Annotated in this window: 107 protein-coding genes and 1 pseudogene (2 of these 108 running past the window's edge); 66 read left to right on the top strand and 42 right to left on the bottom strand. The window is 72.1% G+C overall.

From position 1 onward, the window contains the following. From QSK15_RS28125 to QSK15_RS28095, 7 genes are all read right to left on the bottom strand, one after another. Positions 1–19 carry the 5' end (the start) of an acyl-CoA carboxylase subunit beta gene (locus tag QSK15_RS28125; protein ID WP_285797067.1) on the bottom strand. 1,583 nt of this gene lie to the left of the window's left edge, so 19 of the gene's 1,602 nt are visible here — the first part of the coding sequence; the start codon lies at positions 17–19; its stop codon lies off the left edge, out of view. Positions 20–133: 114 nt separating this feature from the next. Further along, entirely contained in the window at positions 134–1,330 is a 1,197-nt protein-coding gene (locus QSK15_RS28120) for an acyl-CoA dehydrogenase family protein (protein WP_285797066.1), read from the bottom strand. After that, positions 1,327–3,000 (bottom strand): acyclic terpene utilization AtuA family protein, encoded by a 1,674-nt coding sequence (locus QSK15_RS28115; RefSeq protein ID WP_285797065.1) that lies wholly within the window; start codon positions 2,998–3,000, stop codon positions 1,327–1,329. The genes QSK15_RS28120 and QSK15_RS28115 overlap by 4 nt, the downstream gene beginning before the upstream one ends. Then, positions 2,997–3,794: a TIGR03084 family metal-binding protein gene (locus tag QSK15_RS28110; RefSeq protein ID WP_285797064.1), complete on the bottom strand. Its 798-nt coding sequence runs from the start codon at positions 3,792–3,794 to the stop codon at positions 2,997–2,999. Before QSK15_RS28110 ends, QSK15_RS28115 begins: the two co-directional genes overlap by 4 nt. 37 nt (positions 3,795–3,831) lie before the next feature. Further along, the gene (locus tag QSK15_RS28105; protein WP_285797063.1) at positions 3,832–4,437 is read right to left on the bottom strand and encodes a TetR/AcrR family transcriptional regulator; all 606 of its coding nucleotides are present in this window, start codon (positions 4,435–4,437) and stop codon (positions 3,832–3,834) included. A 445-nt stretch (positions 4,438–4,882) separates the two neighbouring features. After that, positions 4,883–5,626: a metallophosphoesterase family protein gene (locus tag QSK15_RS28100; RefSeq protein ID WP_285797062.1), complete on the bottom strand. Its 744-nt coding sequence runs from the start codon at positions 5,624–5,626 to the stop codon at positions 4,883–4,885. 114 nt (positions 5,627–5,740) lie between these two features. Then, positions 5,741–6,418 carry a Crp/Fnr family transcriptional regulator gene (locus QSK15_RS28095; protein WP_007466162.1) on the bottom strand — a complete coding sequence of 226 codons (678 nt, stop codon included), beginning with the start codon at positions 6,416–6,418 and terminating at the stop codon, positions 5,741–5,743. Positions 6,419–6,561: 143 nt separating this feature from the next. On the opposite strand from QSK15_RS28095, the gene QSK15_RS28090 reads away from it, so the two are divergent. The 6 genes from QSK15_RS28090 to QSK15_RS28065 all read left to right on the top strand — a co-directional run bounded on the left by QSK15_RS28090 (position 6,562) and on the right by QSK15_RS28065 (position 11,924). After that, the gene (locus tag QSK15_RS28090) at positions 6,562–7,269 is read left to right on the top strand and encodes an adenosylcobinamide amidohydrolase (RefSeq protein ID WP_285797061.1); all 708 of its coding nucleotides are present in this window, start codon (positions 6,562–6,564) and stop codon (positions 7,267–7,269) included. 11 nt (positions 7,270–7,280) lie between these two features. Further along, positions 7,281–8,459, top strand: a complete 1,179-nt coding sequence (locus QSK15_RS28085) for a CapA family protein (protein WP_285797060.1) — start codon at positions 7,281–7,283, stop codon at positions 8,457–8,459. Between the two features lie 41 nt (positions 8,460–8,500). Continuing rightward, positions 8,501–9,289 carry an endonuclease III gene (gene nth, locus QSK15_RS28080; RefSeq protein WP_352232233.1) on the top strand — a complete coding sequence of 263 codons (789 nt, stop codon included), beginning with the start codon at positions 8,501–8,503 and terminating at the stop codon, positions 9,287–9,289. Next, a complete protein-coding gene (locus tag QSK15_RS28075; protein ID WP_285797058.1) occupies positions 9,286–9,993 on the top strand; it encodes a TlpA family protein disulfide reductase in 708 nt (235 codons plus the stop codon). Before nth ends, QSK15_RS28075 begins: the two co-directional genes overlap by 4 nt. After that, entirely contained in the window at positions 9,990–10,682 is a 693-nt protein-coding gene (locus QSK15_RS28070) for an NUDIX hydrolase (protein WP_285797057.1), read from the top strand. Before QSK15_RS28075 ends, QSK15_RS28070 begins: the two co-directional genes overlap by 4 nt. A 63-nt stretch (positions 10,683–10,745) precedes the next feature. Beyond that, entirely contained in the window at positions 10,746–11,924 is a 1,179-nt protein-coding gene (locus tag QSK15_RS28065) for a MarP family serine protease (RefSeq protein WP_285797056.1), read from the top strand. A 16-nt stretch (positions 11,925–11,940) separates the two neighbouring features. Here QSK15_RS28065 and QSK15_RS28060 read toward each other — a convergent pair whose 3' ends face one another. The 4 genes from QSK15_RS28060 to eccCa form a co-directional block, all read right to left on the bottom strand. Continuing rightward, positions 11,941–12,648 carry a phosphatase PAP2 family protein gene (locus QSK15_RS28060; RefSeq protein WP_285797055.1) on the bottom strand — a complete coding sequence of 236 codons (708 nt, stop codon included), beginning with the start codon at positions 12,646–12,648 and terminating at the stop codon, positions 11,941–11,943. Positions 12,649–12,685: 37 nt separating this feature from the next. Continuing rightward, on the bottom strand, positions 12,686–13,477 hold the full coding sequence (locus QSK15_RS28055; protein WP_285797054.1) for a phosphatase PAP2 family protein: 792 nt from the start codon (positions 13,475–13,477) through the stop codon (positions 12,686–12,688). A gap of 52 nt (positions 13,478–13,529) precedes the next feature. Continuing rightward, positions 13,530–14,870: a type VII secretion-associated serine protease mycosin gene (gene mycP, locus QSK15_RS28050; RefSeq protein WP_285797053.1), complete on the bottom strand. Its 1,341-nt coding sequence runs from the start codon at positions 14,868–14,870 to the stop codon at positions 13,530–13,532. A 74-nt stretch (positions 14,871–14,944) separates the two neighbouring features. Then, complete coding sequence (gene eccCa / locus QSK15_RS28045; RefSeq protein WP_285797052.1) at positions 14,945–18,913, bottom strand: type VII secretion protein EccCa; 3,969 nt, start codon at positions 18,911–18,913, stop codon at positions 14,945–14,947. 101 nt (positions 18,914–19,014) lie between these two features. Here eccCa and eccD point away from each other — a divergent pair, with 101 nt between their 5' ends. Next, positions 19,015–20,418 carry a type VII secretion integral membrane protein EccD gene (gene eccD / locus QSK15_RS28040; RefSeq protein ID WP_285797051.1) on the top strand — a complete coding sequence of 468 codons (1,404 nt, stop codon included), beginning with the start codon at positions 19,015–19,017 and terminating at the stop codon, positions 20,416–20,418. 31 nt (positions 20,419–20,449) lie between these two features. Here eccD and QSK15_RS28035 read toward each other — a convergent pair whose 3' ends face one another. Next, positions 20,450–20,956 carry an inorganic diphosphatase gene (locus QSK15_RS28035; RefSeq protein WP_030328015.1) on the bottom strand — a complete coding sequence of 169 codons (507 nt, stop codon included), beginning with the start codon at positions 20,954–20,956 and terminating at the stop codon, positions 20,450–20,452. Positions 20,957–21,453: 497 nt separating this feature from the next. Here QSK15_RS28035 and dacB point away from each other — a divergent pair, with 497 nt between their 5' ends. The 3 genes from dacB to tilS all read left to right on the top strand — a co-directional run bounded on the left by dacB (position 21,454) and on the right by tilS (position 25,098). Further along, a complete protein-coding gene (gene dacB, locus QSK15_RS28030; RefSeq protein WP_352232232.1) occupies positions 21,454–22,944 on the top strand; it encodes a D-alanyl-D-alanine carboxypeptidase/D-alanyl-D-alanine endopeptidase in 1,491 nt (496 codons plus the stop codon). 92 nt (positions 22,945–23,036) lie between these two features. Next, positions 23,037–24,107, top strand: coding sequence for an Rv3626c family coenzyme F420 biosynthesis-associated protein (locus QSK15_RS28025; RefSeq protein ID WP_030328010.1), 1,071 nt, complete (start codon positions 23,037–23,039; stop codon positions 24,105–24,107). A gap of 10 nt (positions 24,108–24,117) precedes the next feature. After that, positions 24,118–25,098, top strand: a complete 981-nt coding sequence (tilS, locus tag QSK15_RS28020; RefSeq protein ID WP_285797049.1) for a tRNA lysidine(34) synthetase TilS — start codon at positions 24,118–24,120, stop codon at positions 25,096–25,098. A 9-nt stretch (positions 25,099–25,107) separates the two neighbouring features. Here the strand turns inward: tilS and QSK15_RS28015 are convergent, their stop codons facing one another. After that, positions 25,108–26,070, bottom strand: a complete 963-nt coding sequence (locus tag QSK15_RS28015) for a GlxA family transcriptional regulator (protein WP_030328007.1) — start codon at positions 26,068–26,070, stop codon at positions 25,108–25,110. 150 nt (positions 26,071–26,220) lie between these two features. Here QSK15_RS28015 and QSK15_RS28010 point away from each other — a divergent pair, with 150 nt between their 5' ends. From QSK15_RS28010 to folE, 4 genes are all read left to right on the top strand, one after another. Beyond that, complete coding sequence (locus tag QSK15_RS28010; RefSeq protein WP_238659545.1) at positions 26,221–26,358, top strand: hypothetical protein; 138 nt, start codon at positions 26,221–26,223, stop codon at positions 26,356–26,358. Between the two features lie 100 nt (positions 26,359–26,458). After that, on the top strand, positions 26,459–27,034 hold the full coding sequence (hpt, locus tag QSK15_RS28005) for a hypoxanthine phosphoribosyltransferase (protein WP_030328005.1): 576 nt from the start codon (positions 26,459–26,461) through the stop codon (positions 27,032–27,034). 578 nt (positions 27,035–27,612) lie between these two features. Further along, on the top strand, positions 27,613–29,634 hold the full coding sequence (gene ftsH, locus QSK15_RS28000) for an ATP-dependent zinc metalloprotease FtsH (RefSeq protein WP_285797048.1): 2,022 nt from the start codon (positions 27,613–27,615) through the stop codon (positions 29,632–29,634). A gap of 35 nt (positions 29,635–29,669) precedes the next feature. After that, entirely contained in the window at positions 29,670–30,335 is a 666-nt protein-coding gene (gene folE, locus QSK15_RS27995; RefSeq protein WP_030328001.1) for a GTP cyclohydrolase I FolE, read from the top strand. A gap of 77 nt (positions 30,336–30,412) precedes the next feature. Here folE and QSK15_RS27990 read toward each other — a convergent pair whose 3' ends face one another. Beyond that, positions 30,413–31,063 carry a hypothetical protein gene (locus tag QSK15_RS27990; protein WP_285797157.1) on the bottom strand — a complete coding sequence of 217 codons (651 nt, stop codon included), beginning with the start codon at positions 31,061–31,063 and terminating at the stop codon, positions 30,413–30,415. Positions 31,064–31,159: 96 nt separating this feature from the next. Next, the gene (locus QSK15_RS27985) at positions 31,160–33,721 is read right to left on the bottom strand and encodes an FtsK/SpoIIIE domain-containing protein (RefSeq protein ID WP_285797047.1); all 2,562 of its coding nucleotides are present in this window, start codon (positions 33,719–33,721) and stop codon (positions 31,160–31,162) included. Positions 33,722–33,916: 195 nt separating this feature from the next. Between QSK15_RS27985 and QSK15_RS27980 the strand changes: the two genes are divergently transcribed. Further along, on the top strand, positions 33,917–34,480 hold the full coding sequence (locus tag QSK15_RS27980) for a hypothetical protein (RefSeq protein WP_285797156.1): 564 nt from the start codon (positions 33,917–33,919) through the stop codon (positions 34,478–34,480). A 2-nt stretch (positions 34,481–34,482) separates the two neighbouring features. On the opposite strand, the gene QSK15_RS27975 is transcribed toward QSK15_RS27980, so the two are convergent. The 7 genes from QSK15_RS27975 to QSK15_RS27945 form a co-directional block, all read right to left on the bottom strand. Further along, positions 34,483–35,082 (bottom strand): hypothetical protein, encoded by a 600-nt coding sequence (locus tag QSK15_RS27975; protein ID WP_285797046.1) that lies wholly within the window; start codon positions 35,080–35,082, stop codon positions 34,483–34,485. 12 nt (positions 35,083–35,094) lie between these two features. Continuing rightward, positions 35,095–36,267, bottom strand: a complete 1,173-nt coding sequence (locus tag QSK15_RS27970) for a M23 family metallopeptidase (protein ID WP_377617715.1) — start codon at positions 36,265–36,267, stop codon at positions 35,095–35,097. Beyond that, on the bottom strand, positions 36,264–36,821 hold the full coding sequence (locus QSK15_RS27965) for a hypothetical protein (RefSeq protein ID WP_285797045.1): 558 nt from the start codon (positions 36,819–36,821) through the stop codon (positions 36,264–36,266). The genes QSK15_RS27970 and QSK15_RS27965 overlap by 4 nt, the downstream gene beginning before the upstream one ends. Beyond that, positions 36,818–38,830: an MFS transporter gene (locus tag QSK15_RS27960; RefSeq protein WP_285797044.1), complete on the bottom strand. Its 2,013-nt coding sequence runs from the start codon at positions 38,828–38,830 to the stop codon at positions 36,818–36,820. Before QSK15_RS27960 ends, QSK15_RS27965 begins: the two co-directional genes overlap by 4 nt. Position 38,831: 1 nt before the next feature. Beyond that, positions 38,832–42,239 carry an ATP-binding protein gene (locus QSK15_RS27955; RefSeq protein ID WP_285797043.1) on the bottom strand — a complete coding sequence of 1,136 codons (3,408 nt, stop codon included), beginning with the start codon at positions 42,237–42,239 and terminating at the stop codon, positions 38,832–38,834. Positions 42,240–42,309: 70 nt separating this feature from the next. After that, complete coding sequence (locus QSK15_RS27950; protein WP_030327985.1) at positions 42,310–42,672, bottom strand: hypothetical protein; 363 nt, start codon at positions 42,670–42,672, stop codon at positions 42,310–42,312. Between the two features lie 13 nt (positions 42,673–42,685). Beyond that, on the bottom strand, positions 42,686–43,000 hold the full coding sequence (locus tag QSK15_RS27945) for a hypothetical protein (RefSeq protein ID WP_053654780.1): 315 nt from the start codon (positions 42,998–43,000) through the stop codon (positions 42,686–42,688). Between the two features lie 356 nt (positions 43,001–43,356). On the opposite strand from QSK15_RS27945, the gene folP reads away from it, so the two are divergent. From folP to QSK15_RS27910, 7 genes are all read left to right on the top strand, one after another. Next, a complete protein-coding gene (folP, locus tag QSK15_RS27940) occupies positions 43,357–44,253 on the top strand; it encodes a dihydropteroate synthase (protein ID WP_285797042.1) in 897 nt (298 codons plus the stop codon). Continuing rightward, positions 44,250–44,618 carry a dihydroneopterin aldolase gene (gene folB / locus QSK15_RS27935; protein ID WP_285797041.1) on the top strand — a complete coding sequence of 123 codons (369 nt, stop codon included), beginning with the start codon at positions 44,250–44,252 and terminating at the stop codon, positions 44,616–44,618. The genes folP and folB overlap by 4 nt, the downstream gene beginning before the upstream one ends. After that, entirely contained in the window at positions 44,615–45,142 is a 528-nt protein-coding gene (gene folK, locus QSK15_RS27930) for a 2-amino-4-hydroxy-6-hydroxymethyldihydropteridine diphosphokinase (RefSeq protein WP_285797040.1), read from the top strand. The genes folB and folK overlap by 4 nt, the downstream gene beginning before the upstream one ends. A gap of 19 nt (positions 45,143–45,161) precedes the next feature. After that, positions 45,162–45,698, top strand: coding sequence for a DUF3180 domain-containing protein (locus QSK15_RS27925; RefSeq protein WP_124775478.1), 537 nt, complete (start codon positions 45,162–45,164; stop codon positions 45,696–45,698). Between the two features lie 118 nt (positions 45,699–45,816). Then, complete coding sequence (locus tag QSK15_RS27920) at positions 45,817–47,031, top strand: ABC transporter permease (RefSeq protein WP_285797039.1); 1,215 nt, start codon at positions 45,817–45,819, stop codon at positions 47,029–47,031. A 53-nt stretch (positions 47,032–47,084) separates the two neighbouring features. Beyond that, positions 47,085–47,393, top strand: a complete 309-nt coding sequence (locus QSK15_RS27915; protein ID WP_030327972.1) for a hypothetical protein — start codon at positions 47,085–47,087, stop codon at positions 47,391–47,393. Positions 47,394–47,446: 53 nt separating this feature from the next. Next, positions 47,447–47,950 (top strand): hypothetical protein, encoded by a 504-nt coding sequence (locus QSK15_RS27910; protein WP_285797038.1) that lies wholly within the window; start codon positions 47,447–47,449, stop codon positions 47,948–47,950. 28 nt (positions 47,951–47,978) lie between these two features. Here QSK15_RS27910 and QSK15_RS27905 read toward each other — a convergent pair whose 3' ends face one another. Further along, a complete protein-coding gene (locus tag QSK15_RS27905) occupies positions 47,979–48,983 on the bottom strand; it encodes an ABC transporter ATP-binding protein (protein WP_285797037.1) in 1,005 nt (334 codons plus the stop codon). A gap of 2 nt (positions 48,984–48,985) precedes the next feature. Between QSK15_RS27905 and QSK15_RS27900 the strand changes: the two genes are divergently transcribed. The 4 genes from QSK15_RS27900 to QSK15_RS27885 all read left to right on the top strand — a co-directional run bounded on the left by QSK15_RS27900 (position 48,986) and on the right by QSK15_RS27885 (position 53,367). Next, positions 48,986–49,672 (top strand): ABC transporter permease, encoded by a 687-nt coding sequence (locus QSK15_RS27900; protein ID WP_285797036.1) that lies wholly within the window; start codon positions 48,986–48,988, stop codon positions 49,670–49,672. Next, positions 49,669–50,409 (top strand): ABC transporter permease, encoded by a 741-nt coding sequence (locus QSK15_RS27895; RefSeq protein ID WP_279515406.1) that lies wholly within the window; start codon positions 49,669–49,671, stop codon positions 50,407–50,409. Before QSK15_RS27900 ends, QSK15_RS27895 begins: the two co-directional genes overlap by 4 nt. A 200-nt stretch (positions 50,410–50,609) precedes the next feature. Beyond that, a complete protein-coding gene (locus QSK15_RS27890) occupies positions 50,610–51,614 on the top strand; it encodes a glycine betaine ABC transporter substrate-binding protein (protein WP_285797035.1) in 1,005 nt (334 codons plus the stop codon). Between the two features lie 109 nt (positions 51,615–51,723). Further along, the gene (locus tag QSK15_RS27885) at positions 51,724–53,367 is read left to right on the top strand and encodes a hypothetical protein (protein WP_285797034.1); all 1,644 of its coding nucleotides are present in this window, start codon (positions 51,724–51,726) and stop codon (positions 53,365–53,367) included. A 17-nt stretch (positions 53,368–53,384) separates the two neighbouring features. On the opposite strand, the gene QSK15_RS27880 is transcribed toward QSK15_RS27885, so the two are convergent. The 3 genes from QSK15_RS27880 to QSK15_RS27870 form a co-directional block, all read right to left on the bottom strand. Continuing rightward, positions 53,385–54,572, bottom strand: a complete 1,188-nt coding sequence (locus QSK15_RS27880; RefSeq protein WP_285797033.1) for an NADH-quinone oxidoreductase subunit D — start codon at positions 54,570–54,572, stop codon at positions 53,385–53,387. Next, positions 54,569–55,849: an SAM-dependent methyltransferase gene (locus tag QSK15_RS27875; RefSeq protein ID WP_285797032.1), complete on the bottom strand. Its 1,281-nt coding sequence runs from the start codon at positions 55,847–55,849 to the stop codon at positions 54,569–54,571. Before QSK15_RS27875 ends, QSK15_RS27880 begins: the two co-directional genes overlap by 4 nt. A 66-nt stretch (positions 55,850–55,915) precedes the next feature. Next, complete coding sequence (locus QSK15_RS27870; protein ID WP_285797031.1) at positions 55,916–56,827, bottom strand: SDR family oxidoreductase; 912 nt, start codon at positions 56,825–56,827, stop codon at positions 55,916–55,918. A 118-nt stretch (positions 56,828–56,945) separates the two neighbouring features. Here QSK15_RS27870 and QSK15_RS27865 point away from each other — a divergent pair, with 118 nt between their 5' ends. The 8 genes from QSK15_RS27865 (at position 56,946) to QSK15_RS27830 (ending at position 64,470) form a co-directional block, all read left to right on the top strand. Beyond that, on the top strand, positions 56,946–57,521 hold the full coding sequence (locus QSK15_RS27865; RefSeq protein ID WP_285797030.1) for a TetR family transcriptional regulator: 576 nt from the start codon (positions 56,946–56,948) through the stop codon (positions 57,519–57,521). 111 nt (positions 57,522–57,632) lie between these two features. Then, positions 57,633–58,607 (top strand): Rossmann-like and DUF2520 domain-containing protein, encoded by a 975-nt coding sequence (locus QSK15_RS27860; RefSeq protein ID WP_285797029.1) that lies wholly within the window; start codon positions 57,633–57,635, stop codon positions 58,605–58,607. 55 nt (positions 58,608–58,662) lie between these two features. Then, positions 58,663–59,511, top strand: a complete 849-nt coding sequence (gene panC / locus QSK15_RS27855; RefSeq protein WP_285797028.1) for a pantoate--beta-alanine ligase — start codon at positions 58,663–58,665, stop codon at positions 59,509–59,511. Positions 59,512–59,555: 44 nt separating this feature from the next. Continuing rightward, positions 59,556–59,984, top strand: a complete 429-nt coding sequence (panD, locus tag QSK15_RS27850; protein WP_030327945.1) for an aspartate 1-decarboxylase — start codon at positions 59,556–59,558, stop codon at positions 59,982–59,984. A gap of 96 nt (positions 59,985–60,080) precedes the next feature. Then, entirely contained in the window at positions 60,081–60,977 is an 897-nt protein-coding gene (locus tag QSK15_RS27845; RefSeq protein ID WP_285797027.1) for a septum formation family protein, read from the top strand. 108 nt (positions 60,978–61,085) lie between these two features. Then, complete coding sequence (locus QSK15_RS27840; protein ID WP_285797026.1) at positions 61,086–62,783, top strand: L-aspartate oxidase; 1,698 nt, start codon at positions 61,086–61,088, stop codon at positions 62,781–62,783. 11 nt (positions 62,784–62,794) lie between these two features. Continuing rightward, on the top strand, positions 62,795–63,694 hold the full coding sequence (gene nadC, locus QSK15_RS27835) for a carboxylating nicotinate-nucleotide diphosphorylase (protein ID WP_285797154.1): 900 nt from the start codon (positions 62,795–62,797) through the stop codon (positions 63,692–63,694). 17 nt (positions 63,695–63,711) lie between these two features. Continuing rightward, positions 63,712–64,470, top strand: a complete 759-nt coding sequence (locus QSK15_RS27830; protein ID WP_285797025.1) for a type III pantothenate kinase — start codon at positions 63,712–63,714, stop codon at positions 64,468–64,470. 16 nt (positions 64,471–64,486) lie between these two features. Here the strand turns inward: QSK15_RS27830 and QSK15_RS27825 are convergent, their stop codons facing one another. Then, complete coding sequence (locus tag QSK15_RS27825; RefSeq protein WP_285797024.1) at positions 64,487–65,227, bottom strand: class I SAM-dependent methyltransferase; 741 nt, start codon at positions 65,225–65,227, stop codon at positions 64,487–64,489. An 89-nt stretch (positions 65,228–65,316) separates the two neighbouring features. On the opposite strand from QSK15_RS27825, the gene lysS reads away from it, so the two are divergent. From lysS to QSK15_RS27810, 3 genes are all read left to right on the top strand, one after another. Further along, positions 65,317–66,825 (top strand): lysine--tRNA ligase, encoded by a 1,509-nt coding sequence (lysS, locus tag QSK15_RS27820; protein ID WP_285797023.1) that lies wholly within the window; start codon positions 65,317–65,319, stop codon positions 66,823–66,825. A 112-nt stretch (positions 66,826–66,937) separates the two neighbouring features. Then, positions 66,938–67,282: a histone-like nucleoid-structuring protein Lsr2 gene (locus tag QSK15_RS27815; RefSeq protein WP_081883668.1), complete on the top strand. Its 345-nt coding sequence runs from the start codon at positions 66,938–66,940 to the stop codon at positions 67,280–67,282. Between the two features lie 582 nt (positions 67,283–67,864). Continuing rightward, the gene (locus tag QSK15_RS27810) at positions 67,865–70,414 is read left to right on the top strand and encodes an ATP-dependent Clp protease ATP-binding subunit (RefSeq protein ID WP_285797022.1); all 2,550 of its coding nucleotides are present in this window, start codon (positions 67,865–67,867) and stop codon (positions 70,412–70,414) included. Positions 70,415–70,760: 346 nt separating this feature from the next. On the opposite strand, the gene QSK15_RS27805 is transcribed toward QSK15_RS27810, so the two are convergent. Then, positions 70,761–71,672 (bottom strand): iron-sulfur binding domain-containing protein, encoded by a 912-nt coding sequence (locus tag QSK15_RS27805; RefSeq protein WP_285797021.1) that lies wholly within the window; start codon positions 71,670–71,672, stop codon positions 70,761–70,763. Positions 71,673–71,768: 96 nt separating this feature from the next. Between QSK15_RS27805 and QSK15_RS27800 the strand changes: the two genes are divergently transcribed. The 3 genes from QSK15_RS27800 (at position 71,769) to QSK15_RS27790 (ending at position 73,685) form a co-directional block, all read left to right on the top strand. After that, on the top strand, positions 71,769–72,281 hold the full coding sequence (locus QSK15_RS27800; RefSeq protein ID WP_285797020.1) for a glycine cleavage system transcriptional repressor: 513 nt from the start codon (positions 71,769–71,771) through the stop codon (positions 72,279–72,281). Continuing rightward, a complete protein-coding gene (locus QSK15_RS27795) occupies positions 72,278–72,862 on the top strand; it encodes a peptide deformylase (protein WP_285797019.1) in 585 nt (194 codons plus the stop codon). Before QSK15_RS27800 ends, QSK15_RS27795 begins: the two co-directional genes overlap by 4 nt. Before the next feature lie 106 nt (positions 72,863–72,968). After that, entirely contained in the window at positions 72,969–73,685 is a 717-nt protein-coding gene (locus tag QSK15_RS27790; protein ID WP_285797018.1) for a hypothetical protein, read from the top strand. 6 nt (positions 73,686–73,691) lie between these two features. Here QSK15_RS27790 and disA read toward each other — a convergent pair whose 3' ends face one another. The 4 genes from disA to QSK15_RS27770 all read right to left on the bottom strand — a co-directional run bounded on the left by disA (position 73,692) and on the right by QSK15_RS27770 (position 78,310). Continuing rightward, positions 73,692–74,876 carry a DNA integrity scanning diadenylate cyclase DisA gene (gene disA, locus QSK15_RS27785; RefSeq protein ID WP_030327921.1) on the bottom strand — a complete coding sequence of 395 codons (1,185 nt, stop codon included), beginning with the start codon at positions 74,874–74,876 and terminating at the stop codon, positions 73,692–73,694. 131 nt (positions 74,877–75,007) lie between these two features. Further along, positions 75,008–76,465: a DNA repair protein RadA gene (gene radA, locus QSK15_RS27780; RefSeq protein WP_285797017.1), complete on the bottom strand. Its 1,458-nt coding sequence runs from the start codon at positions 76,463–76,465 to the stop codon at positions 75,008–75,010. An 85-nt stretch (positions 76,466–76,550) separates the two neighbouring features. Beyond that, on the bottom strand, positions 76,551–77,330 hold the full coding sequence (locus tag QSK15_RS27775; protein WP_285797016.1) for a hypothetical protein: 780 nt from the start codon (positions 77,328–77,330) through the stop codon (positions 76,551–76,553). A 140-nt stretch (positions 77,331–77,470) separates the two neighbouring features. Then, positions 77,471–78,310 (bottom strand): UbiA family prenyltransferase, encoded by an 840-nt coding sequence (locus tag QSK15_RS27770; RefSeq protein WP_502889655.1) that lies wholly within the window; start codon positions 78,308–78,310, stop codon positions 77,471–77,473. A gap of 46 nt (positions 78,311–78,356) precedes the next feature. Here QSK15_RS27770 and QSK15_RS27765 point away from each other — a divergent pair, with 46 nt between their 5' ends. From QSK15_RS27765 to QSK15_RS27750, 4 genes are all read left to right on the top strand, one after another. After that, a complete protein-coding gene (locus QSK15_RS27765; protein WP_285797014.1) occupies positions 78,357–79,130 on the top strand; it encodes a methyltransferase domain-containing protein in 774 nt (257 codons plus the stop codon). A 41-nt stretch (positions 79,131–79,171) separates the two neighbouring features. Then, the gene (locus QSK15_RS27760) at positions 79,172–80,338 is read left to right on the top strand and encodes an acyl-CoA dehydrogenase family protein (protein WP_210864859.1); all 1,167 of its coding nucleotides are present in this window, start codon (positions 79,172–79,174) and stop codon (positions 80,336–80,338) included. Between the two features lie 94 nt (positions 80,339–80,432). After that, entirely contained in the window at positions 80,433–81,482 is a 1,050-nt protein-coding gene (locus tag QSK15_RS27755) for a type III polyketide synthase (protein ID WP_285797013.1), read from the top strand. 57 nt (positions 81,483–81,539) lie between these two features. Next, a complete protein-coding gene (locus tag QSK15_RS27750) occupies positions 81,540–82,154 on the top strand; it encodes a hypothetical protein (RefSeq protein WP_285797012.1) in 615 nt (204 codons plus the stop codon). Positions 82,155–82,163: 9 nt separating this feature from the next. Here QSK15_RS27750 and QSK15_RS27745 read toward each other — a convergent pair whose 3' ends face one another. Beyond that, entirely contained in the window at positions 82,164–82,856 is a 693-nt protein-coding gene (locus QSK15_RS27745; RefSeq protein ID WP_285797011.1) for a hypothetical protein, read from the bottom strand. A 328-nt stretch (positions 82,857–83,184) separates the two neighbouring features. Here QSK15_RS27745 and QSK15_RS27740 point away from each other — a divergent pair, with 328 nt between their 5' ends. From QSK15_RS27740 to QSK15_RS27725, 4 genes are read left to right on the top strand one after another with little or no spacing between them, the layout of a single operon-like run. After that, positions 83,185–83,670 carry a CarD family transcriptional regulator gene (locus QSK15_RS27740; protein ID WP_007073334.1) on the top strand — a complete coding sequence of 162 codons (486 nt, stop codon included), beginning with the start codon at positions 83,185–83,187 and terminating at the stop codon, positions 83,668–83,670. Positions 83,671–83,726: 56 nt separating this feature from the next. Beyond that, positions 83,727–84,422 carry a 2-C-methyl-D-erythritol 4-phosphate cytidylyltransferase gene (ispD, locus tag QSK15_RS27735; protein WP_285797010.1) on the top strand — a complete coding sequence of 232 codons (696 nt, stop codon included), beginning with the start codon at positions 83,727–83,729 and terminating at the stop codon, positions 84,420–84,422. Positions 84,423–84,438: 16 nt separating this feature from the next. Further along, on the top strand, positions 84,439–84,921 hold the full coding sequence (gene ispF / locus QSK15_RS27730) for a 2-C-methyl-D-erythritol 2,4-cyclodiphosphate synthase (protein ID WP_285797009.1): 483 nt from the start codon (positions 84,439–84,441) through the stop codon (positions 84,919–84,921). A gap of 10 nt (positions 84,922–84,931) precedes the next feature. Beyond that, entirely contained in the window at positions 84,932–85,960 is a 1,029-nt protein-coding gene (locus QSK15_RS27725; protein WP_285797008.1) for a tetratricopeptide repeat protein, read from the top strand. A 145-nt stretch (positions 85,961–86,105) separates the two neighbouring features. On the opposite strand, the gene QSK15_RS27720 is transcribed toward QSK15_RS27725, so the two are convergent. Continuing rightward, positions 86,106–87,272 carry a homogentisate 1,2-dioxygenase gene (locus tag QSK15_RS27720; RefSeq protein WP_285797007.1) on the bottom strand — a complete coding sequence of 389 codons (1,167 nt, stop codon included), beginning with the start codon at positions 87,270–87,272 and terminating at the stop codon, positions 86,106–86,108. 94 nt (positions 87,273–87,366) lie between these two features. Between QSK15_RS27720 and QSK15_RS27715 the strand changes: the two genes are divergently transcribed. The 6 genes from QSK15_RS27715 to QSK15_RS27690 all read left to right on the top strand — a co-directional run bounded on the left by QSK15_RS27715 (position 87,367) and on the right by QSK15_RS27690 (position 92,258). Continuing rightward, positions 87,367–88,236, top strand: a complete 870-nt coding sequence (locus QSK15_RS27715; protein WP_285797006.1) for a hypothetical protein — start codon at positions 87,367–87,369, stop codon at positions 88,234–88,236. After that, positions 88,233–89,429, top strand: a complete 1,197-nt coding sequence (gene fahA / locus QSK15_RS27710; RefSeq protein ID WP_285797005.1) for a fumarylacetoacetase — start codon at positions 88,233–88,235, stop codon at positions 89,427–89,429. The genes QSK15_RS27715 and fahA overlap by 4 nt, the downstream gene beginning before the upstream one ends. Positions 89,430–89,603: 174 nt before the next feature. Then, positions 89,604–89,813, top strand: a complete 210-nt coding sequence (locus tag QSK15_RS27705; RefSeq protein ID WP_030327888.1) for a DUF397 domain-containing protein — start codon at positions 89,604–89,606, stop codon at positions 89,811–89,813. Positions 89,814–89,957: 144 nt separating this feature from the next. Next, a complete protein-coding gene (locus QSK15_RS27700) occupies positions 89,958–90,440 on the top strand; it encodes an SRPBCC family protein (RefSeq protein ID WP_285797004.1) in 483 nt (160 codons plus the stop codon). 80 nt (positions 90,441–90,520) lie between these two features. After that, positions 90,521–91,777, top strand: coding sequence for an outer membrane protein assembly factor BamB family protein (locus tag QSK15_RS27695; RefSeq protein WP_285797003.1), 1,257 nt, complete (start codon positions 90,521–90,523; stop codon positions 91,775–91,777). 100 nt (positions 91,778–91,877) lie between these two features. Beyond that, complete coding sequence (locus tag QSK15_RS27690) at positions 91,878–92,258, top strand: LPXTG cell wall anchor domain-containing protein (RefSeq protein WP_285797002.1); 381 nt, start codon at positions 91,878–91,880, stop codon at positions 92,256–92,258. A gap of 89 nt (positions 92,259–92,347) precedes the next feature. Here the strand turns inward: QSK15_RS27690 and QSK15_RS27685 are convergent, their stop codons facing one another. The 5 genes from QSK15_RS27685 to hppD all read right to left on the bottom strand — a co-directional run bounded on the left by QSK15_RS27685 (position 92,348) and on the right by hppD (position 97,664). Continuing rightward, positions 92,348–93,271, bottom strand: a complete 924-nt coding sequence (locus QSK15_RS27685; protein ID WP_285797001.1) for a hypothetical protein — start codon at positions 93,269–93,271, stop codon at positions 92,348–92,350. 127 nt (positions 93,272–93,398) lie between these two features. Continuing rightward, positions 93,399–93,953: a hypothetical protein gene (locus QSK15_RS27680; RefSeq protein ID WP_285797000.1), complete on the bottom strand. Its 555-nt coding sequence runs from the start codon at positions 93,951–93,953 to the stop codon at positions 93,399–93,401. 136 nt (positions 93,954–94,089) lie between these two features. Next, complete coding sequence (gene hisC, locus QSK15_RS27675) at positions 94,090–95,193, bottom strand: histidinol-phosphate transaminase (RefSeq protein ID WP_285796999.1); 1,104 nt, start codon at positions 95,191–95,193, stop codon at positions 94,090–94,092. Continuing rightward, positions 95,190–96,266: an RDD family protein gene (locus tag QSK15_RS27670; RefSeq protein ID WP_285796998.1), complete on the bottom strand. Its 1,077-nt coding sequence runs from the start codon at positions 96,264–96,266 to the stop codon at positions 95,190–95,192. Before QSK15_RS27670 ends, hisC begins: the two co-directional genes overlap by 4 nt. Before the next feature lie 192 nt (positions 96,267–96,458). Then, positions 96,459–97,664 (bottom strand): 4-hydroxyphenylpyruvate dioxygenase, encoded by a 1,206-nt coding sequence (gene hppD, locus QSK15_RS27665; protein WP_210864849.1) that lies wholly within the window; start codon positions 97,662–97,664, stop codon positions 96,459–96,461. 139 nt (positions 97,665–97,803) lie between these two features. Here hppD and QSK15_RS27660 point away from each other — a divergent pair, with 139 nt between their 5' ends. From QSK15_RS27660 to QSK15_RS27640, 5 genes are all read left to right on the top strand, one after another. Then, positions 97,804–98,307, top strand: coding sequence for an Lrp/AsnC family transcriptional regulator (locus QSK15_RS27660; protein WP_285796997.1), 504 nt, complete (start codon positions 97,804–97,806; stop codon positions 98,305–98,307). Between the two features lie 70 nt (positions 98,308–98,377). Continuing rightward, the gene (locus tag QSK15_RS27655; RefSeq protein ID WP_435823112.1) at positions 98,378–99,826 is read left to right on the top strand and encodes an outer membrane protein assembly factor BamB family protein; all 1,449 of its coding nucleotides are present in this window, start codon (positions 98,378–98,380) and stop codon (positions 99,824–99,826) included. 115 nt (positions 99,827–99,941) lie between these two features. Then, positions 99,942–101,609: a fumarate hydratase gene (locus QSK15_RS27650; protein WP_285796995.1), complete on the top strand. Its 1,668-nt coding sequence runs from the start codon at positions 99,942–99,944 to the stop codon at positions 101,607–101,609. A 259-nt stretch (positions 101,610–101,868) separates the two neighbouring features. Further along, complete coding sequence (locus QSK15_RS27645; RefSeq protein WP_285796994.1) at positions 101,869–104,850, top strand: AfsR/SARP family transcriptional regulator; 2,982 nt, start codon at positions 101,869–101,871, stop codon at positions 104,848–104,850. 35 nt (positions 104,851–104,885) lie between these two features. Then, positions 104,886–106,295: a class II fumarate hydratase gene (locus QSK15_RS27640; RefSeq protein ID WP_285796993.1), complete on the top strand. Its 1,410-nt coding sequence runs from the start codon at positions 104,886–104,888 to the stop codon at positions 106,293–106,295. A 15-nt stretch (positions 106,296–106,310) separates the two neighbouring features. Here the strand turns inward: QSK15_RS27640 and QSK15_RS27635 are convergent, their stop codons facing one another. After that, positions 106,311–106,601 carry a hypothetical protein gene (locus QSK15_RS27635; RefSeq protein ID WP_285796992.1) on the bottom strand — a complete coding sequence of 97 codons (291 nt, stop codon included), beginning with the start codon at positions 106,599–106,601 and terminating at the stop codon, positions 106,311–106,313. Positions 106,602–106,972: 371 nt separating this feature from the next. On the opposite strand from QSK15_RS27635, the pseudogene QSK15_RS27630 reads away from it, so the two are divergent. From QSK15_RS27630 to QSK15_RS27620, 3 genes and pseudogenes are all read left to right on the top strand, one after another. Further along, positions 106,973–107,783 (top strand): annotated as a pseudogene (locus QSK15_RS27630) (helix-turn-helix domain-containing protein). Next, positions 107,774–107,956 carry a DUF397 domain-containing protein gene (locus tag QSK15_RS27625; protein ID WP_030327866.1) on the top strand — a complete coding sequence of 61 codons (183 nt, stop codon included), beginning with the start codon at positions 107,774–107,776 and terminating at the stop codon, positions 107,954–107,956. The pseudogene QSK15_RS27630 and the gene QSK15_RS27625 overlap by 10 nt, the downstream one beginning before the upstream one ends. 172 nt (positions 107,957–108,128) lie before the next feature. Further along, complete coding sequence (locus tag QSK15_RS27620) at positions 108,129–108,728, top strand: GNAT family N-acetyltransferase (RefSeq protein ID WP_285796991.1); 600 nt, start codon at positions 108,129–108,131, stop codon at positions 108,726–108,728. Here the strand turns inward: QSK15_RS27620 and QSK15_RS27615 are convergent. Further along, complete coding sequence (locus QSK15_RS27615) at positions 108,695–109,240, bottom strand: CGNR zinc finger domain-containing protein (RefSeq protein ID WP_279515450.1); 546 nt, start codon at positions 109,238–109,240, stop codon at positions 108,695–108,697. The two genes, QSK15_RS27620 and QSK15_RS27615, sit on opposite strands and share 34 nt — an antisense overlap. Positions 109,241–109,326: 86 nt before the next feature. Here QSK15_RS27615 and QSK15_RS27610 point away from each other — a divergent pair, with 86 nt between their 5' ends. The 3 genes from QSK15_RS27610 to QSK15_RS27600 all read left to right on the top strand — a co-directional run bounded on the left by QSK15_RS27610 (position 109,327) and on the right by QSK15_RS27600 (position 112,869). Beyond that, complete coding sequence (locus QSK15_RS27610) at positions 109,327–110,298, top strand: EamA family transporter (RefSeq protein WP_285796990.1); 972 nt, start codon at positions 109,327–109,329, stop codon at positions 110,296–110,298. 28 nt (positions 110,299–110,326) lie between these two features. Further along, a complete protein-coding gene (locus QSK15_RS27605) occupies positions 110,327–111,082 on the top strand; it encodes an HAD family hydrolase (protein WP_285796989.1) in 756 nt (251 codons plus the stop codon). Positions 111,083–111,180: 98 nt separating this feature from the next. Next, complete coding sequence (locus tag QSK15_RS27600; protein WP_285796988.1) at positions 111,181–112,869, top strand: S8 family serine peptidase; 1,689 nt, start codon at positions 111,181–111,183, stop codon at positions 112,867–112,869. A gap of 349 nt (positions 112,870–113,218) precedes the next feature. Here the strand turns inward: QSK15_RS27600 and QSK15_RS27595 are convergent, their stop codons facing one another. Further along, a complete protein-coding gene (locus QSK15_RS27595; protein WP_285796987.1) occupies positions 113,219–113,824 on the bottom strand; it encodes an endonuclease domain-containing protein in 606 nt (201 codons plus the stop codon). 333 nt (positions 113,825–114,157) lie between these two features. On the opposite strand from QSK15_RS27595, the gene QSK15_RS27590 reads away from it, so the two are divergent. Further along, positions 114,158–114,161, top strand: the 5' portion of a protein-coding gene (locus QSK15_RS27590; protein ID WP_285796986.1) for a hypothetical protein. Its footprint extends 137 nt past the window's final position; only the first 4 of its 141 coding nucleotides appear in the window; its start codon is at positions 114,158–114,160; its stop codon lies off the right edge, out of view.

Raw genomic sequence — 114,161 nt, 5'->3', positions numbered from 1 at the left:
AGCTGTCCAGGATCGTCACGGTGCCTCCTTCGTTCGCGACTGCGGGGCTCGCAAGATCGGCTGACTCCTCGCGCTCACGGTGCCTCCTTCGTTCGCGACTGCGGGGCTCGCAAGATCGGCTCACTCCTCGCGCTCACAGACCCATGCCCTTCGCGATGATCTCGTTCATGATCTCGGTGGTGCCGCCGCCGATGCCGAGGATCCGCGCGTCGCGGTAGTGCCGCTCCACCTCGGCGTCGCGCAGGTAGCCGAAGCCGCCGTGCAGCTGCAACGCGTGGTCGACGACGTGGTCGCAGGCGGCCACCGCCATGTTCTTGGCCATCGCCACCTCGGTCACCACCGGCTCGCCGGCAGCGACCCGAGCGGCGACGTCGTGCACGTACGACCGGGCCGCCTCGGCGCGGGTGTGCATCTCGGCCAACCGGTGCCTGATCAGCTGCCGGCTGGCCAGCGGACGCCCGAAGGTCTCCCGATCCCGGCACCAGCGCACCGCCAGCTCGACGCAGCGCTGCGCGGTCGCGTACGCCTGGGTCGCCAGCGACAGCCGTTCCGCAGCGAAGTGCTCCATGATCGCCAGGAAGCCGGTGTTCTCCGCGCCGATCCGGTTGGCGACCGGCACCCGCACGTCGACGAAGGACAGCTCGGCGGTGTCCGAACAGTGCCAGCCCAGCTTCTCCAACCGGCGTCCCACGGTGAAACCGGGTGACCCCTTGTCGATGACCAGCAGGGTGAGTTCACCGCTGCCGGGGAAGTCGGTACACACCGCGGTGGTCACGAAGTCAGCCCGCTGGCCGCTGGTGATGTAGGTCTTCGACCCGTTCACCACGTAGTGGTCGCCGTCGCGGCGGGCGGTCGTGCGGATACCGGCCACGTCCGAACCGCCGTCCGGCTCGGTGATGGCCAACGCGCCGATCATCGTGCCGGACAGGGTGGGTCGGACGTACCGCTCGATCAGGCTGTCATCGGCCGGGGACGAGACGCCGCCGAGCCGACCGCCCAGCGAACCACCGGTGCGGGCACCGGCCGCCGCGACCATGTGCGGCAACGCGATCCCGTGCGTGAACAGGGCCGCCACCAGCCCCGACGAACCGCCTGAGCGGATCAGCTCCTCGGTCACGATGATCGAGTCGAGCAGGTCACCGCCGCTGCCACCGACCGACTCCGGGAAGCCGATACCGAGCAGGCCGAGCTTCGCGGCGGTCGCGTGCAACGCCCGGGGCACCTCGCCGGCCCGCTCCCAGTCGTCCAGGTGCGGCAACACCTCCCGGGTCACGAACGCCCGGGTCAGTTCGCGCAGCTGCCGGCGCTCCGGGGTGTCCACGATGCTCACGGTGCCTCCGTCGGTAGGTCGGCCGGGAGGTCGACGATCCGGGCGCGCAGCAGCTCGCCGAGCGCCTTGGCCTGTGGGTCGAACCGGGTGGACGCGGCCACCCCCGCGCCGAGCAGGCCCTCGATCACGAAGTTGACGGCGCGCAGGTTCGGCAGCTCGTAGCGCCGCACCGACAGCGGGGCCGTCTCCGGCAGCAGCTCGGCCAACCGCTCGACGGACAACCAGGTCCGCAGCCACGCGTACCCGGCGTCGGAACGCGCCCAGACACCGAGGTTGGCATCTCCGCCCTTGTCCCCGGAGCGCGCACCGACCACCTCGCCGAGCGCCCCGCGCCGGGTCGGGCCGTCGACCGCCACGTCGCCACCCGAGGCGGGTTCGTCCTGCACTGTGGGGGCGGTGCGGATCGGCGGGGCGATCGGTACCCGCTCACCGCCGGGCAGCACCGCGACGTGTCCCACCGCGTCCTGCGGCACCGTGTCGGCGGTGAAGACGCCGTACGGTGTCGCGTCGCCGGGCACCGTGGTCAGGGTGCAGCCCGGGTACGAGGCCAGGGCCAGCTCCACCGCGGCGGCCGAGAACGCCCGCCCGGCCCGCGTCTTGTCGCCGTCACGCAGGTGTACGTGCAGCAGGGCGCTGGCCGCTTCGGTGTCGGCGGCGTCCGCGTGGTCGGTGCGGGCCAGCGTGAACTCCAGCCCGTCAGTGCCCACCGCCTCCTCGATCTGCCCCCGGACCAGCGCAGCCTTCGCCTCGATGTGCAGACCGCAGAGGACGAACGTCATCGAGTTACGGAAGCCGCCGAGGTTGTTGACGCCCACCTTGAGGGTCGGCGGTGGCGGCGTACCCCGGACGCCGGAGACCCGGACCCGGTCCGGCCCGTCGGGATGCAGAGTCACAGTGTCCAGTCGGGTGACCACGTCCGGCCCGAGATAGGACGGCCCGCCGATCTCGTAGAGCAGTTGGGCGGTGACCGTCTCCACGGTGACCGCGCCACCGGTCCCCGGATGCTTGGTGACCACCGACGAGCCGTCGGAATGCACCTCGACGATCGGGAACCCGGGCCGGTGTCCGCCGTCGGGCAGTTCGGTGAAGAAGCTGAAGTTGCCGCCGGTGACCTGTGCGCCGCACTCGACGAGGTGCCCCGCGACGGTGGCCCCGGCCAGCTCGTCGAGGTCGTCGCGGCCCCACCCGTACCGGGCGATGGCCGGGCCGACCACCAGCGACGCGTCGGTGACCCGGCCGGTGACCACCACGTCGGCACCGGCGTCCAGGCCGGCGGCGATCCCGAACGCGCCGAGGTAGGCGTTGGCGCTCAACGCGTCCGGCCGCTGGATCGTGTCGCCCTCGACGTACCCGATCCGGGCCGGCAGGCCGAGCCGCTTGGCGAGCTTCTCGAGGGCCGCGGCCAGGCCGGCCGGGTTCAACCCGCCGGCGTTGGTCACGATCCGCACCCCTCGGTCGAGGGCGGTGCCGAGGCAGGTCTCCATCTGCCGCAGGAACGTCTTCGCGTAGCCCAGGTCGCTGTCGCGGAGGCGGTCCCGGGCCAGGATCAGCATGGTCAGCTCGGCCAGGTAGTCACCGGTCAGCACGTCCAGCTCACCGCCGTCGAGCATCTCCCGCCAGGCGGTGAACCGGTCGCCGTAGAAGCCGGAGGCGTTGCCGATGCGGATCACGCCCGTACCCCGTTCCCGCCGGCCGGCTTGCGGCCGTCACCCGGCGGCCCGGCGAAGGCCTGTGCCACGTCGAGCCACTCGTCGGCGACCGGCCCGGTGGCGACCAGTGCGAGGTCCGCACGGTGCCGGCGCTGGGTGACCAGCTGGCAGAAGTCCCGGGCCGGGCCGGTGACCCGGTCGGCGGCGTCGGCCGGACCCCAGCTCCACGTGTCGCCGCCGGGCCCGACCAGCTCGACCCGGACCGGCGCCGTCGGCGCCTCCCGGCCGTGCGCGATGAAACCGTGCCCGAGGGTGCGCACGCCCAGATGCGCCACGTGCCGAAGTCGGTCGCTGTCGGGGCGGACCACGTGGAGGGCGTCGGCGACGTCCCCGCCGTGTGCCCAGGTCTCCATGAGCCGGGCGGTGGCCATCGAGGTGGCCGACATCCGGGTGCCGTACCAGGGCAGCTTGTCACCGGCCGGAACGGCGGCCAGTGCGTCGACGAGCGCGGTTCGCCCGGCCCGCCAGCGGGCGAGCAGCTCGGCCGGCGGTGCCAGGAACTCCTCGGCACCCGCGTCCACCATCCGCGTCACGTCCGGCGCGGAGGTCACCGTCGCGTAGAACGCCTCCGCGTCGGTGGCGGCCAACAGTGCCATGTGGTCGGTCCAGGCGAGGTGCGCGATCTGATGCCCGATGCTCCAGCCGGGAGCGGGGGTCGGCCTCGCCCAGTCGGCCAGGGGCAGTGCGGCCACCAGGGCGTCCAGCTGGGCGGACTCGTCGGCCAGGTCCGTGAGCAGCTCGCTGAGGTCGACCATGGTGCCTCCGGTCGGTGGTGGCCGGTGCGGCCGGCGGTCAGGGGGTGAGCAGAGTGGTGAGCTGGCGCTTCCAGGTGGTCAGCAGGGCGGCCCGGCGGGCCGAGTCGTCGCTGAGCAGGTTGGCCACCCCGAGCCCGCGGAGCAGGTCGAGGGTGGCCTGCACCGCTTCGCGGACGCCGGGTCGACGCTCGTCGACGCCGAGCAGGGCGACGGTGAGCCGGTGCATCTCCCGCCCGACCGTCGCCTCCAGCGGCACCAGGGCGTCGCGGAGTTCCCGATCGGTGCGGGCGGCGACCCAGAGCTCAAGCGCGGCCACGAACAGCGGACCGGTGAACGCCACGGCGAGCAGGTCGACGACCCGGTCCAACCGTTGTGGGCCAGCCGGCAGCGTCTCGGCCTCGGTGCGCAACTCGTCGGCCCGACGCTCGGCCAGGTGAGCCACGGCTGCCGTGACCAGCGCCGCCTTCGTCGGGTAGTGGTGCAACTGGGCCCCACGCGAAACACCGGCCCGCGCCGCGACGACGGTGGTCGTGGTGCCGGACCAGCCGTGGTCGATCAGGCAGTCGACGGTCGCCTCCAGCAGCCGGGCCTGGGTGGCGCGGCTGCGTTCCTGCTGGGGGACACGCGTCGATGCGGGGGGCACGCGAACAGCCTGGGGCCTGCGAAACAAACAGTCAAGACTGACTTTTTCTAGACCCGTGTCGCTCTGGCGCGAGCCGGGCGGGCGGTGACGGGACGGCGGAGGGGCGAAGGGACGGCGGATGGTGACGGCGCGGCGTGGCGGTGGCGCCACACAGCAGCGGGCATGGGGGCAGTGGCCTCGCTTTGGAGCTGATGTCACAAACGAATCACCTGTCGGCCTCACTCGCTGCCCGCTGCCCGCTGCCCGCCCTTGCCCTGGATCGGCCTGCCGATCGCCGATGGCTGATGCCGCAAACGATTCAGCTCCAAAGGGCCCCTGACCCGTAATCGGAGTGCTGCCGGCGTGGCCGTCGGGTGCCTGCCGGCGACCGCTGGATGCGGTGTCAGCGGCTGTCGGGCAGCCTTCCAGCGGCGGGCCGCCAGCGCTGCGCCGCCGGGCTGCCGGCTCAGCGGCCGTCGCGGGGGCCGAAGACGGTCAGCGCGTCGGCGTCGCTGTGTTGGGAGCGCAGGTACTCGTCGGCCCAGGCGGCGGCGTCGGGGAAGGTCGACTCCGCTGACACCCGTGCACAGGCGGCGTCCACGTCGAAGGCGGTGCGGCGCAGTTGGACGCCCGGCCCGAGCAGCGCCCACCACGCCCCCGCACCCCCGTACGGCATGCCGATACTGCCCGGGTTCACCACCAGCCGCCGGTCGACCAGCCGGGTGAAGGGCATGTGCGTGTGGCCGCAGACCACCGTGGAAACCTCGGCGGGAAGACCGTCGAACACCTCCGCCCAGCGGGCCAACCGGGAGTCGACGAGCACTACCTCCTCGTCGTCGCGGGGCGTCGCGTGGCAGAACAGCGTCGGCCCGAGGCCGTCGACCTCCATCGTCACCGTCGTCGGCAGCGCGCCCAGCCGGGCCACCTGGTCGTCACGCAGTTGCCCGGCGGCCCAGTTCGACACCTCGATCGACGCGGGATGCCCGGCCCGGGCCTCGACCAACTCGCGATCGGCGTTGCCGCCGACCCAGCACACCCGGTCGCCCAGGTCGGCGAGCACGTCCAGCACCTCGACCGGTTGCGGGCCCGCGGCGATGTCACCGGTGAGCACGATCAGATCGGCGGCGGCGACGTCCGGCTCAGCCAGGACGGCCTCCAGCGCCGGCAGAACACCATGAATGTCGGAGAGCACGGCCACACGGTTCACCATGGCCCCACCCTCACCGCTGGCACCGCCCCGGGGCCAGCGATTCTGCGCCAGGCAGATGGCGAACGTCCCCGTCTGCGGCCGGCGCCGGCCGCAGACGGGGACGTGCTGTGCCGCTCAGACGCGGGCGCGACGGGCCAGGCGCTCCGGGTCCAGAATGATGATGCTCTTGCCGTCCAGGCGCAGCCAGCCACGCGAGGCGAAGTCGGCCAGCGCCTTGTTGACGGTCTCCCGGGAGGCGCCGACGAGTTGGGCGATCTCCTCCTGGGTGAGGTCGTGGGTCACCCGCAGAACGCCACCGTCACGGGTGCCGAAGCGACCCGCCATCTGCAGCAGGTTCTTGGCGACCCGGCCCGGCACGTCCGTGAAGATCAGGTCGGCGAGCGAGTCGTTGGTCCGGCGCAGTCGACGGGCCAACACCCGGAGCAACTGCTCGGCGATCTCCGGGCGGTTGTTGAGCCACGGCCGCAGCGCCTGCTTACGCAGCCGCACCAGCCGGGTGTCGGTCACCGCGGTGGCGGTCGCCGTACGCGGACCCGGGTCGAAGAGCGACAGCTCACCGACCATGTCCGACGGCCCCATCACCGCAATCAGGTTCTGCCGGCCGTCCGCCGCGCGGCGACCAACCTTGATCTTCCCGGACAGCAGGATGTAGAGGCTGTCACCGGGCTCGCCCTCATTGAAGACGATCTCGCCCTTGCGGACCTCGATCGTCTCCATCTCCTTGGCAAGCGCCTCGGCAGCTTCCGGGTCAACACCCTGGAAGATCCCGCTGCGGGCCAGTACCTCGTCCATTGCGCACCTCCGGTTGCGCGTGCCGTCCGTCGGCCGGGGCCGCCGTCCGCTGATCCCCTCGCGCGCCGCCAAGTCTAGGCGCACGTGAGCATGAATCAGAGGTCGCCCCTGGAATCTTGATCGGTGGGCGTAACCTGCCCGACGTGCTGAGCGAGCCGATTCTGACCAGCCGTGCCGAGGACGGGCGGAACGTCCCGCTGCTCGTCTGGCGCGCGGACGTGCCGCTGCGGGCGGTGAGCAGTGGCCCGCTGGGCGGTGGCATCGGGGTCCGGCGGTGGGTGCTGAACGCGACGGTACCGATGTCGTACGACCGGGAGGACCCTGCGGCGCACCTGGCCTCGCTCGCCGCTGAGCTGGCCCTCGACGGCCCCGGGGTCGGCCTGCTGACCGGCGTCGATGTGGCCGAGGTGGTGGCGCGGACGGACACCGGGGTGCGGGCCTGGGCGACGGTCGGGCTCGGCACGCCGGTGCCCGCAGCCGCGCCGACGCCGACGGCGCTCGCCGAACGCGTCGGCACAGTCAACATCGTGGTGTACGTGCCGGCCCGGCTCGCCGACTCGGCACTCGTCAACGCGGTGGCCACCGCGACCGAGGCGAAGACCCAGGCGATCACCGAGCTGGGGGTGCCCGGGACCGGCACGCCCACCGACGCGGTCACCGTGCTCTGCCCGGTGGACGGGCCGGAGGCCGCGTACGGCGGGCCGCGCTCCACCTGGGGCGCCCCGCTCGCCCGGGCGGTGCACGCGGCAGTCCTGGCCGGCGGCGCCCGGCCGGTCGTGCCGTGGTCTGAGCAGCTCAAGGATGCAAAGTCCAACCGATCGGCCATCGTCGGCGGGTTTAACGACCGGTAGGGTCGCGGGCGATGTACGCTCCCGCCCCCCTCGCGTCCCGCCCGCGTCGCCGCGTCGCCCTCGGCCTCGCCGCGCTGCTGGCCGCCCTCCTCGTGGCCGGCTGCGCCGACCCCGGTGGTGAGGCACCCGTCTGGCAGCCCGGCGCGGGAGGTGGTGGCACCGGCGCGCCGGTCTCCACCGCCGGCCCGAAGGCCACCGGACCCGCCTCCTCCGGTACGGGTGGCGCGATCTCGCTCTCCGCCACCGGCGACATCATCATGGGCAACGCGCCCGGTCGGCTGCCCGCCGCCGGCGGTAAGGGCTTCTTCAACTCGGTCACCGAGGCGCTCAAGGCCGACCTGGTGATGGGCAACCTGGAGGAGCCGCTGACCGTCGACACCGGCACCGGCAAGTGCGGGGCCAACTCCACGCGCTGCTTCCAGTTCCGCGCCCCACCGGAGTACGCCGCCCACCTGCGCGACGCGGGCTTCGACGTGCTCAACCAGGCCAACAACCACGGCTACGACTACGGCCCGAAGGGCTACGAGAACACTCAGAAGGCGCTGCAGAAGTACGAGCTGGAGCACACCGGCGCGCCGAACGAGATCACCGTGGTCGACGTCAAGGGCGTCAAGGTCGCCGTCGCCGGCTTCTCGTCGTACGTCTGGTCCAACAGTCTCGTCGACATCGCCAAGGCGAAGACAGTGGTTGCCAAGGCCGCCACCATGGCCGACCTGGTCGTGGTGCAGGTGCACATGGGCGGCGAGGGCGCCGACAAGACCCGGGTGAAGCCGGGCACCGAGATGTTCCTGGGCGAGAACCGGGGCGACCCGGTGAAGTTCTCACACGCCATGATCGACGCCGGCGCCGACCTGATCGTCGGGCACGGCCCGCACGTCCTGCGCGGGATGGAGTTCTACAAGGGCCGACTGATCGCGTACAGCCTGGGCAACTTCGCCGGCGGCGGCAACTCGCTGAGCAACGCCGGCCGCCTCGGCTGGGGCGGGGTGCTGAAGGTGTCGCTCAAGCCGGACGGTAGCTGGGCGGGCGGCTCGTTCACCTCGACGTACATGAACTCCGCCGGCAAGCCGACGATGGACCCGGACGACCGGGGCCTGGGTCTGGTCACCGAGTTGAGCCGCGCCGACTTCCCGAAGGCCGGCGCCCGGTTCGACGGGCAGGGGAAGATCTCGCCGCCAACCGCCGGCTGACCCCGAGGAGGACGTCCGGGGTGCGACGTAGGCTGACCGTCGTGACCAGTAGCCCTCCCGGTGCCAGCGAGACCGATCTCGGGCGCAAACGCCGTGCCCGCAAGATCGGCCGGGTGCTGGCCGAGACGCACCCCGACGCGCATTGTGAGCTGGACCACTCCAACGCTCTGGAACTGGCCGTCGCCACGATCCTGTCCGCGCAGTGCACGGACAAGAAAGTCAACGAGGTCACCCCGAAGCTCTTCGCCCGCTATCCCGACGCTGCCGCGTACGCCGGCGCCGACCGGGGCGAGATGGAGGAGCTGATCCGGCCCACCGGCTTCTACCGCAACAAGACCGACTCGCTGCTCAAGCTCGGTCAGGCCCTCCTCGACCGGTACGACGGCAAGGTCCCCGGCCGGCTCGTCGACCTGGTGACGCTCCCCGGCATCGGCCGCAAGACCGCCAACGTGATCCTCGGCAACGCCTTCGACGTCCCGGGCATCACCGTCGACACGCACTTCCAGCGGCTGGTCCACCGGTGGGGGCTGACCACCGAGACCGACCCGGTCAAGATCGAGCACGCGATCGGCGCGCTGTACGACAAGCGCGACTGGACCATGCTCTCGCACCGGATCATCTTCCACGGGCGACGGGTCTGCCACGCCCGCAAACCGGCCTGCGGGGCGTGCACGCTCGCGAAGCTCTGCCCCTCGTACGGCACCGGCCCGACCGAGCCGGCGGCCGCCGCCAAGCTGCTCAAGGGCCCTCGGGCACGCGACCTCGCGGTGGCCGCCGGGGTCGACCCGGAGTTGGTGCCCGCGCAGGCGGTCACGGCGGAGGTGCCGTGAACCGCCGCCTCGCCCTGGCCGTCCTGCCACTGCTGCTGGCCGTCGCCGCCTGCACCAGCGGCACTGCCGACGACGAGCCGGCCCCCCGACGGGCCGCCGCCGCCGAGCGGCCATCGCCGTTCCGCGACTGCGCCACGCTGACCACGCCGCCCACGGCAATGTCCCCATCGCCCGGCAGCACGCCCGCGTCGCCCGGCACCGGCACGGCAACGCCCGCCTCGCCCGGCTCCGGCACTTCGTCCTCCGGCACGTCCGGCCCGACGGCCCGCGCGACTGGCGGGCAGGCGCTGCCGGAGCTGTCGCTCGCCTGCTTCACCGGAGGCGCCCCCGTCGCGCTGGGGGCGGTGGCCGGACCGGCGGTGATCAACGTGTGGGCGTCGTGGTGCCCGCCGTGCCGCAAGGAGTTGCCCGCGTTCCAACGCCTCAGCGAGCGGGCCGCCGGTCAGCTCCAGGTGATCGGGGTCAACAGCCGGGACAGCCGCAGCGGCGCCCAGTCCATCGGCGAGGACTTCGGCGTCCGGTTCCCGATGCTGGTGGACCAGGGTGAGGCGCTGCAGCGGGAGCTGAGGCGAAACGCCATTCCGCTGACCCTCTTCGTCGGCGCCGACGGTCAGATCCGGCACATCGACGCCACCGGCGCTCTCGACGACGCCACGCTCGCCACGCTGGTCCGCCAGCACCTCGGCCTGGCGGTGCCGGCGTGACCCGTCGGCCACCCGAGTGGGTCGAACCGTTGCTGACCCGGCTGGGCACCGCCCGCGCCGAGGACTTCACCCGGCTCACCACTCCGGCCGAGGGCGGTCGGGAGAGCGCCGTGCTGGTGCTCCTCGGCGAGCAGCCCGGCGTTGGCCCCGACGTGCTGGTCCTGCAACGCGCCGCCACCCTGCGCAACCACGCCGGTCAGCCGGCCTTCCCCGGTGGTGCGGCCGACCCGGAGGACGCCGACGTCCGCGCCACCGCCCTGCGGGAGGCGAACGAGGAGGTGGGCCTCGACCCGGCCAGCGTGACGGTGCTGGCCGAGCTGCCGAAACTGTGGATCCCGGTCAGCGACTTCGTGGTCACGCCGGTGCTGGCCTGGTGGCACGACCCGCACCCGGTGCACCCACGGGAGCCGGCCGAGGTGGCACACGTCGCCCGGCTGCCGGTGAGCGAGCTGGTCGATCCGGCCAACCGACTGCGGGTCCGCCACCCGAGCGGCTGGATCGGGCCGGCGTTCTCGGCGCGTGGGATGCTCGTCTGGGGCTTCACCGCGGGGGTGCTCGCCACCCTGCTCGAGATGGGCGGCTGGGCGCGTCCGTGGTCGCCGGGCCGGGTGCTGGAACTTCCACCGAGCGGGGCGACACCGGCCCCGTCCGCCGGCACCGAAGACGCCGACGAGAACGCCCTACGCTGACCACGCGGTCACCATCCGCAAGCGATGGTCATCCGCCGGGCACACTGCCCGTACGCTTGACCCGTGTCCGTCGTGGATCTCGTCCTGCTGCTGCTCATGCTCGTGTTCGCGATCAGCGGATACCGCCAGGGTTTCGTCATCGGCGTCACGTCGTTGTCCGGCTTCTTCCTGGGTCTCCTGCTGGGTCTCCAGCTCGGGCCGCTGTTCGCCAGACAGTTCGTGGACGCCGGCACCCGCGTGCTGATCTCGCTCGTGGCTATCTTCGGGCTGGCGGTGGTCGGGCAGGCGCTCGCCGGTTGGCTCGGCTCGCACCTGCGCAAGACGATCACCAGCGACGTGGGCAAACGGGCCGACGACGTCGGCGGGGCGTTGGTCTCGCTGTTCGCGGTGCTCCTCCTGGCCTGGCTGGTGGCCGTGCCGCTCGGCTCGTCCTCGGTGCCCTGGCTCGCCGCCTCGGTCCGCAACAGCGCGTTGATCACGGTGGTCAACCAGGTCCTACCGGAGCAGGCCCAGCGGTTGTCCACGGCGTTGGAGGACACCGTCGACACCGACGGCTTCCCGGACGTCTTCGGCGACCTCGCGCCCACCCGGGCCCGGCAGGTCGACCCGCCGGACCCGGCGCTGGCCGGCTCGCAGGTGGTGGTCAGCGGTCAGCAGTCGGTCGTCAAGGTGCTCGGCTCGGCGCCCAGTTGTTCACGCCGGATCGAGGGTTCCGGGTTCGTCTACGCTGACGACCGGGTGATGACCAACGCGCACGTCGTGGCCGGCACCCGCTCGGTCGCCGTGGAGTTGGGCGGCGAGCGGTACGACGGCAAGGTGGTCGTCTACGACCCGAACCGCGACCTGGCGGTCCTGCTGGTGCCCGGACTGCCCGGCCCGTCCCTGCGGTTCGCCGCCGGCAACGCGGGCAGCGGCGCCGACGCCATCGTGCTGGGCTTCCCGCTCGACGGCCCGTACAACGCGCAGTCGGCGCGGATCCGCGACGTCGACAAGATCAAGGGACCGGATATCTATTCCTCCGGCGACGTCACCCGGGAGATCTACACGATCCGGGCGCTGGTGCGCAGCGGCAACTCGGGCGGCCCGCTGCTGTCCGCCAACGGCCTGGTGCTCGGCGTGATCTTCGCGGCGGCGTCCGACGACCCGAACACCGGTTTCGCGGTGACGGCGGCCGAGGCCCGTCCGGTGGCGTTGGCGGGGGCCGAACGCAACCGGCAGGTCGGCACCGGCGAGTGCACCTGAGCCGCCGCGGGTCAGCTCAGGTCTGAGCCGGCAGAGCGCGACTCCCGGCGGTCGGCAACTTCGCCCGACCCCACCGCAGCGACCGGTCCAGCACCGCACGGACCATGATCGCGACGCAGGTGCCGCCGTTGACGAAGGACGCCACCACGTCGCTCGGGTGGTGCATCCCCCGGTACATCCGGGTCAGGGCCACGCCCAACGGCACCATCAGCAGCAGCGTCCACCAGGCGACCTTCGCCCCGGTGCTCCGGGCGCGCAGCGCCATCAGCACGGCGATGCCGACGTAGAGCGCCACCGCTGCCGAGGTGTGCCCGGACGGAAAGCTCGACGTCGGTGGCGAGACGTCCATGTGTTCCACCGCCGGCCGCCGCCGGTCGATCGCGAGAGTGGTCAGCAGGAACACCAGCGCCTGGGCGGTCACCGCCGCGCACAGGAACAGCGGCTCGCGCCAGCGCTTCAGCCAGAGCCGCAGCGCCAACGCCACCAGCACGGTCACCACGACGATCATCTGGGTGCTGGCCAGCGTGCTGAACACCAGCGAGACGTTGTTCCAGTCCCCGGTGCGGTCGGCGGCCAGTTCCCGGTTCACCGTGTCCTCCACGGTGAACGGCCAGGTGCGGGCGAACACCCGGGTGACCAGCATCCCGAGCAGCACCATGAGCCCGAGCAGGAGGGACACCGGCAGCAGCACCCGCCGAACGATCTGGCGCACGAGGTCGGACATGGGTGCGCCAGTACCCGGCCGGCCCCGTCGCCAGTCCTCAGGCAGCCCCCGGGTGTCGCTCGACCTCGGGAGCGACGCCGTCGCGGGTCGGCCGGACCGGCCGCAGCCCGGTGTGTGCCCGCCAACTGGTGAACGCGGCGGTGGTGGCCGCGACCACCGCCACCCCGAGCAGCCATCCGCCCACCACGTCGCTGGTGAAGTGCACGCCGAGCGCCACCCTGCTCAGCCCGGTCACCACGGTGAGCAGCACCGCCGCGACCCAGAGCGCCACCCGCGCCGGCCACCGCCGGGCGTACGGAACGAGCACCAGCAGCAGCACCCCGGCGGCCAGGGTGGCGTTCAGCGCGTGCCCGGAGGGGAACGAGTATCCGGCGGCCCGGGCCACCGGGTCCAGCAGCTCCGGCCGGTCCCGGCCGACCAGCAGCTTGAGCAGCGGACCGAGCAACCCGCCGACGACAATGGTGGTGGCCGCCCAGAGGGCCAGGCGGCGGGCGCCCCGGCGCAGCAACCAGACCACCAGGAGCAGGACGACGGCGCGCAGCGGCATCGGGGCGAACACCTCGGTCCAGACCCGCATCAGCACCACCCACGCCGGATGACCCTGGGCGTAGCCGTGCAGCGCGTCGGTGACCGTCGTGTCCAACCGGTGCAGCGGTGCCCAGGCGTCGAGAACCAGCAGGGTGAGCAGCGCGAACGGCACCAGCACCAGGAACGCTGCCGTCGCGGCGAGCGTGAGCCGCAGCCCCAGCGCGTGGTCCGGGTCGAATCGGCGGTGCCGCCACGACGGCCGGCCGGTGGGGGCGAGCGTGGGTGGCCGGTGCGTCCTCATGACCGTGTTCTACCCGACCAGGCGACTGGTCAGGCCTACCGGTCGGCTGCGATCAACGGGTCCGCTGGCGGAGCCGGCGAACCACCAGCGCCGCACCGGCGACGAGAGCGACCAGGAGCACGACGGTGGTCGCCAGTTGCTCCGGGGCGGACGTGTCCGCACCGCCCGCAGCCCGAGCCGTCCACCGACTCTGCTGACCGGCCGCGGCGAGACCCAGGGGATCGCTACCGGCACCGGACACCGGACCGTCGTCGACCGAGCCCGGTGCCGGACCGAAACCGGTCACGCCCGGCGACGTCTGATCGTCGAGCGGGTTGACGGTCACCGGCGGCACCTGGGCGGTCAACGCGGCCACCGGGTCGACCACCCCGTACCCGAAGCGGTCGTCCCGCCCGGTCGGGCCGAGGTCCCGGGCGGTGGCCAACAACCGGTTGACCACCTCACCCGCTGGCATCTGCGGATAACGGGACCGGACCAGCGCCGCGGTCGCGGCCACCAGCGGCGCGGCGAAGCTGGTGCCCTGCACCCGCCAGTACCCGCTGGGCGGCTTGGCACCGACCAGTCCGCTGGCGGGGGCGGTGAGCACCGTCGCCCGGCCGGTGATCGACCCGGACCACAGGTTGTCGCTGCTGCGTTCGAGACCGGCCACCGCGATCACACCCGGCTCCCGAGCCGGATACCAGACCTTGGTGCTGGTGGAGGTGGCCAGGTTGCCGGTGCAGGCGACCACGACCACGTCCCGGACGAACGCGTAGTCCAGGGCGGCGGCCAGGGCCGGGCTGTCGCCGCTGCCACCCAGCGACAGATTGATCACGCGGGCACCGTTGTCGACCGCCCAGCGCACGCCCTGGGCGACGATCAGCGCGTCGTCGTAACGGTTCTCCTCGTCCAGCACCCGGACCGGCAGGATCCGGGCGTCCGGTGCCAGGCCGACCACGCCCCGCTTGTCGTCACTGCGCCCAGCGATCAGGCCGGCCACAGTGGTGCCGTGGCCCACCGGGTCCGGGCCCGGGGCGCCGCCAGGGCCGACCAGGTCCTTGCCGGGGAGCACCTGACCGACCAGGTCGGGATGCGTGCCGTCCACTCCGGAGTCGACCACCGCCACGGTCACGCCCCGCCCGGTCGAGCTGCGCCACGCCGTTTCGGCCTGCAACTCGTCGAGCTGCCACTGCTCATCGCGGACCTGGTCGGTGCGGGCGACGGCGTCCCCGGGGGCGAACGCCATCGGCGCGCCGGCGAGCTGTCCGCCGTTCGTGGGCGCGGCGACCGGCACGGCCGCCGCGGTGGGTGCCACGACGGCGAGCGCCGCGGCGACGCCGAGCAGCACTCGGCCGGTCGTTCGTCGGGCCGCTGACGGACCGCTGTGCCGCACCCCAGTCACATCCCCAGCCATTCATCCCGACGGAACCATGACGATCGGAGATTACCGGTTTCCCCACCCGTCACGGGAAGAACCGGCGAGTCAGGTCATTGCGGCGGCAGATGCGCCAGCTGAACGAGGCGTACGCCCTCCCGTCGGGTGACCAGTCGGCCACGCCCCGGCGGCAGCGGTCCGGGCCGGACCGGCCCGACGAGCGCGCCCTCCTCGGGGCTGCCCGCCATCACCAGGCCGGCGGTGGACAGCTCCCGCAGACGCTGCACGATCGGCTCGTACTGGGCGCGGCCCGCCCCACCGGAGCGGCGGACCAGCACCAGGTGCAGTCCGATGTCCCGGGCGTGCGGCAGGTGCTCCTCCAGCGCCCGCAACGGGTTCGCCGGTCCCGCCGCCACCAGGTCGTAGTCGTCCACCAGCACGAACAGCTCCGGCCCGGACCACCAGGACCGGTCCCGCAGCTGCTGCGGGGTGACCTCCGGCCCCGGCGCCCGCCGCTCCAGGTAGCCGGCGGCCGACTCGATCAGGTCGGCGGTGTGCGCCGCGGCGGTGCCGTAACCGATCAGGTGTGGTGTCTCGATCGCACCGAGCAGGCTGCGCCGATAGTCGACGAGGATCACCCGGGCCTGCTCGGGAGTGAATCGGGTGATGATCGACGTGGCCAGTGCGCGCAGGAACGACGACTTGCCGCACTCCGAGTCCCCGAAGACCACGAAGTGCGGCTCGGCGGCGAAGTCCAGCAACACCGGGCGCAGGTCCGCCTCCGCGATCCCGATCGGCAGCCGCAGCCCGGTCGTCGAGGTGAGGTCCAGATCGGCGTACGGCAGCGCCGGCGGGAGCAACCGCACCCGGGGCGCCACGGGACCTGCCCACCCCTCGGCGGCCCTCTTGACCAGATCGGCGGTGTCGCCACCGGCGGTACCGAGCTGAGGCAGTGCGGTGAGGAAGTGCAGGCCCTCCGCGGTCACCCCTCGGCCGGGACGCTCCGGCACGTTCGCGGCGGCACGCCGGGCCACCAGCGAGTCGGCCGGGTCGCCCAGGCGCAGCTCCAGTCGGGAGCCGAACAGGTCCCGGATCGCCGGGCGGAAATCCAGCCAGCGCAGCGCGGTGGCGACCACGTGCAGCCCGTACGACAGGCCCCGGGTGGCCAGGTCGGTGACGAGTGGCTCCAGGTCGTCGTACTCGCCGCGGATGGTGCTCCACCCGTCGATCACCAGGAACACGTCACCGTACGGGTCGGCGCCCGGCTGACCGACTGTCCCCGCCGCCGCTCGCCGCTGCCGGTACGCGGCCATCGACTCCACACCCAACTCCGCGAAGCGGCGTTCCCGGTCGGCCAGCAGGGTGGTCATCTCGCCGACGGTGCGTCGTACGGCGGTCGGGTCGGCGCGGCCGGTCACACCGCCCACGTGCGGGAGGTCGCGCAGTGCGGCCAGCCCGCCGCCACCGAAGTCGAGGCAGTAGACCTGCACCTCGGCCGGCGTGTGGGTGAACGCCAGCGCGCAGATCAGCGTGCGCAGGGCGGTGGACTTGCCGCTCTGCGGCGCACCGATCACGGCGACGTGCCCGGCGGCGCCGTCCAGCGCCAGCCAGAGCAGGTCCCGGCGCTGTTCCAAGGGCTTGTCCACGACCGCCATCGGCACGCCGAGCGCGCCATGCAGCTCCGGGTTGCCGACGGTGAGCCCGCGCGTCGGGTGCACCTCGACCGGGCCGAGCAACTCGTCCAGAGCCGGCGGCTGACCGAGCGGCGCAAGCCACACCTGGTGCGCCGGGGGCCCCTGCCCGACGAGCCGGTCCACCAGAAGGTCGAGCAGCGTGCTGCCACCCTCCTCCTCGGTCACGACCGGTACGACCGGGGACGCCGGCTCGGCCACCGGTACGACGTGGGTGGTGAAGGTGAGCAGCCGGGCGCCCCCCTCGGCGGCGACGCCGCCCGGTGCTGCCCGTCGGCGGACGGCACCGGAGACGTACGCGGCCTTGAAGCGGGCCAGCGGGTCGGTGCCGGCGCGCAGGTAGCCGTGGCCCGGCGAGCGGGGCAGCTCGTGGGCGTCCGCGACACCGAGCACCGTGCGGGACTCCAGCGCCGAGAAGGTGCGCAACCCGATCCGGTACGACAGGTGGGTGTCCAACCCGCGGAGCCGGCCTTCCTCCAGCCGTTGACTGGCGAGCAGCAGGTGCACGCCGAGCGATCGGCCCAGTCGGCCGATCTGCACGAACAGGTCGATGAAGTCGGGCTTGGCGGAGAGCAGTTCGGAGAACTCGTCGCAGATCAGCAGCAGTGACGGCAGCGGCGCGAGCGGGCTGCCGGCCGCCCGGGCCCGCTCGTAGTCGCGCACGCTGGCGAAGTTGCCGGCGCGCCGCAGCAACTCCTGACGGCGGATCAGCTCCCCGTTGATCGCGTCCACCATGCGATCGACAAGTGGCAACGCGTCAGCCAGGTTGGTGATCACGGCCGCGGTGTGCGGCAGCCGGTCGAACGAGGCGAAGGTGGCGCCACCCTTGAAGTCGACCAGCACGAAGTTGAGCTGCTCGGAGCTGTGCGTGACGGCGAGCCCCAGCACCAGCGTGCGGAGCAGCTCGGACTTGCCGGAGCCGGTCGCCCCGATGAGCAGGCCGTGCGGGCCCATGCCGTCCTGGGCGGACTCCTTGAGGTCCAGCTCGATGGCGCCGCCGTCGGCCCCCACCCCGATCGGCACCCGCAACCGGTCTCGTGCCGAACGCGGCGACCAGCCCTGTTCCGCGGTGAAGCTCTCCGGGTCGCCGAGACCGAGCAGCTCGGGCAGACCCAGGTCGGCCTGGAACGGGGCGTCCGGTCCACGGGCCGTGCCGGCGAGGCGCAGCGGCGCCAACCGGCGGGCCACCGCCTCGGCGTCGGCCAGGTCCAACTGGTCGGCGGTGCCCACCTCGGCGTGCCCGTCGGACGACCACGAGTGCAGCCGGGGGCCGTGCAACTCCAACAGCAGCGCGTACCGGTCCAGCAGTCGGGGCGGCGGAGTGTCCAGGTCCAGCACGGTGACCGCGTCGATGCCCCCGTCGCCGGTCAGCTCACTGGCCCCGGTCAGGTCGCCGCCGTCGAGGACCACCACGACGTGCGGGCCGTCGGTGGCCGGGCCGGTCGGGCTGAACCGGGACCGGGTGGCCAGCACGTCGGCCAGCAGCGACTCCAGTTCGGCGGCGGAGCTGGTGACCAGCCGTACCGGGCCGAGCGCGTCGGTGCGGGCGGGGTGGTGGGCGTGCGGGAGCCACTTCACCCACTCCCAGCAGGCGCGGCGTTCCGGCCCGGCGCAGACCGCGACGAGCAGCTCGTCGGGGGCGTGGAAGACCGCCAGTTGGGTCAGCACGGCCCGGACCAGCGCCTGCGCCGCCGGGTCTGCGCCGGTGGTCGGGGTCGCCGAGGTGCGGCCGGCGGGTCGCACGTGCACCCGGGCGAAGCTGCGCAGCGACAGCGCCACCGGCAGGTCCGGCACCACGGAGTACGCGTCCAGGAAGCGGCGCAGCGCGCCGGCGGTCATCGGCTCAAGCTCCTCCAACGGTCGGGTGACCGGTGGGACGAGTGGAGTGGCCAGGGTCTGCGGCCCGACGGCGACGCGTACCACGGCGAAATCCCGGTCGGCGGGACGCCGCTCCCAGACCCGGTGGCTGTCCACCGTCGACCAGAGCCGACCCGGGTCCGGGTGCCGGTAGTAGAGCCCGGCCCGTTGCTGGCCGGCGGTCCGCCGGACCCGCCGCCGCAGCGTGGCCAGGTGCCGCAGGTACTCCCTGCGGGCGGCCATCATCTCGGACTTCTTCGGGGTGCCGGAGGCGCTGCCCCAGGAGGTCACCAGCATCGCCAACGAGGAGAGGCCGAACATCCCGCCCACCACGTACGAGTATGCGCCGCCACCGCGGCCGAACATCATCGCCATCGCCACCGTGCCGCCGAGCATGGGCAGCAGCATGAGCATCTGCTGCCACCGTCCACCGGTCACCACGGGGATCTCCGGCGGCGCCTCCACCGACACCTCACCGGCGGGGATCTCCGGCGCTGGTCGGCGTGGCGGGCGCTTGATGACGACGGTGGACACTCGGCCTCCTGACAGCGCTGGGTAACCCGAGCCGGACTCATGGTAGGTAAAGTCCTGTCGTCCGCGCAGCCTCCGATCCCTGTCGATATGGAGACCAGTCGATGACTACCGGGCTGGCCCGCGTCACCATCAGCGCCCCGCAACGACGGGTGGACGTCGCCCTGCCGGAACAGGTGCCGCTGGCCGAGCTGCTGCCCGACGTGCTCCGACACGCCGGTGTCGGGCTGGCCGACGACGGCGAGCAGCACGGCGGTTGGGTGCTCCGCCGCACCGACGGGGCGTTGCTGGTGACAGCACAGGCGCTGCTGCCGCAGGGGGTCCGCGACGGTGAGGTGCTGCACCTCGTGCCGGCCCGCGCGCACTGGCCCGAGTTGGAGTACGACGACGTCATCGAGGCGATCGCCGAGAGTGCCCGCCGCCGTGGTGGCGCCTGGTCGCCCACCGCCACCCGGGCGGCCGGTCTGGCCGGTGCCGCCGTACCGCTCGCTGTCGGACTGCTCGCGCTGCTCGCCGGTGGCCCGACCCATCGGGCCGGTTGGCTGGCGGCCGGCGCGGTAGCGCTACTGCTCACCGTCGCCGCCACGGTGGCCTCCCGGGCCAACGGCGACGGTGCCGCCGGGGCGACGCTCGGCGGCTACGCGCTGCCCTACGCGTTCACGGCCGGTGCCCTCGCGGTCGGCTCCGGCGACCCGGTCGGACCGTTCGGGCCGGCCCGCTGGGTGGGCGCTCCCGAACTGCTGGCCGGGTCGGTCGCGCTGCTGCTGGTGGCGCTGATCGGTTTCCTCGGGGTGGCCAGCCGGCTGTGGGTCTTCGTGGCCGGGGTCACTGTCGGTCTGATCGGTGCGGGGGCCGCGCTCGGTGCGCTGCTGATGACCACGGCCGGTACGGCGGCGGTGCTGCTCAGCGCACTGGTCTTCGCCGTCGTCGTGATCCCGCTGCTGGCCATCCGGCTGGGCAGGTTGCCGCTGCCGCCGATCACCCTGCCGGCTTCGACGCCCGCGCCGGAGCCGGAACGGGCCCCGGACCTGCCGGACCGGGGCCGGGTGCACGCCGCGGTGATCCGCACCGAGGAGATGCTCACCGGGATGCTGATCGGCCACGCCCTGCTGGCGGCGGCCACAGCGGTCGTACTCGTGGTTTCCGGTGGCACTGCCGGTCGGGTGCTGGTGGCGGTCACCTCGGCCGTGCTGTTGCTGCGGTCGCGGCTGTTCGTGGCGCTGCGACAGCGGGTGCCGACGGTGCTCGCCGGGCTGGCCGGCTACGCGGTGCTGGGCGCGGCGCTGGCCGGTCGGGCCGACGAGACCGGGCGGTTGGTGTTGGTCCTCGGCGGGGCGGCGCTGGCCGTGGTGGCGGTCGCCAGCGGTACCGCGTACGCCCGCCGGCCGGTCTCGCCGTACGTCGGGAGGGTCGCGGACCTCACCGACACGGCACTGGTGGTGGCAGTGGTGCCGATCGCCTGCGCGGTGCTCGACCTGTACGACAGGGCCCGAGGGCTGCTCGGTTGAGCGATCCTCGGGCCCGGTGCGTCAGGGTGTGTCAGTGGATGGTCTCGCCGCGCGCCTCGGCGTCCCTGGCCCGCTGGTAGGAGGCCACGATCTCGGCCTCGGCCTCGGTGCGGCCGACCCAGGTCGCGCCCTCCACCGACTTGCCGGGCTCCAGGTCCTTGTACACCTCGAAGAAGTGCTGGATCTCCAGGCGGTCGAACTCGCCCAGGTGGTGGATGTCGCGCAGGTGCTCCTGGCGCGGGTCCTCGTAGGGCACGCAGAGGACCTTGTCGTCCCCGCCCTTCTCGTCGGTCATCCGGAACATGCCGATGGTGCGGCAGCGGATCAGACAACCCGGGAAGGTCGGCTCGGGGACCAGCACGAGGGCGTCCAGCGGGTCGCCGTCCTCGCCCAGAGTGCCCTCGATGAACCCGTAGTCGGCCGGGTACTGGGTGGAGGTGAAGAGCGTGCGGTCCAACCGGATCCGGCCGGTCTTGTGGTCCACCTCGTACTTGTTCCGGTGACCTTTGGGGATCTCAACCGTCACGTCGAAATCCATCTGCACGCTCCCTCGTCTGCCCACGCTGGCTAACGGAACCACTGGCTGCCCTCCGGACAGGTGAATGCCCACCCGCCGACTCCGGCCGCCGCATAGTCTTCGGACCGAAGTAGTGTCACCCAAGCCGATTTTCGCTGGGGGAGGAGGGGGTCGTGGGGAGGGAAGATTCACACTACCGCCCGGACGGGGGCTCCGCGCACGGTACCGGACGATCCGGCTCGGGCAGTGCCAAGGGACGGGTCCCGGTGCCGGAGGCTCACCTCCCACGGGCTCCCGAAGCACCGAACACGGCGCCGGAGACGGTGCCCGAGCGGCCCCCGCCGTTGCCCTGGCGTCCGCCGGCCGGTCCGGCGTCACCGACCCCGAACAACGGTCACTTCCCGGTAGCTGGCGGTGAGCGGCCGGTGAGTGGCCCGCCACGCGGCAGTGCCAGGGTCCCGGTCAGCCCGGCGCCGGTCAGCCCGTCGTTCGGTGCCGGGCCGGGTGGGGTCCCCCCGGTGGGCCCGCCGATCTCCGCGTTGCCGGCACCGGCCGGCGCCACGCCCACCCCCCAGCCCTCGTCCGCGGCGCGCCGCCGGCGGTTGCCGCTGGTGCTGGCCGCCGTGCTCGTGCTGGTGCTCGCCACCGTCGGAGTGGTGATCACCCGTCCCGGCCCGGTCGCCGGGTGGCTGGGCGACGACACCGCGGGCGGGCCGACCGCGGGCGGCGTTCCCCCGGACCCCGCCCCGTCGGAGGTGCTGGCCGGCCCCGATTCGAACGCCCCGGTGCCCACCCCCGAGGGGGTCCGTGCCGTGCTCGATCCCCTGGTCGGCGTCGCCGCTCTGGGTGACCGGGTGAACGTCTCGGTCGCCGACGTGATCACCGGTCAGACGCTGTTCGACAAGGGGGCGGACGACGGCACCGTCCCCGCCTCGGTGACCAAGTTGGTGACCGCGGTGACGGTGCTGGCGGCCCGAGGGCCCGGGTACCGGATCCCCACTCGTGCGGTGGCCGGCGCGAAGGCCGGCGAGGTGGTGATCGTCGGCGGCGGTGACCCGACCCTGGCGATCGACAAGAAGGGCTACTACCCGGGTGCGGCGCGGCTCGACGATCTGGCCGCCCAGGTGCGTTCCGCGCTCGGCGGGACACCGCCGACGAGCGTCACCGTCGACGGCTCGGTCTACTCCGGGCCGGTCTACGGCCCCGGCTGGGACGACGACATCCCCACCGGTGGGTCGGGCGGCGCGGTGACCGCGTTGATGACCGACGGCGCGCGTACGGACCCGGGAGTCGAACACGGGTCCGCCCAGCGCTTCGCCGAGCCGGACCTGGCCGCCGGCAAGGCGTTCGCCCGGTTGCTCGGAGTGCCGACCGACGCCGTGCGGCGTGGCTCGGCCCCGGCCCAGGCCGCGGCGGGCCCCAGCCCGGCACCGGGCACCGAGTTGGGCGTGGTGCAGTCTCCGCCGCTGATCCGGCTCGTGGACGTGATGATCAGCGAGAGCGACAACCTGGTCGCCGAGGCGCTCGCCCGTCAGGTCGCGTTGGCCCGCAACCAGCCGGCCTCGTTCGACGGGGGCGCCGCCGCCATGGACGCCGAGGTGGCGGAGTTGGGCCTGCCCGCCGACGAGATCAGCGTCTCCGACGGCAGCGGCCTGTCCCGTCGTAACCGGATCAGCCCTTCGCTGCTGACCGATCTGATCCGGCTGGCCGCCAGCCCGGACCATCCGGAGTTGGCAGGTGTCTTCGGTGGTCTGCCGGTGGGCGGTTGGTCCGGGACGCTGAACGAGCGCTACCGCAACACCGCGGGCACCGCCGCCGGCGCCGGCAGCGTCCGGGCCAAGACCGGCACGCTGACCCAGGTGCACTCCATCGCGGGTCTGGTCACCACCGCCGACGGTCGGCTGTTGACCTTCGCGGTGCTCACCGACAAGGTGCCGGGGGGCAGGGAGACCGCCCAGCCGGCGCTGGACCGGATCACCGCCGCGCTGGCCGGTTGCGGCTGCGGCTGACCTGCGCCGCTCCGGCGGTACGAGGTTGCCACCGGTGTCGATCGAGGGCGCGAGCCCGGGCCGGTGTGTCGCGGCGCGGGTACGGTGGGTCCATGGCGCAGTTCGTGGACTGGGATCTGGCCGCCGCCACGGCGGGGGCGTTGAGCAAGTCTGGCCCCCGCGTGTCGTACGCCGAAGCCACCGACGTGGTCGGCGACCTGCGCCGGCTGACCGACGAGGCGGCCGGGCACGTGGCCGACTACACGGGGCTGCGGGCGCAGGTGTCGCATCCGCCGGTCCGGGTGGTCGATCGCCGCGACTGGGCGGCGACCAACATCGCCGGGCTCCGCGAGGTGATCACCCCGCTGGTGAGTCGGCTCTCCGGCGACAAGCAACCGGGCGCGTTGACCGAGGCGATCGGGTCCCGGCTGACCGGGGTGCAGGCCGGCACGGTGCTGGCCTACCTCTCCGGCCGGGTGCTCGGCCAGTACGAGGTCTTCTCGGCCGAACCGGGCCAGCTGCTGCTCGTCGCACCGAACATCGTCGAGGTGGAGCGCAAGCTCGGCGCCGACCCCCGGGACTTCCGGCTCTGGGTGTGTCTGCACGAGGTCACCCACCGCACCCAGTTCACGGCCGTGCCGTGGATGCGGGCCTACTTCCTCAGCGAGGTGCAGGCGTTCGTGGACGCCTCGTCCAGCGGGAGCGAGCACCTGGTCGAGCGGCTGCGGCGCGGGGTGGCCACGTTGTCCGAGGCGGTCCGTGACCCGGAGAGCCGCACCAGCGTGCTGGACATCGTGCAGACCCCGGCGCAGCGGGCCGTACTGGACCGGCTCACCGCGTTGATGACCCTGCTGGAGGGGCACGCCGAGTTCGTCATGGACGGCGTCGGTCCGCAGGTGATCCCGAGCGTCGAGCGGATCCGGGCGTCGTTCAACCGACGCCGGGAGGCGGGCAACCCCCTGGAGAAGGCGATTCGCCGGCTGCTCGGGGTGGACGTCAAGATGCGCCAGTACGCCGAGGGGCGCAAGTTCGTGCACGGCGTGGTGGAGCGCGTCGGCATGGACGGCTTCAATTCGATCTTCAACTCGCCGCTGACCCTGCCCCGACTGTCGGAGTTGGGCGACCCGGACGCCTGGGTCGCCCGGGTGCACGGCCCGGCCGGCACCGTCCCGGCCGCCGGCTGACCACCCGCCGGTGGCCGCGCTCGCCCCGCCGGTGGCCGCGATCCGGGTGGCGGTACGCCGCGCCCTGACCGGTCTGCCGTCCGGCGGTGTGCTGGTCGCCTGCTCCGGTGGGGCCGACTCGTTGGCGCTCGCTGCGGCCACCGTGTTCGTGGCACCTCGGCTGGGCCGCACCGCGACGCTCGTCACCGTCGACCACGGCTTGCAGGACGGCTCCGCGGACCGTGCGAAGGCGGTGGCCGCCTGGGGCCGGGAGGTCGGGTTCGCGTCGGCGACGGTGGTCCGGGTGGAGGTGGCCGGGCGTCCCGGCGGGCCGGAGGCGGCTGCCCGGGAGGCCCGCTATCAGGCGCTGACCGAGGTGGCCCGGCAGCAGAACGCGGTCGCGGTGCTCACCGGGCACACGCGCGACGACCAGGCGGAGACGGTGCTGCTCGCGCTCGCCCGGGGCGCCGGCCCGCGCGGGCTGGCCGGGATGCCCGCCCGGCGGGATCTGGGCGAAGTGCCGCTGCTGCGCCCGCTGCTGGAGGTCGGTCGGGAGCAGACGCGGGCCGCCTGCGTCGCGCTCGGGCTGAGTCCGTGGCAGGACCCGCACAACACCGACCCGTCGTACGCCCGGTCGAGGGTGCGGGCCGACCTGCTGCCGGCGCTGGTGCGGGCGCTCGGTCCCGGCGTGGTGGACAACCTCGCGCGTACCGCCCGGCTGGTGGCCGCCGACAACGCCGCGCTCGACGAGTTGGCGGGGACGGCGCTGGCGGCGGCCCGGTGTCCCGACGGAGGGCTGGCCGTTCCGGCGCTGCTCGGCATGGTGCCCGCCGTACGCGGTCGGGTGCTGCACGCCTGGGCCCGTGAGGTGGGCGCTACGCCGGGCGCGCTGTCGCACCGGCACGTCGCCGCGCTGGACGCCCTGGTCACGGATTGGCGCGGTCAGGGCCCGGCCGACCTGCCCGGGGGTGTCCGGGTGCTGCGCCGCGACGGCCGGCTGACCCCGGGCTGAGGTGTCCGGTCAGCCGCTGTGTGCCCGGTCCCGGAAGGTGGTCCGGTAGCTGTGCGGGGTGGCGCCGACCCGGCGGCTGAAGTGGTGGCGCAGTGCGGCGGCGTCGCCGAAGCCGGACTGGTCGGCGACCGCCTCCACGCTCAACGGGGTCTCCTCCAGCAGCCGGCGGGCGAGCAGCACCCGCTGGTTGGTGAGCCAGTCGTGCGGGGTGGTGCCGGTTTCGGCGCGGAACCGGCGGGCGAACGTGCGGGGTGCCATGCCGGCGCGGGCGGCCAGCTCCTCCACGGTGATCGTCCGGTCCAGGTGACCCATCATCCACTCCAGCACCGGTTCGAGGGTGGGCGCCTCGGGCGCTTTCGGGATGGGCGCCTCGACGTACTGGGACTGGCCGCCGTCGCGGTGCGGCGGGACCACCATCCGCCGGGCCAGCCGGGTCGCGGTGGCCGAGCCGTGTTCCTGGCGGATCAGGTGCAGGCACGCGTCGATGCCGGCCGCGGTGCCGGCGCTGGTGAGGAGCCGCCCGTCCTGGACGTAGAGCGAGTTGCAGCGCACCCGGGCGCGGGGGTGGCGGCGTTGCAGCTCGTCCACGTACCGCCAGTGGGTGGTGCACTCGCGGTCGTCGAGCAGGCCGGCCTCGCCGAGCAGGAAGGCTCCGGAGCAGACGCTGAACAGGTGCGCTCCGCGGGCGTCGGCCCGGCGTAGGGCGTCGAGCACCGGGCCGGGGACGGTGGTGCCCTGGCTGTGCGCGGGGATGGCCACCAGGTCGGCCTCGTCGACCGGGCCGAGGTCCGCGTGTGGAGTCAGGTGGAAGCCGGACGAGGTCCGCACGGGATCGCCGTCGGGGCTGCACACCTGGAAGCGGTAGGCGGGGAAACCGTCGGCCGTCCGGTCGGTGCCGAACACCTCGGCGAGTACGCCGAGCTCGAAGGGAGCGACCTGGTCGAGGGCGAGGACGGCAACGGACCGCAGCATGTGACGAGGGTAACCCGACAGGTGGCAGTAAATCGATGACCAATGGCATTCCTGCCACTGTCCGCTTACTCCGGCAGGTCGCAGACTGGTCTCAGTCCGGTGCGCACCGGCGGCGAAACCGACAGCAATCATGCGAAAGCGAGCGCCGCCATGGAGTTCCTGCTCTTCCTCCTGTTCCTCGTCCTGCTCGTCGCCGCCTCGGCGGCCGGCCTCACCGTCGACAGCCACGACTCGGCCGACTGGAAGCCCAGCGACGACGGCCGCCGCTGGCGGTCACGTACCAACTGATGTGATTGGCGTTGTTTGCCCAGAAAATCCTCGGCGGGACCGCGCCAAAAGGTGCGGCCCCGCCGACGGAGGCCAGCAGACGTACGGCAGGCTAGGAGTCATGGCTGACGGCTCCTGGTACGACGCCGACATCGACCACGTGATCATCTCTGAGGCGCAGATCCGCGAGAAGACGGCGGAGCTGGCCAAGCAGGTCTCCGCCGACTACGCCCACGTGGGCGACGGGCTGCTGCTGGTGTGCGTCCTCAAGGGTGCGGTGATGTTCATGGCGGACTTCGCCCGGGCGCTGGGCCGCAACGGCCCGCCGGCGGAGCTCGACTTCATGGCCATCTCGTCCTACGGCCAGGGCACCACCTCCTCCGGGGTCGTCCGCATCCTCAAGGACCTCGACCGCGACATCGCCGGTCGCCACGTGGTCGTCGTCGAGGACATCGTCGACTCCGGCCTCACGCTCTCCTGGCTGCTGCGCTACCTCGAGTCGCGTTCGGCGGCGAGCGTCGAGGTGGTCGCGCTCTTCCGCAAGCCGGACGCGGTGAAGGTGCCGGTCCCGGTGAAGTACGTCGGCTTCGACATCCCCACCGAGTTCGTGGTGGGGTACGGCCTCGACTTCGGTGAGCGCTACCGGGAGTTGCCCTACGTCGGGGTGCTCAAGCCCGAGGTCTACGCCCGCTCCTGACGACGGGCCCGACCCCGTCGGGGCCCCTCGGGCGGGATGAGCCCAACTCTCATCGGCATCCATCAAGCCGACGTTCAGCGCGCTCTCAGCTGATGCGGTTACCGTGTAGCACGGTGGCCCGGAGGTTACTCCGCGCTCGACCCCCTCGATCGCGTGACCGGGCGTTCGGGTGGCCGAGCCGGACTCCCCGCCACGCTGGCTCCACCCGGACTCGCTGTACGTTGGCTGCGGGGCTGGTGGGCCTGCCCACGGTGCGTGTCGTCGATGTCGACGACACGCCGGGTGCGGGGGCTCGCAGGCTCACTGTCGGCGTCCTCGGTCTTTTGATGGTGCAGGACTGCGGGGCTCGCAAGCTCACTCCTCGCGGACACCGCTGTGATTGTGTACGACTGCGGGGCTCGCAAGCTCACTCCTCGCGTACACGGTGTACCGTCGAATGACCGCGGCGCGGCAGTTTTCGCGTCTCGGGGTCGAGCCGGCCCGCACGGCGGCTCCGGCTGCCGCTCAGCGCGGCGACACCATCAGACGGTCAGGACGTCGATCAGGAGGATGCGGGCGCTCCGGCGCTCGACAACAGTATGGAACGTACGCGTTTCTTCCGCCGACCGGTGGTCTGGATCATCCTGGTCATCCTCGGCGCCGTTGTGCTCAGTCAGCTGTTCACCGCTGGTCCCAGCTACCACCGCGTGGACACTTCCGTTGCGCTCGACCAACTGCACACAGCCAAGATCAATAAGGTCGTCTTCCAGGACAAGGAGCAGACGCTCCAGCTGGATCTTGCCCAGAAGACGAAGTTCGGCAAGACCGAGACCGACCGGATCGAGGCCCAGTTCCCGTACCAGGCTGGTGACCAGATCTGGAACGAGGTGCTGGACGCCAAGGCGAACAACCGGGTAACCGGCCCCGCCGACGCCAAGGTCTCCTCGGACAGCATCTGGGTGAGCCTGCTGGTCAACCTGCTGCCGATCGCGCTGCTCGTCCTCCTGCTGCTGTTCTTCATGTCGCAGATGCAGGGCGGCGGCTCCCGGGTGCTCAACTTCGGCAAGTCCAAGGCCAAGATGATCACCAAGGACACTCCGAAGACGACCTTCGCGGACGTCGCGGGTGCCGAGGAGGCCGTCGAGGAGCTGCACGAGATCAAGGACTTCCTGCAGAACCCGGCGAAGTACCAGGCCCTGGGCGCCAAGATCCCGAAGGGCGTGCTGCTGTTCGGCCCGCCCGGCACCGGCAAGACGCTGCTGGCCCGCGCGGTCGCCGGCGAGGCCGGGGTGCCCTTCTACTCCATCTCCGGCTCCGACTTCGTCGAGATGTTCGTCGGTGTCGGCGCGAGCCGGGTTCGTGACCTGTTCGAGCAGGCCAAGACGAACGCTCCGGCGATCGTCTTCGTCGACGAGATCGACGCCGTCGGCCGGCACCGCGGCGCCGGCATGGGTGGCGGCCACGACGAGCGGGAGCAGACGCTCAACCAACTGCTCGTCGAGATGGACGGCTTCGACACCAAGGGCGGGGTCATCCTGATCGCCGCCACCAACCGGCCGGACATCCTCGACCCGGCGCTGCTGCGCCCGGGCCGGTTCGACCGGCAGATTCCGGTGGACGCCCCCGACATGGAGGGCCGCAAGGCCATCCTGCGGGTGCACGCCAAGGGCAAGCCGTTCACTCCCGACGTCGACCTCGACTCGGTGGCCCGGCGCACCCCGGGCTTCAGCGGTGCCGACCTGGCCAACGTGATCAACGAGTCGGCCCTGCTCACCGCCCGTAAGGACCAGCGCGCGATCACCAACGACTCGCTCGAGGAGTCGATCGACCGGGTGATCGCCGGTCCGCAGCGACGGACCCGCGTGATGAGCGACCAGGAAAAGAAGATCACCGCGTACCACGAGGGTGGCCACGCGCTTGTCGCCTGGGCGTTGCCGCACGCCGCGCCGGTGCACAAGGTGACGATCCTGTCCCGTGGCCGCTCGCTGGGCCACACCCTGGTGCTTCCGACCGAAGACAAGTACACCCAGACCCGCGCCGAAATGATCGACACCCTGGCGTACGCGCTGGGCGGTCGGGCCGCCGAGGAACTGGTCTTCCACGAGCCCACCACCGGTGCCGGCAACGACATCGAGAAGGCCACCCAGCTGGCCCGCGCGATGATCACCCAGTACGGCATGAGCTCCAAGCTCGGCGCCATCAAGTACGGCACCAGCGGGGACGAGCCGTTCCTCGGCCGCAACATGGGCCACGAGCGGGACTACTCGGACTCGGTGGCCGCCGAGATCGACGGCGAGATGCGGGCCCTGATCGAGCTGGCGCACGACGAGGCCTGGGAGATCCTGGTGGAATACCGGGACGTCCTGGACAACATCGTGCTCGAGCTGATGGAGAAGGAGACCCTCTCCACGGCCGACATGGCGCGAATCTGCTCCCGGGTGGTCAAGCGGCCGCCGCTCGCGCCGTACAACGGCTTCGGCAAGCGCCAGCCGTCCACCGAGCCGCCCGTGCTCACCCCTGCGGAGAAGGACGCGCTCAAGGCGCAGGCCCAGGCCGACGGCGCGCAGGCGTCGGTCGGCGGCGGGTCGCCGTCCAGCAACAACTCGGACGGTACGCACTGAGCAACGACCCGACGGCCAGCTCCCCTCACCGGGAGCTGGCCGTTTCCGCGACCGAACCCGACGGCGACGACGAGCTCGACTACGTCGCCGCCCGACTGATCAGCGGCAAGCTGACCGGCCGTCCCGTCGAGGACGCTGTCGACCTCGGCCGGATCGAGAAGGCCGTCCGCGAGATCCTGATCGCGGTCGGCGAGGACCCGGACCGCGACGGACTCCAACAGACCCCGGCCCGGGTCGCCCGCGCGTACGCCGAACTCTTCGCCGGTCTGCGGGTCGACCCGGCCCAGGTGCTCAGCACCACCTTCGAGGCCAACCACGAAGAGCTGGTCATCGTCCGGGACATCGACGTGATGAGCCTCTGCGAACACCACCTGCTGCCCTTCCGAGGCAGCGCGCACATCGGCTACATCCCCGGCCCCGACGGGCGGATCACCGGCCTGTCCAAGCTGGCCCGGCTCGTCGAGGTCTTCGCCCGCCGCCCGCAGGTGCAGGAGCGGCTCACCTCGCAGGTCGCCGACCTGCTGATGAGCAAACTCGCACCCCGCGGCGTCGTCGTCGTGCTCGAATGCGAACACATGTGCATGGCGATGCGCGGCATCCAGAAGTCCGGTGCCAAGACCATCACGTCGGCCGTACGCGGCATCCTGCAGACAGACTCCAAGTCGCGGGCCGAGGCGATGGCGCTGATCATCCCCCGCTGACAACCCGACGCACCACGGCCGGCCGACACCCCCTGGCGGGGACGGCCGGCCGTTGCGTCCCCCCACAGGGGTGCCCGTCAGCCGGCGAGCAGGGCCAACAGCAGCCCGGCCGTGGCCAGTACCGCCGGCACCAGGCACACCAACGCGCCGAAACGCGCCGTACGGTCCAACCGCTCGGTGGGACTGACCCGGAACAACCGCCCGATGCCGATCCAACCCGCGACGAACGCCACCGCCGGCATCGGCAGCCCGCAGATCAGCGCCGCCACGGTCGCCGGTCCCACCCCCGTCGCCGCCAGCACCGTCACCTGGATCAACGGCACCAGCAGCGCGAACGGCCCGTACACCAGGAGGTTGCGCGCTCGCGCGGGCCAGGACCCCGGCCGGATCCGGCGGCGCGCGGCCAACGCCGCGTCCGCCGCCTCGGCCCACCCGCGCGCGGACCGCAACGCCGCCAGCACGGCCGCCGGGCCACCCGCCATCGACCGGGCCGCCTCCGACAGTTCCGGCGGCGACGGCACCAGAGAGATAGCCGGTACGCCCAACTCGCGCAGCCGTTCCTGCTGGCTCGCCAGCCCGGTACGGACCACCGTCAACTCCTCCCGCGCGGCCTCCGCCGACCGGGCCTGCTCGCCGGCGGCCGCAGCCGCGCTACGGCGTACCCCGTCCAACTGGCGGGCGGCCGCAAGGTACCCCGCCCAGGCCGTGCTGGGCTCGACCGCCGGCATCGTGGCGTCCCCAGTCGCCGCAGTGGCCCGCTGTCGCCCCGGCCCGGTCACCGTCGCGTTCGAATTCACCTCGGCACCCCCACCCGCGCCACCCGATCAGCCGGTCACGTCGGCGAACGGCACCAGGACGGTGCCCCGCTCGTCCGGGCCGTCCCAGAGCACCGCCCGGTCCGGGCGCGCCTGCCACTCGACCGGCCGGCCGAAGACGGCGGTGAGCTGCGCGACCGGCACGTCCAGCACCGCCACCGCAGCCAGCTTGTCGACCTCGCCCGCCGGTTCGAACAACGCCGCGAACGGCGGCACCGCACGCCACCAGCCCAGCAGATGCCGGCCCGCCGGAGGCCCGTCCCGCAGGAGCGACCGCAGCCGGTCCACCGGCAACTCCCGAGGACCAGGCCGGTCCAGCCCGAACACCACAAGGTACGTCGGCAGGTCGTCGGCCGTGTCCGCGAGCAGCGTCGGCAGGTCCACCAACTCGGCCGAATGCCGGGCCGCCAACTCGGCTGTCAACGCCTGCGCCAACGCCCGGGAGCCCGGATCCGGTGCCGCCACCAGGAAACGGGCGCCACCCGGTGCGTGGTGAGCCGCTGTGCTCCGCGCCGCCGTCGCCAACAGCCCGCCCGCCGCGGTGCCCGAGCCCAGCACCGCGAGGTTGCGCCCGGCCGCCGGCCCCAACGGCACCGCAACCGTCGAACGGGCTACGTCCACCGCCCGGCCCAACAGGGCGGCCGGCCCATGCGCCTGCCCCGCCAAGGCCGCCCGATGGCGCGGATCGTTACCGAGCAGAGGGCGGGCATAACCAGCGAAGACCACCGGCGGTACCGACCCCGTCGGACGCGCCGCCCACAACTCGTGCCGCAACCCCTCCACGACCTCCGGATGATCCTGCGGATCCGGGTGACGGATCAACCGCTCGTGACCCCGGATCGCACCCCGCGGACCGCCGAGCCCACCGGCCGTGTTCACCACCGCACTGCCCACCGGCAGACCGGCTGCCGAATCGTTCGTCGGCTCCAACACCGGACTGCCACCCGGCAGCGCCACCCGAACCGGAAACTGCCCGAGCACCGAATCCCGATGACCGGCATCGGCGCGCGCACTCAACCCCAACTCACCCGCACCGGCCAACACCAGGTGCACGCCGTACGCCCGACCGGCCCGGGCCAGCCCGTCCAACTGGGCGGCCACCTCGGCGGCCAGCCGATCCCGCCCGGCGAACAGCAGCGGCACATTGTCCACCACACAGACGATGCGCGGCAGCGGTTGATGCTGACGCAACTCCGCGAAGCGTTGCCCCCCGGCCCGGGAACCCGCCTCCGTGCGGCGCTGGACCTCGGCCGTCAACTCCTCAAGCAGATCCCGGACGTACTCCCGGTCGGCGGCCATCGCCGCCGCCCGCACCTGCGGGACCCACGACCGGTCCCGCTCGGTCTGCAAAAACTCCACGAAGGACTCGCCGTCGCCGAGATCCGCCAGGTAGAACGCCAGGTCATCCGGGCCGTACCGGGCCGCCAGGCCGAGCAGCGCGGTGGTCAGGAACGCCGCACGGGCCGCCGCGGACCGGCCACTCACCAGCCAGTGCGGGGTCAACTCGGTGAAACCCAGTGACACCGGCCGTCCCCCGGCATCGCCGACGGTCGTGGTCAACCCGTCGACCGAGTCCGACTCCCACAGCCGCTCACCCGTCGGCGGCAGCAGGGCCCCCAACGCCAACCGGGAACCCGCCTCCACCTGCTCGGCGAGCCGCCGACAGACCGCGTCGACCAACTCGGTCGGCGGGTCCGACTCCACGAAGACCGGAGAGTTCAAACCACCCGGCGGATCCGCGCCCGGCCCGGCGAACGACGCCCCCGGCGGGTCACCGAGCAGCGCGTACGCATTACGCAACGCCAGCGCAGTGCTCAGCGGCAGCGGTGCCCGGGCCGAGTACGGGCCGGCCGGAGGCCAACCCGCCACCACCAGATGCAGCCCAGCAGCCGGCCCCTGCTCGGCCAACGTCTCGATGCGCGCCAGATCGGTCGGACCGGTCGACTCCGGCAACGCGGCCACCACCAGCAACAGCGTCCGATCGTGACGACGACGCCCACTCGCCCCCGGCGTGACCCACTGCTCGGCCTCGGTCAGCACCGCGCGTAGACCCGCCACATCCACCGCTGGCGGCGGCAGCAGACCGGCGTCCGCGAGCGCCCCGAACGGCGTCAACACCGCCCCGGTGGCGTCCACCGCGCGAATCAACAGGGCACCCGCCGGCGCCGCACCCAACAACCGCAGGAGTACGGCCCGGAGCAACCCCGCCACCCGCGGCTCGCGCGCGTCAACGTCCACGGTGAGATGACCGGTGCCGACAAGTGGCACCAACGCGGGGAAACGAGCGTCGTCCAACGGCGCGGCAGTGCCGACCCGAACGAACGGTGGCGGACCATCACCAGCCGGCGAGTCCACGGACAGCGAATCCAGCGCCGCGCCCGCCCAGCCCGGAGCCAACACCGCTGCAGCCGACCGTAGCCGGTCGGCCACTTCGTACTGACGGCGCTGATCCGCCGGAGCCGGCCGCGTCTCGTCCAGGATCCCGGCAGCCGCAGTCGCGACAGCCGTCGCCCGACGGTGCAGGGCTGCGGCGCGGTTCGTGCGAGCCTTCGGACCGGCCACCGCGTCCACCCCCTCTACCCGAGGTTGGCAACCCCTCCCCAAGCAGAGACGGTATCCCAGCCGCGGGCGCACCTCCGGGAGGTGCCTCGGCGCTGCGCCGGTGTTGTCGCGGATCTCACCGGTGGGGAGGGGTCCGTCACGATCCGCTGGATCTGAGGCATTGGCTCCGGAGCGTCCAGCCGTTAACTTCAGGAGGTGGAATCAGTGCAGCCCCCCGCCGGTTCCCAGGTCTCCCGCGTACCGGCCCAGCGGACACCGTCCGAGCAGCTGCCGCCCGCCCCGGCAGCGCCGGCACCGCAGCCTCCACGCCGCCGTATGCGGACGGTGCTCACTGTCGCCGCTGGCGTGCTCGCGCTGCTGTGTCTCGGCGGAATCGCCACCGCCTACGTCTGGTACGACCGCGCCTCAGCCCCGGACCGCAGCGCGCCCGACGTAGTGGTGGACAACTATCTGCGCGCGTTCCTTGTGGATCGCAATGACACGAGAGCAGACCTCTTCACCTGCGAGAGCGGAGCTGCCCTTCAGCCTGTTCGAGACCTGCGAGCTGAGGCTGAGCAGCGTGAGGCGAAGTTTGGGGTCACTGTGCGAGTCAGTTGGGGTGCACTGACTCGCACACAGTCGGGTGCGGGAGAAGTTGTTGCCACCACGCTGACTATTTCCGGCGTTGCCGAGGGAGTCGTGCGAAGCAGTCGCCGAGAGGACTGGACGTTTACTGTGGTCGAGGCTGACGGCGGTTGGCAGGTATGTGGCGGCGCACGTGCTGGCTGATGTCACTCGATCCAGAGCAGGTGAACTGGAACCTCCAGCGTGGTGGGTGACTGGCCGCGCCAGGCCCAGCGGTACCACTCCACTTCGGGTGTGATCCGCACGCAGATGTCCCCTTCGGCTCCCGAGTAGGTCTCGGTGACCGCTCGAAGGTCACGATGCTCCAGGCCGTTCTCGACGTGCACCACCCGCCGCCCGGTGACCGCGTCGGCTTCGAAGACCGGCGTGGGAGCCCGGTGTGCCGGGCCGTCCAGCGAGACCAACCGGATGCCGGTGTCCCGGGCGCCATCCCCCACCGGTCGGCTGCCGACGGTCTCCACCCAGACCCGCTCCACCGGCACCAAGGGGGCGAACACCTCGACCTGGTCGGCTTCGGCCCGGTACCACTCGTGCTCGGGGATCACCGGCACGTAGGTCCGGGCGTTCTGCACCACCCGGTCGTCCGCGCGCAGATCGCCACGCCAACCCAACCCGGGCAGCCCGACCAGCACCCGCCGCCCGCGTAGGTCGACCCGCTCCGTCGCGGGGACGATGGCCAGCGGTCGAGGTGGTTGCGGTGCCCAGTCGGGGTGGTCGGCGAAGGGATCGGGTAATGGTCCGGTCATACCGCGGTGGCCTCACTCGGCGGCGCGCAGCGGGGCGCCCCGCTCGCGCATGAACGGGACCGGATTCACCGCGCCGGAGGCGCTGCGGTTGTTGCGCAGGTGTACCTCGAAATGCAGGTGCGGGCCGGAGGAGTTGCCACTGCTGCCGACCTTGCCGATCACCTGACCGGCGCTCACGATCTGGTCCTTCTTGACGAAGGGCTGGACCACCATGTGGCAGTAGCGGGTGATGTAGCCACCGGCGTGCAGCAGGTCGACGAACCAGCCGCAACCCCCCTTGCCGGGGAATCCGTCCACGTTGCAGTCCTGGCGGCCGCGGTGGTCCTCGTCGCAGGTCGAGACCAGCACCCGACCGGTCGCTGCCGCGCGGATCTCGGTGCCCTTGGCCGCGCCGATGTCGACGCCGTTGTGGCTGGGCCGGCTGGCGGTGCGGAAACCGGAGCCCACCCTGCCGGGTATCGGCGCGGTCCAGCCGGAGGCGGCGATCTGGCCGCGCTCCGCCGCGTCGCACACCGCCTTGCCGTTGATCTCGACAGTGCGGGCCGCACCGCCGGCCAGCGCGTCCACGATCCGGCTGGCCACCTCTTCGTGTTTGGCGTACGCGTCCGGGTACGCGCTGACCTGCACCCGCTGCGCGACCACTGTCAGCGGTCGGCCTTGCCAGCCCTGAACCTTGAGGAGCTTCTCGTAGAACTTGCGGGCCGCGTACGCCGGATTCAACCGCTCGGCGACGGAGCCCCACCCCGGACGCTGCTGGAACAGGCCCAGCGAGTCGTGGTCCGCGCCAACGCCCTCGTGGGGCAGGGCCAGGGACTCGGGTACGCCGCTGTTCGCCAGGTTGCGAAGGGCGGATTCCTGCATCGCGGTGGCGAGGGCGATCACCCAGCCGCGCGACGGCACGCCCATGTCCTGACCAACCTTGATGATGATCGCGGCATTGCGGACCTGGCTGTCGCCGTACTCGGCGAACCGCGGCAGCTTGCCCGCGACGTTCACCGCCCGGATCGGTCCGCATTCCATTCCTGCGAGGACGTCCCCGTTCTCGGCGTCATCGCCGCCGAGCCCGGTGAGGAAGAACGCTGCGGTGCCACCGGTGCAGCAGAGCAGGAGCAGCATCCCGGTGAGCACCGCGGCGATCAGACCGAGCCGGGGCCGGCGGCGGGTGGGGCTATCAACGTCGCTCACGGCCGCTCCCAGTCCAGAACGTCGACCAGCCAACCATCGTCGGAGGTGACCAGCTCCAGCCGGAGCCGGCCGCTATCGAGGGGGAGCAGCAACTCGACGAACGTCTCGGTCCGCTCCCGCATGGTCGGCGGGCCGGTGACCTTCTCCGCGGGCACGCTCTCGGGCTCGGCGCCGGTCAACTTCTCCCGCAACGCCGGAGTGGACAGTGGCCGCAGGCCAGCCTGCCAGTCTTCGCTGGTCATCCCGGGGCGGCCCAGCCAGGCTGCGGCGAAGCGGTCGGCGGTCTGTTCCGGGGTGCGGGCACCGGGCGACGTCACGGGTGACGGCGGAGCTGCGCTGTTGAGCAGACCGTCGTCACCGGCTGTCGGGTCCACGGTGATGATCGGTCCATCCGGACGGTTGCTCAATCCATCCGTCGAATCGACCGGGTTGCCGACCAGCCGGGCTGCCCCGAGCACACTGACGACCACCACCCCGATCAACAGCGCAATGCCCAGCCGGGAGCGCAGCGCCCGGGTGAAGAGGAACTCCAACGCCCGTCGCATGGCCGTCACCTCGCCTCTGAGCGCACCCGAGGTCCGGTGCGATCCGGCGCTCGTTCGGAGGAGCCCGGGCGGTAGACCACGAACGACGGGTTCTCAGCCGGCACATCGGGTTCGGTCCAGGTTGCCGGCTGTCGGCGTCGGGGCTGCGGGGCGACCGGGCGGCTCCGACCGCGCCCCTCCTCGGCCGGTGCCTCGTCGGGCCGCTCTCGACCGTCCGGACGCACCGTGTCGGTGCGCCGGCCCTCGGCTGCGGCGGTCGGCACCGGGGCCGGGTCCTCCCGCCGCGCCTCCGGTCGTAGGCGGGTCTGCTCCGCGTCGGGTGACCGGCGACGTCCGCCCACCGGTTCGGCGGTGCCGCCCGGCTCCGCCACGTCCAGCCGCGCTGCGGTCCGCATGTCGCGGAAGAACCGGCGGTGCCAGGAGCCGGCCGAACTCACCGCTTCGCTGCTGTCCTTGCCGCCGAGTTGGGTGATCCGTCGGTAGGGCCGCAGCAGCAGCCATCCGACCACTCCACAGAGCCACACCAGCACCACCTGAAGCCAACCCGGCAGGGTGGGGGTGCTCATGATCAGATCAACCGCGAACAGGTAGATCGCGGCACCAGTGCCGAAGATGGCAATGTTGAACACTGCGGCAACGACCGCATTGGCCAGCCGGCGAAGCCCGGCGCTGGCGGGTCGGAGCAGACCGATAGTGCCGAGAATCGGGGCAGCGATCACCGCCCAGCGGAAGATCAGGAAGCCGAGCAGCACGAGCACCGACGCGGTGAGATCGAACATCGCGAAGAGCACTGCCGCGAGCACCGCGATGAACCCGGAGCCGATCCGGTCCATGTCTCGGGTCCCCGTCAGGAACTCGTACGCCTCCGGATCCTCGGTCTTGATCTGCTCGGCAACCGTCATCCACTGCTGTTGCTTGGCCTTGATCGTGGCATCCCGGGTGGCCGGGTTGGCACGTAGCTTTTCCGACTCCTCCCAGGAGAGGGCCTTCGCGTCATAGAGCGCCGGACCGTACTTACGAGCCGTCTCGCTGTCCGCCGAGCCGAGCACTCCACGCAGCCAGTTGCGGTAGAGCATCGATTCGGTGGCAGTGTCGCTGGCCCGGACAGCCGGCGGTCGGTTGTCCTTGCAGGCCTTGGGATCCGGATCGTCGCATTGATCCGGCGGGGTATCCCTTGAAGCCGGGCCTATGGCGTCGTGCACGACGCCGAGGGAGGTGATCAGAGTGCCGTCGGCGATGTTCGCCGACTTGACCGGCCAGGCGGCCAGCGCCGTGACCGCGACCATCACCAGCAATGCCCAGCCTGCGGTGGTCATCGCGTTGCTCATGTCCGATTGCCGGGAGCGCCAGAGCAGATAGAGACCCACCACGCAGAGCGTGACGATCCCGAAGACGCTGAACACCTTCTGGTAGACGGCTTTGGTGGCCTTCTCCACCAGCGGGTCGGCCCAGTCCCACATCGCGCGTGGATCCCAGGCCCGCTCCCGCAGGGCGTTCGAGGCGCCCACGACCGCCGTGGCGATCATGAGCTCACCGTTGGCGACAGTGGTGGTGAACTTGTAGTCCGGATGGAGAATGGTGGAGGCGCAACCACCATCCACGTCATAGGTGTTGAAGCTGTAACCGCCGTAGCCGTAGTCGCTGTAGATGCCCTTCGGCCCGGGCAGCTTTGACGAATCCGGGCGAGAGGCGAACCAGCCGGCAAGGCCAGAATCCGGGGCGGACGGCACGGGTGGCTTTCGGCAATCGATCTCAGCCTGGCTGACCTGCTTCAGCTTGCCCACGCAGGTGCGGAAGTCGGCCTGCCATTCAGCGGTCGTGCAGAGATCGGCTCGGGCCTGGGCGGCCGGAGGCGCGGCGGCGGCGGCCTCCGCGCCGATCAGCGGCCAGGTGAGGCTGGCCCCGGCCAGTACGCCGAGGGTGAGCAGGAACGACGCGAGCCTTGCCCAGGCTCCCGGGCCTGGGTCACGGCCCTCCGCCTCGGCTCGACCGAGGACCTTGACCCAGGCCCTAGCCATGTCACGCCTCCAGATCCGGCAGGGGGATGCTCGGCAGCACTCCGGCCGCTGCGGCGATCGCGGCGGGCGTCGTGTCGAGGTGGTCCAGCAGCCCTTCGACGTACGAGACGTCGACTCGGACCTTCTGCACCCGGCCGTCCACGTCGCGCATCACGAATTCGCGGAAGCCGAGGCGGGCGGCCGAGTTGGCGTCGGCGGCGGAGAGGGAGGCGAGGGTGGCCTCGTATCCGTCGTTGACCGGCACCCGCAGCAGCCGCAGGGCCTCGGAGGCGATCTCGGCGTCCTCGGCGATGCGGCCGACGAAGACGGTGGAGACGAGGTTCTGCACGTCGAGGCCGAGGATGTCGCGGGGGTTCTGGGAGGCGACCAGCGCGGCCAGGTTCCACTTGCGGGAGTCGCGGGCGAGCCGGACCAGGAAGGAGCGCCCGGAGCGCCAGCCCTCCATGAAGTGCGCCTCGTCCAGGCCGACGAGTTTGCGGGACGACATCGAGCCGCCGTAGCAGCGCCGGACGGCGAGCCGGTGCGCGGTGTGCAGCATCGGCAGGGCCAGGGCTTCCTCGGCTGACCAGTACTCACGTTCGATCTTGAGGTCGGGCAACCGTAGCCCGGCCATGGTGATGACGGTGAGTGCCGCGTCGGCACCGAGCAGCCCTTCCGGCGGTCGGCCGAAGAAGAGCATGGCCAACGGCATCTCGGCGGTGTCCAGCAGGAGGTTCGCCAGTTCCTTTCCGGCGTCGTCGTCGAGCCGCCCGAGGCAGCTCACCACGTCGTCCAGGGTGGACGTTTCCTCGGCGGGGACCTGCCGGACGGCGTGCCGGAACAGGGTGGCTGTCGACGCCTCCCTGGCCACCTGCGGTGGGACGAGCATCATGCAGATGTCCTGGACCAGCATCCGCCGCTCGGCCCGGGCGTTGGAGACGGCGATCTCGAACTCCCGGTCACCGGCGGCCCCGGGCCCGAACTCGGAGCGCAGCGGCGTCGGGATGAGTGAGTAGGGCGCCAGGGTGCCGTGCTCCGAACCGGTCAGGTTCAACACCCGGGAGTACGGCCGCAGTTCGGGCATCGCGCAGAGGCGGGCCAGCGGGCCGGACGGGTCGAGCAGGGTCACCTGGACACCTCGGCGGGCGGCCAGGTAGCCCAGGGCGCCGAGCAGTGTCGACTTGCCACCGCCCGGTTCGGCGACGAAGACCGCGAGCCCGGAGCGTTCCCGGACCTCCATGGGGAAGTGCAGGTCGAGGAAGACCGGGCGGCGGCAGGTGCCGGCGGTCCGGCCGATGAGGTCGCCCCGCCGGTCGCCCACGTTCGATGCTGCCTGCGGGAGCGCGGCGGCGAGCAACGGCACCGGCATGCGTCGGACGTAGCCGGTGTTGGCGATCGGCTCCCCGGGGATGAATTCGCGGGCCAGCCAGTCCTGGTTCTTCGGGTGCTGCAACGAGATGCGCAGCTCCCGGGAGTAGAGCTGGATGAGCCGGCGGGCCCGCTCCAGGCATTCCTCCCTGGTCCGGCCGCCGACCGCGATCCGGTGCCAGCCGTGCGCACGGGCCGAGTCGACCGGCAGGCCGGTGGTCATCTCGTCGCCGATCACCAGGGCGCGCTTGGCCAGTCGCTCCAGTTCGGGGGGCGCGTCGATGCCGTGTTCGGCGTAGTCGAGCTGTTGCGAGCGGATCATCCGCAGTCGATGTTCGAGATTGCGGAAGGAGTCGCCGGAGCCGAGGATGTCGACGCGGGTGGAGATCTCCATCGGCCACGGCAACCGCTCGTGGAAGTGCAGCCAGGGCTCGTGCCGTTCGGGGATCTCCAGCGGCTCCATCCGGCCGACGGCGAGCACGGCCACGTGCCGCTCCTCACCGGTCATCCGGTTGACCAGCTTGACGGTCGAGCCGTACGGGGTGCGGTAGCGCTCCACCTGCTCGGTCATGGCGAGCAGGTCACCGCGCTCCCAGCGCCCGTCGGTGACGGGGGAGAGGGTGCTCGGCGGTGACATGCACAGCGCCACCGAGCGGTAGAGCAGCCATTCCAGTTCCTGGGCGGTGACCCGCCGGCCGCGCATGCCGAACGCGCCGAGCACCTCGTCGAACTGCTCGACGGTGCGGCCCAGCTTGCGGCGTTCGCCGTCGGCGGTGCCCCGGCCGAAGGTGCGCAGCAGCCGCTCGGTGAGCGAGTCGCCGAGCGAGCGGCGGGCGAAGGTGACCCCCAGGTAGGTCTGCCCCTCGGCGTGGTTGACCGCCATCAGGTGGCGTTGGGCGGCGACCAGGTGATCGGCCCAGCCGGTGGTGCCGGGGACGTCGGGCAGCGGTGCCGAGGTGTGCGTGTCGATCGTGCGGGCCCACTCGTCGGCGGGGAACGGCCGGGTGGTGCGGCGCAGGTGCAGTCGGAAGCCGGCCAGGCCGGCGTACTGCTCGGAGATCGCCGACAGCAGCGCCTCACGTTCGGCGTCCGGCCGGAACGCCCAGCGGACCTCGGGCAGCCAGTACCAGGCCGTGACGGTGTTCGGCGTGAAGGTCAGGTGCCCGGCGATCTCGGTGATGGCCAACTCGACCGACGGATCCCGATCTCCGAACTTGATCTTTGGAGCCCGTACCCGGGTCGGCTTGATCGGTCGGTCCGGTCGGCTCGCCGCACGTTGGCGGGGTGCGGCGACCTCTTTGCCGGTGGACGCGGTGCCGGTGCTCCTGGGGCGATCCGGGTCGGTGGCCCGTCGCGCCGTGCGTTCCAGGGCTGGGCGGTCGGTGCCGGCGATGCTGGCCGGCTGCGGGGCCGGTGCGGTGGGCCGGGCCGCCTGAGCCGTGGGTCGGCCGCTCGGCGGGGCGCCGGCTGTCCGGCCGGCGGGGTCGGTGGTCGCCGCCGGTGAGCCGGGACCGGTGGACGGGTCGGGCTCGTCCGGTCGGCGCCGCATCGGCCGTCGATCGCCGGCCTGGTGCGGCACCCGGGACTCGGTGGGCGGGTGGCCGCCGCCGTGGCGTGCCTCGACGGGTCGGGCACCGCTGCCGGGCTGGTCGTCGGGCGTCCAGGGCGGCTCCACTTCGGGAACCGCACGGGCTGGTGCCGGGCTGGCGGTGGGTGGCGGCGGCTGGTGCGGGATCGCCGGTTGCTCGCGGGTGCTCGGGCCGGCCGTGACGGCTCGGGCCGGGCCGGGCCGGGCCCCGCCGCCGAAGAGGTCCAGGAAGGGGGAGTCGATGTCGGCGTTCTCGCCGGCCGACACGGTGCTGGGTTCGGCCGGTGGGGTCCGGCGGGGGACCGGTCGGGGGGCCTGGAACACGCCGACGGCACCGTGGCCGGGAGACGTCACCAGCGCGGGGTCGAGGGCGACCTCGTCCTCGTCTTCGGTGTAGTTGAATGAGTGCGCACGGTGACCGGCCGGCGCGCCTGGGCGGCCGGCCGGGGAACCCGGCGTGGAGGAGCGGCTCATGCCACCGCCTCAGCGACTGTCGGCCGACCCGTGCCCGCGTCCGATGACGGACCGTTCGCCATGCGTCCGGTCATGCCAGCTCCTCCCGAATCCTGATCCGGCTGCCGACCAGACGCGGATCGCGCTGCTCGACCGCCGGCTCCCGGGTGCGTCGCCAGTCGGTCAGCGCGGTGCGGATGACCACCCGCGCCGGCCGATCGGGGTCGACGTGCCGGAAGATGAACGACGTGGTCACGATGGCGAGCGCGATCTCCCAGGCCGGGAAGAGCTCGACCGTCAACGTGAACAGCCAGTGGATGAACATGTAGAGGGGGACCAGCAGGATGAAGAGCCCGTACTGGGCGTAGGGCAGGTGGACCGGAAGGGTGTAACCGGGCGGCCCGAGGTAGACCAGGCGGGCCCGGTAGATGTCGTCGTCGGTGCGCAGCCGCATCTGGTGAACGCGCCTATTCGAAGATCAGGTCGATCAGGTAATCGCCGACGAAGAAGAGTGTTGCGGCGCCGGCGATGAAGGCGAGCCCGACGATGGCGATCGCGGAGCTGGTCAGCACCTTGGAGATCTCGCCTCGGCTGGCACGGCCGATGAAGATGACGCCCAGGACGGCGAGCAGGATCGGCGCGATCTTGCTGGCGAAGAAGGTGACGACACCGTTGGTGTCGATCCCCTTCGGTGCCGGCTCCGCGAGTGGAGCCGACGCCAGGGTGGAGAGCGCGTGGGCGACGCCGGACGACGCCGTCTCCATGAGCTCGAAGGCGATCACTGGAACCTCCCCATAGCGCGGCCGGCGGTGCCGCGGCGGTGCAATAGGCAAGCCTTGCGGGAAAAGTGCTCCACAGGGCATGGCGTTCTTGACCCTGTGTTCGTTACTCACCACGGAGGGTGGCGAGGTTTGGGCGGATTTCCCCCGCTTCGGCCCTCCCTCCAAGCTTCGCCATCTCGATGCTGGCCAATTCCAAAGCGTACGGGCCGCCCCGGATTGCGACAAGCCGCGAAGGGCCTGCCCGATGCTGCCCGGATGACCGATCGTACACCTGTTCTAATCGGCACGTCAGGGGCAGTGCCGCAGGGCCGACCCGGGTCGCTGGGCGCCGCTGCCGCGACCGGTACCGTCTAGTCGTGACCGATCTGGTGCGGGCCTCGGGCCCGGTGGTGATGGGCGTCCTCAACGTCACGCCGGACTCCTTCTCCGACGGCGGACGGTACGCCGACCTGGACGCCGCCGTCGGACACGGCGTCCGTCTGCGCGATGCCGGCGCGCACCTGGTCGACATCGGTGGCGAGTCGACCCGTCCGGGCGCTGAGCGGATCGACGCCGCGACCGAGGCCGAACGGGTGTTGCCGGTCATCCGCGAGCTGACCGCCGCCGGTGTGCCGGTGAGCGTCGACACCAGCCGCGCCCGGGTGGCGGAGGCCGCGCTGGCCGCCGGCGCGGCCGTGGTCAACGACGTCTCCGGCGGCCTGGCCGACCCGGACATGGCGCGCGTGGTCCGCGACGCGGGCTGTCCGTGGGTGCTGATGCACTGGCGTGGCCACTCCCGGGCGATGCGCGAGCTGGCCACCTACACCGACGTGGTGGCCGACGTGCGGGCCGAGTTGGCCCAACGGATCGACGCGGCGCTGGCCGCCGGGGTGGCCGCCGACCGTCTCGTCGTCGACCCCGGGCTCGGCTTCGCCAAGACGGCCGCCCACAACTGGGAGCTCAGCGCCCGCCTGCCGGAGTTGCTGGATCTCGGCTACCCGCTGCTCTTCGGGGCCAGCCGGAAGTCGTATCTCGGCGGCCTGCTCGCCGCCCCGGACGGCACTCCGCGACCGACCGCCCAGCGGGAGGCGGCCACCGTGGCCACCAGCGTGCTGGCGGTCGCCGCGGGCGCCTGGGGCGTACGCGTGCACGACGTACGGGCCACCACCGACGCGCTCGCCGTCTGGGCCGCCACCGGGAGTCCCCGTCTCGCCGCTGCGTCCCGCGACCAGGGACGAGCGCAACACGATCACGAACACGAGGTACGGCGATGACGACGGACCGGATCCAGCTGACCGGCCTGCGGGCGCACGGCCGGCACGGGGTGTACGACTTCGAACGCGTACAGGGGCAGGACTTCGTTGTCGACGCCGTCCTGGAGCTGGACCTCGGCCCGGCCGCGGCCAGCGACGACGTCACCGCCACCGTGCACTACGGCGAGCTGGCCGAACGCCTGGTCGCGGTGGTGACCGGCGAGCCGGTCAACCTGATCGAGACCCTCGCGGACCGGCTCCTCACGGTCTGCCTGGCAGACGCTCGGGTCGACGCCGCGACGGTCACCGTGCACAAGCCGGAGGCTCCGGTGCCGCACACGTTCACCGACGTGGCCGTCACCATGACCCGGGCGCGTACCCGGTGACCCGGGCGGTCCTCTCGCTCGGCAGCAATCTGGGCGACCGGTTGGAGCACCTGCGTACGGCCGTCGCCACCCTCGGCGACGCGGTGCTCGTGCTCTCCGGGGTGTACGAGACTCCACCGTGGGGTGACACCGACCAGCCCGCGTACCTCAACGCGGTGGTGCTGGCCCAGGACGACAGTGCGACCCCGCGCGACTGGCTGGAGCGGGCCCGCGACGCGGAGCGTGCGGCCGGTCGGGTCCGGGACCCGCAGCGGCGGTTCGGGCCGCGCACCCTCGACGTGGACGTGATCGCGGTCTGGGGCGACGACGGCGAGCCGGTGCTCAGCGACGACGCGGAGCTGACCCTGCCGCACCCCCGGGCCCACCTGCGCGCCTTCGTGCTGCGCCCGTGGATCGACATCCAGCCGTACGGTCGGCTGCCGGGTCACGGCTGGCTGACCGACCTGCTGACTGCCGGTCCGGTGGCGGACGAGGCGTTGGAACTGCGTCCCCGGCCGGAGTTGGCGTTAGAGTCGACGGCATGACCGAGCGGAACCGGCCGGCATGACGCAGGCGAAGCCCCCACCCCGCGGGTCGGGCCCGGACGGGTCCCGGATGGGCCCCACCCGGATCTCGACCCTGGTCGTGGCCGGGCTGGCCGCGGCGGCGGTGGCCTGGCTGCTGATCAGCACCCTCTACTACAGCGGCATTCCCCGGTTGCCCTGGCTGCCGGTGGTGACGCTGGCCGGGCTCGCCGTGCTGGAGGCGTACGCGGCGATCAACACGCGGGGTCGGATCGAACGCAAGCCGGGCCGGGACCCGGTCAACCCGCTGATGGTCGCCCGCTTCGTGGTGCTGGCCAAGGCGTCGGCACTGGCCGCGGCGATCTTCGCGGGCTTCTACGCGGGGCTCACCGGTTGGCTCTTCGTGGAGACCACCCGGGCCGCCCTGGACGATCGACCGGCCGCCGGCGGGGGTCTGCTCGCCTCACTGGCCCTGGTAGGCGCCGCGCTCTGGCTGGAGCGCTCCTGCCGGGTGCCCGAACGCCCGGACGACGAGCGCGAGCAGGACCCACGCGAGAGCCGCCCCGGCCAGCGCTGAGCAGGGGGTTACGCCCGGCTCCGGGCGCGGGTACGGTGCCTGCGATCACAGAGCGAGGCCGCCCAGGGCCCATCCGCGCGCCGGACTGGGGGCGGTCGGCCACTGGGGAGGCGGCGTCATGGGGTACGAAGAAGCGGGCCGGGACCGGTCGGCCGAGCCCTCGTCGGGGGTGCCGGCCGCGGTACTGGAGAACGTCTTCGACGACCCCACCCACGGTGAACCCGGCCGGGACCGGATCGGCGTACACCTGGGGTGGGAGCTGGTGCTGCTGGCCGGTCTGGCGGCCGTGAGCTGGCTGCTCTGGCAGGAGGACCCGGCCGCGGTGCGCGACGGCAACCTGCGCACCCTGCTGATCGACGCGGTCGGGTTGGGGTTGCTCGCGCTGGCCGCGGGGCTGAGTCTGCGGACGGCGGCGCCCAACCTGGCCATCGGCCCGGTGGCGGTGGCGGCGGCCCTGCACTACGCCGAGCAGGGTGACCGGGGCCTGCCGGCGTCGATCGGCCCGGCGGTGGCGGTCGCGGCGGTGGGCGGGCTGGTGCTGGCGCTGGCCGTGGTGGTGCTGCACGTGCCGGGTTGGGCCGCCAGCCTGGCCGGTGCCGCCGCCGTGGTGGTGTACATCGAACGCCGGTCGGCGCCCGTGCTGGTGCAGGGTGACTACGAACCGACCAGAAGCGCCGGGTACCTCTTCGCCGGCTTCGCCGCGGTGGCCGTCCTCGGTGGGCTGTTCGGCGCGATCCGGGCGATCCGCCGGCTCGTCGGCCGGTACCGGCCGGTCACCGACGCGGCCCGCCGCCGGGGTGCGGTGGCCGCCGTGGTGACCGCTGTCGCGCTGGTCGTCTCCATGGTGCTGGCCGCTCTCGCCGGTGTGCTGCTCGCCGCGAACGACCCCGGTCCGGTGGCGCCGACCTCGGGGTTGGACTGGACGGTGCTGGCAGTCGGTGTGGCCCTGCTCGCCGGCACCAGCGCGTACGGCCGCCGGGGCGGGGTGTTCGGCACGCTGCTGGCGGTCGGTCTGGTCGCCGTCTTCCAGGTGTACGCGTCGGAGCGCGACTGGACGTTGAGCAACTGGGTGGTCGGCGGGGCGGCGCTCGGCGTCGGGCTACTGGCGACCCGGCTGGTCGAGACGCTCGGGCGACCCCGGGCGGGCGGCCCCGAGCAGCCCGAGCCGGTCAGCGACGGCACGATCAGCTCGGGTTGGACCGTGCCGCAGCCGCAGTCGGTCGACAACTGGCCGCCCACCCTGCCGACCCAGGCCGCGCCCCCGCCCGCCGACCCGTGGCGGGATCCGCGCTGGGAGGACGGCCCGCGGCGGTGGGACACGGACGGGCGGTGAGCCGCGTCGCGTCCGCCGAGCCGGAGCTGATCTCGACAGTTAGGCTCGGCGACATGACCGACACACCTGCCGCCACCCCCGGCGGAACCTCGTTCGAAGAGCTTGACGCGTTGCCCACCGAGGAACTGCGGGAGCGGGCGTTCGCCCTGGCCCGGGAGCGTCGCGACGTCAAGTTCTACTGGTCGGTGATCCGCCACCTGCCGAACGCGGACGAGGCCACCGTGCTGGACGGCGCCCCGAACTCGATCGGCCCGACGATCGACGAGGCCAACGCGTTGTGGCGGGAGCTCACCGGTCACGGGTACGAGGAGTCGGCGCCGCTGCTGCGGGCCGCCTTCATCGACTACCTGATGAAGCACTGAGCCGCTCGGGGCAGCCCAGGTCCGCCCGATCCAACGGTGCGGGCGCTGGGCGGATGGCGTCGTTCCTGCACCGGTCCGGTCCGGTCAGCCGCTACGGCACAGCCGCGGGCACCGGCGCGCTTGCCGTGTTGCTGCTGGTCGGCATCTGCGGCAGTCCGGCGTACACCGGTTGGGCCGCCACCTTGACCGACCCGCAGTCGGGCGGTGCCTTCTACGCGCGCCTGCTCGCGTGGCCGGCCTGGCGGCTGGACGCGGACGGGCAGGCCGGCGGGTTGTTCGCCGCCGACGCGCGGGCCGTGCTGCTGGTGGTCCTGGCGGTGGCCCTGCTCTACCTGCTGCCCGCCGCCCAGGTCGCCCGGGTGCCCGGCCCGGTCAGCCAGTTCTTCTCCGGCTGGGCCGCCTACGTGCTGGCCGGTGGGCTGGCCGCCGTGCTGGCGGTGCTGCTCGGCCCGGCACCGTCGCTGCTGGGGGCCCTGGAGGCCGCCAGCACCGGTGCCGGTTACGGCTTCCTCACCGGCTGGATCATCGGGGTCGCCAGCCTGGGCGGTCGCGCCTGACCGACCCGACCGCCTCGGCGGTCGCGGGTCAGGTGGTGGGGCGGCCGAGGTCGAGGAGGCGCTGTCGGCTGAGCGTCCCGACCGGCCGGCCGGCGTCGGTCACCAGGAGCCGGTCCCGGCCGGAGGTGAGCAGGACCGCCAGCGCGTCGTACGCGGAGCCGTCCACCGCCACGGTGGGCAGGTCCGCTGCGGTGCCCTCGGGCACCGGCTCCAGCGCGTCGCGGTCCAGTGGGGTCACCGCCAGTCGGCGAATGCCCCGGTCGGCGCCGACGAACTCGCGTACGAACCCGGTGGCGGGTGCGCCGAGCAGCGCGGCCGGGGTGTCGTACTGCTCCAGGTGCCCGCCCGCGGAGAGCACCGCGATCCGGTCGCCGAGCCGGACCGCCTCGTCGAGGTCGTGGGTGACCAGCACGATCGTCTTCCGCACCTCGGCCTGAAGGCGCAGGAACTCCTCCTGGAGGCGGGCCCGGACGATCGGGTCGACGGCCGAGAACGGCTCGTCCATCAACAGCACCACCGGGTCGGCGGCGAGTGCGCGGGCCACCCCGACACGCTGACGCTGGCCACCGGACAGCTCGTGCGGGTAGCGACCACCGAACTCGGCCGGATCCAGCCCGACCAGGTCGAGCAGCTCGTCGACCCGGGCCCGGGTCTGGCTCTTGGGCCAGCGGAGCAGGCCCGGCACCGTGGCCACGTTGGCCCGCACCGTCTGGTGTGGAAACAGACCGACGTTCTGGATCACGTACCCGATTCGACGGCGTAGGCGCACCGGGTCGACATCGGTGACGTCTTCGTCGCCGAGCGTGATGCGACCGGCGGTCGGTTCGATCAGGCGGTTGATCATCCGCAGCACTGTCGACTTGCCGCAGCCGGACGGGCCGATCAGCACCACCAGTTCGCCGGCCCGGACGTCCAGGCTGAGGTCCCGGACAGCTTCGGTGCCGTTCGGGTAGCGCTTCTGGATGCCGTGCAGGGAGATCGACGCCGCACGAGGTGATTGGGCCACGCTGGCAGCCTCCGGGGTAACGTCCACGTATGTCCTTCCGCCTGAGCTACCTGGCCGACCCGGGTAACCCCTGGTTCTCCTGGCAGTACGTGCGGGACAACTCTGACACGATCCTCGCCGCGGTGCGCGAACACGCCTCCCTCACCGGGCGGGCGGTGGTGATCGCGGTGTTGATCGCCCTGCCGTTGTCGGTGCTGGCGTACTGGTTCCGTCCGCTCGCTGGTCCGATCCTCGCTGTCAGCGGGGTGATCTACACCATCCCGTCCCTGGCGCTCTTCGCGTTCATCGCCCCGTACCTGGGCACCGGTGCGACAACGGTGCTGGTCGGGCTGGTCCTCTACGCGCTGCTGCTGATCGTGCGCAACGTGGTGGCCGGTCTCAACCAGGTGCCGCCGGAGGTTCGGGAGGCCGCCGAGGGCATGGGTTACGGCAGGTGGAGGCGCCTGTTCCGGATCGATCTGCCGCTGGCGCTGCCGGGCATCGTGACCGGCGTACGGCTGGCGACCGTCTCGACGGTGGCGCTGGTCACGGTCGGGGTGCTGGTCGGGCACGGCGGGCTCGGTCAGTTGATCTTCGCGGGCTTCCAGAACAACCTCTACAAGGCCGAGATCATGACCGCCGCGCTGCTCTGCGTGGCGCTCGCGGTCGTGCTCGACCTGCTGCTCATCCTGGTCGCCCGACTGGTGACCCCCTGGTCCCCCCGGAGGGCGCGGTGACCGTGGCGGCGAACCCGATCGGGCAGGCGATCACCTGGATCAACGACCCGCTGAACTGGACCAACCCTGGCGGCATGCTGGACCGGCTGGGCGAGCACCTGACGATCTCCGCCCTGGCGGTGGCCCTCGGGTGCCTGGTGGCCTGGCCGCTCGGGCTCTGGCTGGGGCACCTCGGCCGAGGTGGCGGTCTGGTGGTGCTGATCTCCAACGCGACCCTGGCCATTCCCACCCTGGCGTTGCTGACCATCCTGCCGGTGGTCTTCGCCAGCGGCTTCGGGAAGACGCCGGTCGTGGTGGCGCTGGCCGTCTTCGCCGTGCCGCCGTTGCTGGCCAACGCGTACACCGGGGTGCGGCAGGCGGACCCGGAAGCCCGTGACGCGGCCCGGGGGATGGGTCTGTCCAGCGCGCAGTTGCTGCGCCGGGTGGAGTTGCCGCTGGCCGTGCCCTATCTGGCGGCAGGCTTCCGGACAGCCGCGGTTCAGGTGATCGCGACCGCCGCGCTGGCGTCCTTCGTGAACGGCGGTGGCCTGGGCCAGATCATCCGGACCGGCTTCGGCATCGGTATCGCGGCCGGCGGCGGGCAGATCGTCGCGGGCGGTGTGCTGGTGGCCGGGCTCGCGCTGCTCGCCGAGGTGGTCCTCGGCGGTGTCGAACGGCTGGTCACCCCCAAACCACTGCGACGCGGGCGGCAGCGCCTGGGACGGCCCCGGGCCGCCGACGCCACCGGCAGCGCGTGACCCGTCCGGGTGGGCCGGCGTCGAACTGACGACCCCGCCCGGTTCATTCGGTGACGATGGGGTGACGAAGTCCATCCCAAGTTGTCGGTCGGTTGCGGAGCATGTTGGGTGGATATTCGCGGGCGACCGACAGTCAGGATCGCCCGTCGGACACGCGGCCGGCCCGGGACGGGCCGCGCCGGGACACGGAAGGCGGGCACATGCGCGCACGTACACGTCTGGCGATCGGGGCGGTCAGCGCCGTCGCCGGGGCAGCGCTTCTCACCGGCTGCGGTGACGCCGGCTCGTCCGGCACCGACGCACCGCAGCCGAGCGCCTCCGGCGCCGGGTGCGCTCCGGTCGCCGGTCAGCAGCTCATCGCTCTGCAGGACGACAAGAAGCTCCAGAACTCCGACAACGTCATTCCGGCGGTCAACAGCAAGGCGGCCAACCCGCAGTTGATCGCGGCGCTGGACAAGGTCTCCGCCGCGCTCGACACCCCGAAGCTGATCCAGCTCAACAAGGCGGTGAACGAGGACCGCAAGACCCCCAAGGTGGCGGCCGAGGAGTTCGCGTCCGCCAACAACCTCACCGCGGGCATCGCCAAGGGCCCGGGCGGCGACATCACCGTAGGCGCCGGCAACTTCGCCGAGAGTCAGATCCTCGGCGAGCTGTACCGGATCGCGCTCACCGCCGCCGGTTACCAGGTCAAGGTGCAGCAGATCGGCAACCGGGAGCTCTACGCGCCGGCTCTGGAAAAGGGCGAGATCCAGGTCGTCCCGGAGTACGCGGCGACCATGGCCGAGTTCCTCAACACCAAGGCCAACGGCCAGAACGCACAGCCGATCTCCTCGCCGGACATCAACACCACGGTGACCGCGCTCAAGGCCGAGGGCGACAAGGCCGGCCTCACCTTCGGCACCCCGGCCGCCGCGCAGGACCAGAACGCCTTCGCGGTGACCCAGGCCTTCGCCGACAAGTACGGCGTGCGGACCCTCTCCGAGCTGGCGGCGAAGTGCTCCGGCAGCGCGACGGTGCTGGGCGGCCCGCCGGAGTGCGAGCAGCGTCCGTTCTGCAAGCCGGGCCTGGAGAAGACGTACGGGCTGTCGGTCGGCAAGTTCTCCTCGCTGGACCAGGGCGGGCCGCTGACCAAGAGCGGACTGCGCGACGGTTCGATCAGCGTGGGCCTGATCTTCTCCTCGGATGGTGCCTTCGCCACCAGCTGAGCCTTCCCCGCACGCGCTGTGGACGCCCCCGCCCCCGACCGGGCGGGGGCGTCCGCGCGTCCCGGGGACCCGTTCCCTCCGCCGGACATCGTGGGTAGGCTGCACATCCATGCCAGCCCCGGCCACCCCCGACGCCCGGCGTCAACCACCGCTGCTGACCATGCTCTTCTGGGCGGGCGTCGCCCTCGCCCCGGTGGCGGCGCTGATCCTGCTGGTGGCCGACGGCAACGGCCCGCTGCGCTTCGCCGCTGTGCTCGCCATCCTCGCGGTGGTGTTGATCGGTCTGTCCATCGCGCTGCGGCCCGAGGGCGAGGTCGACTCGGTGCGGACCGACGAGCTGCTGGACGAGATCGAAGGGCTGCGTCGGGAGCTGCGCAGCGAGATCGTGGCCGCCGCGCAGCGCGGCAACCAGGCGCTCGACCAGGCGCAACGGGCCCAGGAGGCGATCGTCGCGGTGCGCCGCCGACTCGACGTCAGCGGTGCCGCCCTCGCCGGTGCCGCCCCCGCTGTCGAGCCGGCGGGCGCCGGGCGGGCGCGGGTGGCTGCCGTCGAACCGCTGGTGGACGACACGCCGGCGGCCCGTAGCCGGGTCCCGGGTGACGCGTCGGCCGGCCGGGCCCGGGTGTCGAGCCCCGACGACGCGCCCCGGTGGGGGCGCTCCGAGCACCCGGACGACGAGCCGGGCTACGCGCCGACAGCTCCCGAGCCACCGGCCACCACCGGGACGTACGGCGGGGAACGACCGGCGGCCACCGCGTACGGCTCAGCCCGACCCCGGGAGCACGACCGCCCCGAACCGGCCCACCGGCCGGGTGGCGTGGTCAGACACACCGAGACCGTGCACGTCACCACCCGGCACACGGTGGTGGACGGCGGCGCGGCCGAACCCGCCGGGCGCTACGGCGGCGGGTACGCCGGCCAGTGGACCCCGCCCGCGCAGGAGTGGACCCGGGGTGGCGACGCGGACGAGCGTCCCCGCCCGGCCGGCCGGGTGAGGAGCGAGCCGGACGAGCGCCCCCGAGCCGGGTACGGCGACGAGCCGGGCTGGACGGGCCGCCGCGACGAACCAGAGTGGACCGACCGGCGCGACGGGTACGCCCCGCCCGACGAGCCCACCCCGCCTTCCCGGTCGCACCGCACCCCGGAGCGGTCGGCGGCCGGCTCCTGGGACAGCCCGGACGACCGGGGCTGGTCGGAGCAGCGTGACCGGGCGGCTGCCGCGCCGCAGCCCGGGCCGCCCCTGCGGGCTGACGACACCGGCGAGTACTGGTCGCAGCTGCGGGCCGGTGACCGGTGGGCCGCCGTCCGCGACGACGAGAACGGCCGCGAGTTGCGGGTCGGCGAACGCCGGGCCGAGGTGCACGCCGACGCCACCGGCACCGAGTACCGGATGGCCGACCGCTGGGCCGCCGTCCGCCACGAGGAGCCGCGCCGCTACGAGGACGCGGGCGGTTACGAGGACGCCGGCGGTTACGAGGAGCCGCGCCGCCACGAGGAGTCGTACCGCCGGGACGAGCCGGCGCGTCGCCACGACCGCGACGGTGGCTGGCGGGACGAGCCGGGCCGGCCCGCGCTGCCGGCGGGCGGTGTGCCGGTGCCCGACGAGTGGCGTCCACCGCGCCAACGCGGCTACCAGGCGGAACCCGCGCCGGAACGGACCGGTCGGCGGCGGGTCGACGAGCGCTACGGCTACCCGCCCCAGGACGACGTGCCGCGCGCCGGGGGCGCGTCACCCGCCGACCGCTGGCGCTGACCGTCAGCCGGGTGGGGTCACTTGTCGATGTCGCCGACCACGAAGAACATCGAGCCGAGGATCGCGATCAGGTCCGGCACCAGACAGCCGGGGAGCAGGGTGGCCAATGCCTGCACGTTCGCGTACGAGGCGGTGCGCAGCTTCAGCCGCCACGGCGTCTTCTCGCCCCGGGACACCAGGTAGTAGCCGTTGATGCCGAGTGGGTTCTCCGTCCAGGCGTACGTGTGTCCCTCCGGCGCCTTGAGCACCTTCGGCAGCCGGGTGTTGATCGGCCCGGTCAGCCGGTCCACCCGGTCCAGGCACTGCTCGGCGAGATCCAGCGATGCGTACACCTGGTCGAGCAGCACCTCGAAGCGGGCGTGGCAGTCCCCGGCGGTCCGGGTGACCACCGGCACGTCCAGCTCGTCGTAGGCCAGGTAGGGGTCGTCGCGACGCAGGTCCAGGTCGAGCCCGGAGGCGCGGGCCACCGGGCCGGACGCACCGAACGCGGCGGCGTCCGCGGCGGACAGCACACCCACGCCGACGGTACGGGCCAGGAAGATGTCGTTGCGGCGGATCAGGTGGTCCAGGTCGGGCAACCGGCGGCGTACCTCACCGATCGCCGCGCGGGCCCGCCCGGTCCACCCGTACGGCACCTCCTCCTTGAGGCCACCCACCCGGTTGAACATGTAGTGGATCCGCCCGCCGGAGACCTCCTCCATCACCGCCTGGATGGTCTCGCGTTCCCGGAAGGCGTAGAAGATCGGCGTGATCGCCCCGATCTCCAACGGGTACGAGCCGAGGAACATCAGGTGGTTGAGCACCCGGTTCAGCTCCGCCAGGGCCATCCGCAGCCAGGTGGCCCGCTCCGGCACCTCCATGCCCATCAGGCGTTCCACAGCGAGCACCACACCCAGCTCGTTGGAGAACGCCGAGAGCCAGTCGTGCCGGTTGGCCAACACGATGATCTGCCGGTAGTCACGCACCTCGAAAAGCTTCTCCGCGCCCCGGTGCATGTAGCCGACGATCGGTTCGCAGGCGACCACCCGCTCGCCGTCGAGCACCAGCTTCAACCGCAGCACACCGTGCGTGGAGGGGTGCTGCGGGCCGATGTTCAGCACCATGTCGGTGCCGAGCTGCTGATCATCGGTGCCGGCGACCAGACCGGCCCCGGTGCCGACGGTCAGTTCACGAAGGTCCCCGGCGTCGGTGGTCATGCCCGTCATCGTGCCACGACCGACCCGAGCGGGATGCCGACCGGCTGGCGCAACCACAGGTGCCCGCCGAGCCCGGCCGGGTCGGTCAGCTCGGCCACCGCCGACGCGGCGGCCAGCGCCCGCACGTAGCCGGCCGGGTCGGTGCCGGCCAGGCTGATCGGCGGTCGCCCACCGTCGGCCCCGAGCGCCCGCAGCGCGTCCCGCTGGAGGACCACTGAGTACGCGCACCGGGCGACCGCCGCACCGGCGGAGGCGACCGAGTCCATGGCCACGTGTGCTGTCACATCACTCGTCCCGTCCGGCACCGGAGGCACCTGCCGCCCACCCCGGTACCCGGTCAACGTCCCGTCCACCGGTCGGTCGGCGCTCAGGTGCCCGTAGTCGACCGCCACCGCGAGGCCGCGATCCATCTTCCGGACGGCGCTCGCCCAGGCGTCGTCGCGCGTTCGTCCGATCTCGGCTCGTTGGTAGTCACCACTGGGGGTTTCCGGGCAGCCCGGCCGGCTCCGGGCGGTCAGGCTTGATCCCTGTGCCGACCGGGCTGCCCGGAAACCCGACTCGCTTCCGCTTGTCGCGTCAGTCGAGGTCAACCCCGGATCGGGGTCACTGGTCGCACTCGGAGAGCCGGTGAGGTCGGGCCACCAGGTGGTCAGCCAGTCGAGGTCGTCGGGGGTCACCGACTCGCCGATGGTCTCCACGCCACTGTCGGGGTCGACGAGCACGTATCGCCAGCCCTCGGTGGTGCGCACCGCCACGTCCAACGGGACGTTGTCCAGCCATTCGGTGGCGATCAACAGTCCGGTGATCCCGTCGGGAATCTCGGCGGCCCAGCTGATCTCTTCGGGCAGGTTCTCGGGGCGCTCGGCGTACTCGACGGCTGTGAAGCGGACGCGTTCCGCGAGCGACGGACGGGCGGTGACCAACGACGGCTCGTCGGGCGACCGACGGGCGGAGGTCGTGGGAGTCAGGGTTTCCGGGGAGCCCGCCCACGCAGGGATCAAGCCTGACCGCCCGGAGTGGGCGGGCTCCCCGGAAACCCCCACCGCGAGCCCGACGAGAGCCCGCAGAAGCTCGCCTCGTCCAGCTCCGACATCGACCACGTCGAGCCGTGGCGGGTGGCCCAGAGCGGCGTCCACCTGCGTGAGCAGGCGCAGCAGGGCGGTGGCGAACACCGGGGACGCGTGCACGCTGGTCCGGAAGTGGGCGGCCGGCCCGCCGCCAGCCACGAAGAAGCCGCCCGGCCCGTAGAGGGCCCGGTTCATGGCGTCCCGCCAGCGGATCGGCATCGTCCTCCTCTGGTTCAGCATGGGTAGCCGTGCCGACCCTACGGTCCCCGCCGGGGGTTTTCCGGTTCAGGCCCGGAAGTAGTGCCCTTCGTGCAGGTCGGCGATCAGGTCGGGGTGGGTCGGGGTCCAACCCAGCAGGTCGCGGGTGAGGGCGGACGACGTCGGGTTGTCGATCTGCACGAACGAGCCGAGGAAACCGAAGTGCTCGTCGGCCTCGGCGGGGCTGATGCTTCGGACCGGGATGCCGAGGTGGTCGCCGATGGCTGCCGCGATCTGCCGGAACGGGACGCCTTCGTCGGCGGCTCCGTGCAGTCGCGTGCCGGCCGGGGCCTTTTCGAGGGCGAGTCGGTAGAGCACTGCCGCGTCGAGGGTGTGGACGGCCGGCCACCGGTTGGTGCCCTCGCCGATGTATGCGGCGTAGCCCTTGCGTCGGGCCGCGGCGATGATGGTGCTGATGAAGCCGTAGCGGTCGAGGGAACTGTGCACGGTGGGTGCGAGCCGGACGATGGAGGAGCGCACACCGCGGGAGCCGAGGCCGGCCACGAAGTTCTCCGCGTCGATCCGGTAGCCGCCGCCTGGGAAGGTGTCGTGTTCGGTGCCGGGGCGGCCGACGATGCCGCCCATCACCAGCATGGCCGTCCCGCCGGTGCCGACCAGGGGTTTGCCGGAGCCGGCCAGGCCGTCGGCGAGTGCGGTGAGGGCGTCCAGGTCGGTCCTGGCGGCACCGGCCAGGTCGCCGTTGACCATGAGGTCGTGGCGGAACGCCAGGTGGATGACGCCGTCGGCGGCGGCCGCCTGGTCCCGAAGCACGTCGAGGTCGGCCAGGTCGCCGCGGTGTGCCCGGGCGCCGAGCTTCTCGATGGCGGCGGCGGACGTGTCGGAGCGGGCGAGGCCGACGACCTCGTGCCCGGCGGAGAGCAGTTCCGGGACGACTGCGGACCCGAGGTGGCCGGAGGCGCCTGTGACGAATACGCGCATGGTGGTTCCTTCGTGAGTGCCGATGTCACCTTGCGACATAACCGTATCCCAGGTGATGTCACATCGCGACATGCGGACGAACTTAATGTCGCAGTGTGACGTCGGATACCATCGCCGCATGGCCCGCTGGCAACCGGACGCGCGCGGCCGCCTGGAGGCGGCCGCCTTCGAGCTGTTCCGCGAGCGCGGCTTCGAACAGACCACCGTCGCCGACATCGCTGCCCGTGCCGGCCTCGACAAACGCACCTTCTACCGGCTCTTCGGGGACAAGCGCGAGGCGCTCTTCAGCGGCAGCGGGCGAGTCGAAGAGGTCCTGGTCCAGGCGGTGACCGAGACCGACGCCGGCCCGTTCGAGGCGGTCGTCGCCGCCTTCCGCCGGGTGGCGGAGGAGCTTTTCGCGGACCGTCTCGAACTGGTCCGGGCGCGGCAGGCGATCATCGAGAGCAGCCCGGAGCTGCAGGAGCGTGAACTGCGCAAGGCCGGCTCGCTGGCCGCCGCCGTCACCGCCGCCCTGCGGGCCAGGGGCCTCGACGAGACCACGGCCACCCTGGCCACCGAGTCGGGCGCGACGGTCTTCCGGGTCGCGTACGCCCGCTGGGTAGCGCCCGGTAGCGACGCCCCCCTCAGTGACCTGATCGCCGAGGTGGCCGCCGAGCTACGCGCCATCACGTCAGCCCCGACCGAAACGCCCTGACGAGCCGTCTCGTCGGTGGTGAAGGTTTTCACACATGCTTGTCCCGGTTCGGCGGGCCGGGCGCATACTTGCGATCGACCGGTACCCCTTCTCGAGGACTGGATCATCGACATGAGCGCACCGATGCGCCCGCGTCCGGCCGCCCCACCCGGGCCTGCCGGATCGTGGGACAGCGCCGTTCCCGGCGCCCGCGCCACCTCCCGTCTGCTCACCGTCGGTGTCGTCGGCGCGGGCCGCGTCGGCGCCGTGCTGGGTGCCGCGCTCGCCGCCGCCGGGCACCGGGTGGCCGCCGTCTCCGGCAGCTCCGGAGCCAGCCGCGCCCGCCTCGCCCTGCTGCTGCCCGAGGTGCCCCGCCGCCCGGCCGCGGCGGTGGCCCACGCCGCCACCGACCTGCTGCTCATCGCGGTACCGGACGACAGGCTGGGCGCTGTGGTGGCCGACCTCGCCCAGCGGGGTGCGCTGCACCCGGGCCAGATCGTCGCGCACACCTCGGGAGCGCACGGCCTGGCCGCGCTGGGGCCGGCCGTCTCGGCCGGAGCCCGCCCGCTCGCCCTGCACCCCGCGATGACCTTCACCGGTACGCCGGACGACCTGCCCCGCCTCGACGGCATCTCGTACGGGGTGACCGCACCGGCGGAGTTGCGCCCACTGGCCGCCCGACTGGTCGCCGACCTCGGCGGCGTGCCCGAGTGGGTGGCCGAGTCGGACCGCCCGCTCTACCACGCCGCGCTGGCCCACGGCGCGAACCACCTGGTGACCCTGGTCAACGAGGCGACCGACCGGTTGCGCGACGCCGGGGTGTCCCGGCCGGAGAAGGTGCTCGCCCCGCTGCTGCGGGCCGCCCTGGAGAACGCGCTGCGGCTCGGCGACGACGCGTTGACCGGCCCGGTCTCCCGTGGCGACGCGGGCACCGTACGGCGGCACCTGGACCGGTTGGCGGCCACCGCGCCGGAGTCCGTCCCCGCGTACCTGGCGTTGGCCCGTCGTACCGCCGACCGGGCGATCGCCGCCGGCCGCCTCCGGCCGGTGGACGCACAGTCGCTGCTCGGCGTGCTGGCCGACAGCGGTCGGGAGGTGGCCGCGTGAGCGCGAGGAGTGAGCCGATCTTGCGAGCCCCGCAGTCGCGAACCGAGGTGGCGGCATGACCGAGCTTGTCCACACGCGCGCCGAGTTGGGGCGCGCCCGGGCCGGGTTGAAAGGCACGGTCGGGGTGGTGATGACCATGGGTGCGCTGCACGCCGGGCACGAGACGCTGCTGCGCGCGGCCCGGGAACAGGCCGACCACGTGCTGGTGACGATTTTCGTGAACCCGTTGCAGTTCGGGCCGAACGAGGACTTCGACCGCTACCCGCGCACCCTCGACGCCGACCTGGAGGTGTGCCGGAGGGCGGGTGCCGATCTGGTCTTCGCCCCGTCGGTGGCGGACATGTATCCGGACGGGCAGCCCCGGGTCCGCCTCGACCCGGGTCCGCTCGGCGCTGAGCTGGAGGGGGCGAGCCGTCCCGGCTTCTTCCACGGGGTGCTCACCGTGGTGCTGAAGTTGCTCCAGCTCACCCGGCCGGACCTGGCGTTCTTCGGCGAGAAGGACTACCAGCAGCTGACCCTGGTCCGGCGGATGGCCCGCGACCTGGACGTGCCGGTCGAGGTGGTCGGCGTGCCGACCGTCCGGGAGCCGGACGGGCTGGCCCTGTCCAGCCGCAACCGCTACCTGAGCGAGTCGGAGCGGGCCGCCGCGCTGAGCCTGTCCGCCGCGTTGCGGGCCGGTGCGCGGGCCGCCGACGACGGTCGGGACGCGGGGGCGGTGCTGACCGCGGCGCACGCCGCGTTCGGTGCCGGTACGCCCGGTGCCCGCCTCGACTACCTGGTGCTCACCGACCCCGACCTGGAACCGGGACCGGTGTCCGGGCCGGCCCGGTTGGTGATCGCCGCCTGGGTGGGTGCCACCCGGTTGATCGACAACGCGGCGATCCACCTCGCCCCGCGCCCCTGACCCGGCCGCACCACCCGCCACCAATCCCGCGAAAGGCCACCCCGATGTTGCGGACCATGCTCAAGTCGAAGATCCACCGAGCCACGGTGACCCAGGCCGACCTGCACTACGTCGGTTCGGTGACGGTGGACGAGGACCTGCTCGACGCCGCCGACCTGCTCCCCGGCGAGCAGGTGGCGATCGTGGACATCACCAATGGCGCCCGGCTGGAGACGTACGTGATCCCGGGCGAGCGGGGCAGCGGCGTGATCGGTATCAACGGTGCCGCCGCGCACCTGGTGCACCCCGGCGACCTGGTCATCCTGATCTCGTACGGGCAGATGGACGACGCCGAGGCCCGGTCGTACCGGCCCCGGGTGGTGCACGTCGACGCCGACAACCGGGTGATCGAGTTGGGCGCCGACCCGGCTGCGGCCGCACCTGGCACGGCCGGGAACCCGGTGCCCAGCCCGTTGGCCGTGTCCGGAGTCTGATCCCGGGTACCACGATTCCGGTCTGTCACCGGACTGTCATTTCCGGTTACCCTGGGCGCGCTGGCGGAAGCCGGTCGGTGGCTGGGGGAGGCCGCGATGCGCCGTGCCATGACGACCCTGTTCGCCGCTGTTGCCACGGCGGCGCTGCTGGTGGGCTGTGCCGGGTCCGACGGTCTGGACGGTGATCTGACCGACGACTGGGCGGCCCTGCCGGCGCCGTCGGCGTTCACCCCGGCAGCCGGCGTGTGTCACGCCGCCGACTTCACCGATCTGGTCAGCCTGGCCAGCTACCAGCCGGTGGACTGCGCCGGCCCGCACCGGCTGGAGACCGTGCACGTGGGGGCGTTCCCGGCCGAGCGGACGACCGCCCCGGCGGGTGGTTCGGCGGAGTTGCGCGGCGCGTTCGCCGAGTGCGACACCCGGGCGGCCGGCTACCTGGGTGACGACTGGCGGTCGGGCCGGCTGCGGCTGTCAGTGGCGCTGCCCAACGGGCCGGGCTGGGCGGCGGGTTCCCGGTGGTTCCGCTGTGACGTCACCGAGCTGACCACAGTCGAGGCGGCGGCCACCGTGGTGGTCCGGTCGGGCAGTCTGCGGGACGCCTTGAAGGGGCCCACAGCGCTGCGCCTGGGTTGCCAGCAGACCCGCGCGGGTGCCGGCCGGGGGGTGCAGACGTTGGCCCCGGTGGAGTGCGGAGCACAGCACGACGCGGAGTTCGTCGGGGTGTGGCGTGCGCCGGATCGGCCGTACCCGACCCGGGACGCCGACTGGCTGCCGCTCTACACGGGTTGTCGCAGCGTCCTCGCCCGGTACGCGGGCGTACCGGACGACGCCGAGCTGCGTTTCCGCAGCGGTGTGGTGGTCCGACCGCCGGGGGCGGGGCGCTGGAAGGTGGGTGATCGGGGGGTCCGCTGCTATCTGTGGCTCAGCGACCGTACGGTGACCGCCTCCCTGAAGGGCGCGGGCCCGGCGGGTCTGCCGGTGCGGACGAAGTGACAGTGGCCTGACGGTCGGTGCGGCGCGGCGCGCGCCGGACGGCGTCGCCCAAACCACTCGTCCCGCCCCCGCCGCCCCGGGCGAGGACGGTTCGGGTTGACTGGGGGAATGCGTTTCCCGACCGTCGACCTGCCCGCCCTGCCCACGCTGCTGGCCGCGCCAGCGCCCGGCTGGGTGGAGACCACCGACGTGATCGTGGTGGGTTCCGGCGTGGCCGGGTTGACCGCGGCGCTGCACCTGCGCGAGGCGGGTCTGCACGTCACGGTGGTCACCAAGGTCAACATCGACGACGGCTCGACCCGTTGGGCGCAGGGCGGCATCGCCGCCGTGCTCGACCCGGCCGACTCCCCGGCGGCGCATGCCCGGGACACCGAGGTCGCCGGGGTCGGGCTGTGCGACCCGGCGGCGGTCCGGGTGCTGGTCGAGGAGGGCCCGACCCGGCTGCGTGAGCTGATGCGGATCGGCGCCGAGTTCGACAGACACCCGGACGGCTCGTTGATGTTGACCCGCGAGGGCGGGCACCGGGCGGACCGGATCGTGCACGCCGGCGGGGACGCCACCGGCGCGGAGGTGCAGCGGGCCCTGCACGCCGCCGTGCAGCGCGACCCGTGGATCCGGCTGGTCGAGCACGCCCTCGTGCTGGACCTGCTGCGTGCGCCCGGCGACGGCCCGGACGGGCTCGGCCCGGCGTGCGGGATCACCCTGCACGTGTTGGGCGAGGGCAGCGAGGACGGCGTCGGCGCGCTGCTGGCCCGCGCGGTGGTGCTCGCCACCGGCGGAATGGGGCAGGTCTTCTCGGCCACCACCAACCCGGCGGTGTCCACGGGGGACGGGGTGGCGCTGGCGCTGCGGGCCGGCGCGGCGGTGACCGACGTGGAGTTCGTCCAGTTCCACCCGACCGCCCTGATCACCCCGGGCGGCGCGGGGGTGCCCGGGGCCGGGCACGCGCAGCAGCCGCTGGTCTCCGAGGCGTTGCGCGGCGAGGGCGCGTACCTGGTGGACGCGGACGGCAAGCGGTTCATGGTGGGCCAGCACGAGTTGGCCGAGCTGGCACCCCGGGACGTGGTGGCCAAGGGCATCCACCGGGTGTTGGTGGCCACCGGCGCGGACCACGTCTTCCTCGACGCGCGGCACCTGGGCGGCGACTTCCTGGCCGGCCGGTTCCCCACCATCGTGGCGTCCTGCCTGGCGATCGGCGTGGACCCGGCGACCGACCTGATCCCGGTGGCGCCGGCCGCCCACTACGCCTCCGGCGGGGTCCGGACCGACCTCCGTGGCCGTACCTCCATCCCCGGCCTGTACGCCTGCGGCGAGGTGGCCTGCACCGGCGTGCACGGTGCGAACCGGCTGGCCAGCAACTCGCTGCTGGAGGGGCTGGTCTTCTCCCGGCGGATCGCCGAGGACATCGCGGCCGGCCTGCCCGAGCAGGCCCAGCCGGCGGACGTGGGCGCCTGGCGTGGCGGTACGGGCTGGGTGCTGCCGGCGGAGGTGACGCCGAGCCTGCAACGGGCGATGACCCGGGGGGCGGGGGTGCTCCGATCCGCGGCGACGCTGGCCGAGACGGCCGGGACGTTGACCGAGCTGGGTGTTGCCCGGGGTCGCCCGCGCACCGCCGACTGGGAGGCGACGAACCTGCTGACCGTGGCGTCGACGCTGGTCGCCGCCGCGTACGCCCGTGGTGAGACCCGGGGCTGCCACTGGCGGGAGGACTTTCCGACGGCCGACGAACGGTGGCTGGGCCATCTCGTCGGGGCGGTCGGGGCGCAGGGCCTGGTGACGCAACAGTGGGAGGGGAGTTCACGGTGAGCGCGACGGAGATGGCTCCGACAGGGTCGACGGCGGCGTTGCAGGCGGCCGGGCTGGATCCGGCACAGGTGCGGCGGATGATCGAGGGCGCGCTGGTCGAGGATCTGGGCCCGGACTTCCTGGACGTCACCAGCGTGGCCACCATTCCGGCGGGGCAGACCGACACGGCCGACCTGGTGGCCCGCGCGGACGGGGTGGTGGCCGGGATGGCGGTGGCCGCAGCGGTGTTCGAGCTGGTGGGTGAGGTGACCGGCTTCGGTCGTACCGTCGAGGTGTCGGTGTTGGCCCGCGACGGTGAGCGGGTGGCTCGCGGCGACGTGCTGGCGACGGTGACCGGGCCGACCCGGTTGCTGCTGACGGCCGAGCGGACGGCGCTCAACCTGCTCTGCCGGATGTCCGGGGTGGCCACCCACACCCGCGCCTGGGCGGACGCGTTGGCCGGCACGAAGGCGATGGTGCTGGACACCCGCAAGACGACGCCGGGCCTGCGGGCTCTGGAGAAGTACGCGGTGCGGGCGGGCGGTGGTACCAACAAGCGGATGGGCCTCTACGACGTCGCCATGATCAAGGACAACCACAAGCTGGCGGCCGGGGGCATCACGGCGGCCTACCGGCGGGTCCGGGAGACGTTCCCGGAGGTGCCGGTGCAGGTCGAGGTGACCACTGTCGACGAGGCGGTGGAGGCGGTGGAGGCCGGGGCGAACTTCCTGCTCTGCGACAACATGACGCCGGAGGCGCTGGCCGAGGCGGTGGCCGCGGTGGGTGACCGGGCGGAGTTGGAGGCGACCGGTGGGCTGACCCTGGAGGTGGCCGGCCGGTACGCGACAACCGGCGTGGACTTCCTCTCGGTGGGCGCGTTGACGCACTCGTCGCCGATCCTGGACATCGCGATGGACCTGCGTACCGACTAGTTGTCTAGGCTGCGTGCGTGCTGCTCTGCATCGACATCGGAAACACCAACACCGTGCTGGCGACCTTCGACGGCGACAAGCTGGTGCACTCCTGGCGGATCAAGACCGATGCCCGCTCGACGGCGGACGAGCTGGGCCTGAAGTTCCGGGGCCTGCTCGCCGGGGACAACGTCGAGATCACCGGCGTGGCCGCCTGCTCCACCGTGCCGGCCGCGTTGCGGTCGCTGCGGACCATGCTCGGCCGCTACTACGCCGACCTGCCGAGCGTGATCGTGGAGCCCGGTGTGCGGACCGGCGTGCAGTTGGCGATCGACAATCCGAAGGAGGTGGGTGCCGACCGGGTGGTGAACACCCTGGCGGCGTACACCCTCTACGGCGGTCCGTCGATCGTTGTGGACTTCGGCACCACCACCAACTTCGACGTGATCAGCGAGCGCGGTGAGTTCCTGGGCGGCGCGTTCGCCCCGGGTATCGAGATCTCCTTCGACGCGCTGGCCGCCCGGGCGGCGCAGTTGCGCAAGGTGGAGGCCACCAAGCCCCGCTCGGTGATCGGCAAGAACACCGTGGAGTGCCTTCAGGCCGGCCTGTACTTCGGCTTCGCCGGGCAGGTGGACCGGATCGTCGAGCGGATGACCGAGGAGCTGGGCGAGGTGCGGGCGGTGATCGCCACCGGCGGCCTTGCCTCCCTGGTGATCAACGAGTGCCGCAGCATCACCCACCACGAGCCGATGATCACGCTGATCGGTCTGCGGATGGTCTACGAACGCAACAGGTGACGCCGGCCGCGGGGCGTCAGCGCCGCCGGGCGCGCAGGACGACAGTGCGGTACGGCAGGTCGACGCTCGCGCGTCCGGCCAGGTCCGGGTGGCTGTCGAAGAGGGCTCGCAGCTCCCTGTCGATGGCGGCCCGCCGTTGCGCCGGGGCGGTCAGCCAGTACGAACGGGTGTGCAGCATGGCGACCAGCTCGTCCGGCGTGAGCGTGACGTGGTGGGTGAACTCGCCCAGCTCGATCGCCCCGAAGGCGGGGCCGAAGTCGGTGTACCTCCCGACCACGTCGCCGGCGTTGTCCCCCAGGTGGGCGATCCGGCCCAGTTCGGCGACCCAACCCACCCGATCGTCCCGGAGGTTCCAGATCGGGGCGAACGTCCCGCCGGGCCGCAGCACCCGCGCGATCTCGGCGTGCGCCCGCTCCCGGTCGAACCAGTGGTACGCCTGCCCCACCACCACGGCGTCGGCCGCCAGGTCGGGCAGCGGCAGTGACTCGGCGCCGCCGGCCAACGCGGTGGTGCCCGGGGTGGCGGCGTCCAGTTGGGCGCGCATCTGCGGGTCCGGCTCCACCGGGGTCACCCGGTGGCCGAGGTCGAGCACCCCACGGGTGAGGATGCCGGTTCCTGCACCCAGGTCGACGACCCGGGCGGAATCGCCCAGCCCGTCCAGCGCCCACCGCACGGCGCTGTCGGGATAGCGGGGCCGAAACCGGTCGTAGTCGGCAGCAGCCATCCCGAACGAGAGTGCCTGAGTGTGATCCGCCATGACGGGCAGGTTATCCGGTAACAGCCACCTGAGCGCTTGAGTACGCTCGGGCCTGACCCCCCGTAGTCATCGTGACGAGGAAGCGTGCCGTGAGCGAGCAGAACCCCGTGCCAGTGGACCCCGCCGACGACCTTCCGGAGCAGATGAAGGTCCGCCGGGAGAAGCGGGACCGGATGCTCGCCGAGGGCGTCGAGCCCTACCCGGTCGGCTTCCCCCGCACCACCACCCTGGCGCAGGTCCGGGCGGCCTACGCCGACCTGCCGACCGACACCGCGACCGGCGACCAGGTCGCTGTCACCGGCCGGGTGATCTTCGTACGCAACACCGGCAAGCTCTGCTTCGCGACCCTGCGGGACGGCGACGGCACCGAGTTGCAGGCGATGCTCTCCCTGGACCGGGTCGGGCCGGAGCGGCTGGAGGCGTGGAAGCGCCTGGTCGACCTCGGCGACCACGTCGGCGTCACCGGTGAGGTGATCACCAGCCGTCGGGGTGAGCTGTCGGTGCTGGCCCAGCAGTGGGAGATGACGGCGAAGGCGCTGCGACCGTTGCCGGTGGCCCACAAGCCGCTGTCCGAGGAGGCGCGCGTCCGGCAGCGTTACGTCGACCTGATTGTCCGGCCGCAGGCACGGGAGATGGTGCGTACCCGGGCCGCCGCCGTACGCAGTCTGCGCGATTCACTGCACGGGCAGGGCTTCATCGAGGTGGAAACGCCGATGTTGCAACTGCTGCACGGGGGCGCGGCAGCCCGACCGTTCGTGACCCACAGCAATGCGTTGAACACCGATCTGTATCTGCGAATCGCTCCGGAACTGTTTCTCAAGCGCGCTGTGGTCGGCGGCGTCGACCGCGTCTTCGAGATCAACCGCAACTTCCGTAATGAGGGTGTCGACTCTTCGCACTCACCCGAGTTCGCGATGCTGGAGACTTACCAGGCGTACGGCGACTACGACACGATGGCCGAGTTGACCCGCAATCTCGTGCAACAGGCGGCGATCGCGGTGAGCGGCTCGACGGTGGTGACCCACGCCGACGGTCGGGAGTTCGACCTGGGCGGCGAGTGGCGGTCCGTGACGTTGTTCGGTGTGCTTTCCGAAGCGCTGGGCGAGGAGGTCTCGGTCCGCACCGAACGCTCCCGCCTGGTGGAGTACGCGGACAAGGTGGGATTGGCCGTGGACCCGAAGTGGGGCCCGGGCAAGCTCGCCGAGGAGCTGTTCGAGGAACTGGTCGTTCCCGGCCTGCAGGCGCCGACCTTCGTCCGGGACTACCCCGAGGAGACGAGCCCGCTCACCCGGGCGCACCGCAGCGAGCCGGGGCTGGCCGAGAAGTGGGACCTCTACGTGCTCGGCTTCGAGCTGGGCACCGCGTACTCCGAGCTCGTCGACCCGGTCGTGCAGCGGGAGCGGCTGATCGCCCAGGCGCAGTTGGCCGCCCGTGGCGACGACGAGGCGATGCGTCTCGATGAGGACTTTCTTCGGGCGATGGAGTATGGAATGCCGCCGGCCGGCGGTATGGGAATGGGAATCGACCGGCTGTTGATGGCGCTGACCGGCCTCGGAATTCGGGAAACGATCCTCTTCCCCTTGGTCCGCCAGGAGTAGTCCCGCCCCGGCTCACGGCGGGCCGTAACGGGGTCCTATTGACGCGACGAGCGGCGCGGGGGTTATTGTGCTCTAGTTAGCAGGAGCGCCCTGCTCGAAAGGAATGTGGGACGTGGCCAAGCAGATCATTCACAAGCTGGTCGATGACCTGGACGGCGGGGACGCGGACGAGACCGTCAAGTTCGCCCTCGACGGCGTTCAGTACGAGATCGACCTGTCGAGCGCCAACGCCGCGAAATTGCGTGATGCATTTGCCGCGTACGTTGGCGCCGGCACCAAGGTCGGCCGGGGCGGTGTCGTGATCGGTGGGCGGGCTGCCCGCGGTCGCGGTGGCGCGACCGCCGATCGGGAACAGAACAAGGCGATCCGGGAGTGGGCCAAGAAGGCCGGCAAGGACATCTCGGACCGGGGTCGTATCCCCCAGGAGATCGTTGACGAGTTCCACGCGAAGCGCTGACCCGTCAGCAGCGTGGTGGCCAACCGCCACCGCAGGCGACACCGACGCCGGGCCGGAGGAGTTCTCCGGGCCGGCGTCGCCGTATCCGGGATGTGGCGTCGGGTGCCCGTTCGGGGTATCTGGCCGTTTCACCACCTGCGTCGCGGTGGCCGCTCGGGGCGGCGTCGTTGGGTCTCGGTCCGGGTCGGGAAGCAATCCGGGTCGACCGTCGTTGTCCACAACCAGTGGACCAGCCGTCCACAACCTGTGGACAACCTCCCCGGGGCTGGCGCGACGCTTGTCGCGACCGCCGGTCCGGCCGCCCGGAGCCACCGGGAGCGCTTCCGGACCCCGGATCGGGCTCCGGTGGCGCCAGTCGGATTTCGCTCTGCGCGTAGCGACAGGGCTACCGGAACACCTCCTGAGCGCGGACGGTTGTTCAAAACGACGTGGAACTGACCCAGACCGGAGAGACACGACCTCAGCTGAGTCGGTCAGCGACGATAGAGTAAGGAGGCACGGACGCCCGTCCTGGACGTTCGTGCACCGGCCCCGCCAAGATCTTGACCATCAAGGCGCACGGCACGTGAGGAGCACGAGGGCATGTTCGAGCGGTTCACCGACCGAGCGCGACGGGTTGTCGTCCTGGCCCAAGAAGAGGCCCGGATGCTCAACCACAACTACATCGGTACGGAACACATCCTGCTGGGCCTGATCCACGAAGGTGAAGGCGTCGCGGCAAAGGCCCTGGAGAGCCTCGGCATCTCCCTGGAGGGCGTCCGCCAGCAGGTCGAGGAGATCATCGGCCAGGGCCAGCAGGCGCCGAGCGGGCACATCCCGTTCACGCCGCGGGCGAAGAAGGTGCTGGAGCTGTCGCTGCGCGAGGCGCTGCAGCTCGGCCACAACTACATCGGCACTGAGCACATCCTGCTCGGGCTGATCCGTGAGGGCGAGGGCGTCGCCGCCCAGGTGCTGGTCAAGCTCGGCGCCGACCTCAACCGGGTCCGCCAGCAGGTGATCCAGCTGCTCTCCGGCTACCAGGGCAAGGAGCCCGCCGCGGCGGGCGCCGCGCCGGGTGAGGCCGCGCCGTCGACCAGCCTGGTGCTGGACCAGTTCGGCCGCAACCTGACCCAGGCCGCCCGCGAGGGCAAGCTCGACCCGGTCATCGGGCGCGAGAAGGAAATCGAGCGGGTCATGCAGGTGCTCTCCCGCCGTACCAAGAACAACCCGGTCCTGATCGGTGAGCCCGGCGTCGGTAAGACCGCCGTGGTGGAGGGGCTGTCCCAGAAGATCATCAAGGGCGAGGTGCCCGAGACCCTCAAGGACAAGCAGCTCTACACGCTCGACCTGGGTGCGCTGGTCGCCGGTTCCCGCTACCGCGGTGACTTCGAGGAGCGCCTCAAGAAGGTGCTCAAGGAGATCCGCACCCGCGGCGACATCATCCTGTTCATCGACGAGATCCACACCCTGGTGGGTGCGGGTGCCGCCGAGGGCGCCATCGACGCCGCCAGCATCCTCAAGCCGATGCTGGCCCGTGGCGAGCTCCAGACCATCGGTGCCACCACCCTCGACGAGTACCGCAAGCACCTGGAGAAGGACGCCGCTCTCGAGCGCCGGTTCCAGCCGATCCAGGTGGGTGAGCCGTCGCTGGCCCACACCATCGAGATCCTCAAGGGTCTGCGCGACCGGTACGAGGCCCACCACCGGGTGAGCATCACCGACGCGGCGCTCGTGGCCGCCGCGACGCTGGCCGACCGGTACATCTCCGACCGCTTCCTGCCGGACAAGGCGATCGACCTGATCGACGAGGCCGGTGCCCGGATGCGGATCCGTCGGATGACCGCGCCGCCAGACCTGCGTGACTTCGACGAGCGCATCGCCCAGGTGCGTCGCGACAAGGAGTCCGCGATCGACGCGCAGGACTTCGAGCGCGCCGCCCAGCTGCGCGACAAGGAGAAGCAGCTGCTCGGCCAGAAGGCTCAGCGGGAGAAGGAGTGGAAGGCCGGTGACCTGGACGTCGTCAGCGAGGTTGACGACGAGCAGATCGCCGAGGTGCTCGGCAACTGGACCGGCATCCCGGTCTACAAGTTGACCGAGGAGGAGACCTCGCGCCTGCTGCGCATGGAGGACGAGCTGCACAAGCGCGTCATCGGCCAGGAGGACGCGGTCAAGGCGGTCTCGAAGGCGATCCGGCGTACCCGGGCCGGCCTGAAGGACCCGAAGCGCCCGTCGGGCTCGTTCATCTTCGCCGGCCCGTCCGGTGTCGGTAAGACCGAGCTGTCCAAGGCGCTCGCCGAGTTCCTCTTCGGCAGCGAGGACGCCCTCATCCAGCTGGACATGTCCGAGTTCCACGACCGTTACACGGTCTCCCGGCTCGTGGGTGCCCCTCCCGGCTACGTCGGTTACGACGAGGGCGGGCAGCTGACCGAGAAGGTGCGGCGTCGGCCGTTCTCGGTGGTCCTCTTCGACGAGATCGAGAAGGCCCACCCGGACGTGTTCAACACGCTCCTGCAGATCCTCGAAGATGGTCGGCTCACCGACGGTCAGGGTCGGATCGTGGACTTCAAGAACACGGTCATCATCCTGACCACCAACCTGGGCACCCGAGACGTCGCCAAGGCGGTGTCGCTGGGCTTCCAGCAGTCGGAGGACTCCGAGTCCAACTACGACCGGATGAAGCAGAAGGTCAACGACGAGCTCAAGCAGCACTTCCGGCCTGAGTTCCTCAACCGGATCGACGACACCATCGTCTTCCACCAGCTGCGTCAGACCGAGATCCTCTCGATCGTGGACATCATGATCCAGCGGATCGAGGGCCAGCTGCGGAACAAGGACATGGGTCTGGAGCTGACCGACAACGCCAAGAAGTACCTGGCCGCGAAGGGCTTCGACCCGGTGCTCGGTGCCCGTCCGCTGCGTCGCACGATCCAGCGCGACATCGAGGACAACCTGTCCGAGCGGATCCTGTTCAACGAGCTGACCCCCGGTCAGATCGTGGTGGTCGACTGCGAGGGCGACCCGGACGACATCGACAAGTCCAAGCTCGTCTTCCGGGGCTCGGACAAGCCGGTCGAGGTTCCGGACGCCGTCCCGGCCGATCTCGGTGGCACTGCCGCCGGCACCGCGGCAGCGGCGACGGACGAGGTGGCATAACCAGCAGCAAGAAAGGTGGGGCCCCGGTGGCGTGAGCCACCGGGGCCCCACCTTTCTGCGCTACCCCCACAGGTCATCACACGCGGTCGCAGTACCTGTGTGCGCCCGCCGTGGTTGTCCGCGCCTGGCCCTCGTCCGTCCGCGCGCCTGCCCGCGCCTGCCGCTGGTAACCGCGCCGCGCCACGCAAGATCTACGCAACATCAGGGAAGTTGCTGCCTCACGGCCTCCGGAGGCAGCAACTTCCCTGATGTTGTGGCGGAGTGGCGGCTGGCGGTGCGGCGCGGCAGGACGCGGCGGGTGGGGCAGGGCGGTGCAGGAGGCGGCGGGACAGGCAGGGCGGGTGGGTCAGGTGGTCAGATCGGCTGTCGGGTGGGACGGGCCGTCGCCGGCCAGGCGAAAGGAGTCGGTGCCGACGGGCTCGACCAGCCCGTCCTGCACCAGGCCGGCGAGGGCGCGGGCGCGCTGCACGTCGTCGGTCCAGACCTGGTCCAGCCGCTGATGCGGAACCGGCCCGGTGCTGTCCCGCAGCACCCCGAGCAGCAGGCCGCGTACCTGTCGGTCGGTGCCCGCGTACCGCTGGGGTCGACGGGTTGGCCCCACCGGTGCCTGCTGGCCGGACGCCCGCCAGGCGCAGCTCGACTCGACGGGGCAGGCCGTGCAGCGCGGCGACCGGGCGGTGCAGATCACCGCTCCCAGCTCCATGAACGCCGCACTGGCCAGCGCTGCGGCGGCCGGTTCCAGTGGGAGCAGCTCTTCGGTGGCGACCAGGTCGGCGGGTCGGGTGACCGGCCCGGCGTCCGGTTCACCGGCCACTGCCCGGCACACGACCCGGCGTACGTTGGTGTCGACCACCGGGTGCCGCTGCCCGTAGGCGAAGGCGGCCACCGCCCGCGCGGTGTAGGTGCCGACGCCGGGCAGTGCCAGCAGGTGCTCCAGGCGGTCCGGCACCTGGCCGGCGTGCCGGTCGACGATCGCGACCGCGCATTCGCGCAGCCGCACAGCCCGACGGGGGTAGCCGAGGCGTCCCCACATCCGGATCGCCTCGGCGGGGGTGTCCGCCGCCAACGCGGCCGGCTCCGGCCACCGTGCCAGCCAGGCCTGCCATGCCGGCACCACCCGGACGACCGGCGTCTGCTGAAGCATGACCTCGCTGATCAGGATGGCCCACGGGGTGACACCGGGCTCGCGCCACGGCAGGTCCCGGGCGTGCCGCTGGAACCATCGGCTGACCACTGTGGCGAAGTCGGGTTGAGTCATGGCGTCGTCGATGATGTCACGCCCGGCGTTCCCGTTGGTTGGGCGGCTCGGGCGGGGTGCCACGTCGTCGTTCGGCGGACGGGGGAGAATGCCCGGATGAACGAGCTCGCGATCACCGTCATCGGTCGGGACCGGCCGGGCATCGTGGCCGACGTCGCGGAGGTGCTGGCCCGACTGGGCGCGAACCTCACCGACAGCACGATGACGCGGCTGCGGGGGCATTTCGCGATGACCCTCATCTGCACCGGGCCGGCCGCCGCCGAGGTCGAGGCCGCACTGGCGTCACTGACCGCCGAGGGCCACCTGTTGGCGACGGTACGCGCGGTCACCCCGGACGGCGACGTGCCGCCGGCTGGTGAGCCGTACGTGATGGCGGTGCACGGTTCGGACCGGATGGGGATCGTCGCGGCGATGACCCGGGTGCTGGTGGACGCCGGGGGGAATGTCACCGACCTGAGCACGCGGTTGACCGGTGAGCTCTACGTGGTCCTGGCGGAGGTCGAGTTGCCGGCCGGGGTGGCGGACACTCTGGTCGACCGGCTGCACCGGACGGCTGCCGAGCTGGGCGTGGAGGTCACCCTCCGGCCGGCGGACCCGGATCTGCTGTGACGGGCGAGGAGCGCGTGCCGGACGTCGAGGCGTACACCGGTCTGGGTGACTGGACGCCGGGCTCGCTGGCGGTGCCTGGCGTGGTGCGGCCGGTGGTGTCCGCCCCGCATGCGGTGTTGAGCCGGGCCGCGGACGAGGTCGATCCCACCGCCGCGGAGACGGTCCAGTTGGCGGCCGACCTGGTGGCCACGATGCGGGTCTCACCAGGCTGCGTCGGGCTGGCCGCACCGCAGGTCGGGGTGGGCGCTCGGGTCTTCGCTGTCGACGTGACCGGGCATCCGAAGGCGGTGACGGTGCACGGCACCTTCGTGCTGTGCAACGCGCGGGTGGTCGAGGCGACCCGGTGGAAGCCGGGCCGGGAGGGCTGCATGTCGGTGCCGGACCTGACCGGTGACGTGAAGCGGGCCAGCCGGTTGGTGGTGGAGGGTGACCTGCCGGGCAGTGGCGAGCCGGTCCGGTTGGTGACCGACGGCTTCGAGGCTCGGGCGTTGCAGCACGAGATCGACCATTGCGCGGGGCTGCTCTTCCTGGACCGGGTGGCCGGTGCGCACGCGATCTACCAGCGCAAGGTCTACCTGTGACCGGTGCGTCATCCGTCCTCAGTGGACGGTGGGGCGTACCCCTCGAATCGGTTCCGGCGCGTCGCGCCGCACTGCCGGGTACGGCGCGGCTACGGTGGAGGGCATCATGCGTCTGACGGTCGGCCCCCTGCCACCCGCCGTGTACTGGCGGCGTCGCGCCGTCGTACTCGGAGCGGGGTTTCTGTTCCTGATTGTCCTGCTCTACTCCTGCACCGGTTCGGATCGATCCGGCGGTCAGAAGCCGACGGCGGGCGGCACCCCGTCGGCGACGTCCGCCGCGACGTCTGATCCTGGCGGGCCGGTGCTGACACCGCAGACCGGATCTCCGTCACCGCCCGCGCCCGGTGATTCGGCTGCGACGACTCCGAGCCCGGCGATCACCAGCAACACCCCGCCGCTGGGTGCGGCGGCCGGTTCGGCGGACGACGGCACCTGCACCGACGGAGAGATCAGCGTCGTCGCGTCGGCGAGCCAGACCTCGGTGCAACGGGGCGCCGTGGTCGAGCTGCAACTGAAGATCAAGAACACGTCGGACCGGACGTGCAGTCGCAACGTGGGCGCCGACCTGCAGGAGATCTTCATCAAGTCCGGTGCCGAGAAGGTCTGGTCGTCGGACACCTGCGGCAAGGTCCAGGGCTCGGACCCGCAGTCCTTCACGCCAGGCTTCGTGCGCTCCTACGAGGTGCCGTGGAACGGGCGGGACACCAGCCGCTGCGACGGTGCGCTGGCCGGCGGGCCGTTCGCCCCGGTCGGGTCGTACCAGGTGTTCGCCCGGGTCGGCACGAAGCTCAGCGAGCCGGTGAAGCTGACCGTCACCGGCTGAGCCCGGTCAGACGTAGCGTTCCAGGATGGATGCCTCGGCGAGCCGGGACAGCCCTTCACGCACGCCGCGGGCCCGGGCGTCGCCGACCCCTTCGACGGCTTGCAGGTCCTCCACTGTCGCGCCGAGCAGCCGCTGGAGGCTGCCGAAGTGCAGCACCAGGCGGTCGACCACAGCCACCGGGAGCCGGGGCACCTTGGCCAGCAGTCGGAAGCCGCGCGGGCTGACCGCGGCGTCGAGCGCGTCGGACGCGGCCGGGTAGCCGATCGCCTTGGCGACCGACACCAGGTCGATCAGCTCGGTGGCACCGAGCAGGTCCAGCTCGACAAGAGCCTCGTCCAGGGTGCGGGACTTGCGGCCGACCGGGAGGTAGTCCCGGATGACCAAGGTCCGGTCGGCGTCCACGCCGGCCATCAGCTCGTCGAGTTGCAGGGCGAGCAGGCGGCCGTCGGTGCCCAGCTCCACCACGTAGCCGGCGATCTCGTCGGCGATCCGGCGAACCATCTCCAGTCGCTGCACCACTGCCACCGCGTCCCGCACGGTGACCAGATCCTCGATCTCCAGGGCGGAGAGCGTGCCGGAGACCTCGTCCAACCGGAGCTTGTAGCGCTCCAGGGTGGCGAGCGCCTGGTTGGCGCGGGAGAGGATGGCCGCCGAGTCGTCGAGCACGTGTCGTTGGCCGTTGACGTAGAGGCTGATGATCCGCATGGACTGGCTCACCGAGATGACCGGATAGCCGGTCTGGCGGGCCACCCGCTCGGCGGTGCGGTGCCGGGTGCCGGACTCCTCGGTCGGGATGGACGGGTCAGGCATCAGGTGCACGGCGGCCCGGACGATCCTGGTGCCGTCGCTGGAGAGCACAACGGCGCCGTCCATCTTGCACAGCTCGCGCACCCGGGTCGCGGAGAACTCCACGTCCAACGGGAAGCCACCGGTGCACAGGCCCTCGACGACCTTGTCGTAGCCGAGCACGATGAGCGCACCCGTGCGACCCCGCAGGATGCGCTCCAGACCGTCGCGTAGGGCGGTGCCCGGGGCCATCAGGGCGAGATTGGCGCGCAGCGGATCTCCGGCGCTCCCGGCGGCCCCCGCAGTCACGCTCACGCTGATCGGGCGGGCGGGCGAGCCCACGGCGCCGGTGCGGGCCTGGGGCGGCGCGCCGGCTGGCTTGGTGGTATCGCGGTCGATCGGCACGGGCACAGTCTACGGACTGCCGTGCGGTGGGTGCTGTCGTGGTTACTGTGATGTGTCACGATGCCGCCCTCTCCACCGTTTCCCGCTTGCGACCCGCTGTCCGGTTTCGCCGCCCGCGTCGGCACGGTGGGTCACTCGGCGGACGCACGGGCCGCATGGTGCAGCGCCGAGCGGACGTCGGTGACCTCGGTCACCCGCATCTGCTCGGGCCCGGCACCGGTGCTGGCCGGGCCGCAGCCGGGCGGCACCAGGGCCACCTTGAACCCCAGCCGGGCCGCCTCGGCCAGTCGGCGCGGCACCGCCCCGACCCGCCGCACCTCGCCGGTCAGCCCCACCTCACCGATCGCCACCAGGTGCGGCGCGATCGCCAGGTTGAGCCCGCCGGAGGCGACCGCCAGGGCCACCGCCAGGTCGGCGGCCGGCTCCACCACCCGGATCCCGCCCACGGTGGCGGCGAAAACCTCCCGGTCGTGCAGGGTCAGCCGCTCGGTGCGCCGTTGCAGCACCGCGAGCACCATCGCCAGTCGCGCCGAGTCGAGGCCGGAGACGGTGCGTCGGGGAGAGCCCGCCACCGCCGCGCCGATCAGCGCCTGCACCTCGGTGACCAGGGCCCGTCGCCCTTCCATGGCCACCGTCACGCAGGTGCCCGGGACCGGCTCCGCGTAGCGGGTCAGGAACAGCCCGGACGGGTCGGCCAGGCTGCTGATGCCGCCCTCGTGCATCTCGAAGCAGCCGACCTCGTCGGCCGCGCCGAACCTGTTCTTCACGCCGCGCACCAGGCGCAGCGACGAGTGCTTGTCGCCCTCGAAGTGCAGCACCACATCGACCAGGTGCTCGAGCACCCGGGGCCCGGCCACCTGGCCGTCCTTGGTCACGTGCCCGACCAGCACGGTGGCGATGCCCCGCTCCTTGGCGACCGACACCAGCGCCGCGGTGACCGCGCGGACCTGGGTCACCCCACCGGGCACCCCCTCGGTGCCGGTCGTCGAGATGGTCTGCACCGAGTCGAGCACCAACAGCCCCGGCTTGACCGCGTCGAGGTGCCCGAGCACCGAGGCCAGGTCGCTCTCCGCGGCGAGGTAGAGCTGCTCGTGCAGGGTGCCCATGCGCTCGGCGCGCAGCCGCACCTGACTCACCGACTCTTCGCCACTGACCACCAGCGAGGGGCTGCCGGCATTGACCGCCCACTGCTGTGCCACGTCGAGCAGGAGGGTCGACTTGCCCACGCCGGGCTCACCGGCGAGCAACACCACGGCACCGGGGACCAGGCCGCCGCCGAGCACCCGGTCCAGCTCACTGACCCCGGTGGGACGGGCGCGGGCCGGAGCGGCGCTGATGGTGGCGATCGGCCGGGCCGGCTCGGACGGCATCCGGGAGCTGACCACCCGACCGGAGACGGTCGGGCCGGTCACCGTGCTCTCGACCACCGCCCCCCACTCGCCGCACTCGGGGCAGCGCCCCACCCACTTGGGCGGCTGGTGCCCGCACGCGTCGCACTGGTAGGCGGGACGCGGTTCGCGGGCGGCGGACCGGGCACGGGCGGCACCGGCCGTGCCGCCACGCGGAGGGGTCGATCGGGACGTGGTCACATCAGGACGCTAGCCCCCGCGTACGACGAAAACACCCCGGCGTGGTGGTCACCACGCCGGGGCGTTCGTCGATGTGCGGAACGGGTCACTCGTGGGTCGTGCCGCCCTCGTTGCCCTCGTAGCCGCCCTCGCGCTCGATGATCGGCGACGGAGGGGCCGCCGGGGTGAGCGGCACCGCGACCGGCGCCTGGCCGGTGACCGTGTTGCCGTTGCCGAAGTCGAAGGTCACCACGACGTTCTGACCGGAGCGCAGCGCCTCGGTCAGGCCGATCAGCCGGAGCTGCGAGGTGGCCTCGGAGTTGAGCTGGATGTAGCTCAACGGCGCCAGCTCGATCCGGGCCGGCTGGCCCGGGGCGGCCGGGCTGGCCGAACCGGACGCCCGCGCCGACTCCGGGGCGGACGGGGTGGCCGAGGACGACCCGGTCTCGGACGGCGTCGCCGACGGGCTCGGCGAACCCGAGGTGGAGTTCGACGGGCTGGCCGAACCGGACGGCGACGGGCTCTCCGAGGCGGACTCCGAGGCGGATGGCGACGGGCTCGCCGAGCCGCCGCTGATCACCACCTCGCGGGCGCTCTCGGTGGTGACGGTGACCGTCACCGTCTCCTTGGAGTCGTTGTAGATCACGGCGCCGAGGCCGGCGTCCTGCCCGGCCCGGTAACCCTCGGTGCCCGGGTAGTCCACCAGCAGGCCCCGCACCGAGAAGGAACCGTTGTCGGTCGTGAGGTTGACGCCCTGGACCGACGGCTCCTTCAACGCGGTCTCGGCGATCTGACCGGCGCCGCATCCCGAAGCCAGCAGGCTGGCCGCCGCAATCCCGGACAGCAACAGGGCCGCCCGCCGGGATCCCCTGATCGAGCGCGTCACGTCGGTCCTCCTCGTCACAATCCCCACCCGGGCCGTACGCCGGGCACGGTGGCCATACCCGCGCAGACCGCGCTCCAGGGTAGTTGGGGCTGATCGAGGCCCGCACGCGGACCCGGCAATGCCACCTGGCCGGGTGGCGTTCAGACCACCCGACCGCTCGCCACCAGCAGAACCACGTCGATGAGGGCCACCAGCATGACCGCCCGGAAGGCCGCCACCGGCCGCTGACCGGCCCGGCTCGCCGAGCGCCCCGCGTACCAGCTCAGCGGCGGCACCACGGCGGCCGTGCCGACCGCCGCCCAGCCGATCGCCGACGGCGGCCCGGGTGGCCCGAGGACCAGGGCCGCGGTCGCCGCGAGCAGGAGACCCGCCGCGGCCACCCGGCTGCCGGTGGCGCCCAACCGGTGGGGCAGGCCGCGCACGCCGGTGCGGGCGTCGTCGGCCAGGTCGGGCAGCACGTTGGCGAAGTGCGCGCCGGCGCCCAGACAGGCCGCCGCCGCCACCAACCAGACGGGCGGGGCCGGCTGACCGGGCAGTGCCAGCACCACGAAGGCGGGCAGCGCGCCGAACGACACGGCGTAGGGCAGCACCGAGAACGCGGTGGCCTTGAGCGGCCAGTCGTAGAGCAGGGCGGAGACCAGGGCGAGGGTCAGCCAGAACGCCGCCGCCGGGTTCGTGGTCAGCGCCAGCAGGGGGCAGGCCACCGCGGCCGCCACGGCGGCCCAGGCCGTGACGCGCCGACCGACCGCGCCACTGGCGACCGGTTTGTCGGTACGCCCCACAGTGGCGTCCCGCTCGGCGTCCAGCGCGTCGTTGGTCCAGCCGACAGCGAGCTGGCTGGCCAGCACGGCGAGCACCACCGAGACGATTCCGGCCGGCCGGTGGCCCACTCCCCACGCCAGCAGACCGGCCACCGTGGTCACCGCCGCGGCCGGTTCCGGATGGCTCGCTCTGACCAGCCCTAACACCCTCGACGACATAAGGGAAGTCTGGTCGTTACCGAGCAGTCGTGCCACGCTCGGTTCCATGCGAGACGTGGCTGCGGCCGGGGCGCCCACCGGGCCGAGGGTGCTGCCGCGAAACGATCCGCGGCAGTACGACGATCTGGCCGGTGAGTGGTGGCGGCCCGACGGCGCGTTCGCGATGCTGCACTGGTTGGCGGAGGCCCGTGCGGCGCTGGTGCCGCCGGCCACCCGTGCGGGCGCGTTGCTCGTCGATCTGGGTTGCGGTGCCGGCCTGCTCGCGCCGCACCTGGCCGGCAAGGGCTACCGCCACGTCGGGGTGGACCTGACCCGTTCGGCACTCGTCCAGGCGGCCGAGCACGGGGTAGGCGTGATCCAGGGGGACGCCACCGCCGTTCCGTTGCCCGACGGCTGCGCCGACGTGGTCTCCGCCGGCGAGCTGCTGGAGCACGTGCCGGACTGGCCGCGGGCGGTGGCCGAGGCGTGCCGGCTGTTACGCCCGGGTGGCGTGCTGGTGCTGGACACCCTGAACGACACGGCGCTGGCCCGGCTCGTCGCGGTCCGGATCGCCGAGCGGCTGCCGACGGTGCCGCGTGGCATCCACGATCCTCGGTTGTTCGTGGACGCGCGGGCGCTGGTGGCCGAGTGTGCCCGACACGGTGTGGACCTGCGGTTGCGCGGCATCCGGCCGCAGATCGGCGGGGTGCTCGCCTGGCTGCTGCGCCGCGCCCGTGCGGCCGGAACGCCCGGTGCGGTGCCCGCCGGCCCGGCGCCGCGCATCGTGCCGACCCGCTCCACCGCCGTGCTCTACCAGGGCCGGGGGGTCCGCAAAGGATAGTCAGGCCGTGGCGGGGTATGGAACGCCGAGGAGGGGACGAGATGACGGTGCACGCGCTTGAGGCAGCTCGCCGGTTGGCACCACGGTTCGCCGCGCGCGCGGCCGAGCACGACCGGGACGGTTCCTTCCCTGTGGACGACTTCGCCGACCTGCGCGAGGCCGGCCTGTTCGGGTTGATGGTGCCCCGGGCGCTCGGTGGCCTGGGCGCCACCTTCGCCGAGTACGCCGCGGTGGCCACTGAGCTTGCCCGGGGCAACGGTGCGACGGCCCTGGTCTTCAACATGCACGCCTCGGTGACCGGTGCGCTGGGTGCGGTCACCGAGGAGTTGGCCGAGGCGCTGGGCGTACCGGACGAGGCGTTGGCCGCCCGCGACCGGCTGCTCAGCGCGGCGGCGCAGGGCTCCTGGTACGCGGTCGCGATGAGCGAGCGGGGCGCGGGCGCGCGGTTGTCCCAGCTGAGCACCTCGTACACGCCGATCGACGGGGGCTGGCAGCTCAAGGGCAGCAAGACCTTCTGCTCCGGTGCCGGGCACGCGGACGGCTACCTGGTGGCGGCACGCAGCGCGGCCGACCAGTCGGTGGTGTCCCAGTTCCTGGTGCCGGCCGGTGACGGGTTGACCGTGGAGCCGACCTGGGACTCGCTCGGCATGCGCGCCACCTCCTCCCACGACCTGCACCTGGACGTCAGCGTGCCCGCCGACCGGCTGCTCGGTGGGGTGGAGGGGCTGGCGCTGGTGGTCGCCCAACTGATGCCGCACTGGCTGGTGGCCAGCTACGCGGCGGTCTACGTGGGCGTGGCCCGCGCGGCGATCGATGCGGCGGCCGAGCACCTCAACGCCCGCAACCTGGCCGGTCTGCCGGCGGTACGGGCCCGGCTGGGTCGGGCGGACGCGGCGACGGCCGCCGCGCAGCTGGTGGTGGCGGAGGCGGCCCGCCGGGTGGACGAGGCGCCCGGTGACGAGGAGACCAACCGGTGGGTGTGGCGGGCGAAGCTGCTCGCCGGCACCACGGCCGCCGAGGTGGCGGCGTCGGTGTTGGAGGCGGCGGGCACCTCGGCGACCCGCCGTGGTCATCCGCTGGAGCGGCTCTACCGCGACGCCCGCTGCGGGTCACTGCACCCGGCCACGTCGGATGTCTGCGCCGACTGGCTCGGCATCGCCGCACTGGGTGGCGACCCGGATCGTGACGGATCGGCACCACGTTGGTGAGCCCGCGCCACCGGGCTCGCACGGGAGAACGACCAGCCGGCGTGGCTGGTGGGACGGCCAGGGGGAGGACAGCATCTGACGAGAGGTGGGGATCGTGTCCGTACCAGTGATCGCGGGGCTCGGGACAGCACAGCCGCCGTCCGCTTCGCAGGACGAGTTGTGGGAGGGCTTCTTCTCCCGGCACTTCTCCGGCACCACCCGGTCGTTGGCCCAGCGGATCTTCGCCAACTCCGGGGTGACCCGGCGGCAGGCTGCGGTGAACCCGCTGCTGGAGGACGTCTCGGACTGGCCGACCGAGCGCCGGATGCGCCGCTACCAGGTGGAGGCGCTGCCGCTGGGCAAGGAGGCGGTGGGCCGCGCGTTGACGGCGGCCGGGCTGAGCGCCGGTGACATCGGGTTGTTCATCGTCTGCTCCTGCACCGGGTACGCCACCCCGGGGCTGGACATTCTGCTCGCCCGGGACCTGGGCATGGCCGCGGACACCCAGCGGATGGTCATCGGCCACATGGGTTGTTACGCGGCGCTGCCGGGGCTCGGCGCGGCGAGCGACTTCGTCACTGCCCGGGGGCGTCCGGCGCTGCTGCTCTGCGCGGAGCTGACCAGCCTGCACATCCAGCCGTCCAGCGCCCGGGTGGACACCCAGCAGATCGTCTCCCACGCGCTCTTCTCGGACGCCGCGGTCGCCGCCGTGGTCGTGCCGGGCGGCCCGGGGTACGCGCTGCGTGAGGTCACCGCAGTCACCGACACCTCGACCGCTGACCACATGACCTGGGACGTCACCGACGCGGGGTTCCGGATGGGGTTGTCGCCGAAGGTGCCGCAGGTGCTGTCGAGGCACGTCCGAGGGCTCGTCGACGAGCTGCTGGCCCGGCACGGGATGACCAGCTCCGAGGTGGACGGTTGGGCGGTGCACCCGGGCGGGCCGCGGATCCTCAACGTGGTGGAGCGGGAGCTGGCGCTGCCCCCGCTGGGGCTGGCGGCGTCCCGGGCGACGCTTGACGAGCACGGCAACTGCTCGTCGCCGACGGTGCTGCTGATCCTGGACCGGTTGCGCCGGGCGACACCGGCGGCTCGGCACGTCGTCATGCTGGCCTTCGGCCCCGGCCTCACCCTGTACGCCGCCCTGCTCGATCGACAGGACTGAGCCTCCGGCCGGTACGCTCGTGCTGTGGATGCGACAGCGGACGACCGGCTCCGCTCGGTGGTGCTGTTCGGTGGCGCGGCGGCCGTTCTGATCGTGGGCGGCTGGTGGTGGCACTCTGCCGCGCCCTCGTCGACGGCAGGGACGGCTGTCCCTTCCGCGGCGGCGGTGCCGTCGGTCGGGCCGAGCGTCAGCACCCCCCTGGAACGTCTCATCGTGGCTGAGGAGCCCGAAGCGCGGATCACGGCACGGATGGACCCCTTGACCGGCGAGGTCACCCGGGTGGAAAGCCGTCCGTGGGCGGTGATCGACCCGGAGACGGGCTCGATCAGCGATATCGAGGGCGATCCCAAGGTGCTCTTTCCCTCGGGTGACCTGCCCCCGTTCAACGAGACCGTCTGGCGGGAGCAGCGGGAGCTCGCTCCCGGCCAGGAAGTGACTCGGCAGGCCGGCGACGGCGGCGCCCGCTACCTGCTCCAGTACCGGTGCACCCGCCCCGGCACGATGGCGCTTACGAGCGACGGTGCCAAGGTCAACGGTCAGCTTCGGATCGACTGCGATGGCACGATCGCCAACGCCGAGGTGCTGCCCTTTGGCGGGCCGTTCCGGTTGTCGCTGTCGGCCGTCGACCGGCCCATCGACATCCAGGCGCAGCTCGTCGCGCTGCCCCGCTAGGTCCGGCGCTCAGGCGGCGAGGGCGCTCAGGTCGCTCCGGTAGGACTCGATCGTGCCCAGGTCGGGCAGCACCCGGGTCACTGTGCCGGCGCGGTCGACCAGCAGGGCGGTGGCGGTGCCGGGGCGGGCCGGTTGACCCAGGAACGAGCGCAGCCCGCCGGCCGGGTCGGCCAGGACGTGCGCCTGCCGCTGGGTGGTCGGCGCGGCCGGGGCGCTGCGCCCTGTGGTGACGGTGACCACTGAGACGTCGGCGGGCGCGGCTGCCAGGGCCTCGGTGACCCGGTCCGGGCAGGGGCAACCGTCCAACAGGATGATCATGGCGGGTAGCAGGCCGCGCAGTGGCACCGGTGCGTCCTGCGCGTCGACCAGGTCCAGTGCGGGCAGCGCCTGCCCGGTCAGGCTGGCCGGTGGCGAGTAGGGGGTCGGGGTCGGGCGCTCGGTGCCGCGGTTGGCCCGGGGCCAGGTGACCACCAGCAGGCCGGCCAGCGTGGTGACGACCGCCACCAGCAGGACCAGCAGCGGCAGCCCCAGAGCCCGGTGACCGCCAGGGAGGCCGCTGGCCCGACGGAGCTCACGGCGGACCTGGGCCGCCTCGGCGGCCAGCGCGGAGGCGTCGTCGGGGACCACCACCCGGCCCCATTCGGGAGGCAGGCCGGGCAGGCCGTCGGCTGGCCCGTTACCTTCTGCGTCCGGCTTGCCCATCGGACCTCCTGGAAGCGTCTCGAGAGCGGAGTGCGGCTCGGTCTCCAGGGTCGCGCACCGGGGGCTCCTCCCGCTACATCTGGGCGCGGCCCGGCTGGCCGGGCTACCATGGGAGGAGCGCATAGCCCTTGATCTCGACGTTCTGTTCACCCGTACCGGGCAGTCATTTGTGCGTTACGGAGCGTGTTCGAACCATCGGTTTGACCGCCTGTCAAGCTGAAGCAAGACCTCTCACAGGGCCCCTGAGCTGCGCCAACGGTCAGGACATCGGTGAGACATCGGTGCCTGAGCGTGTTACCCTAGACACAGCGAAAGGGGTTTCGAACCTATGGTTTTCAGTGTCGGCGAGACCGTTGTTTACCCCCACCACGGGGCCGCACTCATCGAGGCAATCGAGACTCGGGTCATCAAGGGCGAGCCTAAGCAATACCTCGTCCTGAGGGTCGCGCAGGGTGACCTGACGGTCCGGGTGCCGGCCGAGAACGCCGAGATCGTGGGCGTCCGTGAGGTGGTCGGCGAAGAGGGCCTCGGCAAGGTCTTCGACGTTCTGCGGGCTCCGCACACCGAGGAGCCGACCAACTGGTCGCGGCGTTACAAGGCCAATCTGGAAAAGCTGGCTTCCGGCAATCCGCTGAAGGTCGCCGAGGTCGTGCGTGACCTGTGGCGCCGGGAGCGGGAGCGGGGCCTCTCTGCGGGCGAGAAGCGGATGCTCGCCAAGGCCCGCGACATTCTCGTCGGCGAGGTCGCGCTGGCTGAGAAGAGCACCAAGGATGAGGCGGAGACGCTGCTCGACAAGGTCCTCACCGAGGCCTAGTCCGCACAGCATCGTCGTACCCACTTCATAGTGAAGAAACCACCGAGGACCGCGACGTGACCGCGCAGCTCAATCCGCGCGGTGACGTCGCGGTCCTCGTGCCAGCAGCGGGTGCCGGCGTACGGCTCGGCCCCGGCCGACCCAAGGCGCTGCGCCTGCTCGCCGGTGAGCCGCTGTTGGTGCACGCCGTGCGTCGACTGGCCGCCGCGCCCTCCGTGCACACCATCGTGGTGGCCGCGCCGACCGCCGAGGTGCAGGCCGTCCGCGAGCTGTTGGCCCCGGTCGCACCGGTGACCGTGGTGCCCGGCGGGGCGGAACGGCAGGCGTCCGTCGCCGCCGCGCTGGCCGCCGTGCCGGCCGGCCCGACGATCGTCCTGGTGCACGATGCCGCCAGGGCGCTCACCCCGCCCGAGCTTGTCGAATCCGTCGCGGCGGCGGTCCGGGGCGGGCGTGACGCGGTGATCCCGGTCCTGCCGGTCGTCGACACCATCAAGGAGGTCGGCGCCGGCGAGGTGGTGCTCGGCACCGTCGACAGGTCCGCCCTGCGCGCGGTGCAGACCCCGCAGGGTTTCCGCCGGGCCGTGCTCAGCGCCGCGCACGCCGCTGCCGGTGACTCCCTCACCGACGACGCCGGGCTGGTCGAGAAGCAGGGTGTCGAGGTGAGCTGCGTGCCCGGCTCGGAGTACGCAGTGAAAATCACCCGACCGTTCGACCTGGCCCTGGCGGAGCATCTGCTTGCCGCGACCGGTTGACGCGTACCCTCTGCTCATGATCGTTCCTCGGGTGGCCATCGGGACCGACGTGCACGCGTTCGAGCCGGGCCGGCCGTGCTGGGTGGCCGGGCTGCTCTGGCCCGACCAGGACGGCCTCGCCGGGCACTCGGACGCCGACGTGGTCGCGCACGCCGCCTGCAACGCGCTGCTCTCCGCCGCCGGTCTCGGTGATCTCGGGTCCGCCTTCGGCGTTGACCAGCCGGAGTGGGCCGGCGCGTCCGGGGTGGCGCTGCTGACCGAGACGGCCCGCCGGGTGCGGGCCGTCGGCCTGGAGATCGGCAACGTGTCGGTGCAGGTCGTCGGCAACCGTCCCAAGATCGGCCGCCGCCGTGCGGAGGCGCAGGAGGTCCTGTCTGCCGCCGTCGGCGCCCCGGTCACCGTCTCGGCGGCGACCACCGACGGGCTCGGCTTCGCCGGTCGTGAGGAAGGGTTGGCCGGGATCGCGGTGGCCCTGGTGTACGACGCTCCGGCCGCCTAGGCTCGCCGCGATGTCCAGCGACCCCACCCCCGACCAGTCCGCCGCCGACGGCTACGTCCAGCGGGCCCAACTCCTCGCCGAGCTCGGCCGCTACGACGAGGCGGCGGGTGAGTTGGCCTACGGGTTGGCCCTCCAGCCGGATGACGTGGACGCGCTCACCATGCTGGCCCGGGTGCACCTCGCCGCCGACCGCCCGGCCGAGGCGCTCACCGCGGCTGACACGGCAGTGGCCGTTGCGGCGGAGGCAGTGCCACCGCTGGTCGCCAGGGGCATGGCGCTGGCCGACCTGGAGCGCTACAGCGAGGCGGCGGCCACCGCCGACCGGATCCTCGCCCTCGGCCCGGCCGACGCGTACGCCCAGCGGAGCGCGGCGGCGATCCTGGCCGGCGCCCGCAACGGTCAGCCGGCGCTGAACGCGGCCTGGCGCGGTGTCGAGTTGGCCCCGCAGGAGCCGCAGGCGCACCTGGTGCTCAGCCTGGTCGCCGCCCGCCTGGACCTGTTCGACCTGGCGGAGCGGGCGTACCGGGAGGCGCTGCGGCTCGACCCGCGGATCGGCGAGGCCGGCCACGACGTGGGCGTCATGCGGCTGGAGCAGCGCCGCTGGTCGGAGGCGTTGGCGCACATCGCCGAGGCGGTGACGGTCAGCCCGAGGCGGATCGACTCGCCACGGACCCTCGCGTACGGGCTGCACCGCCTGGTGCTCTACGGCGCGGGCTGGTCACTGGTCGCGGCGGTGCTCGTCGCGTTCGCGGCGTCGGCGAGCGACGGGTTCTCCCGCATCCTGGCGGTGCTCGCCGCGCTCACCGGGGGCATCGTCGTCTGGCAGCTCGGTGCCCGGCTGCCGGGATTGACCCGCAGCGTCCTGCCCGCTCTGCTGCGTTCGGACCGCGCGATGGCCCTTGCGGTCTACGCCGTGGCCGCCGCGCCGCTGCTGCTGCTGGTGTACGCCATGGTCGGCTCACCGTGGCCCCTGGTGCTGGCCATCGCCGTCACCGCGGTAGCCGAGTTCGCCGTCTTCACCCGAACCGCGATCCGCTAGCCATGAGGCGTCGGGCCGCGCCCGCCAACAAGATCCCTAGCGTCGCGTAGCTCGACCACGTCAGGGTTTCGCCGGAGCCCGACCGTGTCGGGATCAAGCCTGACCGCCCAGAGCGGACGGGCTCCGGCGAAACCCCCAACGGCGACTACACAGAACGCGCCCACGTCCAGGCGTACCCCTCGTCCTCACAGGCGCTGGCGGCGTCGCAGAGATCCAGCGGGCGGAACGTGTCGACCATGACGGCCAACTCGTCGAAGTAGTCCGCGCCGATGGAACGCTCGGCGGCACCCGGCTGGGGGCCGTGGGTGAAACCGGACGGGTGCAGCGAGATCGAGCCCTGTTCGATGCCGGAGCCGCGCCGGGCCTCGTAGTTGCCGCCGGTGTAGAAGAGCAGCTCGTCGGAGTCGACGTTGTGGTGGTTGTACGGCACCGGGATCGACTGTGGGTGGTAGTCGACCTTGCGGGGCACGAACGAGCAGATGACGAAGTTGGGCCCCTGGAAGGTCTGGTGCACCGGTGGGGGCTGGTGGATGCGGCCGGTGATCGGCTCGAAGTCGTGGATGGAGAACGCCCACGGGTAGAGGTGCCCGTCCCAGCCGACCACGTCGAACGGGTGGTGCGCGTAGACGTAACGGGTCCATCCGCGTCGGTGCCGGACCAGCACCTCGACCTCTTCGCCGTCGACGAGCAGCGGGGCGTCGGGGCCCCGGACGTCCCGCTCGCAGTACGGCGAGTGCTCCAGGAACTGGCCGCGTACGGAGAGGTAGCGCTTGGGCGGGCCGATGTGCCCGGACGCCTCGACGGCGAGCAGCCGGACGGGCTGGTCGCCGGTCGGCACCAGCCGGTGGATGGTCGAGGTGGGGATGACGACGTAGTCACCGGCGACCGCGTCCAGCACCCCGAACGGGGACTCGACCCGCAGCGTGCCGGCCTCGACGTAGAGGCAGTGGTCGCCGGTGGCGTCGCGGAACAGCAGTGAGGGCCGGTCGGCGAGGACGTACCCGATCCGTACGTCGTCGTTGGCGAGCAGGTACTGCCGGCCGAGGATGGGGTCGGAGCCGCCGGTGTCCAGTTTGTGGGTGCGCAGGTGGCGGGGCTTGAGCGGCAGGTTCGGCGTTCGGGTGAACGTGGGTGGGGTGAACTCGTCGGCGGCCAGGATCGCGGTGGGCGCGTGCCGGTGGTAGAGCAGCGACGAGTCGGAGGAGAAGCCCTCCTGGCCCATCAGCTCCTCGGCGTAGAGGCTGCCGTCGGGCTGCCGGAACTGGGTGTGGCGCTTGCGCGGCACCTCGCCGACGCTGCGGTAGTACGGCATCTCGCCTCCCGATATATCCCGTTCACCGGCCGGGGACGTCCGATAATCGGACGCTGTTGTCCGTTCCTCGTAGCGTCCCGTACATTCTTGTTCCGTGTCAACGCAGGTGCCCGCACTCCTGACCGGCCTGGTGGACGACGCCGCCGTCTTCCCTCCGGGCAGCGCCACGCTGCCCGACGCCCTGGCTGCCCACCGCCAGCACCGCACGGCCTGGTACGCGGACCTGGTCGGACCGCTGCTGATCCCTGCCTCCACGGTGGCGGCCGGCGAGCCGAGCGGGCTCATCGACCCGGACGAGGGCCTGGTGGTCGGCGTCATCGGTGACACCGGGATCGACAGTCTGCCGTTCGCGCTGTCGTTCCTCGCCCCGGACGGCGTCACCGCCCGTCAGGTCGAGGTGGCGGTCGCCAAGCGCGGCGAGGACCCACTGCCCGGCATCGCCGAGCTGCTGCGGCTTACCGACGCGCTACCGGGCGTGGCGGCCATCTACGCCGAGCTGCCGCTGACCTTCGGGCTGATGGGCGCGCTGGACGCGCTCGCCGCCGCGCGGGCCGACGGGCTGCCGATCGCGGCCAAGTTCCGTACCGGCGGTCTGGCCGCCGAACTGTTCCCCACACCGGCCGAACTGGCCGCAGTGATCTGCGCCTGCCGGGACCGGGACCTGCCGTTCAAGCTCACCGCCGGCCTGCACCAGGCGATCCGGCACCTGGACCCGGAAACCGGGTTCACCCACCACGGCTACGCCAACGTGCTGGCCGCGACACTGGCCGCCGCCGACGGTGACGGGGTGCGCTCGGTCGCCGAGCTGCTGACCGTTGTCGACCCGCGGCCCCTGGTGGAGCGCGCGACGGCACGGCTGGACGCGCCCCGCCCGCTGTGGGTGGGCTTCGGCTCGTGCAGCATCCTGGAACCACTGACCGATCTGATCCGGCTGGGGCTGGTGAACGGGGGCTACGACGCATGACCTGGGTGACCGGTGCCGATGGTTCGCCGTACGGGGTGACGAACCTGCCGTACGGGGTGTTCCGGCAGAACGACGGTCCGTCGCGGATCGGCGTACGGATCGGGTCCTGGGTCCTCGACCTCGCCGCTGCGGAGACCGCCGAGTTGGTGCTGGCCGCCGGCACGCTGTGCCGGCCCGTACTCAACGACTTCATGGCGCTGGGACGTCCGCAGTGGACGTCGGTACGGCAGCGGATCACCGAGCTGCTGACCGACCCGGCGCACCAGGTCGCCGTCGAGCCGCTGCTGGTGCCCCTCGACGACGTGGAGCTGCTGCTCCCCATCGGGGTGGCCGACTACGTCGACTTCTACTCCTCCGAGCACCACGCCGCGAACGTCGGGCAGATCTTCCGCCCCGGCCAGCCGCCACTGCTGCCCAACTGGAAGCACCTGCCGATCGGCTACCACGGCCGGGCCGGCACCGTTGTCGTCTCCGGCACGCCGGTGACCCGGCCGACCGGGCAGCGGTCCTCCGCCGACGGCCCGGTCACCGGCCCATCGGTACGCCTCGACATCGAGGCCGAGGTCGGCTTCGTGGTGGGCGTACCCAGCGCGTTGGGCGACCGGGTTTCCGTGGACGACTTCGCCGAGCACGTCTTCGGGGTGGTGCTGGTCAACGACTGGTCCGCCCGGGACATCCAGGCCTGGGAGTACCAGCCCCTCGGCCCGTTCCTCGGCAAGTCCTTCGCCACCTCGGTCTCGGCCTGGGTGACGCCGCTGGACGCGCTCGGCGACGCCTTCGTGCCCGCCCCCGACCAGGACCCGCCGGTCGTCGACTACCTGCGGGACGTGCCGCACCTGGGCCTGGACCTCCGACTGGCTGTCGAGTGGAACGGCGAGCGGGTCAGCGAACCACCGTTCGCCACCATGTACTGGACCCCCGCACAGCAGTTGGCGCACCTCACCGTCAACGGGGCTTCGCTGCGTACCGGTGACCTGTACGCCTCCGGCACCGTCTCCGGGCCCGAGCGTGGTCAGGTCGGGTCCTTCCTGGAACTGACCTGGGGTGGGGCCGAGCCGGTGAAGCTAGGTGGCGAAAGCCGCACCTTCCTCGACGACGGTGACACGGTGACCATCACGGCCACCGCCCCCGGCCCGGACGGCACCACCATCGCCATCGGTGAGGTATCCGGCACGGTGCGTCCGGCCCGCTGAGCGGGCACCCGCCATCCGTCTCGTGCACGGGACCCGCGATCGCACCGGCTGTGCGATCACCGGCCCTGGTTGACCCGTTGATCGTCCGGATTCCGTTGCCACACCGCGCAATCCGAGCCGGGCTCCACCCGGCCGCCAGCGGTGGGCATCCCGACGTACACGGAGGTAACGACGATGCACGATCTTGCGGGCGCGGTCTGGCGTACCAGCAGCCGCTCAAACGACCAGGGGCTCTGCGTGGAAGTGGCGGACAACCTGGTCGATGTCCATGGTCTGGTCGGGGTCCGCGACTCCAAGGATCAGGCCGGCCCCACACTCGCGGTCAGCCCGCCGGGGTGGACAGCGTTCATCGGCGCGATTCGGGCCGGTCGCTTCGAGCGCTGACCGGCGCTTCGGCACCGGTCGACGACGACCGGTGCCGAAGCGACCGCCCAATCGGACAGCATCGCCCCCGGGAGGTGGAAATTCCGTCCCGGGGGCCCCGCCCGGCCCTCACTCCGCGTACCGTCGGGGACACGGGAGGGTGGCATGTCGACGGTGGCGATTACCGGAATCATCGAGGCCGACACTGTCGACGTCTGGCGTCTGCTGACCGACCTGCCCGGCCGCGCCGCGCGGCTCACCGTCGCCGGGCCGATCGAGGTGCTCACCCCCGGCCCGTTCGGTCCGGGCACCTCCTGGCGTGAGGAGCGCGTCCAGCCGGGCGGCGGCACGCTCACCGAGGAGTTCCTGGTGGTGGAGGCGCTCGCGCCGCAGCGACTGGTGCTCTGCTCCTCCGGTGCCGGCGCGGACTATCGCATCACCTGGGGCCTGCGGCCGGTCCGCCGCCGCAGCCGGGGCTGCACAGCGGTCACCGTCACCCAGGAGGCGGTGCCGACCGCTCCGTACGGTCGGGTGGTGGCGCTGCTGCTCGGCGGCCTGGCCGCCCGAGCGGTGGAGGCGGCACTCTGGCGTGATCTCGCCGATCTGGCCGTCGCGGCCGTTGCCACCGGCGCGGTCGAAGCCGCCTGAACGCCAACCAGCCGCCCGCGCCACGACCTGACCGGGGTCCGGCCGCCTCCGCTGGGTAGGGTGCCGGGCGGAGGTGCGGCATGAGGTTCCCGAGAGGCCGGCGACGGCTCGTGATCGCGGTCGCGGCGCTGCTCGCGGCGGCGGCGGTCGCGGTCATCGTCCACCGGGTCCTCGCGCCTGCAGAGGTGAGCACCGTGGCGCGGGGCGACTATCCGGCCCCGGCCCGCCCGGCTGCCGGCGTGATCGGTCGGTTGCCGGTCGCCCCGTTGATCGTCGACGGGAGACTGCGGGTGTACGCCGCACACCGCCAGGTCTACGCCGACCGACCGGTCGACGGACGGTACCGGACCAGCCCCTACTGGTCGTACCGGCGGTGGCCGGCGGAACTGAGCGGGGTGGTGGCCAGCGGCAGCACGGTGGTCAGCCGCTGGTCCGACGGGCAACTCGTCGCACTCGACGCCCGCACCGGCGGGGTGCTCTGGCGAGCCGACGGCCCGGAGCCCGCCGAGAGCGCGGCGCTGGTGCGGCGTACCGGGGCGGCGACCGTCTGGGATGCGCCAGGGCTCCAGCTCACCGACCTCCCCGACGGGCGGACCGTGCTGGTGGCGACCGGGGATGCCCAGGCGCGCGGGGTCGAGCTGAGCGGTGGCCGGGAGCTGTGGCGGGTCGCGCTGCCCGGCAGCTGCCGCAGCGACGTCGGCACCACCGCCGCCGGGCAGCTGATCGGCCTGGACACCTGCGCCGGGGCGGCGACTGTCGAGTTCCGGGACGCGGCGACGGGCGCGGTGCGGGAGCGTTGGCGACCGCCGAACGGCCCGGACACGTTGGTGTTGACGCCGCTCGGTTGCCGTACCGGCTGGTCGGACTGTCTGGGACTGCGGACCGCCGGCCCGGGTGACGAGGCCGGTCGGGGTTGGCTGTTGGGCGCCGGCCAGCCGGTCGCCGCCCCCGCGCTGGACCCGTCCGGAGCGGTGCTGGTCGGTGAGCAGTCGGTCGCCGTACTCGACGGGGTGGTGGTGGGTCGATCGGCGCGTACGGGCAACGAGCTGTGGCGGTCCGCGGGCCTGGGGGCGGCCCGGGTGTTGGCTGCGCAGCCGGGCCGGGTGCACCTGCTGACCGAGGCGAACGATCTGGTGACCGTGGACCCGGTGACCGGCAGGCAGTTGTCACGCTTCGTGCTCAACGTCGGCTCGGACGGCACCGGCTGGGCGCCCGGTGCGGTGACGGCCGAGGACGGGTTCGTCGCGGTCGAGCGGCTCCGTAAGCCGGTCGACCCTGCCGGCGACGACCGGCGCTACTACTACACCGGCGAGGCGGTGATCCTGGCCGCCACCTGATGGTGTCGTCTTCGACCGCAGAATGGTGAACCGTTCCTCCCCTTTGTCCGAAAAGGGTACCTTTTTCACGGTTCAGGTTTCCGGTGGAAGGGGTCGGCGCATGGCCAGGACAGCAGCCAACTACCTCGTGGGTGGCGCGATCGCCGCCGCCGCGAGCCTGACGCTGGCGGTGTCGCCGGTGCTGGCCGCAGAACCCGCCTCGGTACCCGGGTTCAGCGCCGCGCGGCCCGAGCCGTCGGCGAGCGGCGGCGTCACCCTCGAGATTCTGCCGGCGTCGCCGACCCCGCAGCCGCCACCCACGTCCACGCCGACCCCGCAGCCGCCACCCACGTCCACGCCGACGGCACCACCGCAACCCACGCCCAGTCACGGCGAGTTGCCGGTCACCGGATCGGGCGGTTCGGCGCTGCTGCTCGCCGTGCTGGGCGCAGCCCTGATCGTCGTCGGCTGGGTCGCCGCCCGTCGGCGGCGACCGAGTTGACCGGCCTGGCCGACGGGCCGAGCTGACCTGCCGGGCCGGCGGCGGCCGGGCTGACGGCCTCGGCGAGGGGCGCGGGTTGTGGTGCGGGGTCAACGACCGGCCGGGACACGCTCCCTCGGCTGGCTGGCCGGTGGCCGACCGGACCGGCGCGAGCGGCGGACCAGCACCGCGAGGCCGACCACCAGCAGCAGCCCCGCGACGGCCGCCGCGACTGTCCACCTGGAAACGATCCGGGAGACGACGCTGCCCGGTTTTCCGACCTGACCGGGATCGGGGAACGTGACCTGCGCGGTGACGCCCCGCTTCACCAGACCGCTCTCCAGGTTCACCTCCGCCTTCCAGGGGCCGTTCGGCAGCGCGGCCGGGAACCGGGCGATGACCTGCCCGGACGCGCCCGGCGCCAGCGTGACGCCCTGCCCGACCGGAAACGGGCCGGCCCGGCTGCCCGCCGGGCCATCGGTCAGGGTGACCTCGCCGGTCAGGTCGATGGCACGGCCTCCGGTGTTGGTCACCTGGACGGTCAACGACGGTTCGCCAGCGGGGCTGCGGGCCGGGCGCACCTCGCCGATCGAGAAATCGGAGGCGGGTTCGCCGCCGGCCCCGACGTCGAGGTACATCCGGACGCCGACCCGGTGGACCTGACTGATCTCGCCGCCGGCTCGGGGAATCGAGGTGGTGGACGCCCAGAGCACCCCGTACCGCTCGCCCCGGGAGGCGGCCGGCGGCACCGTGATGGTCGCGCGGACCCGGGTCTCGCCCCACGGTCCCATCTGGACGGAGCGCTCGTCGAGGGTGACCCAGGAGGTCAGCTCGTTCTCGGCGCGGCCCTCGCCGAAGCGGAACGCCGCCCCCTCCAGTGTCGCGGCCGCCGGGTACACGTCGACCTGGCGGGTCTGGCCGGTGCGGTTGACGATCAGCAGTTGCCGCTTGATGGTGGTGCCCGGCGGTAGGTGGTCGACGATGTAGCGCAGCGCCCGGGGGTCGCTGCGGCGTTCGGTCGGAGCTTCCAGCAACCGGATTCCGATGGTGCCGTCGTCCGAGCCCGCATCCGGTTCGACCGCGCCGGCCCGGGTCGACAGACCCGGACCGGCGAGGCAGAACAGGGCGAGCGCGACCGCGATGGTCGACCGCCCCCGGCGGCTACGCCACGGAATGTGTCACCGTGCCGCTGTAGACGCCCGCGATGCTGTCCAACGGGACGTTGACCACCAGGGTGGGGTTCCAGCTGGCGGTGTTGCCGCCGGTGCCGCCGCTGTGGGTGAACGCGGTGAGCAGGGTGACGCTGTCCAGCGGTGCGGCGTTGCCGGCGGTGTCCTGCCCGGGGGTGAAGGTGCCGTCACCGGTGGTCGCCGTCGCCGGGCCGGACCAGTAGTCGATCTCGGACGGCAGGACCGTCTCGGGCGGCGAGCTGCCGCCGGTCTGGAAGACCGTCGAGGTCACCGAGGCGACCCAGGAGGCGTCGGCGGCGCCTCGGGAGTCGTCGACAGTCACGACGCCGAGCTGCCCGGAGATGGTGCCACCGGGGGCACCGGAACCGAGGTCGGCGGTGGTCGGCGCGACGATGTCGAGGGTGCCGGCGGCCACCTCGAACGTGGTGGCGGTGGTGTCGTCGGGCGCGGCGGCGGCCGGCGCGGCGAGGAAGCCGACCATCGCCGCGGCGGCCACACCGGCCAGACAGATCTTGGCAGTACCCACGTGTTTTACCCCGTTCTCGAAGTGAGTCGGCGCGATCCTCGGCGCGTCGACTACTTCGGAAGATAGGGCAATAAACGTGTCAAACCGGACAAAACAGCCATCCGTCATTAGTTGGTCACAGATGGCCGGTGGATCCTCAGGTCAGCGCCGCCTCCGCGGCCGCCAGGAACACGTCGTTCTCCGCCGGGGTGCCGATGGTGACCCGGACGCCGTCCCCGGCGAACGGCCGCACGATCACCCCGCGCGACTCGCACGCCTTGCCGAACGCCACGGCCCGCTCGCCCAACGGCAGCCAGACGAAATTTGCCTGGCTCGTCGGCGCCTCGGGCACGAACTTGCGCAGCGCCTCGGTGACCCGGTCCCGCTCGGCGACGACCAGTGCGCAGCGGCGCTCCATCTCCGTCGCCTGGGTCAGTGCGGCCAACGCCCCGGCCTGGGCCGCGGTGCTGCTGGAGAACGGGGTCGCCACCTTGCGGATGGCGGCGGCCACCACCGGCTGGGCCACCAGCCAGCCCATTCGCAGCCCGGCGAGCCCCCACGCCTTCGACAGGGTGCGCAGCACCGCCACGTTGGGCCGGTCCAGGTAGTCGAGACCGTCCGGCACCTCCGGGTCGGTGACGAACTCCCGGTACGCCTCGTCGATCACCACCAGCACGTCGTCCGGCACCGCGTTGAGGAACCGGTCCAACTCGGCCCGGCGCACCGCCGTACCCGTGGGGTTGTTCGGGTTGCAGACGAAGATCACCCTGGTGCGGTCCGTCACCGCCGCGGCCATCGCCGCCAGGTCGTGCCCGTGCCCGGCGTCGTTGGGCACCCGCAGGCTGGTCGCGCCACTGGTCGCCACGATGATCGGGTACGCCTCGAAGGACCGCCACGAGTAGAGCACCTCGTCACCCGGCAGGCAGGTGGCCCGCACCAGGTGCTCGGCGAGCGCCACCGAGCCGCAGCCGGTGGCGATCCGGTCGGCGTCGACGCCGTACCGCTCGGCCAACGCGTCCCGCAGCGCGACAACGCCCATGTCCGGGTAGCGGTGCGACGTGGTGATCGCCTCGGTGACCGCCTCCACCACGCCGGGCAGCGGCCCGTACGGCACCTCGTTGCTGGCCAGCTTGATGGCCTCCGGCAGGCCCAACTCGCGGGCCAGGTCGGCAGGACTGCGCCCCGGCACGTAGTTGGGCAGCGCGTCCAGGTCGGCGCGGGTCAGCCGCAGTGCCGGCTGGTGACGTCCGGAGTCGGTCATGGGGTGTCTCCCGGGGGCTGGTTGCTGTCGTTCGAGGGGGCGGATTCGGGCCGGCTGGGGACTTCGACGACCACGGTCTGCGCGCGCTTGTCGTGCAGCGCCATGCGTAGCGGGTGGTCGAAGAGGGGGGAGAGTGCGTCGACCAGTTGCAGCACCAGGCCGAGCCCGGCGCAGTACCAGAGCAGCGTCGGCAGGCCCAGCGTGCTCCACCGGCTCAGCGCCCGGCGGATGCCCAGCGGCTGGTCGGCGGCGATCGGCACCGCCCGGATCCGCATCATCCGCTTGCCGACGGTCTGCCCACCGGCGGCCATGGCGGGCACCTCGTACGCCAGCCAGAGCGCGGTGGCGATCAGCAGGATCGCCACCAGGAGGGAGTTGGACTGCTCACTCGGCAGCGGAAGGCCCTCGGCGGAGGTGTCGCCGCGCGCCGCACGCCGGAAGACCTCCTGCCAGTACGGTGCCCACTCCTGCGCCCAGCGCCAGACGAACCAGCCGTTGACGACCACGTTCAGGGCGAAGACGAGGCCGAAGTCGATCACCCGGGCGGCGAGCCGGCGGCCGTAGCCGGCCAGCCGGTGGCCGTGCGGTCGTGGCTCGGGCGGCCGTCCGGGCCAACCGGGATGGCCGGCCTGTGGCCCCCATCCGGGTGGGCCGGCCTGTGGCCCCCATCCGGGTGGGCCGGCCTGTGGCCCCCAACCGGGTGGGCCGGTCTGAGGGCCCCATCCGGGTGGGCCGGTCTGAGGGCCCCATCCGGGTGGGCCGGTCTGGGGGCCCCAACCCGGGCCGTGCCCCTGCTGCGGGCCGTGTCCCGGGGGTGGCCCCTGCTGCGGGCCGTACCCGGGGGGTGGGCCCTGCTGCGGCGGCCAGCCCGGCGCGGCGGTCACCGCGTCGCGGGTCGCCGACGTCGCGGGCTCGGTCGGACCGACCGGCGCGGGCGGTGGCTCGGGCGGTGGCGGGCCGTCCGGCGGGGTCGCGTCGACGGGGATGGGCGCGCCGAGCCAACCCTCGCCGTCCCAGTAACGCCGGGTCTCGGTGTCGGCGGGGTCGACGTACCAACCAGGTTGAACGCTCACGCGGCCGTTCCGCTTCGCTCACTCACGAGGACACCTTAACGACGACCGTCCCGGCGAACTCGTCATGGACGTGTCGCGGGGCGTACCCCGAAGGGTGTGGTCCGGGCAGCGGCGCGATGCCGCCGGTGGTGGGGCAGGGCCCACCGACCGGCGGCGTCGGGTACGACGGAGGTTGCGTCACGCTCGCAAGTGTTACAGGTTGCCGCGGGCTTCCTGCTCCCGCTCGATCGCCTGGAACAGCGCCTTGAAGTTGCCCTTGCCGAAGCCCAGCGAGCCGTGCCGCTCGATCAGCTCGAAGAAGACGGTGGGACGGTCCTGCACCGGCTTGGTGAAGATCTGCAGCAGGTAGCCGTCCTCGTCCCGGTCGACCAGGATCTTGCGGGCCTTCAGCTCCTCGATCGGCACCCGCACGTTGCCGATCCGCTCGCGCAGCTCGGGGTCGTCGTAGTACGAGTCCGGGGTGTCCAGGAACTCCACACCGGCGGCGCGCATCGCGTCGACGCTGGCGAGGATGTCGTTGGTGGCGACGGCGATGTGCTGCGCGCCCGGGCCCTGGTAGAACTCCAGGTACTCGTCGATCTGGGACTTCTTACGGGCGATCGCCGGCTCGTTGAGCGGGAACTTCACCTTGCGGGTGCCGTTCGCCACCACCTTGCTCATCAGCGCCGAGTAGTCGGTGGCGATGTCGTCGCCGATGAACTCCGCCATGTTGGAGAAGCCCATCACCCGCTTGTAGAACTCGACCCACTCGTCCATCCGGCCCAGCTCCACGTTGCCGACCACGTGGTCGACGGCCTGGAAGAAGCGCTTCGGCTGGATGCCGGCGTCGATCATCGGCTGCCGGTCCACGATCGGGCCGCGGGCCACGAAGCCGGGCAGGAACGGGCCGGTGTAGCGGGACCGGTCGACGAGCGTGTGCCGGGTGTCGCCGTACGCGGCGATGGCGGCCATCCGGACGGTGCCGTGCTCGTCACTCACCTCGTGCGGCTCGACGACGCTGGCGGCGCCCTGGGCGATGGCGTGCGCGTACGCGGCGTCCACGTCCGGCACCTCCAGCGCGATGTCGCTGACCCCGTCGCTGTGCCGGGCCACGTGCTCGGAGCCGTCGGCGTCCGGGCGCACCGCACCGGTCAGCACGAACCGGGCCGAGCCGCTGGTCAGCACGTACTGGGCGTGGTCCCGGTAGCCCTGCTCGGGGCCGCGGTACGCCACGCAGGTCATGCCGAAGGCGGTGGAGTAGTAGTGGGCGGCCTGCTTGGCGTTGCCGACCAGGAAGTGCACGTGGTCGAGGCCCCGGACCGGGAACGGGTCGTGGCTGATGTCGTGGTCGACAGCTCCCACGAGCCGGTCGATGTCGACGTCCTCGGTCGACTGGGGTCGGTCGATCGCCTGGGTCATGATGGGCTCCCTCGCGTACCGGCCGGCCTTGTGGGCCGCCGTGGTCGGTTCTTGTGGCGAGGATCGCTGGCCCGGTGTGGGGTGGGCAACTGTTGGCAGAAATGCTGGTCAGGTTGCACATTCGGTATGGTCCTCACTCATGAATGGTGAGCAGAATGTACAGCTCGACGCGCTCGACGTGCGCTTGATCGAACTTCTCGCCGAGGAGCCCCGGATCGGGGTGCTGGAATGCTCCCGGCGGCTCGGGGTGGCTCGGGGCACCGTGCAGGCCCGGCTGGACAAGCTCATCGAGCGGCGGGTCATCGAGGGCTTCGGCCCCGAGATCGCACCGGCCGCGATCGGGTTCGCGGTGACCAGCTTCGTCACCCTGGAGATCAGTCAGCGGCACGGCCACGACCCGGTCACCGCCCACCTTGCCGCCATCCCCGAGGTGCTGGAGGCGCACACCATCACCGGATCCAGCGACCTGCTCTGCCGGATCGTGGCCCGCTCCAACACGGATCTGCAACGGGTGATCGACCAGATCGTCTCGTCCGCCGGCATCACCCGCGCCTCCACGATCATCGCGCTGGCCGAGCAGATTCCCTACCGCACCCTTCCGCTGGTGCGCAGCGCCGTGCGGGCCGACGGAAGGGTGCTCTAACACCTCCCCGCCCAGAAAGCGCGGCGACACGGCGACGCGGGCGTACGGAAGATCCGTGATCGTGGCTACGGTGTGCGGTGTGGCGAAGGGGAGCGTGCGCGGTGGGCTGCTGCTCGGCCTCGCCGTGGTCGTCGCGCTCGCCGCGACCGGCGTGTGGAACCCGTTCCCCGGCCTGTGGGACTGGGTGGACCGCAGCGAACCCATCTCCGAACCCGACGTGGTCTGGCAGCAACGCGTCGGCGGCACTCCCCGCAGCGTGACCATCGCCGGCGACGCCGTCGTCGTCGAGCAGCGCACCCGGGTCGAGGCCCGCAGCCTGGCCACCGGCGCCCAGCTCTGGGAGCGCAAGGCCGACTGGGCGGCGGTCGCCGGCGGTGACCGTGACCCGGTCGTGGCCGTGGGCAAGCTCCTGGTCAAGGGGTACGAGCTGCTCGACCCGACGACCGGGGTGACCCGGCGACGTGACGACGACGCGGTTGCCGTCTGGACGTACCGCAATCTGCTCCTCGACGCCCGCTGCACCGACGCCACCGACTGCACCCTGAGCGCCTGGGATCCGCGTGGCACCGCGCCGCTGTGGACGGCTTTCCTGCCCGGGGTGCACAGCGGCCTGCTCGCCGACAACCCGGGTCTGCGCGGCACCCGCCGGCTCACCGCCAACCGGATCGACGACGGGGTGGCCGGGGCGGAGGCCGCGCCGCCACTGCTCGGTTTCCCGGTCGACGGTCGGGTCCACGTGGTCGACACCGCCACCGGTCGGGTGTTGCAGAACGTCGAGCCGGCCCGGGACGAGCGGCTCTCCGTGGTGGGCGGTCGACTGCTGCGGATCGCCGCCCGCTCCCAGGACGGCACCTGTTACTTCGCCATCTCCGCCCGCGACTCGGCCACCGGGCAGGAGGCCTGGCAGCGGGCCGGCGTCAACCTGCGCACCGCTGACTCGGCCGGCTGCGTGCAACGCGAGGACCCGCAGGGCGCGCGGAACGTGCTGATCGGTGTCGCACCCAACGGCCGTGAGGCGGTCATCGACGGGTACGACGGACGGCTGCTCTGGGTTGGTGAGTCGGGCACCAAGTTGATCGCGGTGGACGACCGCTCCGCGGTGTTCCGGGCCGCCGACAAGCGCTCTGTGATCGCCCGTGAGCTGGGCACCGACAAGGTGCTCTGGACGCGGCAGGCCAGCGGCAAGGCCGGCGCGGCGCTCACCCCGTACGCGGTGGTGGTGGCCGACGAGAAGCCGTCCCGGCTGGCAGCCCTGGACCCACGCACCGGCAGGGAGCTGGCCGTCCTGCGCACCTCGGCGAACGCTCTCGCCGTCGGACCACAGGGCATGATCATTGGCGAGGGGCGGGAGATCGGGTACGTCCGCTTCGTCGGCGCGGCCGGCGGCTCGTCCACCCGACCGCCCGCCGACGGTGGGAATCCCCGGCCGGGCGGCACCGACCCCGGTGGGCCGGACAACGACGACTGCGGGCCGAAGGGGGAACTCTGCCCCGACCCGGGCGGCGGTAAGGACGGCTGAGCCGGCCGTTCGCCCGGGCGGCCGGGGCCCGGCACGCCTGCTGGATGAGAGCGGCGTCCCAGGACCCGCCCGGCGGGTGGGAGTGATCGACCGGTCTGCCCTAGGCTTGCCGCTCATGAGCAGTGCCGCCGCATTCTCGTACGCCCCTCTGCTGCCGACCGGCCCGGACCAGACGGACTATCGCCTGGTCACCGACGAGGGCGTGGACGTCGTACACGGCCCGGGAGGCCGCCGGTTCCTTACTGTGGAGCCGGCCGCGCTCACCGCGTTGACCGCCGAGGCGATGCACGACATCGCGCACTTCCTGCGCCCCGCGCACCTGGCGCAGCTCCGGGCGATCATCGACGACCCGGCCGCCTCGCCGAACGACCGGTTCGTCGCGCTGGATCTGCTGCGCAACGCCAACATCGCCGCCGGCGGTGTCCTGCCCATGTGCCAGGACACCGGCACCGCAATCGTGATGGGCAAACGCGGCCGGCACGTGCTGACCGACGGCGCCGACGCCGAGGCCATCTCCCGGGGCGTCTACCAGGCGTACACCAGGCTCAACCTGCGCTACTCGCAGCTCGCCCCGCTGACCATGTGGGACGAGCGGAACACCGGCAGCAACCTGCCCGCCCAGGTGGACCTGTACGCCGAGGACCCGGACGGGCATCCCGACGCGTACAAGTTCCTGTTCATGGCCAAGGGCGGCGGCTCGGCCAACAAGTCGTACCTCTACCAGGAGACCAAGGCGCTGCTCAACCCGACGCGGATGATGCAGTTCCTGGAGGAGAAGCTGCGGCTGATCGGCACCGCCGCCTGTCCGCCGTACCACCTGGCCATCGTCATCGGCGGCACCTCCGCCGAGTACGCGCTGAAGACCGCGAAGTACGCCAGCGCCAAGTACCTCGACGCGCTGCCGACCTCGGGTTCGATGAGCGCGCACGGCTTCCGCGACCTGGAGTTGGAGGCGCAGGTGCTGGAGCTGACCCGCAACTTCGGCATCGGCGCGCAGTTCGGTGGGCGGTACTTCTGCCACGACGTGCGGGTGGTCCGGTTGCCCCGGCACGGGGCGTCCTGCCCGGTGGCAATCGCCGTCTCCTGCTCGGCGGACCGCCAGGCCGTCGCCAAGATCACCCCGTCGGGCGTGTGGCTGGAGCGCCTCGAAACCGACCCGGCGCGGTTCCTGCCCGACGTCACCGACGATTCGCTGGACGCCGAGATGGTCGTCCGGGTCGACCTGAACCGGCCGATGGACGAGATCCGCGCCGAGCTGTCGAAGTACCCGGTGAAAACCCGCCTCTCGCTCTCCGGGCCGCTCGTGGTCGCCCGGGACATCGCGCACGCCAAGATCGCCGAGCGGTTGGATGCCGGTGAGCCGATGCCGCAGTACCTGCGCGACCACGCGGTCTACTACGCCGGCCCGGCGAAGACCCCCGAGGGGTACGCGTCCGGCTCGTTCGGCCCGACCACCGCCGGCCGGATGGACGCCTACGTGGAGAAGTTCCAGGCCGCCGGCGGATCCCAGGTGATGTTGGCCAAGGGGAACCGGTCGGGTCAGGTGACCCGTTCCTGCCAGCAGCACGGAGGCTTCTACCTCGGCTCGATCGGCGGCCCCGCCGCCCGGCTCGCGCAGGACTGCATCAAGCACGTCGAGGTCCTGGAATACCCGGAGCTGGGCATGGAGGCGGTCTGGAAGATCGAGGTCGAGGACTTCCCCGCCTTCATCGTGGTCGACGACAAGGGCAACGACTTCTTCGCCGAGGTCACCAAGCCGGTACTCACCGTCGGCCGCCGCTGACCCGACCGCTACGCGAACGGGCGCCGGGCGAATTCGCCCGGCGCCCGTCTGTCGCCCGTGTTCTACCGACAATCGGTACGCCCGCCCCGCTGGGGTGGGACGGGCGCACCGCCCCCGTCGGATGCCGTCACCGACAACCCGAAGTGAGTTTGCTGCGCATCACTGTCGATCCACTCTCAGATCACTCTCGCCTGACCGGGGCGATCTGTCACCAGCGGACTACGCTGCTGGAAGTTGCAGCACTGACGCGGGAGAACAGATGCGGTTCGGGATCCTGGGGCCTCTGCGGGTGGGCGGTGGCGAGTCCACTGTCACCGCGGGCCGCGACCGGACCGTGCTCGCCATGCTGCTGTTGCGGGCCGGGCGGCTGGTGCCGGTCGACGAACTCGTCGACGCGGTGTGGGAGGACCGCCCGCCGGCCACCGCTCGCGCGCAGTTGCAGACCTGCGTGTCGCGGCTGCGCCGCCGGTTCACCGAACTCGGGCTGGCGCCTGAGCTGATCGTCACCGACCCGGCCGGGTACGGACTGCGTACCGCACCGAACGACCTGGACGCCGAGGTCTTCAACCGGCGCGTGGAGGTGGCCCGTGCCCAGGTCGTCGCCGGCCGGCTGTCCGAGGCGCGTACGGAGTTCCGCGCCGCGCTGGCACTGTGGCGGGGGCCGACACTCAGTGGCATCGCGAGCCGGAACGTCCGACGCCGCGCCCAGGCGCTCGACGAACAACGCCTCACCACGTTGGAGGAGTGCGTCGACGTCGAACTGCGCCTCGGTCAGGCAGCTGAGCTGATCGAGGAGTTGGCGGAGAGCGTCGACCGGAATCCGTTGCGGGAGCGGCTGCGAGGTCAGCTGATGCTGGCGTTGTCCTCCGTCGGGCGGCAGGCCGACGCACTCGCCGTCTACCGCGAGGGCCGGCGGACGTACGCCGAGGAGTTGGGCATCGAGCCGGGTGCGGAGCTGCAGGAGCTGCACCAACGGGTGCTCGCCGGGGACCTGGCCCTGGCTGGTCGGCCGGCCCCGCCCGTCGGCGCGGTTCGTTCCCTGCCCCGGGCGATCGGTGACTTCATCGGCCGGCAGGAGACGGTGGCCCGCCTGGTCAAGGAGATCGAGGAGGACGGCATCCGGATCCAGGTGGTCGACGGGATGCCGGGGAGCGGAAAAACCACCCTCGCCGTACACGTCGCTACCGCGCTCGCGGACCGCTATCCCGACGCCCAGCTCTTCATCGACCTGCACGGGCACAGTGAACGCCGACCGTTGACAACGGCGACGGCCGTGGCGGCCCTCCTGCGGCAGCTCGGCGTGCCGGCGGAGCGGGTGCCGGAGAACCTGGACGACCGGTTGGCACTCTGGCGGATCGAGCTGGCCGGCCGCCGTGCGTTGGTGGTCCTCGACAACGCGGCCAGCGCCGACCAGGTGGCACCGCTGCTGCCCAACGGCGCGCAGAGCCTGGTCCTCATCACCAGTCGCCGCCGGCTGATCGGGGTCGACGAGGGCCGACCGTCGTCGTTGCCGGTCCTCGACGCCGACGAGGCGATCGAACTGCTCGGCCGGGTGGCCGGGATGGAGCGGATCGCCGCCGAGCCGGAAGCGGCGGCCGAGGTGGCGCGTCGCTGTGGCCACCTGCCGCTCGCCATCCGGCTGGCCGGCGCGCGGTTGGCGCACCGACCGCGCTGGCGGGTCGCCGACCTCGCCGAGCGGCTGGTCGCCGGGGCGGGCCCGCTGGCCGAGCTGACCGCCGGGCAGCGCTCGGTGGGGCAGGCGTTCGCCCTGTCGTACGCGCAGGTCTCCCCGTCGGCGCAGCGGCTGTTTCCGCTGCTCGGCCTGTACCCGCCCGGGCGCTTCGACAGCCGGGTGGCCGCCGCCCTCGTCGACCTGCCCCTGGCCGACACCCAGGAACAGTTGGACGAGTTGGTCGACGCGCATCTGGTGGAGGAGGTGCAGCCGGGTCGGTACCGGTTGCACGATCTGCTCCGCGAGTACGCTCGGCTGCTGCTCGCCGGCCCGGAGCGGCAGGCGGAGCGGCACGCCGCCGTGGAGCGGCTGTTGGATCATCACCTGTCGGTCACCCTGGCGATCGCCCGGACGGTCGAGGCGGCGGGCAGCCGTCGCAACATTCCCGAGCGCGCCCCCGGTCGGCCTGACCTGTTGGCTGTCCCGGTGGCCGAGGGGCGGGCGTGGTTCGAGGAGAACCACGTAGCGCTCACCGCCCTGGTCCGGAAGGCGGAGGATGAGGGCTTCCATGTTCAGTGCTGGCAGCTGGCCCGGGCCTGCTGGCGACTCAACTTCGAGGGCGGGCACCTCGACGAGCTGATCGAAACCCACACGATCGGGCTCCGGGTCGCCGAGCGGCTGGGCGACGAGGCTGCCTACGCCACCATGCTGAATTACCTCTCGTCGGCGTACTTCCGGTTGGCCCGCTTTCCGGAGGCGATCAGTGCGATGGAGGTGGCGCTCACGGTGCGCCGCCGGCTCGGGCTCCGTGACGACACGCTCAGCACGCTGTGGAACCTGGGCGTCTCCTACGCCGCGAACGGTGACCACCGGCTGGGTAAGACGAAGTTCGACGAGGCTCTCGCCATGATCCGGGGCTCGGTCGACGTCCATGCGCTGACCAATCTGTTGAACAACGTGTCCTACGCCTTGATCGCCTGGGGCCGGTACGACGAGTCGCTACGCCTGGCCCGGCTGCACCTCCTGGCGGCGCGGCAGGCGAAGGACGACCGGCAGACCGACAACGCGATAGGGCACCTCGCCATGGTCCGGCACCGGATGGGTGACCTGGGCCCCGCCCGTCGTCTGCTGCGGACGGCGTTGTACCTCAAACGCCGGGCCAACAACCGGTTCGGCGAGGGGGAGGTGCTCAACGAGATCGGTGTGATGGAACGTGTCGCCGGCGCACCGGAGCGTGCCGCAGCCCTGCACCGGGAGGCGCTGGTGGCGATGGTGGATGCCGGCGACCGGATCGGTCAGTGTGCCTCCCGGAACCTGCTGGCCCGCGCGATGTTGGAGCAGGGTGACGCCGTCAGCGCGCTCGACCTGCACCGCCGGGTGCTCGCCGACGCCAGCCGGCTCGCTGCCCGCTACGAGAAGGCCCGGGCGATGGAGGGCATCGCCCGGTGCGTGCTGGCCACGGATCCGACGGCGGCCCGCGCGCACCTGGAGGAGGCGCTGGCGTTGTTCCGGGAGGTCGAGTCGCCGGACCGGCACGAGGTGGAACGGCTGCTCACCGAGTTGGGCTGACGGATCATCTGCGAGTCGGCCACGGGCGCGGCAGGATGGTACGCGTGACGACTCCAGAGGCGACCGGTTACCGCATCGAACGTGACTCGATGGGCGAGGTGGAGGTGCCCGCCGAGGCACTGTGGCGTGCGCAGACCCAGCGGGCGGTGCAAAACTTCCCGATCTCCGGCCGGGGCATCGAGCCGGCCCAGATCAAGGCCCTCGCCCAGATCAAGGGCGCGGCGGCCGAGGTCAACGGCGAGCTGGGTGTGATCGACGCCAACGTGGCCGCCGCCATCGCCGCCGCGGCCGCGCACGTGGCCGACGGGGGTTACGACGACCAGTTCCCGGTGGATGTGTTCCAGACCGGCTCGGGCACGTCGTCGAACATGAACACCAACGAGGTGATCGCCACCCTGGCGAGTCGTGAGCTGGGCTCACCGGTGCACCCGAACGACCATGTCAACGCCTCCCAGTCGAGCAACGACGTCTTCCCGTCCTCCATCCACCTGGCGGCCACCCAGTTCATCGTGGAGGACCTGCTGCCGTCGCTGGGGCATCTGGCGGCCACCTTGGAGACCAAGGCGGCGGAGTTCGAGACGGTGGTCAAGGCGGGGCGTACGCACCTGATGGACGCCACGCCGGTGACCCTCGGCCAGGAGTTCGGCGGGTACGCCGCTCAGGTCCGCTACGGGATGGAACGGCTGGAGGGTGCCCTGCCCCGGCTCGCCGAGCTGCCGTTGGGCGGCACCGCCGTGGGCACCGGAATCAACACCCCGCTCGGCTTCGCCGCCGCCGTGATCGACAAGCTGCGTGAGTCGACCGGGTTGCCGCTGTCCGAGGCGCGTAACCACTTCGAGGCGCAGGGCGCGCGCGACGCGCTGGTGGAGACCTCGGGGCAGTTGCGGACTCTGGCGATCGGCCTTTACAAGATCGCCAACGACATCCGCTGGATGGGTTCCGGCCCTCGCGCCGGTCTGCGTGAGCTACGCATCCCCGACCTCCAGCCCGGCTCGTCGATCATGCCGGGCAAGGTCAACCCGGTGGTCGCCGAGGCGATGCGGCAGGTCTGCGCCCAGGTGATCGGCAACGACGCGACGGTCGGGTTCGCCGGTTCGCAGGGCGACTTCGAGCTGAACGTGATGCTCCCGGTGATGGGCCGCAACCTGTTGGAGTCGATCCGGCTGCTCTCCGCGGTGAGCCGGCTCTTCGCCGACCGGCTGGTGGCCGGCCTGGTCGCGGACGCCGAGGTCTGCCTGGCGTACGCCGAGGGCTCACCGTCGATCGTGACCCCGCTCAACCGCTACCTGGGGTACGACGAGGCCGCGTCGATCGCCAAGGAGGCGTTGGCGAAGCAGATCTCGATCCGCGAGGTGGTGATCTCCCGGGGGCACGTCGACTCCGGCAAGCTCACCGACACCCAGCTCGACGAGACGTTGGACCTGCTTCGGATGACCCACCCCTGAGCCGGCCCGCTCCGCTCAGCGCAGGCGCCGTGGTCTCGCCCAGCCGACGAAGCGGGTGACGAGGGCCGCGGGGTCCGGGCCATCGTGCGGGTTGAGCCGGTACAGGTCGGCGACCGCCTCGCGCAGGACCGCGCACAGGTAGACGCTCAACCCGATGCCGTCGTGCGCGTACTCCTGGCGGAGGGTGAGTCGGGCGACCGGGCACGGCCAGGGCGCGGCGCAGACCCGGCAGAGCCAGAGCGGACGCAGCGGCAGGTGCGGCCGTCGGGGCGTGGTCGCGCGGTGGTCCGGGGTGCTCCGGGGCATGGCGTTGCGGTCCTTTCGAGCTGAATCGTTTGTGGCATCACCCCGTCATCCGCCCCAACGCCGCACCAACCACCCCAACCACCTAGATCTTGGACAGTTTCCGTTAGCTCCCAACGGAAACTGTCCAAGATCTCGAAGAACGCGGCGTGGGTCGGGTGGGGTGGGACCGCCCGGCACGGGGGAGCGGGCGGTCCCGTGCGACGCCGCTGGGCCCGGGGGACGGGGAGCGGTGCCGCGCTTCACAGTCTGGTGATCGGACGACTACGGTCGGAAGGGTTCGGCCCTCCTGTCGTAGCTGCCCTGTTCCGTGGCCGCGCCGGCTCTGTTGGTCGGCTGGAGTTGATCGTCGGCGGGTTGGAGAGTGGCTGGGTATGGCCGATGGGCAGATGACGGCGGCGGCGTTCCTGATTGCGGAGCTGCGCCGGGCGCGGGTGCGGCGCGGCTGGAGTCAGGACGAGTTGGCCAAGGCGGTCAACTACTCGGCGTCGATGGTCAGCGCCGTCGAGCTGGGCCAGCAGCCGCCCACCGCCAAGTACCTGGAACTCGTCGACCGCGCCCTGGACACCGGCGGGCTCTTCGGCCGGATGGCCACCGAACTGGTCAGCCTGGACAAGGCGCAAATCTGGCTGCGCGGCTGGCGTGCGATCCTCGCGGAGGCGCGAGCCCTGCGATGGTTTGACCCGCTGCACGTCCCTGGGCTGCTGCAAACCGAAGGTTATGCCCGCGCCATCTTCGAGTCGGACCGACTGCTCGATGCCGACGAGGTCGAGCGTCGGCTGACGGACCGGATGGACAGCCAGCGGGTCCTCTACGGGGATCGGCCGCCGCACGTCGTCGCGGTGCTTGACGAGTCGGTGCTGAGGCGACGCGTCGGCGGCCGGAAGGTGATGTGCGAGCAAGCGCTGCACCTGGCGCGTTTGTCGACCGAGCATCCGCGGGTTCAACTCCATGTGGTGCCCCGCTCGGCCGAGGAGTATCCCGGTCTGAACGGGCCATTCATCCTCGCCACCGCGGCCGACCACAGCGATCTTGCCTATCTTGGTGGCCAGATCGGCGGCCAAGAACTCGATCGGCCTGCGGATCTGTTGCGTCTACAACGGACCTGGGAAGCTACCCTCGGGCAGGCGTTGCCACCGCAGGAGTCGATCGAGTTGCTGAGGGGTGGCGGAGTCGTGGAGTTGAGCCGGGCCCGGTGGCGCAAGAGCAGCCGGAGTGGTTCCAACGACCAGTGCGTCGAGGTGGCTACGAATCTGGGGGACGTGGTCGGGGTGCGGGACAGCAAGGACTCGGGCGGACCCGTGCTCGTTGTCGACGCGTACTCCTGGCGGCTCTTCGTGGCCGCGCCCCCGCGCTGACGCGACCGGCTCGCCCGCGACGGCGGTCGGGGTTGCCGCGCGCAACTTCCCCGACGTTGCTGTTTCGGCGGTGCCGGAGGCAGCAGTTTCGCCGATGTTGCGCGGATCTTGCGGCGGGGTGCGCGGCGGTAAACGGCTCGACGGTGCGGTGGCGCGGCGGGATGATCCGGTCGTGGATGGCGAAGACCTGGTGGTTCCGGCGGAGACCGAGCGGCTGCGGTTGCGGCGGCTGACCATGGACGACGTGGGCCTGCTGGTCGAGTTGGACAGTGACCCCGAGGTGATGCGGTTCCTCACCGGTGGCGTCGCGACTCCGCTGGCCACCGTGCGCGATGAACAGTTGCCGAGGTTGCTGGCCCAGTACGACAGGCATCCCGGGCTGGGTCGGTGGGCGGCGCACGATCGGGAGTCCGGCGAGTTCCTCGGTTGGTTCGCGTTGGACCCGTCGGAGGACGGCACCGAGGCCGAGTTGGGCTACCGGTTGCGCCGCGCGACGTGGGGGCGGGGGCTGGCCACCGAAGGGTCGCGGGCGCTGGTGCGGCACGCCTTCGACACTGTCGGGGTGCGTCGGGTCTGGGCCGAGACGATGACTGTCAACGAACGCTCCCGGCGGGTGATGGTGAAGGCCGGGCTGCACTACGTGCGGACCTTCCACCTCCAGTGGGACGACCCGATTCCGGGCACCGAGCAGGGCGAGGTGGAGTACGAGGTGCGGGCCGAGGAGTGGGCGACAGTCGGTCAGGAACGGCCGGCGGCCCGTCGGGCGCGGTAGGCGGTCACCGCGGCGCGGTTGCCGCAGCCGGCCTCGCAGAACCGCCGGGACCGGTTGCGGGACAGGTCGACGACCACGTTGTCGCAGTCCGGGTACTCGCAGATCCGCAGCCGGCTCAGCTCGCCGCTACGGACCAGGTCGGCCATCGCCATGGCGGCCTCCACCGCGATCCGGGTGGCCAGCGGCGCGTCGCGGGGCACCGCGTGCAGGTGGTACGGCTCGTCGTCGTGCTCGATGAGCTGCGGCAGCGCCTTGTGTTCCAGCAGCAGGCCGTTGACCACCGCGACGATCTCGGCTGGCTCGGCGTGCCAGATGCGGCGCAGTTGGGGCCGCAGATCCCGGACGGCCTGCAATTCGGCGTCGGTGTGCTCGTGCCGGCCGCTGTAGGAGTAGCGGACGAAGAACGCGTCCAGGGCCGCCACGTCCGGCAGCAGCTCACCGTCTCGACCTGCGGTGTTGACCAGCGCAGCGGCGGCGATCAACGAACATTCGGTGTCATGAGCGAATAGCAACTTGACTCCTGTCATGGCTTCCGCCTAGCGTCATCAGCACAAGGATAGTTTGCTCATGACACGACGCCGATTGCGAGGAGCGCGACATGCACTCACGACCTGCTGCCGGCGTCGGGTTGGCGCTGCTCTCCGCGGTCACCTTCGCCACCTCCGGCACCTTCGCGCGATCGCTCATCGAGGCCGGCTGGTCAGCCGAGTCCGCGGTGATCGCCCGGGTCGGCGTGGCCGCCCTGGTGCTGGCGATCCCCGCCCTGCTGTCGCTACGTGGCAGGTGGCACGTGCTGCGGAGCAACGCCACGGCTATCGGATTGTTCGGGCTGCTCGGGGTGGCACTGGCCCAGGTGTGCTTCTTCAACGCCGTACGCTACCTCCCGGTCGGTGTCGCGCTGCTGCTGGAATACCTCGGCATCATCCTCGTCGTGGTCTGGATGTGGCTGCGGCACGGGCAGCCACCCCGCCGGCTCACCATCGCCGGGTCGATGGCCGCCCTGGCCGGGCTGGCATTCGTGCTCGACCTCGCCGGCACCGCCGACTTCCACCCGGTGGGCGTGCTCTGGGGACTCGGCGCGGCCTTCGGCCTGGCCGGCTACTTCGTGCTCGCCGGCCGGGTCGACCCCCGGCTGCCCTCGGTCGCCATGGCCAGCGGTGGAATGGCCGTCGGTGCCGCCGTGCTGCTCCTCATCGGGCTGACCGGCCTGCTGCCGCTGCGCGCCACCTTCGGTGAGGTCACCTTCGCCGGGCAAACCACCAGCTGGTTGGTGCCGATCGCCGGGCTCTCGCTGGTCGCCGCTGTCATCGCGTACCTCGCCGGCATCGCCGGCACCCGGATCCTCGGCCCGCGACTGTCGTCGTTCGTCGGGCTCACCGAGGTGCTCTTCGCGGTGCTGATCGCCTGGCTGTTCCTGAACGAGCTGCCAACGGGGTGGCAGCTGTTCGGCGGTGCGCTGATCGTCGCCGGCGTCGCCCTGGTCCGCCTCGACGAGCTGCGGTCGCCCCCGACTGCCGCCGCACCCGCGCCGCCCACGCCCGAACCCGAGCTGGCGCTCGACAGTCGGTGAGCTCGACGGTCAGTGAGAGGGTGGCGTCGTGCTGACGACTGTGGTGTTCGACGCTGACGAGACGCTGCTGGACCTGCGCCCCGCCGTGACCGGCGGACTGGTGGCCGTCCTCGACGAGATGCGGCGGCGCACCCCGGCGGCGGCCGGCGTGACGCTCGCCGAACTGGAGTCCGACTGGGGTGCGGTCTTCGGTGAGATGACGGCCGCCCCGGTGATGGAGATCCGGCGTGCCGCGTTGGCCCGGTCGCTGACCCGGGCCGCGCTGGCCGACCACCTGGACGAGTTCGCGGATCTCTTCTTCGCCCGCCGGTTCGCCCTCACCCGACCGTTCCCGGACGTGGCACCGGCGCTGGCCACACTGCGCCGCCGGTACACAGTGGGTTTCGCCACCAACGGCAACAGCCGCGCCGAACGATGTGGGCTCACCGGCGAGTTCGCCTTCGAGTTGTACGCGCACGAGAACGGCCTGCCCAAGAAGCCGGCCCCGGAGTTCTACGCCGCAGTGGTCGCGGCGGCCGGCGTGCCCGCCGGGCAGATCGTGTACGTCGGTGACTCCTGGGAGCACGACGTGGTGGCGCCCCGGCGGTTCGGTCTGCGATCGGTGTGGCTGAACCGACTTGCTCTGCCCCGCCCACCCGGTGGCCCGCCGGACGCCGAGGTGTCGACCATGGCCGACCTGCCGGCCGCACTCGCAGGTCTGGCCGTCGAGTCGGACAGCGCCAGCACTCTCCCGGCTGCGCGTGTCGACGTGGCCGGCGTCGATGCTGTTGGTGGGCGTGCGTAGGTGGAGAAATTCACGGCCATAACGGGCGTTCAGCTGGCGTAATCCGAGCCGGTGTTGTGTGATGGCTGCCACGTCCCTCAACGAGAGGATCCGATGTGGTGAGCAAGCGCTTCACCGCCCGTACGGTCGCGACTGCGGCAGTGCTGGCACTTACGGCTGCGGGGTTGGGTGTGCCGGCCAACGCCGCGCCGAGCGACTCCCGTACCTTCACCGTCGTCGCCGAGGATGGCGTCGCCGCCGACACGGCCGTCGCCGCTATCAAGGCAGCTGGCGGCACTGTGGTGTCGCAGTCCGACGAGGTCGGCATGTTCCAGGTCAGCAGTGACCGGGCCGACTTCGCGGCCAGGGCGACCGCCGCGCCGACGCTGATCGGTGCCGCCGAGCAGAAGGCCATCGGCCGCAAGCCGAAGCTGGACCGGGTCGAGCAGGAGCACCTGCTGGCCGGTGCCGGTGCTCGTGCCGGTGCTGGTGCCAAGAAGGGCGCCAAGCTCGATCCGCTCGACGACAAGCTGTGGGGCCTGGAGATGATCCGGGCCGACAAGGCCCGCAAGATCGAGCCGGGCGACCGTCGGGTGACCGTCGGCGTACTGGACACCGGCGTCGACGCCAGCAACCCGGACATCGCGCCGAACTTCAACTGGTCGCTGTCGCGCAACTTCGCGCCCGACCTGACCGATGTGGACGGCCCCTGCGAGGTGCCGAGCTGCCTCGACCCGGTCGGCACCGACGACGGCGGGCACGGCACCCACGTGGCCGGCACCATCGGCGCCGCCGCCAACGGCTTCGGCCTCTCCGGTGTCGCCCCGAACGTCTCGCTGGTCGAGCTCAAGGGCGGCCAGGACTCCGGCTACTTCTTCCTCGAGCCGGTGGTCAACGCGCTGATCCACGCCGGCCGGTCCGGGATCGACGTGGTCAACATGTCGTTCTATGTCGACCCGTGGCTCTACAACTGCACCGCCAACCCGGCCGACTCGCCCGAGGACCAGGCCGAGCAGCGGGCCATCATCAAGGCGATGAAGCGGGCGCTGATCTTCGCGCACAACAAGGGCGTCACCCTCGTCGGCGCGCTCGGCAACAACAACGAGGACCTGGGCGCACCGCGTACCGACGTCACGAGCCCCGACTACGGCGCTGACCCGTACCCTCGGCCGATCGACAACGAGAGCTGCTGGGACCTGCCCACCGAGGGCCCGCACGTGATCGGTGTGTCGTCGGTTGGCCCGTCCGGCAAGAAGTCGGACTTCTCCAACTACGGCACCGAGCAGATCTCCGTCGCCGCGCCGGGTGGTTGGTTCCGGGACGGCTTCGGCACCGACACCTTCCGTACCGACGCCAACATGATCCTCTCGACGTACCCGAAGCACGTGCTTCAGGAGGAGGGCTCGGTCGACGCCGACGGCAACATCGTCGCCGGCTTCGAGAACTCGGTCTTCAAGCAGTGCAAGGCCAACGGTGAGTGCGGCTACTACACGTACCTCCAGGGCACCTCGATGGCGTCCCCGCACGCCGCTGGCGTCGCCGCGCTGATCGTCAGCCGGCACGGCAAGGCGCAGGGTCGGACCGGCTTCGGGATGTCGCCGGACCAGGTCGAACAGCACCTCTACCGCACGGCCGCCGAGCACGCCTGCCCGGAGCCGCGCCTGCAGCAGTACCGCAACGAAGGCCGGGACGAGACCTACGACGCGTACTGCGCCGGCGGGGTCAACTTCAACGGCTTCTACGGCTACGGGATCGTCGATGCCTACGCGGCGGTGAAGACCCCGCTCAAGCCGAACGCGCGCCCGTAGCGCACATCGCACCGCCAGGTGGCCCAACCGCCACCACGACCCGGGGCCCGGTCGACGCCTGTCGACCGGGCCCTGTGGTGTCCGGGCCTGGTCTGTCGTCCCAGGCTCGGGCCGTCTGGTCCGTCGTCTCGGGCTCGGGCCGTCGTCACGGGCCTGGTCTGTCGTCTCGGGCCTGGTCTGTCGTCCCGGGCTCGGGCCGTCTGGTCCGTCGCCCCGGGGCTGGTCTGTCGGGGCGCGCCTACCTGGCCTCGGTGCCTGGCCTTGGTCATGATCGACTCGGGTTTCTGGAAGGCGCGGTGTCGGGGTCTGAGGGATGGCACGGTTTCCAGGAACCCGAGATGATCCCTGGTCATCTGGACGATCCCGGTCGCCATCCGCGGCTGACCAGCGCGTCGCGCACCTCTCGGAGGACCGCCGGAAAATCGCCGTACAGTCGTCGACTGGTCACGTGCAGGACCAACCAACCCGCGGCGACCAGCTGATTCAGTCGGCGGCGGTTGCGGTGCAGCTGCTCCGCGTCGGAGTGCCACGTCCCGTCGTACTCGACCGCCACCCGATACTGCGGCCAGGCCAGATCGGGGTGCAGGACAACCCCGACGGGCAGACGGATCGGAGGTTGAACCGCCGGACGCGGTAGCCCGCCCAGCACCAGCCACACGCGAAGGTGCGACTCCGGCGGAGACTCGGCTCCACCGTCGGCCAGGTCGAAGACCCAGCGTGCCCGTCGCCCACCGGGCCGATCGGCATTGCGGGCAGCAATGGCGGCAAGGGTGTCGCGCTCGGTCAGACCCTGCCCGAGCAACGAGTCGACGATGGCGACCGCCCGGACGGGTTCGAGCCAGACAGCCGTCTCCCAGGCGGCCCGCCCGGGGTCGGACCGGGGGATCGGGAGATCCCGCTCGGTGGACCTGAGCGGGCCGGCCGCCGTCCACCCATCGCCCGCGCTCGCCGTCACGACACCCCCTGCTCGGGCGGACACTGCGGCCTGGCGGGACAGCAGCGGTGCTGGCCGTGGCGACATTCGGCCGACAGGTGGTCGCTTTGCTCCCGTCGGTCGCGCCGCATCACGTGGACGCCCAGCGACCGAGGTACGCCCCGTATCTGGCGTCGGTCCCGTGCTTCGCGGTCGTCCCGGGTCGGTGAGTAGTCCGGGGCCTGACGGTCGTCCGGCGCTTGACGGACGCTCCGTCTCTGGCATTCGTCCGGCGACTGGTGGTCGTGGTGCGGTTGGTGGGGTCGCGGCTCGCTCCGGAACCCCGCTCACCATGAGCGGGGTGATGGTGTTGACGTGC

Origin of the sequence: Micromonospora sp. NBRC 107095, from assembly GCF_030269705.1 — a bacterium.
Taxonomy (GTDB): Bacteria; Actinomycetota; Actinomycetes; order Mycobacteriales; family Micromonosporaceae; genus Micromonospora; species Micromonospora parva.
The sequence above is the reverse complement of the archived record's forward strand: the minus strand, read 5'-3'. Positions and strand labels throughout refer to the sequence as shown.

What these genes read in the sequence shown, in the direction of transcription:
- QSK15_RS28060 (WP_285797055.1), bottom strand. Translation starts at nt 12,648, where the DNA reads ATGTCCGACCTCGTGCGCCAGATCGTTCGGCGGGTGCTGCTGCCGGTG.
- QSK15_RS27725 (WP_285797008.1), top strand. Translation starts at nt 84,932, where the DNA reads ATGTCCAGCGACCCCACCCCCGACCAGTCCGCCGCCGACGGCTACGTC.
- eccD (WP_285797051.1), top strand. Translation starts at nt 19,015, where the DNA reads ATGACTACCGGGCTGGCCCGCGTCACCATCAGCGCCCCGCAACGACGG.
- QSK15_RS27720 (WP_285797007.1), bottom strand. Translation starts at nt 87,272, where the DNA reads ATGCCGTACTACCGCAGCGTCGGCGAGGTGCCGCGCAAGCGCCACACC.
- QSK15_RS27975 (WP_285797046.1), bottom strand. Translation starts at nt 35,082, where the DNA reads ATGACCGGACCATTACCCGATCCCTTCGCCGACCACCCCGACTGGGCA.
- mycP (WP_285797053.1), bottom strand. Translation starts at nt 14,870, where the DNA reads ATGGCTGGGGATGTGACTGGGGTGCGGCACAGCGGTCCGTCAGCGGCC.
- QSK15_RS28055 (WP_285797054.1), bottom strand. Translation starts at nt 13,477, where the DNA reads ATGAGGACGCACCGGCCACCCACGCTCGCCCCCACCGGCCGGCCGTCG.
- QSK15_RS27860 (WP_285797029.1), top strand. Translation starts at nt 57,633, where the DNA reads ATGAGCGCACCGATGCGCCCGCGTCCGGCCGCCCCACCCGGGCCTGCC.
- QSK15_RS27885 (WP_285797034.1), top strand. Translation starts at nt 51,724, where the DNA reads ATGCCAGCCCCGGCCACCCCCGACGCCCGGCGTCAACCACCGCTGCTG.
- QSK15_RS27840 (WP_285797026.1), top strand. Translation starts at nt 61,086, where the DNA reads ATGCGTTTCCCGACCGTCGACCTGCCCGCCCTGCCCACGCTGCTGGCC.
- QSK15_RS27845 (WP_285797027.1), top strand. Translation starts at nt 60,081, where the DNA reads ATGCGCCGTGCCATGACGACCCTGTTCGCCGCTGTTGCCACGGCGGCG.
- panC (WP_285797028.1), top strand. Translation starts at nt 58,663, where the DNA reads ATGACCGAGCTTGTCCACACGCGCGCCGAGTTGGGGCGCGCCCGGGCC.
- QSK15_RS27825 (WP_285797024.1), bottom strand. Translation starts at nt 65,227, where the DNA reads ATGGCGGATCACACTCAGGCACTCTCGTTCGGGATGGCTGCTGCCGAC.
- QSK15_RS27760 (WP_210864859.1), top strand. Translation starts at nt 79,172, where the DNA reads ATGACGGTGCACGCGCTTGAGGCAGCTCGCCGGTTGGCACCACGGTTC.
- QSK15_RS27955 (WP_285797043.1), bottom strand. Translation starts at nt 42,239, where the DNA reads ATGAGCCGCTCCTCCACGCCGGGTTCCCCGGCCGGCCGCCCAGGCGCG.
- fahA (WP_285797005.1), top strand. Translation starts at nt 88,233, where the DNA reads ATGACCTGGGTGACCGGTGCCGATGGTTCGCCGTACGGGGTGACGAAC.
- QSK15_RS28035 (WP_030328015.1), bottom strand. Translation starts at nt 20,956, where the DNA reads ATGGATTTCGACGTGACGGTTGAGATCCCCAAAGGTCACCGGAACAAG.
- QSK15_RS27880 (WP_285797033.1), bottom strand. Translation starts at nt 54,572, where the DNA reads ATGACGGGCATGACCACCGACGCCGGGGACCTTCGTGAACTGACCGTC.
- QSK15_RS27690 (WP_285797002.1), top strand. Translation starts at nt 91,878, where the DNA reads ATGGCCAGGACAGCAGCCAACTACCTCGTGGGTGGCGCGATCGCCGCC.
- QSK15_RS27770 (WP_502889655.1), bottom strand. Translation starts at nt 78,310, where the DNA reads ATGTCGTCGAGGGTGTTAGGGCTGGTCAGAGCGAGCCATCCGGAACCG.
- hppD (WP_210864849.1), bottom strand. Translation starts at nt 97,664, where the DNA reads ATGACCCAGGCGATCGACCGACCCCAGTCGACCGAGGACGTCGACATC.
- QSK15_RS27745 (WP_285797011.1), bottom strand. Translation starts at nt 82,856, where the DNA reads ATGGGCAAGCCGGACGCAGAAGGTAACGGGCCAGCCGACGGCCTGCCC.
- QSK15_RS27890 (WP_285797035.1), top strand. Translation starts at nt 50,610, where the DNA reads ATGCGCGCACGTACACGTCTGGCGATCGGGGCGGTCAGCGCCGTCGCC.
- QSK15_RS27645 (WP_285796994.1), top strand. Translation starts at nt 101,869, where the DNA reads ATGCGGTTCGGGATCCTGGGGCCTCTGCGGGTGGGCGGTGGCGAGTCC.
- QSK15_RS28025 (WP_030328010.1), top strand. Translation starts at nt 23,037, where the DNA reads ATGGCGCAGTTCGTGGACTGGGATCTGGCCGCCGCCACGGCGGGGGCG.
- QSK15_RS27805 (WP_285797021.1), bottom strand. Translation starts at nt 71,672, where the DNA reads ATGACTCAACCCGACTTCGCCACAGTGGTCAGCCGATGGTTCCAGCGG.
- QSK15_RS27910 (WP_285797038.1), top strand. Translation starts at nt 47,447, where the DNA reads ATGGCGTCGTTCCTGCACCGGTCCGGTCCGGTCAGCCGCTACGGCACA.
- QSK15_RS27800 (WP_285797020.1), top strand. Translation starts at nt 71,769, where the DNA reads ATGAACGAGCTCGCGATCACCGTCATCGGTCGGGACCGGCCGGGCATC.
- QSK15_RS27635 (WP_285796992.1), bottom strand. Translation starts at nt 106,601, where the DNA reads ATGCCCCGGAGCACCCCGGACCACCGCGCGACCACGCCCCGACGGCCG.
- hpt (WP_030328005.1), top strand. Translation starts at nt 26,459, where the DNA reads ATGGCTGACGGCTCCTGGTACGACGCCGACATCGACCACGTGATCATC.
- ispF (WP_285797009.1), top strand. Translation starts at nt 84,439, where the DNA reads ATGATCGTTCCTCGGGTGGCCATCGGGACCGACGTGCACGCGTTCGAG.
- QSK15_RS27875 (WP_285797032.1), bottom strand. Translation starts at nt 55,849, where the DNA reads ATGCCGATCCGCTGGCGGGACGCCATGAACCGGGCCCTCTACGGGCCG.
- nadC (WP_285797154.1), top strand. Translation starts at nt 62,795, where the DNA reads ATGGCTCCGACAGGGTCGACGGCGGCGTTGCAGGCGGCCGGGCTGGAT.
- QSK15_RS27705 (WP_030327888.1), top strand. Translation starts at nt 89,604, where the DNA reads ATGCACGATCTTGCGGGCGCGGTCTGGCGTACCAGCAGCCGCTCAAAC.
- QSK15_RS27990 (WP_285797157.1), bottom strand. Translation starts at nt 31,063, where the DNA reads ATGCCGGCGGTCGAGCCCAGCACGGCCTGGGCGGGGTACCTTGCGGCC.
- QSK15_RS28100 (WP_285797062.1), bottom strand. Translation starts at nt 5,626, where the DNA reads ATGGTGAACCGTGTGGCCGTGCTCTCCGACATTCATGGTGTTCTGCCG.
- panD (WP_030327945.1), top strand. Translation starts at nt 59,556, where the DNA reads ATGTTGCGGACCATGCTCAAGTCGAAGATCCACCGAGCCACGGTGACC.
- QSK15_RS27650 (WP_285796995.1), top strand. Translation starts at nt 99,942, where the DNA reads ATGAGCAGTGCCGCCGCATTCTCGTACGCCCCTCTGCTGCCGACCGGC.
- QSK15_RS28110 (WP_285797064.1), bottom strand. Translation starts at nt 3,794, where the DNA reads ATGGTCGACCTCAGCGAGCTGCTCACGGACCTGGCCGACGAGTCCGCC.
- QSK15_RS28010 (WP_238659545.1), top strand. Translation starts at nt 26,221, where the DNA reads ATGGAGTTCCTGCTCTTCCTCCTGTTCCTCGTCCTGCTCGTCGCCGCC.
- QSK15_RS28095 (WP_007466162.1), bottom strand. Translation starts at nt 6,418, where the DNA reads ATGGACGAGGTACTGGCCCGCAGCGGGATCTTCCAGGGTGTTGACCCG.
- QSK15_RS27695 (WP_285797003.1), top strand. Translation starts at nt 90,521, where the DNA reads ATGAGGTTCCCGAGAGGCCGGCGACGGCTCGTGATCGCGGTCGCGGCG.
- QSK15_RS27960 (WP_285797044.1), bottom strand. Translation starts at nt 38,830, where the DNA reads ATGGCTAGGGCCTGGGTCAAGGTCCTCGGTCGAGCCGAGGCGGAGGGC.
- QSK15_RS27900 (WP_285797036.1), top strand. Translation starts at nt 48,986, where the DNA reads ATGTCCTTCCGCCTGAGCTACCTGGCCGACCCGGGTAACCCCTGGTTC.
- hisC (WP_285796999.1), bottom strand. Translation starts at nt 95,193, where the DNA reads ATGACCGACTCCGGACGTCACCAGCCGGCACTGCGGCTGACCCGCGCC.
- QSK15_RS27870 (WP_285797031.1), bottom strand. Translation starts at nt 56,827, where the DNA reads ATGCGCGTATTCGTCACAGGCGCCTCCGGCCACCTCGGGTCCGCAGTC.
- ftsH (WP_285797048.1), top strand. Translation starts at nt 27,613, where the DNA reads ATGGAACGTACGCGTTTCTTCCGCCGACCGGTGGTCTGGATCATCCTG.
- QSK15_RS27700 (WP_285797004.1), top strand. Translation starts at nt 89,958, where the DNA reads ATGTCGACGGTGGCGATTACCGGAATCATCGAGGCCGACACTGTCGAC.
- QSK15_RS27765 (WP_285797014.1), top strand. Translation starts at nt 78,357, where the DNA reads ATGCGAGACGTGGCTGCGGCCGGGGCGCCCACCGGGCCGAGGGTGCTG.
- QSK15_RS27640 (WP_285796993.1), top strand. Translation starts at nt 104,886, where the DNA reads ATGGTACGCGTGACGACTCCAGAGGCGACCGGTTACCGCATCGAACGT.
- QSK15_RS28015 (WP_030328007.1), bottom strand. Translation starts at nt 26,070, where the DNA reads ATGCTGCGGTCCGTTGCCGTCCTCGCCCTCGACCAGGTCGCTCCCTTC.
- QSK15_RS27925 (WP_124775478.1), top strand. Translation starts at nt 45,162, where the DNA reads ATGACGCAGGCGAAGCCCCCACCCCGCGGGTCGGGCCCGGACGGGTCC.
- QSK15_RS27865 (WP_285797030.1), top strand. Translation starts at nt 56,946, where the DNA reads ATGGCCCGCTGGCAACCGGACGCGCGCGGCCGCCTGGAGGCGGCCGCC.
- QSK15_RS27660 (WP_285796997.1), top strand. Translation starts at nt 97,804, where the DNA reads ATGAATGGTGAGCAGAATGTACAGCTCGACGCGCTCGACGTGCGCTTG.
- QSK15_RS27790 (WP_285797018.1), top strand. Translation starts at nt 72,969, where the DNA reads ATGCGTCTGACGGTCGGCCCCCTGCCACCCGCCGTGTACTGGCGGCGT.
- QSK15_RS27810 (WP_285797022.1), top strand. Translation starts at nt 67,865, where the DNA reads ATGTTCGAGCGGTTCACCGACCGAGCGCGACGGGTTGTCGTCCTGGCC.
- folB (WP_285797041.1), top strand. Translation starts at nt 44,250, where the DNA reads ATGACGACGGACCGGATCCAGCTGACCGGCCTGCGGGCGCACGGCCGG.
- QSK15_RS27950 (WP_030327985.1), bottom strand. Translation starts at nt 42,672, where the DNA reads ATGCGGCTGCGCACCGACGACGACATCTACCGGGCCCGCCTGGTCTAC.
- QSK15_RS27740 (WP_007073334.1), top strand. Translation starts at nt 83,185, where the DNA reads ATGGTTTTCAGTGTCGGCGAGACCGTTGTTTACCCCCACCACGGGGCC.
- QSK15_RS27915 (WP_030327972.1), top strand. Translation starts at nt 47,085, where the DNA reads ATGACCGACACACCTGCCGCCACCCCCGGCGGAACCTCGTTCGAAGAG.
- QSK15_RS27920 (WP_285797039.1), top strand. Translation starts at nt 45,817, where the DNA reads ATGGGGTACGAAGAAGCGGGCCGGGACCGGTCGGCCGAGCCCTCGTCG.
- QSK15_RS27610 (WP_285796990.1), top strand. Translation starts at nt 109,327, where the DNA reads ATGCACTCACGACCTGCTGCCGGCGTCGGGTTGGCGCTGCTCTCCGCG.
- QSK15_RS28085 (WP_285797060.1), top strand. Translation starts at nt 7,281, where the DNA reads ATGTACGCTCCCGCCCCCCTCGCGTCCCGCCCGCGTCGCCGCGTCGCC.